General features: G+C 46.9%; 118 protein-coding genes and 3 tRNA genes (1 of these 121 cut by a window edge). 73 read left to right on the top strand and 48 right to left on the bottom strand.

The window, feature by feature from the left end; all coding sequences use genetic code 11:
* Entirely contained in the window at nt 1-273 is a 273-nt protein-coding gene (locus FD960_RS05805; protein ID WP_062308940.1) for an oxidative damage protection protein, read from the bottom strand.
* A gap of 77 nt (nt 274-350) precedes the next feature.
* Nucleotides 351-1,715: an amino-acid N-acetyltransferase gene (gene argA, locus FD960_RS05800; RefSeq protein ID WP_215297840.1), complete on the bottom strand. Its 1,365-nt coding sequence runs from the start codon at nt 1,713-1,715 to the stop codon at nt 351-353.
* A 65-nt stretch (nt 1,716-1,780) separates the two neighbouring features.
* On the opposite strand from argA, the gene hrpA reads away from it, so the two are divergent.
* The 10 genes from hrpA to xth all read left to right on the top strand — a co-directional run bounded on the left by hrpA (nt 1,781) and on the right by xth (nt 15,491).
* The gene (gene hrpA, locus FD960_RS05795) at nt 1,781-5,809 is read left to right on the top strand and encodes an ATP-dependent RNA helicase HrpA (protein WP_215297839.1); all 4,029 of its coding nucleotides are present in this window, start codon (nt 1,781-1,783) and stop codon (nt 5,807-5,809) included.
* Between the two features lie 60 nt (nt 5,810-5,869).
* Nucleotides 5,870-6,898 carry a cytochrome D1 domain-containing protein gene (locus tag FD960_RS05790; protein WP_215297838.1) on the top strand — a complete coding sequence of 343 codons (1,029 nt, stop codon included), beginning with the start codon at nt 5,870-5,872 and terminating at the stop codon, nt 6,896-6,898.
* A gap of 9 nt (nt 6,899-6,907) precedes the next feature.
* Nucleotides 6,908-7,678 (top strand): polysaccharide deacetylase family protein, encoded by a 771-nt coding sequence (locus FD960_RS05785; RefSeq protein WP_215297837.1) that lies wholly within the window; start codon nt 6,908-6,910, stop codon nt 7,676-7,678.
* A gap of 13 nt (nt 7,679-7,691) precedes the next feature.
* Entirely contained in the window at nt 7,692-8,666 is a 975-nt protein-coding gene (locus tag FD960_RS05780; RefSeq protein WP_215297836.1) for a sterol desaturase family protein, read from the top strand.
* 52 nt (nt 8,667-8,718) lie between these two features.
* A complete protein-coding gene (locus FD960_RS05775) occupies nt 8,719-9,588 on the top strand; it encodes an EI24 domain-containing protein (protein ID WP_215297835.1) in 870 nt (289 codons plus the stop codon).
* Complete coding sequence (locus FD960_RS05770; protein WP_215297834.1) at nt 9,581-10,444, top strand: molybdopterin-binding protein; 864 nt, start codon at nt 9,581-9,583, stop codon at nt 10,442-10,444. Before FD960_RS05775 ends, FD960_RS05770 begins: the two co-directional genes overlap by 8 nt.
* Nucleotides 10,445-10,641: 197 nt before the next feature.
* The gene (glnA, locus tag FD960_RS05765) at nt 10,642-12,057 is read left to right on the top strand and encodes a type I glutamate--ammonia ligase (protein ID WP_215297833.1); all 1,416 of its coding nucleotides are present in this window, start codon (nt 10,642-10,644) and stop codon (nt 12,055-12,057) included.
* A gap of 11 nt (nt 12,058-12,068) precedes the next feature.
* Nucleotides 12,069-13,205: a nitrogen regulation protein NR(II) gene (gene glnL / locus FD960_RS05760; RefSeq protein ID WP_215297832.1), complete on the top strand. Its 1,137-nt coding sequence runs from the start codon at nt 12,069-12,071 to the stop codon at nt 13,203-13,205.
* On the top strand, nt 13,202-14,653 hold the full coding sequence (ntrC, locus tag FD960_RS05755; protein WP_215297831.1) for a nitrogen regulation protein NR(I): 1,452 nt from the start codon (nt 13,202-13,204) through the stop codon (nt 14,651-14,653). Before glnL ends, ntrC begins: the two co-directional genes overlap by 4 nt.
* A complete protein-coding gene (gene xth / locus FD960_RS05750; protein WP_215297830.1) occupies nt 14,646-15,491 on the top strand; it encodes an exodeoxyribonuclease III in 846 nt (281 codons plus the stop codon). Before ntrC ends, xth begins: the two co-directional genes overlap by 8 nt.
* Here xth and FD960_RS05745 read toward each other — a convergent pair.
* Genes FD960_RS05745 through FD960_RS05730 form a run of 4 tightly spaced genes read right to left on the bottom strand, consistent with a single transcriptional unit; the run spans nt 15,488 to nt 21,745 of the window.
* A complete protein-coding gene (locus tag FD960_RS05745; protein WP_215297829.1) occupies nt 15,488-17,602 on the bottom strand; it encodes a M3 family metallopeptidase in 2,115 nt (704 codons plus the stop codon). The two genes, xth and FD960_RS05745, sit on opposite strands and share 4 nt — an antisense overlap.
* Nucleotides 17,603-17,662: 60 nt before the next feature.
* Nucleotides 17,663-18,517 carry a bifunctional methylenetetrahydrofolate dehydrogenase/methenyltetrahydrofolate cyclohydrolase FolD gene (gene folD / locus FD960_RS05740; protein WP_215297828.1) on the bottom strand — a complete coding sequence of 285 codons (855 nt, stop codon included), beginning with the start codon at nt 18,515-18,517 and terminating at the stop codon, nt 17,663-17,665.
* 13 nt (nt 18,518-18,530) lie between these two features.
* On the bottom strand, nt 18,531-19,178 hold the full coding sequence (locus FD960_RS05735; protein WP_215297827.1) for a response regulator transcription factor: 648 nt from the start codon (nt 19,176-19,178) through the stop codon (nt 18,531-18,533).
* Nucleotides 19,179-19,213: 35 nt separating this feature from the next.
* A complete protein-coding gene (locus FD960_RS05730; protein WP_215297826.1) occupies nt 19,214-21,745 on the bottom strand; it encodes a PAS domain S-box protein in 2,532 nt (843 codons plus the stop codon).
* A gap of 204 nt (nt 21,746-21,949) precedes the next feature.
* On the opposite strand from FD960_RS05730, the gene aceE reads away from it, so the two are divergent.
* From aceE to lpdA, 3 genes are read left to right on the top strand one after another with little or no spacing between them, the layout of a single operon-like run.
* Nucleotides 21,950-24,646 carry a pyruvate dehydrogenase (acetyl-transferring), homodimeric type gene (gene aceE, locus FD960_RS05725; protein WP_215297825.1) on the top strand — a complete coding sequence of 899 codons (2,697 nt, stop codon included), beginning with the start codon at nt 21,950-21,952 and terminating at the stop codon, nt 24,644-24,646.
* A gap of 15 nt (nt 24,647-24,661) precedes the next feature.
* A complete protein-coding gene (gene aceF, locus FD960_RS05720; protein WP_215297824.1) occupies nt 24,662-25,972 on the top strand; it encodes a dihydrolipoyllysine-residue acetyltransferase in 1,311 nt (436 codons plus the stop codon).
* Between the two features lie 8 nt (nt 25,973-25,980).
* Nucleotides 25,981-27,768 carry a dihydrolipoyl dehydrogenase gene (gene lpdA, locus FD960_RS05715; RefSeq protein WP_215297823.1) on the top strand — a complete coding sequence of 596 codons (1,788 nt, stop codon included), beginning with the start codon at nt 25,981-25,983 and terminating at the stop codon, nt 27,766-27,768.
* A gap of 79 nt (nt 27,769-27,847) precedes the next feature.
* On the opposite strand, the gene FD960_RS05710 is transcribed toward lpdA, so the two are convergent.
* The gene (locus tag FD960_RS05710) at nt 27,848-28,414 is read right to left on the bottom strand and encodes a phasin family protein (protein WP_215297822.1); all 567 of its coding nucleotides are present in this window, start codon (nt 28,412-28,414) and stop codon (nt 27,848-27,850) included.
* A 225-nt stretch (nt 28,415-28,639) separates the two neighbouring features.
* Between FD960_RS05710 and FD960_RS05705 the strand changes: the two genes are divergently transcribed.
* Both FD960_RS05705 and FD960_RS05700 read left to right on the top strand, forming a co-directional pair.
* The gene (locus FD960_RS05705; protein WP_215297821.1) at nt 28,640-29,527 is read left to right on the top strand and encodes a DMT family transporter; all 888 of its coding nucleotides are present in this window, start codon (nt 28,640-28,642) and stop codon (nt 29,525-29,527) included.
* A 116-nt stretch (nt 29,528-29,643) separates the two neighbouring features.
* Entirely contained in the window at nt 29,644-30,675 is a 1,032-nt protein-coding gene (locus FD960_RS05700) for a serine hydrolase (RefSeq protein ID WP_251369741.1), read from the top strand.
* 15 nt (nt 30,676-30,690) lie between these two features.
* Here FD960_RS05700 and FD960_RS05695 read toward each other — a convergent pair whose 3' ends face one another.
* From FD960_RS05695 to FD960_RS05635, 13 genes are all read right to left on the bottom strand, one after another.
* Nucleotides 30,691-31,509 carry an IclR family transcriptional regulator gene (locus tag FD960_RS05695; protein ID WP_215297819.1) on the bottom strand — a complete coding sequence of 273 codons (819 nt, stop codon included), beginning with the start codon at nt 31,507-31,509 and terminating at the stop codon, nt 30,691-30,693.
* Between the two features lie 80 nt (nt 31,510-31,589).
* A complete protein-coding gene (locus tag FD960_RS05690) occupies nt 31,590-32,621 on the bottom strand; it encodes a quinone-dependent dihydroorotate dehydrogenase (RefSeq protein ID WP_215297818.1) in 1,032 nt (343 codons plus the stop codon).
* 9 nt (nt 32,622-32,630) lie between these two features.
* Nucleotides 32,631-33,377, bottom strand: coding sequence for an arginyltransferase (locus FD960_RS05685; protein ID WP_215297817.1), 747 nt, complete (start codon nt 33,375-33,377; stop codon nt 32,631-32,633).
* On the bottom strand, nt 33,374-34,111 hold the full coding sequence (aat, locus tag FD960_RS05680) for a leucyl/phenylalanyl-tRNA--protein transferase (protein ID WP_215297816.1): 738 nt from the start codon (nt 34,109-34,111) through the stop codon (nt 33,374-33,376). The genes FD960_RS05685 and aat overlap by 4 nt, the downstream gene beginning before the upstream one ends.
* A gap of 11 nt (nt 34,112-34,122) precedes the next feature.
* On the bottom strand, nt 34,123-34,683 hold the full coding sequence (locus FD960_RS05675; protein ID WP_215297815.1) for an NUDIX hydrolase: 561 nt from the start codon (nt 34,681-34,683) through the stop codon (nt 34,123-34,125).
* 9 nt (nt 34,684-34,692) lie between these two features.
* Nucleotides 34,693-36,528: a bifunctional chorismate-binding protein/class IV aminotransferase gene (locus FD960_RS05670; RefSeq protein WP_215297814.1), complete on the bottom strand. Its 1,836-nt coding sequence runs from the start codon at nt 36,526-36,528 to the stop codon at nt 34,693-34,695.
* A 26-nt stretch (nt 36,529-36,554) separates the two neighbouring features.
* The gene (locus tag FD960_RS05665; protein ID WP_215297813.1) at nt 36,555-37,130 is read right to left on the bottom strand and encodes a peptidylprolyl isomerase; all 576 of its coding nucleotides are present in this window, start codon (nt 37,128-37,130) and stop codon (nt 36,555-36,557) included.
* Nucleotides 37,131-37,184: 54 nt separating this feature from the next.
* A complete protein-coding gene (locus tag FD960_RS05660; RefSeq protein ID WP_215297812.1) occupies nt 37,185-37,820 on the bottom strand; it encodes a 2-hydroxychromene-2-carboxylate isomerase in 636 nt (211 codons plus the stop codon).
* Complete coding sequence (locus FD960_RS05655; RefSeq protein ID WP_215297811.1) at nt 37,817-39,130, bottom strand: replication-associated recombination protein A; 1,314 nt, start codon at nt 39,128-39,130, stop codon at nt 37,817-37,819. The genes FD960_RS05660 and FD960_RS05655 overlap by 4 nt, the downstream gene beginning before the upstream one ends.
* 12 nt (nt 39,131-39,142) lie before the next feature.
* Nucleotides 39,143-39,622, bottom strand: coding sequence for a DUF3429 domain-containing protein (locus FD960_RS05650; protein WP_215297810.1), 480 nt, complete (start codon nt 39,620-39,622; stop codon nt 39,143-39,145).
* A gap of 41 nt (nt 39,623-39,663) precedes the next feature.
* On the bottom strand, nt 39,664-40,515 hold the full coding sequence (locus FD960_RS05645; RefSeq protein WP_215297809.1) for a 3-hydroxybutyryl-CoA dehydrogenase: 852 nt from the start codon (nt 40,513-40,515) through the stop codon (nt 39,664-39,666).
* Nucleotide 40,516: 1 nt separating this feature from the next.
* Nucleotides 40,517-41,224, bottom strand: a complete 708-nt coding sequence (locus tag FD960_RS05640) for a glutathione binding-like protein (RefSeq protein WP_215300611.1) — start codon at nt 41,222-41,224, stop codon at nt 40,517-40,519.
* Nucleotides 41,225-41,275: 51 nt separating this feature from the next.
* Entirely contained in the window at nt 41,276-42,478 is a 1,203-nt protein-coding gene (locus FD960_RS05635; RefSeq protein ID WP_215297808.1) for a methionine aminotransferase, read from the bottom strand.
* A gap of 68 nt (nt 42,479-42,546) precedes the next feature.
* Between FD960_RS05635 and yaaA the strand changes: the two genes are divergently transcribed.
* Nucleotides 42,547-43,323, top strand: a complete 777-nt coding sequence (gene yaaA / locus FD960_RS05630; protein WP_215297807.1) for a peroxide stress protein YaaA — start codon at nt 42,547-42,549, stop codon at nt 43,321-43,323.
* 11 nt (nt 43,324-43,334) lie between these two features.
* Nucleotides 43,335-44,546: a DUF2863 family protein gene (locus FD960_RS05625; RefSeq protein WP_215297806.1), complete on the top strand. Its 1,212-nt coding sequence runs from the start codon at nt 43,335-43,337 to the stop codon at nt 44,544-44,546.
* 86 nt (nt 44,547-44,632) lie between these two features.
* Here FD960_RS05625 and FD960_RS05620 read toward each other — a convergent pair whose 3' ends face one another.
* Together FD960_RS05620 and FD960_RS05615 are read right to left on the bottom strand one after the other, a co-directional pair.
* Complete coding sequence (locus tag FD960_RS05620; protein WP_215297805.1) at nt 44,633-45,001, bottom strand: hypothetical protein; 369 nt, start codon at nt 44,999-45,001, stop codon at nt 44,633-44,635.
* Nucleotides 45,002-45,013: 12 nt separating this feature from the next.
* Nucleotides 45,014-46,003 carry a malate dehydrogenase gene (locus tag FD960_RS05615; protein WP_215297804.1) on the bottom strand — a complete coding sequence of 330 codons (990 nt, stop codon included), beginning with the start codon at nt 46,001-46,003 and terminating at the stop codon, nt 45,014-45,016.
* Between the two features lie 150 nt (nt 46,004-46,153).
* On the opposite strand from FD960_RS05615, the gene FD960_RS05610 reads away from it, so the two are divergent.
* From FD960_RS05610 to FD960_RS05495, 24 genes are all read left to right on the top strand, one after another.
* Nucleotides 46,154-46,891, top strand: a complete 738-nt coding sequence (locus FD960_RS05610) for a GntR family transcriptional regulator (RefSeq protein WP_215297803.1) — start codon at nt 46,154-46,156, stop codon at nt 46,889-46,891.
* Between the two features lie 142 nt (nt 46,892-47,033).
* The gene (sdhC, locus tag FD960_RS05605) at nt 47,034-47,453 is read left to right on the top strand and encodes a succinate dehydrogenase, cytochrome b556 subunit (protein WP_215297802.1); all 420 of its coding nucleotides are present in this window, start codon (nt 47,034-47,036) and stop codon (nt 47,451-47,453) included.
* Nucleotides 47,454-47,477: 24 nt separating this feature from the next.
* Nucleotides 47,478-47,843, top strand: coding sequence for a succinate dehydrogenase, hydrophobic membrane anchor protein (gene sdhD / locus FD960_RS05600; RefSeq protein WP_215297801.1), 366 nt, complete (start codon nt 47,478-47,480; stop codon nt 47,841-47,843).
* 4 nt (nt 47,844-47,847) lie between these two features.
* Nucleotides 47,848-49,626 (top strand): succinate dehydrogenase flavoprotein subunit, encoded by a 1,779-nt coding sequence (sdhA, locus tag FD960_RS05595; protein WP_215297800.1) that lies wholly within the window; start codon nt 47,848-47,850, stop codon nt 49,624-49,626.
* Between the two features lie 17 nt (nt 49,627-49,643).
* Nucleotides 49,644-50,348, top strand: coding sequence for a succinate dehydrogenase iron-sulfur subunit (locus FD960_RS05590; RefSeq protein ID WP_215297799.1), 705 nt, complete (start codon nt 49,644-49,646; stop codon nt 50,346-50,348).
* Nucleotides 50,345-50,614 (top strand): succinate dehydrogenase assembly factor 2, encoded by a 270-nt coding sequence (locus tag FD960_RS05585; protein ID WP_215297798.1) that lies wholly within the window; start codon nt 50,345-50,347, stop codon nt 50,612-50,614. Before FD960_RS05590 ends, FD960_RS05585 begins: the two co-directional genes overlap by 4 nt.
* Before the next feature lie 82 nt (nt 50,615-50,696).
* Nucleotides 50,697-52,010: a citrate synthase gene (gene gltA, locus FD960_RS05580; protein WP_215297797.1), complete on the top strand. Its 1,314-nt coding sequence runs from the start codon at nt 50,697-50,699 to the stop codon at nt 52,008-52,010.
* 18 nt (nt 52,011-52,028) lie between these two features.
* Complete coding sequence (gene leuC / locus FD960_RS05575) at nt 52,029-53,438, top strand: 3-isopropylmalate dehydratase large subunit (protein ID WP_215297796.1); 1,410 nt, start codon at nt 52,029-52,031, stop codon at nt 53,436-53,438.
* Between the two features lie 9 nt (nt 53,439-53,447).
* Entirely contained in the window at nt 53,448-53,654 is a 207-nt protein-coding gene (locus FD960_RS05570; RefSeq protein ID WP_215297795.1) for a hypothetical protein, read from the top strand.
* Nucleotides 53,655-53,685: 31 nt separating this feature from the next.
* Complete coding sequence (gene leuD, locus FD960_RS05565) at nt 53,686-54,333, top strand: 3-isopropylmalate dehydratase small subunit (protein ID WP_215297794.1); 648 nt, start codon at nt 53,686-53,688, stop codon at nt 54,331-54,333.
* Nucleotides 54,334-54,356: 23 nt separating this feature from the next.
* Nucleotides 54,357-55,430: a 3-isopropylmalate dehydrogenase gene (gene leuB, locus FD960_RS05560; RefSeq protein ID WP_215297793.1), complete on the top strand. Its 1,074-nt coding sequence runs from the start codon at nt 54,357-54,359 to the stop codon at nt 55,428-55,430.
* 38 nt (nt 55,431-55,468) lie between these two features.
* Entirely contained in the window at nt 55,469-56,626 is a 1,158-nt protein-coding gene (gene asd, locus FD960_RS05555; protein WP_215297792.1) for an aspartate-semialdehyde dehydrogenase, read from the top strand.
* Nucleotides 56,626-58,011: a FimV/HubP family polar landmark protein gene (locus tag FD960_RS05550; RefSeq protein ID WP_215297791.1), complete on the top strand. Its 1,386-nt coding sequence runs from the start codon at nt 56,626-56,628 to the stop codon at nt 58,009-58,011. The genes asd and FD960_RS05550 overlap by 1 nt, the downstream gene beginning before the upstream one ends.
* A 9-nt stretch (nt 58,012-58,020) precedes the next feature.
* The gene (gene truA, locus FD960_RS05545; RefSeq protein ID WP_215297790.1) at nt 58,021-58,845 is read left to right on the top strand and encodes a tRNA pseudouridine(38-40) synthase TruA; all 825 of its coding nucleotides are present in this window, start codon (nt 58,021-58,023) and stop codon (nt 58,843-58,845) included.
* 41 nt (nt 58,846-58,886) lie between these two features.
* Nucleotides 58,887-59,561 carry a phosphoribosylanthranilate isomerase gene (locus FD960_RS05540; RefSeq protein WP_215297789.1) on the top strand — a complete coding sequence of 225 codons (675 nt, stop codon included), beginning with the start codon at nt 58,887-58,889 and terminating at the stop codon, nt 59,559-59,561.
* A 32-nt stretch (nt 59,562-59,593) separates the two neighbouring features.
* Entirely contained in the window at nt 59,594-60,787 is a 1,194-nt protein-coding gene (gene trpB, locus FD960_RS05535) for a tryptophan synthase subunit beta (protein WP_215297788.1), read from the top strand.
* Between the two features lie 40 nt (nt 60,788-60,827).
* Nucleotides 60,828-61,625 carry a tryptophan synthase subunit alpha gene (gene trpA, locus FD960_RS05530; protein ID WP_215297787.1) on the top strand — a complete coding sequence of 266 codons (798 nt, stop codon included), beginning with the start codon at nt 60,828-60,830 and terminating at the stop codon, nt 61,623-61,625.
* Between the two features lie 22 nt (nt 61,626-61,647).
* The gene (gene accD, locus FD960_RS05525) at nt 61,648-62,535 is read left to right on the top strand and encodes an acetyl-CoA carboxylase, carboxyltransferase subunit beta (protein WP_215297786.1); all 888 of its coding nucleotides are present in this window, start codon (nt 61,648-61,650) and stop codon (nt 62,533-62,535) included.
* Between the two features lie 5 nt (nt 62,536-62,540).
* Nucleotides 62,541-63,866, top strand: coding sequence for a bifunctional tetrahydrofolate synthase/dihydrofolate synthase (gene folC / locus FD960_RS05520; protein ID WP_215297785.1), 1,326 nt, complete (start codon nt 62,541-62,543; stop codon nt 63,864-63,866).
* 3 nt (nt 63,867-63,869) lie between these two features.
* A complete protein-coding gene (locus tag FD960_RS05515; protein WP_215297784.1) occupies nt 63,870-64,661 on the top strand; it encodes an SPOR domain-containing protein in 792 nt (263 codons plus the stop codon).
* Complete coding sequence (locus tag FD960_RS05510; protein WP_215297783.1) at nt 64,661-65,227, top strand: CvpA family protein; 567 nt, start codon at nt 64,661-64,663, stop codon at nt 65,225-65,227. The genes FD960_RS05515 and FD960_RS05510 overlap by 1 nt, the downstream gene beginning before the upstream one ends.
* A gap of 4 nt (nt 65,228-65,231) precedes the next feature.
* Complete coding sequence (purF, locus tag FD960_RS05505) at nt 65,232-66,770, top strand: amidophosphoribosyltransferase (protein WP_215297782.1); 1,539 nt, start codon at nt 65,232-65,234, stop codon at nt 66,768-66,770.
* A 69-nt stretch (nt 66,771-66,839) separates the two neighbouring features.
* Nucleotides 66,840-68,048 (top strand): O-succinylhomoserine sulfhydrylase, encoded by a 1,209-nt coding sequence (locus FD960_RS05500; protein ID WP_215297781.1) that lies wholly within the window; start codon nt 66,840-66,842, stop codon nt 68,046-68,048.
* Nucleotides 68,049-68,669, top strand: coding sequence for a class I SAM-dependent methyltransferase (locus FD960_RS05495; protein WP_215297780.1), 621 nt, complete (start codon nt 68,049-68,051; stop codon nt 68,667-68,669).
* A gap of 6 nt (nt 68,670-68,675) precedes the next feature.
* Here FD960_RS05495 and FD960_RS05490 read toward each other — a convergent pair whose 3' ends face one another.
* Both FD960_RS05490 and modB read right to left on the bottom strand, forming a co-directional pair.
* A complete protein-coding gene (locus FD960_RS05490) occupies nt 68,676-69,788 on the bottom strand; it encodes an ABC transporter ATP-binding protein (RefSeq protein ID WP_215297779.1) in 1,113 nt (370 codons plus the stop codon).
* Nucleotides 69,788-70,441 (bottom strand): molybdate ABC transporter permease subunit, encoded by a 654-nt coding sequence (gene modB, locus FD960_RS05485; protein ID WP_215297778.1) that lies wholly within the window; start codon nt 70,439-70,441, stop codon nt 69,788-69,790. The genes FD960_RS05490 and modB overlap by 1 nt, the downstream gene beginning before the upstream one ends.
* Before the next feature lie 103 nt (nt 70,442-70,544).
* On the opposite strand from modB, the gene FD960_RS05480 reads away from it, so the two are divergent.
* From FD960_RS05480 to mnmH, 17 genes are all read left to right on the top strand, one after another.
* Nucleotides 70,545-70,886, top strand: coding sequence for a metalloregulator ArsR/SmtB family transcription factor (locus tag FD960_RS05480; RefSeq protein ID WP_215297777.1), 342 nt, complete (start codon nt 70,545-70,547; stop codon nt 70,884-70,886).
* A gap of 81 nt (nt 70,887-70,967) precedes the next feature.
* On the top strand, nt 70,968-72,323 hold the full coding sequence (soxC, locus tag FD960_RS05475) for a sulfite dehydrogenase (RefSeq protein WP_371817450.1): 1,356 nt from the start codon (nt 70,968-70,970) through the stop codon (nt 72,321-72,323).
* Nucleotides 72,307-73,386: a c-type cytochrome gene (locus FD960_RS05470; RefSeq protein WP_215297775.1), complete on the top strand. Its 1,080-nt coding sequence runs from the start codon at nt 72,307-72,309 to the stop codon at nt 73,384-73,386. The genes soxC and FD960_RS05470 overlap by 17 nt, the downstream gene beginning before the upstream one ends.
* A gap of 79 nt (nt 73,387-73,465) precedes the next feature.
* Nucleotides 73,466-73,918 carry a thiosulfate oxidation carrier protein SoxY gene (gene soxY / locus FD960_RS05465; protein WP_215297774.1) on the top strand — a complete coding sequence of 151 codons (453 nt, stop codon included), beginning with the start codon at nt 73,466-73,468 and terminating at the stop codon, nt 73,916-73,918.
* 57 nt (nt 73,919-73,975) lie between these two features.
* On the top strand, nt 73,976-74,284 hold the full coding sequence (gene soxZ / locus FD960_RS05460; RefSeq protein WP_215297773.1) for a thiosulfate oxidation carrier complex protein SoxZ: 309 nt from the start codon (nt 73,976-73,978) through the stop codon (nt 74,282-74,284).
* A gap of 55 nt (nt 74,285-74,339) precedes the next feature.
* Complete coding sequence (gene soxA, locus FD960_RS05455) at nt 74,340-75,155, top strand: sulfur oxidation c-type cytochrome SoxA (protein ID WP_215297772.1); 816 nt, start codon at nt 74,340-74,342, stop codon at nt 75,153-75,155.
* A 19-nt stretch (nt 75,156-75,174) separates the two neighbouring features.
* Nucleotides 75,175-75,813 carry a sulfur oxidation c-type cytochrome SoxX gene (soxX, locus tag FD960_RS05450; RefSeq protein WP_215297771.1) on the top strand — a complete coding sequence of 213 codons (639 nt, stop codon included), beginning with the start codon at nt 75,175-75,177 and terminating at the stop codon, nt 75,811-75,813.
* A gap of 46 nt (nt 75,814-75,859) precedes the next feature.
* Nucleotides 75,860-77,590 (top strand): thiosulfohydrolase SoxB, encoded by a 1,731-nt coding sequence (gene soxB, locus FD960_RS05445; RefSeq protein ID WP_215297770.1) that lies wholly within the window; start codon nt 75,860-75,862, stop codon nt 77,588-77,590.
* 19 nt (nt 77,591-77,609) lie between these two features.
* A complete protein-coding gene (locus tag FD960_RS05440) occupies nt 77,610-78,047 on the top strand; it encodes a DsrE family protein (RefSeq protein WP_215297769.1) in 438 nt (145 codons plus the stop codon).
* A 77-nt stretch (nt 78,048-78,124) separates the two neighbouring features.
* Complete coding sequence (locus tag FD960_RS05435) at nt 78,125-79,021, top strand: MBL fold metallo-hydrolase (protein WP_251369740.1); 897 nt, start codon at nt 78,125-78,127, stop codon at nt 79,019-79,021.
* Nucleotides 79,022-79,079: 58 nt separating this feature from the next.
* On the top strand, nt 79,080-79,397 hold the full coding sequence (locus tag FD960_RS05430; protein WP_251369739.1) for a hypothetical protein: 318 nt from the start codon (nt 79,080-79,082) through the stop codon (nt 79,395-79,397).
* A 17-nt stretch (nt 79,398-79,414) separates the two neighbouring features.
* Nucleotides 79,415-80,536 carry a YeeE/YedE family protein gene (locus FD960_RS05425; RefSeq protein WP_215297767.1) on the top strand — a complete coding sequence of 374 codons (1,122 nt, stop codon included), beginning with the start codon at nt 79,415-79,417 and terminating at the stop codon, nt 80,534-80,536.
* A 24-nt stretch (nt 80,537-80,560) separates the two neighbouring features.
* Nucleotides 80,561-80,998, top strand: a complete 438-nt coding sequence (locus tag FD960_RS05420; protein WP_215297766.1) for a YeeE/YedE family protein — start codon at nt 80,561-80,563, stop codon at nt 80,996-80,998.
* A gap of 3 nt (nt 80,999-81,001) precedes the next feature.
* Nucleotides 81,002-81,439, top strand: a complete 438-nt coding sequence (locus FD960_RS05415) for a DUF6691 family protein (protein ID WP_215297765.1) — start codon at nt 81,002-81,004, stop codon at nt 81,437-81,439.
* A gap of 51 nt (nt 81,440-81,490) precedes the next feature.
* The gene (locus FD960_RS05410) at nt 81,491-81,835 is read left to right on the top strand and encodes a TIGR01244 family sulfur transferase (RefSeq protein ID WP_215297764.1); all 345 of its coding nucleotides are present in this window, start codon (nt 81,491-81,493) and stop codon (nt 81,833-81,835) included.
* Nucleotides 81,836-81,853: 18 nt separating this feature from the next.
* Nucleotides 81,854-82,273 carry a thioesterase family protein gene (locus FD960_RS05405; protein ID WP_215297763.1) on the top strand — a complete coding sequence of 140 codons (420 nt, stop codon included), beginning with the start codon at nt 81,854-81,856 and terminating at the stop codon, nt 82,271-82,273.
* An 8-nt stretch (nt 82,274-82,281) separates the two neighbouring features.
* A complete protein-coding gene (mnmH, locus tag FD960_RS05400; protein WP_215297762.1) occupies nt 82,282-83,355 on the top strand; it encodes a tRNA 2-selenouridine(34) synthase MnmH in 1,074 nt (357 codons plus the stop codon).
* Here the strand turns inward: mnmH and FD960_RS05395 are convergent.
* Nucleotides 83,352-84,530 carry an acyl-CoA dehydrogenase gene (locus FD960_RS05395; RefSeq protein ID WP_215297761.1) on the bottom strand — a complete coding sequence of 393 codons (1,179 nt, stop codon included), beginning with the start codon at nt 84,528-84,530 and terminating at the stop codon, nt 83,352-83,354. The genes mnmH and FD960_RS05395 overlap by 4 nt on opposite strands.
* 96 nt (nt 84,531-84,626) lie before the next feature.
* On the opposite strand from FD960_RS05395, the gene FD960_RS05390 reads away from it, so the two are divergent.
* Nucleotides 84,627-85,337: a queuosine precursor transporter gene (locus tag FD960_RS05390; protein WP_215297760.1), complete on the top strand. Its 711-nt coding sequence runs from the start codon at nt 84,627-84,629 to the stop codon at nt 85,335-85,337.
* A 101-nt stretch (nt 85,338-85,438) separates the two neighbouring features.
* Nucleotides 85,439-87,046, top strand: coding sequence for an ABC-F family ATPase (locus tag FD960_RS05385; protein ID WP_215297759.1), 1,608 nt, complete (start codon nt 85,439-85,441; stop codon nt 87,044-87,046).
* On the opposite strand, the gene FD960_RS05380 is transcribed toward FD960_RS05385, so the two are convergent.
* The 8 genes from FD960_RS05380 to FD960_RS05345 form a co-directional block, all read right to left on the bottom strand.
* Nucleotides 87,043-87,297 carry a DUF1289 domain-containing protein gene (locus tag FD960_RS05380; protein ID WP_371817417.1) on the bottom strand — a complete coding sequence of 85 codons (255 nt, stop codon included), beginning with the start codon at nt 87,295-87,297 and terminating at the stop codon, nt 87,043-87,045. The two genes, FD960_RS05385 and FD960_RS05380, sit on opposite strands and share 4 nt — an antisense overlap.
* Nucleotides 87,298-87,299: 2 nt before the next feature.
* A complete protein-coding gene (locus tag FD960_RS05375; RefSeq protein ID WP_215297757.1) occupies nt 87,300-88,466 on the bottom strand; it encodes a GNAT family N-acetyltransferase in 1,167 nt (388 codons plus the stop codon).
* Between the two features lie 16 nt (nt 88,467-88,482).
* On the bottom strand, nt 88,483-88,869 hold the full coding sequence (gloA, locus tag FD960_RS05370; RefSeq protein ID WP_215297756.1) for a lactoylglutathione lyase: 387 nt from the start codon (nt 88,867-88,869) through the stop codon (nt 88,483-88,485).
* Nucleotides 88,870-88,959: 90 nt separating this feature from the next.
* On the bottom strand, nt 88,960-89,754 hold the full coding sequence (locus FD960_RS05365; protein ID WP_215297755.1) for a peptidylprolyl isomerase: 795 nt from the start codon (nt 89,752-89,754) through the stop codon (nt 88,960-88,962).
* 57 nt (nt 89,755-89,811) lie between these two features.
* On the bottom strand, nt 89,812-90,096 hold the full coding sequence (locus FD960_RS05360) for a BolA family transcriptional regulator (RefSeq protein ID WP_215297754.1): 285 nt from the start codon (nt 90,094-90,096) through the stop codon (nt 89,812-89,814).
* Complete coding sequence (locus FD960_RS05355) at nt 90,093-90,641, bottom strand: septation protein A (RefSeq protein ID WP_215297753.1); 549 nt, start codon at nt 90,639-90,641, stop codon at nt 90,093-90,095. Before FD960_RS05355 ends, FD960_RS05360 begins: the two co-directional genes overlap by 4 nt.
* 26 nt (nt 90,642-90,667) lie before the next feature.
* A complete protein-coding gene (msrB, locus tag FD960_RS05350; RefSeq protein ID WP_215297752.1) occupies nt 90,668-91,081 on the bottom strand; it encodes a peptide-methionine (R)-S-oxide reductase MsrB in 414 nt (137 codons plus the stop codon).
* A gap of 18 nt (nt 91,082-91,099) precedes the next feature.
* Nucleotides 91,100-92,566, bottom strand: a complete 1,467-nt coding sequence (locus FD960_RS05345; RefSeq protein ID WP_215297751.1) for a YdiU family protein — start codon at nt 92,564-92,566, stop codon at nt 91,100-91,102.
* Between the two features lie 54 nt (nt 92,567-92,620).
* On the opposite strand from FD960_RS05345, the gene FD960_RS05340 reads away from it, so the two are divergent.
* Nucleotides 92,621-93,103 carry a PaaI family thioesterase gene (locus tag FD960_RS05340; protein WP_215297750.1) on the top strand — a complete coding sequence of 161 codons (483 nt, stop codon included), beginning with the start codon at nt 92,621-92,623 and terminating at the stop codon, nt 93,101-93,103.
* Between the two features lie 16 nt (nt 93,104-93,119).
* Here FD960_RS05340 and FD960_RS05335 read toward each other — a convergent pair whose 3' ends face one another.
* Together FD960_RS05335 and FD960_RS05330 are read right to left on the bottom strand one after the other, a co-directional pair.
* Complete coding sequence (locus FD960_RS05335; protein WP_215297749.1) at nt 93,120-93,977, bottom strand: NRDE family protein; 858 nt, start codon at nt 93,975-93,977, stop codon at nt 93,120-93,122.
* Between the two features lie 28 nt (nt 93,978-94,005).
* On the bottom strand, nt 94,006-94,983 hold the full coding sequence (locus tag FD960_RS05330) for a folate-binding protein YgfZ (protein WP_215297748.1): 978 nt from the start codon (nt 94,981-94,983) through the stop codon (nt 94,006-94,008).
* A gap of 50 nt (nt 94,984-95,033) precedes the next feature.
* Here FD960_RS05330 and mltG point away from each other — a divergent pair, with 50 nt between their 5' ends.
* The 6 genes from mltG to FD960_RS05300 all read left to right on the top strand — a co-directional run bounded on the left by mltG (nt 95,034) and on the right by FD960_RS05300 (nt 100,035).
* On the top strand, nt 95,034-96,119 hold the full coding sequence (gene mltG / locus FD960_RS05325; protein ID WP_215297747.1) for an endolytic transglycosylase MltG: 1,086 nt from the start codon (nt 95,034-95,036) through the stop codon (nt 96,117-96,119).
* Nucleotides 96,120-96,124: 5 nt separating this feature from the next.
* The gene (tmk, locus tag FD960_RS05320) at nt 96,125-96,772 is read left to right on the top strand and encodes a dTMP kinase (protein WP_251369738.1); all 648 of its coding nucleotides are present in this window, start codon (nt 96,125-96,127) and stop codon (nt 96,770-96,772) included.
* The gene (locus FD960_RS05315) at nt 96,765-97,913 is read left to right on the top strand and encodes a DNA polymerase III subunit delta' (protein WP_215297745.1); all 1,149 of its coding nucleotides are present in this window, start codon (nt 96,765-96,767) and stop codon (nt 97,911-97,913) included. The genes tmk and FD960_RS05315 overlap by 8 nt, the downstream gene beginning before the upstream one ends.
* Nucleotides 97,914-97,924: 11 nt before the next feature.
* On the top strand, nt 97,925-98,713 hold the full coding sequence (locus FD960_RS05310) for a TatD family hydrolase (protein WP_215297744.1): 789 nt from the start codon (nt 97,925-97,927) through the stop codon (nt 98,711-98,713).
* Complete coding sequence (locus FD960_RS05305) at nt 98,710-99,411, top strand: ankyrin repeat domain-containing protein (protein WP_215297743.1); 702 nt, start codon at nt 98,710-98,712, stop codon at nt 99,409-99,411. The genes FD960_RS05310 and FD960_RS05305 overlap by 4 nt, the downstream gene beginning before the upstream one ends.
* A 216-nt stretch (nt 99,412-99,627) precedes the next feature.
* Nucleotides 99,628-100,035: an ion channel gene (locus FD960_RS05300; protein ID WP_251369737.1), complete on the top strand. Its 408-nt coding sequence runs from the start codon at nt 99,628-99,630 to the stop codon at nt 100,033-100,035.
* Here FD960_RS05300 and FD960_RS05295 read toward each other — a convergent pair.
* Genes FD960_RS05295 through hyi form a run of 4 tightly spaced genes read right to left on the bottom strand, consistent with a single transcriptional unit; the run spans nt 100,032 to nt 103,373 of the window.
* Nucleotides 100,032-101,009 (bottom strand): DUF3108 domain-containing protein, encoded by a 978-nt coding sequence (locus tag FD960_RS05295; protein WP_251369736.1) that lies wholly within the window; start codon nt 101,007-101,009, stop codon nt 100,032-100,034. The genes FD960_RS05300 and FD960_RS05295 overlap by 4 nt on opposite strands.
* A 35-nt stretch (nt 101,010-101,044) precedes the next feature.
* Nucleotides 101,045-101,632 carry a YqiA/YcfP family alpha/beta fold hydrolase gene (locus FD960_RS05290; protein WP_215297741.1) on the bottom strand — a complete coding sequence of 196 codons (588 nt, stop codon included), beginning with the start codon at nt 101,630-101,632 and terminating at the stop codon, nt 101,045-101,047.
* A 9-nt stretch (nt 101,633-101,641) separates the two neighbouring features.
* The gene (locus tag FD960_RS05285; RefSeq protein WP_215297740.1) at nt 101,642-102,538 is read right to left on the bottom strand and encodes a 2-hydroxy-3-oxopropionate reductase; all 897 of its coding nucleotides are present in this window, start codon (nt 102,536-102,538) and stop codon (nt 101,642-101,644) included.
* Nucleotides 102,539-102,590: 52 nt separating this feature from the next.
* Nucleotides 102,591-103,373, bottom strand: coding sequence for a hydroxypyruvate isomerase (gene hyi / locus FD960_RS05280; protein WP_215297739.1), 783 nt, complete (start codon nt 103,371-103,373; stop codon nt 102,591-102,593).
* 155 nt (nt 103,374-103,528) lie between these two features.
* Between hyi and FD960_RS05275 the strand changes: the two genes are divergently transcribed.
* From FD960_RS05275 to FD960_RS05265, 3 genes are all read left to right on the top strand, one after another.
* Nucleotides 103,529-104,131, top strand: coding sequence for a hypothetical protein (locus FD960_RS05275; protein ID WP_215297738.1), 603 nt, complete (start codon nt 103,529-103,531; stop codon nt 104,129-104,131).
* A 30-nt stretch (nt 104,132-104,161) separates the two neighbouring features.
* Nucleotides 104,162-104,995, top strand: coding sequence for a M48 family metallopeptidase (locus tag FD960_RS05270; protein WP_251369735.1), 834 nt, complete (start codon nt 104,162-104,164; stop codon nt 104,993-104,995).
* 193 nt (nt 104,996-105,188) lie between these two features.
* A complete protein-coding gene (locus FD960_RS05265; protein ID WP_215297737.1) occupies nt 105,189-105,959 on the top strand; it encodes a MipA/OmpV family protein in 771 nt (256 codons plus the stop codon).
* Nucleotides 105,960-106,037: 78 nt separating this feature from the next.
* Here FD960_RS05265 and FD960_RS05260 read toward each other — a convergent pair whose 3' ends face one another.
* Both FD960_RS05260 and FD960_RS05255 read right to left on the bottom strand, forming a co-directional pair.
* Nucleotides 106,038-106,280: a hypothetical protein gene (locus tag FD960_RS05260; protein WP_215297736.1), complete on the bottom strand. Its 243-nt coding sequence runs from the start codon at nt 106,278-106,280 to the stop codon at nt 106,038-106,040.
* A gap of 81 nt (nt 106,281-106,361) precedes the next feature.
* Nucleotides 106,362-106,823, bottom strand: coding sequence for a DUF4118 domain-containing protein (locus tag FD960_RS05255; protein ID WP_215297735.1), 462 nt, complete (start codon nt 106,821-106,823; stop codon nt 106,362-106,364).
* Nucleotides 106,824-106,868: 45 nt separating this feature from the next.
* Here FD960_RS05255 and FD960_RS05250 point away from each other — a divergent pair, with 45 nt between their 5' ends.
* Together FD960_RS05250 and FD960_RS05245 are read left to right on the top strand one after the other, a co-directional pair.
* A complete protein-coding gene (locus tag FD960_RS05250) occupies nt 106,869-107,747 on the top strand; it encodes a carboxylesterase (protein ID WP_215297734.1) in 879 nt (292 codons plus the stop codon).
* A gap of 13 nt (nt 107,748-107,760) precedes the next feature.
* Complete coding sequence (locus FD960_RS05245) at nt 107,761-108,981, top strand: TolC family protein (protein ID WP_215297733.1); 1,221 nt, start codon at nt 107,761-107,763, stop codon at nt 108,979-108,981.
* A 125-nt stretch (nt 108,982-109,106) separates the two neighbouring features.
* Here the strand turns inward: FD960_RS05245 and FD960_RS05240 are convergent, their stop codons facing one another.
* The 5 genes from FD960_RS05240 to gltX form a co-directional block, all read right to left on the bottom strand.
* Nucleotides 109,107-109,403: a hypothetical protein gene (locus FD960_RS05240; protein ID WP_215300486.1), complete on the bottom strand. Its 297-nt coding sequence runs from the start codon at nt 109,401-109,403 to the stop codon at nt 109,107-109,109.
* Nucleotides 109,404-109,491: 88 nt separating this feature from the next.
* Nucleotides 109,492-109,568: transfer RNA gene (locus FD960_RS05235), tRNA-Asp, on the bottom strand.
* Between the two features lie 60 nt (nt 109,569-109,628).
* Nucleotides 109,629-109,704: transfer RNA gene (locus FD960_RS05230), tRNA-Glu, on the bottom strand.
* Nucleotides 109,705-109,745: 41 nt separating this feature from the next.
* A tRNA-Ala gene (locus FD960_RS05225) sits at nt 109,746-109,821 on the bottom strand.
* An 81-nt stretch (nt 109,822-109,902) separates the two neighbouring features.
* On the bottom strand, nt 109,903-111,303 hold the full coding sequence (gene gltX, locus FD960_RS05220; RefSeq protein WP_215300484.1) for a glutamate--tRNA ligase: 1,401 nt from the start codon (nt 111,301-111,303) through the stop codon (nt 109,903-109,905).
* 71 nt (nt 111,304-111,374) lie between these two features.
* On the opposite strand from gltX, the gene FD960_RS05215 reads away from it, so the two are divergent.
* Nucleotides 111,375-112,340 (top strand): Hsp33 family molecular chaperone HslO, encoded by a 966-nt coding sequence (locus FD960_RS05215; RefSeq protein ID WP_215300482.1) that lies wholly within the window; start codon nt 111,375-111,377, stop codon nt 112,338-112,340.
* 11 nt (nt 112,341-112,351) lie between these two features.
* Here the strand turns inward: FD960_RS05215 and ftsB are convergent, their stop codons facing one another.
* Both ftsB and eno read right to left on the bottom strand, forming a co-directional pair.
* Entirely contained in the window at nt 112,352-112,678 is a 327-nt protein-coding gene (gene ftsB / locus FD960_RS05210; protein WP_215300481.1) for a cell division protein FtsB, read from the bottom strand.
* An 18-nt stretch (nt 112,679-112,696) separates the two neighbouring features.
* A protein-coding gene (gene eno, locus FD960_RS05205; RefSeq protein WP_215300479.1) for a phosphopyruvate hydratase crosses the window boundary here: on the bottom strand, nt 112,697-113,669 show its 3' portion. The gene runs 314 nt beyond the window's last position; the window shows 973 of its 1,287 coding nt (coding positions 315-1,287); its start codon lies off the right edge, out of view; it ends in the stop codon at nt 112,697-112,699.

The following is a 113,669-nucleotide window of genomic DNA, read 5'->3' as shown; positions in this document are numbered from 1 at the left end:
TTACTCCGCTGGCGGAACATATCCCTGAGCCATGTCTGCACCGCCCTCAAAGAAGTATTTTTCTACTTGCTTGAGAAGATACTGGCGAGCGCGTGGATCAGCCATATTGAGTCGATTTTCATTAATCAACATCGTTTGTTGCTTTAACCAAGCAGCCCAAGCTTCTTTAGAGACTTGATTCCAAATCTTTTTGCCAAGTTCGCCCGGAAGTGGTGCAAAGTCCATTCCCTCAGCTTCTTTATTTAGTTTGATGCATTGAACCATGCGTGCCATATGTAATACCTTTCAAATACGTTTTATTGCAAGTGCAAAAAATATACCAATATCAAAACTCTAAATGAGCGTCTCGATTACAGGTCCTTGGTGAGAACCATTGATTTACGATCCCAGTTGTAGATTTGCTTTCTTTCCTCTGGGAGGTCATCAACCGATGCGCGCTTAAAGCCGCGCTTCAAGAACCAATGCTCTGTTCTGGTTGTCAAAACAAATAACTTCTTAATGCCTTCGCGCTTGGCTCGCATCTCAATGCGTTTCAATAGGCGCTCTCCATCGCCTGAGCCTTGCACATCAGGATCAACTGCGAGACAGGCAAGTTCGCCAACACCATTGGGGAAGGGGAAGAGGGCTGCGCAGCCGAATAGAACGCGGTCATGCTCAATCACAGAGAAGCGCTGAATATCACGCTCAATCACATCTTGACCACGTGCCGCCAAAATACCTTCTTCTTCGAGTGGACTGGTTAATTGCAGAATACCACCCACATCATCCTGATTAGCTTCACGGAGATTTTCAATATCGGAAGAGGCGAGCATCATGCCAATACCATCATGGGTAAAGAGCTCTTCTAGCAATGCACCATCTTGATTGCATGGCAAGAAGTGAACACGGCTAACGCCGGAACGAATCGCTCTACCAGAGATATTGAGCAAGCCCTTCATGCCTAAATCCAACTCCGGATGCTGGGCAACATATTCCTGAAGCTGAGGCAACGACAGTTCAGTAATGTAATCACCCTCATCATCTTTTAGGCCTGCATATGGACTCAAGAAAATCAGCTTATCCGCTTTGAGTGCGGCAGCAGTAGAGGCGGCAACGTCTTCAAACGCTAAGTTAAATGCTTGTCCTGTTGGGGAGAAACCCAAGGGTGATAGCAACACAATCTTATTGCTATCGAGCGATAGCTTGATGGAGGTGGAGTCGACCTTACGCACTAAACCCGTGTGAATGTAATCAACGCCTTCCACTACGCCAACAGGCATCGCCGTAATAAAGTTACCCGAGATCACGGAGATGCGTGAGCCGGCCATCGGTGTATTGGGAAGTCCACGGCTAAATGCCGCTTCGATATCGAGGCGCAATTCACCGGCGGCTTCTTTGACGCACTCTAGTGCGGCAGCGTCAGTGATCCGATAGCTGTGCATTGAACTTTTACCAAATTGGCTTTTGATATTGCGTAGCGTCAGTTGCTCTTCAATCTGCGGACGAATACCGTGAACTAAGACAATCCGCATACCCATTGCGTGGAGCATGGCGATATCTTCAATCAGATTCTCGAGGCCGATTTCTTGAGCTAGTTCACCGGCAAACGCAATGACAAAGGTCTTTTCGCGAAAGCTATGGATATAGGGTGCAACATCGCGCAACCATCCCACAAAAGGAAAGTTAGAGCTTGATTCTTCGGCGTTTGGGCCTGGGTTTGGTGCATTTGTCGACATAGTGAGAAAATTATAGGGTGCAAGAGCCTATAAACCAACAAAAACCCAAAGCAGGGCATGTAACTGTGCCCGCTTCCAACACCCCGCGTCGTCTTGAAATTCGCTTTCCAGAGGAGTTGCCGGTATCTGGTCAGCGCCAGATCATCAAGGATGCCTTTCAGTCCCATCAAGTGGTGATTGTGTGCGGTGAAACGGGCTCGGGCAAGACCACCCAGTTGCCAAAGATCTGCCTGGACCTCGGTAGGGGCACCATCAACGGCGGTCGACTCATCGGGCATACGCAGCCACGCCGAATTGCCGCTACTGCCACAGCGAAGCGCATAGCCCAGGAGCTGGGCACTCCCATTGGTCAGGATGTGGGTTATCAGGTGCGTTTTGCCGATAAAACGAGCCGGGGCGCCTCAGTGAAGTTGATGACTGACGGCATTTTGTTGGCCGAGACCCAACGAGACCCTCAATTACGCGCCTATGACACCTTAATTATTGATGAGGCCCACGAGCGCAGTCTGAACATTGACTTCCTATTGGGCTATCTGCGACAGCTGCTACCCAAGCGCCCAGATCTCAAACTCATCATTACTTCCGCCACGATTGATGCCAAACGCTTTTCTGAGCATTTTGCGATTGGTGGCAAAGTTGCCCCGGTCATTGAGGTCAGCGGGAGGTTATTCCCTGTGGAGCAACGCTATGCACCGTTGGAGCCCGATGCAAAACCCGATGGCAAAAAAGAATCTAAGGAAGCAAAAGAAATTCCGGAGGCGGTTGCAGAGGCCATTGCCAACGTCTGGAGAGAGGGCGCATCTGGCGCTGGAGATGTGTTGGTATTTTTGCCGGGTGAGCGAGAGATTCGGGATTGCGCAGAAGCCTTAAGAAAAGATCACGTGCTCCAGCAGCGCTTTCACCCAGAAGTATTAAGCTTGTTTGCTCGTCAGTCAGTGGCTGAGCAGGAGCGAGTCTTTAATCCTGGCAATGGTCGACGCATCATTCTCACTACTAACGTGGCTGAGACCTCCTTGACCGTGCCCAATATTCGTTATGTTGTCGATAGTGGTTTGGCTAGGGTCAAGCGCTATTCGTACCGCAATAAGGTTGAGCAACTTCAAATTGAGCCTATTTCCCAGGCTGCTGCCAATCAGCGGGCAGGACGTTGCGGTCGTGTATCTGACGGTATTTGCATTCGTTTATATAGCGAGCAAGATTACTTGGCGCGCGCTAAATTTACCGACCCAGAAATTCTGCGCAGTTCATTAGCGGCGGTGCTATTGCGCATGAGCGCCTTGCGACTGCCAAAGATTCAAGAATTTCCTTTTATCGATAAGCCCCTTGGTCGCGCTATTGCCGATGGCGTCCAGCTTCTAGATGAGTTGGGTGCTATTGCTTATGACGATGCTGCGGCAGGGGATAACAAGGACATCAACAATAGCTTCAAGCTCACCCCAATTGGTAAGCAGCTAGCCGATCTGCCCTTGGATCCGCGGATTGGCCGTATGTTGCTTGCCGCTAAAGAACAAAATGCATTGCGAGAAGTCACTATCATCGCTTCCGCACTAGCAACACAAGACCCCCGTGAGCGACCAATGGATCAGGCTGCCGCGGCAGATCAGGCCCATTTACAGTTTGCTGATGAGCGTTCTGAATTCCTCAGCTTTGTGAAGTTATGGGATTGGTATCAAGATGCGCTGACACATAAACACAGTAATCGTCAGTTAGAGAATCTGTGCCGTAGTAAGTTTTTATCTCCAAGGCGCCTGCGAGAATGGCGCGATGTCCATGGACAGTTGCACACCATGCTCGGTGAAAAGGGCTGGAAAGAAAATGCCTTAGCCGCCACTTATGAGCAAGTGCACCTTTCCTTATTGACCGGCTTATTGGGGTATGTCGCTAAAAAAGAAGAAGATGAAAAATCTCAAGAGCGCGGTAGCAAGACGGGTGGCTATATCGGAGCACGTGGGATTCGCCCCTTCATTTGGCCGGGCTCAACTATAGGTAAAAAGGCTGGCGCCTGGATCCTTGCCGGAGAGTTACAAGAAACCAATCGGATGTATGCGCGCACGATTGCGAAGATCGAGCCGCAATGGGTGGAGCGAGTCGCCGCCCACCGACTGATTAAGTCTCTCAGTGATCCGGTCTGGGATAGTCGTCAAGGCGAGGTCATGGCTTTTGAGCGCGGCACCTTGTATGGTCTGCCGATTTATCAAGGGCGCAAGGTTCGGTTCGAGGCTCATAATCCCGCAGAAGCGCGCGAACTCTTTATCAAGCAAGCCTTGGTCCAAGAAGAGATGTTTGGTCGGATGGATACACCAGCCTTGATGCGAGAGGCTGAGGCAGATGCCCGCAAAAAGTATCCCGGTATGTTTGAATTCTTTTGGCATAACCGCAGACTCATCAAAGAAATTGAAGCGCTAGAGCATCGCTCACGTCGCCCTGATGTATTGGTGGATGATGATTTGCTATTTGCGTTTTACGATTCGCGCATTCCTCAAGATGTTCTGAGTAGAGAAGGATTGAAAGCCTGGCTCAAGCGTCCTGCCAAGGATGTGGATGGTCAGGCGGTGAATAACGATGCTCAGTTGCGTTTATCCAAAGCCGATCTGATGCGGCACGAAGCTGCCGGCATCACGGTGGATCGTTATCCCAAGAAGATGGTAGTGGGTGGCGGTGAACTCAGCTTGACCTATCACTTTGAGCCTGGCAACCCTAAAGATGGTGTCACCTTGGTCGTTCCATTGACGCTGTTAAATCAAGTGGATGGTCGTCGTTGTGAATGGCTAGTTCCAGGGATGTGTGAAGAGAAGGTCCAGTTGCTACTCAAATCTCTCCCACAAAAACTGCGGCGTCATTGCGTGCCATTGCCTGAATATGCCAAGTCATTCTTAGAGCGCGTGTTAGATGAGAAGCGTTTTGGTGTCGGAGACTTTCTGGACAGTTTAATTACGGATATTCGGAAAGAGCGCGGCCTGGAAATCAAGCGCACTGACTTTAGACCGGAGTCTTTACCATTACATTCATCAATGAACTTCCGTTTGGTAGATGAGCATGGACGCCAATTGGAGCTTGAGCGTAATTTAACTCGTTTGCGCGCTGAGTATGGGCAGACCGCCAGAACCGCTTTTCAGGCAATCGCGCAGCAAGCAGCGCAAGAGGAGCTGGGTGTAGAGCCAGCTCAGCCAGCAGCTACAAATCAAACTGCCAAGCAGCCCAACTCCAGCTCTGCAAGAACGGTAGAGCAGGGTGGCTATCGTAGTTGGGAGTTCGGCGAGTTACCAGAAACCCTCGAGATCCAAAAGGGCAATCGCACACTCTTTGGATATCCTGCGCTAGTCGATAGAACTGACTTTTGCGACTTAGAAGTATTTGATGATTTGGTAGAGGCTAGAAAACATCATTGGCAAGGTTTGCGTCGCTTGTTTGCTTTATCCAATAAGGACACGCTCAAGGCCTTACAAAAACAATTGCCTGGCATTCGTGAATTAGGTTTGCTCTTTATCAATGTGGGATCGGTAGAAGGTCTCATCGAGCAAATTCTGAATCTGGCTGTAGAGCGCGCCTTTTTAAATGATCCATTGCCAGTCAATGCAGGGCAATTTGCCGAGCGCTTGCAAGCCGGGAAGCCTCGGTTAGCTTTAATTGCCCAAGAAATCTCAAAGCATACATTAGCAGCGTTACAGGCAAATACAGAGCTTCAGAAAAAGATGGCTCAGGCCAAAGCGGCCTCACCAAGTGCGTATGCGGATATTCAAGCCCAAGTCCAGGGGCTTATTTTTGCTAAATTTGTTTCTGACATTCCCTACGCGCAGTTAGTGCATTTGCCGCGTTATCTCAAAGCAGTCGCACTACGAATCGATAAGCTGAGAGCCAATCCCGCTAGGGATGCGCAATGCCAAAAGGATTGGGAGTCTGTTGCTAGGCCATGGCAGAAATTGGTCCAGGGCAATAGAAGTTCAGGGTCTTACGCCATGGCAGAGGATCAGGGTTTGCAGGATTTTCGTTGGCAGCTTGAGGAGTTGCGGGTAGCTTTATACGCTCAGGAGCTAAAAACACCGACCCCAATGTCCCTAAAGCGCCTAGAGAAGGTCTTATCGAGCTTGAGATAGGTCAAATTTATCCTTCGTTTGGAGGATAAAACCCGTCATCCAATGCTTACAATGACGACTATGCGTACATTTATGAGTAAAACAGGGCAGAACTGGATTGCTGCCTGTGCAGTATTGACCCTAATTCCCCTGTCACACCTGGCATTCGCCCAAGCTTCCATTCCGGCGGACCCTAAGGCTGAACCCAAGCTAGCAGTGATTCTCAATTCTGGTGAAGCATCGGTTAGTTTGATTGATATGCCAAGTCGCAAAGTGATCAAAACAGTGCCAGTCGGTAAGGAGCCGCACCACTTGATGATCACTCCCGATCAAAAGACCTTATTAATTGCGAATGCTGCTGGTAATGATGTTGTTTTAATGAACCCTGTCAGCGGCGAGTTGACTGGAAAAATTCCAGACATTATTGACCCTTACCAAATTGGCTATTCACCGAACCATAAGTGGTTTATTGCAAACGGCAATCGCTTGGATAGAGTGGATGTCTATCAGGCGCAAGGCGCTGATCTGAAATTGGCTAAATCGATTAAGTTGGGTAAGACACCAAGCCATATCGCATTCACATCCGATAGCAAGACTGCATTTATTACCTTGCAGGACTCTAGTGAGTTAGCAGCTATCGACTTGGATACGCAAACCGTCATTTGGAAAATGCCCACTGGCAAAGTTCCTGCCGGCCTATGGATGACGCCTGGCGATCAATATCTATTAGTTGGTATTACCGGTGAGGACAATGTCCAGGTGATCGACTGGAAAAACCGCAAAGAAGTAAAGCGGATTCATACTGGCAAGGGCGCTCATAACTTCCGTCCCTTGGGGGACAAGAAACATGTCTTCTTAAGTAACCGTATTGCTTCCACAATCAGCCTGATCAATATGCAGACCTTGGAAAAAGTGGGCGATATCACTGGCTTGCCTGCAGGTCCAGATGATATGGAAATTACACCGGATGGCAAAACCATGTGGGTGACTTTTCGCTTCTCTAAAAAGGTTGGGGTGATTGATATTCCCTCAATGAAATTAGTCACCGTCATTCCGGTTGGCAAGTCTCCGCACGGTGTTTTCTTTACTCCACGCGCTGGCTGGGAATAAGCGCAAGCAATGCGTTTTCAGCGGGTCCTTCCTCGATTGCTGATATTGGCTGCTCTAAGCGGCAGCTCAATCACGGCGATCGCTCAAGAGGCGCAGTGCAAAAAAACGGTTTACCTTACATTTGATACTGGCAATATGTCGGTAGCGCAAACCGTCGCAGATATTTTGTATCGACAAAACGTTAAAGCCACTTTCTTTCTCGCGAATGAAAAAACCAACCGTGGCGATTTCGCATTAGATGATTCCTGGAAGGCCTATTGGCAGGAGCGGCTTAAAGAGGGGCATCACTTCGGTAGCCACACCTACGATCATGTGTACTTCGTTAAAGATGGCCCAAGCGGAGAGATTTTTGCGAAGCCGCAGTTTGGCCCAAGGGCGGGCATCACCAGCTTATATAACGAAGCGAGTTACTGCCGCGAAATCAGGCGGGTTGATGATCGATTTAAAGAGTTAACCGGGTCGAATCTTCAGAGGATTTGGCGTGCGCCAGGTGGAAAAATTTCTCCTCGCTCTGTGAAGATGGGTAATCTTTGTGGCTATCAACACATTGGCTGGCAGCCTGCGGGATTTTTGGGGGATGAGCTGAGCTCTCAGACTCACCCCAATCAGATGCTTTTAGATAAAGCGAGTAGCCAGATTCAGGATGGAGACATCACCATGGCGCATCTCGGAATCTGGTCTCGCAAAGACCCCTGGGCGCCTGCGGTTTTAGAGCACTTGATTGTGAATCTGAAGGCGCGCGGCTTTTGTTTTGCGACACTGCCAAAACAAGATAAATAAGTCACAATAGTCTATGGAGTTCAATTCAATTCTTGCCTATATCTCAGCGGCTTACGCTAGCGCGCAAGAGTTTCTCTTTGCCAATGTCGCTGGACCCATTTTGTATCAATTCAATTTAATGGCTTGGGCTGAGGATGTCTTTGATGGACTTGATTGGTTTCTGTTTGGTTGTATACAGATTTTCCTGATCGCGATCATCTTACGAACCTGGGAAAAACTGGCACCTGCAGAGGCTCAGGTGCGATTTGCTGCATCTAGTAAAGCCGATATTTTGTACACGCTTTTTCATCGCCTGGGAATTTTCCACGGTCTGATTTTTATTGCCTTGTCAGGTTTCTTTTTCGAGATCGACTCCGTGCTGCATGACTTTCGTTTTGGCAGACTCAATGTAGAGTCATGGTGGCCACCACTAACTTCAATTCCATTGGTCAGCTTTTGCATTTACTTCATATTGCTTGATTTTGTAGAGTATCTGTACCATCGCGCATCTCACACCTTCAATTGGTGGTGGCAATTACATGCTTTGCATCACAGTCAAACAGTGATGACTGCCTGGTCCGATGATCGTAATCATATTTTCGATAGCATCATGCATGCCGTGGTATTTGCTTTTTTCGCTTTGCTATTTGGTGTTTCGCCAGGACAATTTATTTTCCTGGTGGTGCTCAGTCAATTGATGCAAAGTTGGCAGCATGCCAATATCAAGGTTGATCTTGGCCCATTTAAATATGCGCTGATCTCTCCGCTGTATCACCGTATGCATCATGCGGTAGGCTATGGTCATGAAGCAAAAGGCAAGCCAGGGGTCTTGGGTGGTTGCAACTTTGGAATCATCTTTCCATGGTGGGATATGTTATTCAATACGGCTATTTTTCAAAACGAGATTTATCCCACTGGGGTGCGGGGGCTGACTCCCTCGAATCATGTTCTGCATCAGCAGTGGCAGGGAATCCGGCATGCCGCTCGTGAATTTTTTCCTAAGAAGTAAATCAGACGCGCAAAAAACACAAAGAAAAACCAATAGGCGGGAATGGGTAAATATGGATAGCATGCAGCAGGTATTTAAGTCATTTGGCTTGGCTCTCGTTGCTACGATGCATCCCAAAATGCTATGGCTAAGCTTGCGCCCATTTTTGATTGTTTCGATATTGTGGGGCTGCTTGATTTGGCTCACTTGGACGCCGGCCTTGGAAATGCTCAGCACCTTCTTAACAACGTCTATTTTTACCAGCTGGATTCAGGATGGCTTGATCTGGGCTGGATTTGAAAATGCCCGCGCATGGATTGCGCCACTCTTTTTTGTGATGCTCCTCATCCCCTTAATTTCTATTAGCCTGCTGGTATTTATTGCTTTCACCACAGTGCCTGCGATTGTTCGTAGCGTCACCCGTCAGCACGCCTACAAAGATCTGGAAAAGAAAAAGGGCGGCGGCTTATTGGGTAGTGTTGTCTATACGATGTGGTCCGCCTTGATTTGTTTGGCGCTGGTGATGTTGACGCTGCCGGTGTGGTGGGTGCCTCCCTTGGTTGCTGTCTTGCCACCCTTGTTGTGGGGCTGGCTCACGATGCGCTTAATGTCTTATGACGTCCTTGCGCAACACGCGAGCGCGGAAGAGCGCGACACCTTATTGCAGCAATATCGTTGGTCCTTGCTGGCGATGGGCGTAGCCTCTGGCATGCTGGGCGCTGTACCCACATTTTTCTGGGCCACGTCTGCTTTAGCGCTTGTGCTATTTCCCATTGTGAGCTTTGTGGCTCTGTGGATTTATTCTCTGATCTTTGTCTTTGCCGCTCTTTGGTTCACGCATTTCTTGCTCGGTGCACTGAAAGACTTGCGTCAAGCTGAGTTAGATAAGGCGCTTAACATTGATGTAAAAGTGATTGATATGGAGCTTCCGAATCATGGTTAATGCAGTAAGGAGCGTGGAAGTGGATGCGCCCGAGTTGAAGTCTCGTCGTTTTGGTTTGATTGTGATTGGTGATGAGATTTTGTCTGGTCGCCGTCAAGATAAGCATATGAGTAAATTGATAGAGTTACTCAATGAGCGAGGCTTAAGCCTATCCTGGGCAAAGTATGTCGCGGACGATCCAGAGAAAATCACCGCAACACTGAAGGAGAGTTTTGCAAGTGGTGATGTCGTCTTTAGTACGGGCGGTATTGGTGCCACCCCGGATGACCATACAAGACAGTGTGCGGCATTAGCCTTAGGTACTACAACAGAACTGCATCCGACTGCGCAAGAGTTAATCGCGGGGCGCATTCAGTCTATGGCTGAAGGCGATCCCATCAAAGCGGATTTAAGCTCTCCAGAGAATCAGCATCGTTTCAAGATGGGTGAATTTCCGATTGGTAGCGACATCATCCCCAATCCCTATAACCAGATACCGGGTTTTCGGATACAAGAACATCACTTTGTCCCAGGTTTTCCGGTCATGGCAGCCCCCATGATGGCTTGGTGCTTAGATCAGCATTACACAGACTTGTTTCATCAGGTGAATTGGGCGGAGCAGAGCTTTATTGTTCCCAAGGGTATTGAATCTACTTTGACGCCACTCATGGAGCATATTGAAGCGAGTTTTCCTGGGGTAAAGGTCTTTAGTCTTCCTTCGGTTGGTGACTCGTCAAAGCAGGGTATTTACGCCCAACGCCATATTGAATTGGGGATTAAAGGCAATGCTAACCTGCTTGAAAGCGCCTGGATTGCCTTGCGTTCTGGTACTCAGGCCCTGGGTTACGAAATTCACGATATCCCAGAGTCTAAATAGGCACTAATATGGTGCAAATCAGTCATATTTTAGGGTTTTTAACCCAATTTCAGCACTTAAACAGTGCAATAATGACTGTTCCCGTTTGTTTGCTTCAGTAAATTAGATACATCCCATGGGCATATTTGATGCCTGGAATGAACAAGGGTGTACACCTTAAGTTTGTATTCCGAATTTAGTTAATAGAGGAGATTTGCATGACGAAGACCGTCGCTGATGTGATGAAGTTAGTTAAAGAGAAAGAATGTACTTTCGTTGATTTCCGCTTTGTAGATACAAAGGGTAAAGAGCAACACACAACAGTACCTATTTCCCATTTTGACGAAGACAAGTTTGAGAGCGGTCATGCGTTTGACGGTTCTTCTATCGCTGGTTGGAAAGGTATCGAAGCTTCAGACATGTTGTTGATGCCAGATCCAACAGCTTGCTACATCGACCCATTCTATGAAGAGCCAACATTGGTGATCACATGTGATGTGATCGAGCCATCTGATGGCAAAGGTTACGATCGTGACCCACGTTCTATCGCTAAGCGTGCTGAGTCTTATTTGAAGAGCACTGGTTTGGGTGATACGGCGTATTTCGGTCCAGAGCCAGAATTCTTTATTTTTGACGGCGTCCGTTGGGGTGCTGACATGCAAGGTTGTTTTGTTAAGGTAGATTCTGAAGAAGCTCCTTGGTCATCCGCTGCTGAAATCGAAGGTGGAAACACTGGTCACCGTCCAGGTAAAAAGGGCGGTTATTTCCCAGTTGCTCCAGTAGATACCTTCCAGGACATGCGCTCTGAAATGTGTTTGATTCTGGAATCATTGGGCATTCCAGTCGAAGTGCATCACCATGAAGTTGCTGGTCAAGGCCAAAACGAATTGGGCACTAAGTTCAGCACATTGGTAGAGCGTGCTGACTGGACTATCTGGCAAAAGTACGTTGTTCAAAATGTGGCACACGCTTACGGCAAGACAGCAACATTTATGCCTAAGCCAATCGTTGGCGATAACGGTTCTGGTATGCACGTTCACCAATCTATTTGGAAGAATGGCGAGAACTTGTTTGCTGGTAACGGCTACGCAGGCTTGTCAGAATTCGCATTGTTCTACATTGGCGGCATCATCAAGCACGCTAAGGCATTGAATGCGATTACTAATCCAGGTACAAACTCATACAAGCGTTTGGTTCCAGGTTTCGAAGCTCCGGTGAAATTGGCTTACTCAGCACGTAACCGTTCTGCTTCTATCCGTATTCCACACGTTTCTAGCCCTAAGGGTCGTCGTATCGAAACACGTTTCCCTGATCCATTGGCTAACCCATACCTCTGCTTCTCCGCATTGATGATGGCTGGTTTGGACGGTGTTCAGAACAAGATTCATCCAGGCGAAGCTGCTGACAAGAATTTGTATGACTTGCCACCAGAAGAAGATGCAAAGATTCCAACCGTTTGTGCAAGCCTAGAGGAAGCTTTAGATGCCTTGAACAAAGATCGCGAGTTCTTGACTCGCGGCGGTGTCTTTACAGACTCTATGATCGACGCATATATCGCATTGAAGATGGAAGATGTCACACGTTTCCGTATGACAACTCATCCGATCGAATTCGATATGTACTACTCCCTGTAAGCGAAGGAGAGATGTTGAGCGCAGGTCTGTTGCGCAATTCGTTCAAAGGGGCAGCTTCGGCTGCTCCTTTTTTTCCGACATTGCTTGACCAAATGCCAAACGCCATCGTGGTGTTCGAGGCGGAAAACCAGCAATTGATTTATGTGAATCCTGCGGCAGAGTCTGCACTGGATCTCTCCCGTAAATCACTTGAGGGTCAATCCGTGCGCGATTTATTTGGTGATAATGCGTTGCTCACACATATGATTGAGGAAGTGAAAGCTGGACACTTTGCCGCTCAACGGCAAGAGCTCGTGCTGCATTCATTGCCAGGCAGTATTCATCAAGATTCCATTCCGGCTCATGTCGTGGTTGCCAGCTTAGAAGATCCTGATCTGATGATGATGGAATGGTTTCCGATTGATCAACAATTAAGGAGTGAGCGCGATGAGCGCGTAACTCAGCAAGTAGAAGCGAATAAGCAGTTGATGCGCAACTTAGCGCATGAAATTAAAAACCCTTTGGGCGGCATTCGTGGTGCGGCCCAGTTGTTGGAGTTTGAACTCCCCGATAAAGGCTTGCGTGAATACACCCAAGTCATTATTAAAGAATCGGATCGTTTGCAAACCTTGGTGGATCGCTTGCTTGCGCCACATCGCAAAGCGCATGCTATGGAATCCTTTAATGTCCATGAAGCCTTAGAGCGAGTGCGCAGCTTGGTACTGGCGGAGTTTCCTAAAGGGTTACGCATCATTCGCAATTACGACACTAGTCTGCCCGAAGTTCTCGGCGATCGAGAGCAACTCATACAAGCAGTATTGAATATTGCCCATAACGCCGCTCAGGCCCTCTCTGAAGAGATCCGCCAAGGTATTGCGCAAATTGAATTAAAGACCCGGGTTGCCCGGTCAGTCACTATCTCCAAACATCGTTATAAGATGGCGATGGATTTGCATGTGATTGATAACGGCCCTGGTATCCCAGAAGAAATCCGTGAACGCATCTTCTTTCCATTAGTTTCTGGAAGGGAGGGCGGTAGTGGCCTAGGTTTGACCTTGGCTCAAACGTTTGTGCAACAGCATCAAGGTTCTATCGCCTGTGACAGCCGTCCTGGACGGACTGATTTCCATATTCAAATTCCATACCGTAAGCAGGAGAAAGCATCATGAAACCCGTTTGGATCGTGGACGATGATCAATCTATTCGTTGGGTGCTTGAAAAAGCGCTCACGCGAGAGAACATTGCGCACAAGAGCTTCTCCAATCCCAATGATGTATTGAATGCTTTGGAAAAAGAGGCGCCTCAGGTGCTGATTTCTGATATTCGGATGCCACGTGGCAATGGTTTGGATCTTTTGCAAAATGTCAAAGAGACGCACCCATTATTACCAGTGATCATCATGACGGCATACTCGGATTTGGATTCTGCAGTCTCCTCATTTCAGGGTGGTGCATTTGAGTATCTCACCAAGCCCTTTGATATTGATAAAGCAGTTGAATTAATCCGCCGCGCGATGGAGCAGAGTGAGCGTAATCAATCCGGCAATAAAGAAATGAATGGCTGGAGACAAGACTCCACGGAAATTATTGGTCAGGCACCAGCGATGCAGGAGGTATTTCGTGCCATCGGTCGCCTAGCGCAATCGCATTCCACGGTATTAATCACTGGTGAATCAGGTACCGGTAAAGAGTTGGTCGCCCAAGCTTTGCATAAACATAGCCCAAGAGCAAAGGGCCCTTTTGTGGCATTTAGTACTGCAGCCGTTCCCAAGGATCTGCTGGAGTCTGAGTTATTTGGTCATGAGCGAGGCGCTTTCCCCGGAGCATTGACCTTGCGTCGTGGGCGCTTTGAGCAAGCCGATGGCGGTACGCTCTTTTTAGATGAGATTGGCGATATTCCATTCGACTTGCAAACGCGCTTATTGCGCGCGCTCACCGATGGCCATTTCTATCGCGTTGGTGGGCAAGATCCAATCAAGGCCAATGTTCGCATTATTGCTTCTACCCATCAGAATCTGGAAGCGCGTGTTGCCGCAGGTGCATTCCGAGAAGATCTCTTGCATCGCTTAAATGTGATTCGTCTGCGCATGCCTCCACTGCGTGAACGCGCGGAAGATATTCCTGTCTTAGCCCGCCATTTCATGTTGTTGTGCGCTAAGTCTTTGGGCGTTGAGCCCAAGAAATTGTCTGATGAAGTTTTAAAAGACATCAGTGCTATGCCATTCCCTGGAAATGTGCGTCAACTAGAAAATCTCTGTCACTGGCTGACAGTGATGACGCCATCCAACGTCATTGGCACCGGGGATTTGCCTGCGGATATTTTGGCTGAAGCCGTTGAGCACCCAGCTATATTGCAGGGGGAATCGGCGCCATCCAATCCCAATGCGCCCAGAACTGGGGCAACAGATTGGGAGAGTGGTTTGGGTCGTTTGGCAGTCAAAATGCTACAAGATGGCGATCAAGGGGTTTACGATGCACTATGCTCCAAGTTTGAGAAGGCTGTTTTACAAGCCGCATTGGAAGTGACGCGCGGCAGACGGGTAGAAGCGGCTCAGCGTCTCGGCATTGGACGAAACACCATTACACGGAAGTTGCAGGAGTTAGGGATAGATGACTGAGTCGGTACGGATCGCTGCATGGAATGTGAACTCGCTGAAGGTGCGTTTGCCACAAGTATTGAAGTGGCTACAGGATCAAGAGCAGTCTAAAAAACCGATTGATGCTTTATGCCTTCAGGAACTAAAACTCACAGACGATAAGTATCCCCATCGTGAGCTGGAAGAGGCTGGCTATCTCAGCATTGCTGCTGGTCAAAAGACCTATAACGGCGTAGCGATCATTCTACGTAGATCTGCCTTAGCGCCAATGGCCTCCGATCTAGAAACCGCTTTTCTAAAACCCGTCAGAAATATTCCTGGTAATACCGATGAGCAGCAGCGCATCTTGGCTGCCACAGTCTGTTTTAAAGGCATGCAGCCGATGCGTTTGGTATCGGCATACTTCCCCAATGGGCAATCACTTGATAGCGATAAATTTGTTTACAAGCTGGGATGGTTAAAGGCGCTGCAGGATTGGTTAAAAGAAGAGCTTACCCAAAATAATCGCTTGGCTTTGTTGGGTGATTTCAATATCGCGCCGACTGATGCCGATGTCCACGATCCAGCGAAGTGGATTGGTCAGAATTTAGTATCACCACCAGAGCGTGCAGCATTTCAGCGACTGATTGATTTGGGCTTGCACGATTCTTTCCGCATGTTTGAGCAGGCACCGAAATCATTTAGTTGGTGGGATTACCGCATGATGGGTTTCAGACGCAATGCCGGTATGCGTATCGATCATATTCTGCTCAGCGAAGCCCTTAAAGAAAAATGCAGCTCAAGCATTATCGATAAGGAGCCTCGCACTTGGGAGCAGCCTTCTGATCATGCCCCTGTTGTTGCAGAGATTAAAGCCTAAGCTAAACCACCATGACGCAGCAATGCGTCAATACTAGGTTCACGGCCTCGGAATGCTTTAAATGATTCGGCAGCGGGGCGGCTACCACCCACTTCTAAAATTTCCGTGCGATAGCGTTTGCCAGTGGCGCTATCTAAAACGCTGCCAGTCAACTTAGCAGCCTCTTCAAACGCAGCATACGCATCGGCAGAGAGAACCTCCGCCCACTTATAGCTGTAGTAGCCAGCAGCATAACCACCAGCAAAGATATGACTAAAGGTATTTGGCCAGCGCGAGATTTCTGGTTGAGGAATCACGTTAAATTCCTGAGCAATTTTTCTAGACAAGGCCAGCACGCCAAAACTGTCAGCATCTTTTGCATTAAATGTTGAGTGCAAGCGCCAATCCAAGAGTGAGAACACCATTTGACGCAATGTACCCAAGCCATTCTGGAAATTCTTGGCTGCCAACATTTTTTCAAAGAGCGCTTTTGGTAATGGCTCGCCAGTGTCCACATGAGCAGTCATAGTTTCAAGTACTTCCCATTCCCAGCAGAAGTTCTCCATAAATTGACTAGGCAATTCGACGGCATCCCACTCCACACCATTGATACCGGAAACGCCTAAGGCACCCACCTTGGTCAGTAGGTGATGCAGGCCATGACCACTTTCATGGAAAAGGGTGATGACATCATCATGCGTAATGGTCGGTTGGCGTAAAACACCGTCTACTTTGACGGGCGCTGCAAAGTTGCATACCAAATACGCTACTGGTATTTGCACTTCGCCACTCATCAGCTCACGGCGTCCACGAGCATCATCCATCCATGCACCACCGCGTTTACCGGGGCGAGCATAAGGATCTAAATAGAAGTAGGCTAGAGTATTGCCAGTAGCATCATTGACGCAGAACGATTGCACATCATCGTGCCACTTCGGTAGATCGGCTGATTTGATTTGTACCCCAAACAGGGTTTGAATCACGCCAAACAATCCTTCTAGTACCTTTGGTAGCGGGAAGTATTGCTTGAGTTCATTTTCAGAGAAAGCATAACGCTCTTGCTTGAGCTTCTCGGAGACAAAAGCCATATCCCAAGGCTGAATGCCATCTTCAAAATGGAGATTTGTTTTGGCAAACTCCTGAAGCTGTACCCAATCTTTTTCCGCAAAAGGTTTGGCTCGCTTGGCGATATTACTCAGAAACTGATCTACCTCCTGCACGTCGCGCGCCATTTTAGGCGCCAGACTTAGTGCGGCGTAATTATCAAAGCCCAACATGCGCGCTTCTTCATCGCGTAGGCGCAACTGAGACAGCATGTTCTCAGTGTTATCCCACTCCGGCTGACCATGACCATATTGGTGAGCCAGTTCTGAAGAGCGGGTGATGTAGGCTTCGTACATTAGGTGGCGCAATTCACGATTCTCCGCATATTGCATCACTGGGTAATAGGAGGGGAAGTGCAGAGAAAATGCCCAGCCTGTGAGATTCTTCTGCGCAGCATTATCTGCAGCAGCGGCTAGGGCATCTTCAGGCAGACCAGCCAATTGCCCGATATCCTGCACTAAATGCACAAAACCATCGGTAGCATCCAAGACGTGGTCAGAGAAGGCCTTGCTCAACGTTGCCTGTTCATCCTGAATTTGGGAGAAGCGGGGCTTGTCCGCATCCGGCAATTCAGCGCCCCCCAGGCGAAAATCTCTCAAAGAGTTTTCAATCACCTTTTTCTGGGCTGTGCTCAACACAGCAAAGTCGGAACTCTGCGCCAATACCTTGAATTTCTCATACAGCGCCAGATTCTGACCCAGGCTAGAAAAGAACGCAGTGACCTCTGGCAGCATGGCGCCGTAGGCGGCACGTAACTCTGGCGTATCGGCCACACTATTTAAATGGGAGATAACGCTCCATGAGCGCCCAAGCGATTCAGTAGCATCTTCCAAGGGTTCGGCCAAAGCCGCCCAAGTGCAGGGGGTATCTGGGCTAGTAGCTAAATCCACGGCAGACTGGGCTCGTTCCAACAGAAATCCAATGGCCGGGGCAATATGTTCGGGTTTGACTTCTGAATATTCGGCGATTTCACGACCAAAAGTCAGCAATGGGTTATTGGCTAAAGCAGGGGGGATTAATGTTGTCATCCCTCTAGCTTAATGGACGACCGATGTTTCTGCCAAAAACCATCGGTAATGAATTTGTCTCTAATGTTTTGCTGCTTTTTCAGCCGCTTCCAAGGTGTTCATCAGCAGCATCGTAATGGTCATGGGGCCGACGCCTCCTGGCACTGGAGTGATCCAGCTAGCAACATATTGAGCTGCATCAAAATCCACATCGCCGCATAGTTTTCCATCAGGCAAGCGATTGATACCAACGTCGATCACTACTGCGCCATTTTTAACCATATCGCCAGTAATCATTTTTGGTTTGCCGGTAGCGACTACCAAAATGTCTGCATCTTTGGTGTGATGCGCTAGATCGCGAGTTTTGCTGTTGCAGATGGTAACGGTTGCGCCAGCTTGCAGAAGCAGCATCGCCATAGGCTTACCAACAATATTGGATGCGCCAACAATCACAGCGCGTGCGCCCCGAATGGGGTAATCAATACTTTCTAGAATCTTCATGCAACCATAAGGTGTGCATGGCTTGAATTCCGGTTGACCCACCATTAGTGCGCCGGCATTGGCTACATGAAAGCCATCCACATCTTTCTCGGGTGCGATAGCTTCAAGAACGCGCTCTGAAGCAATATGCTCTGGCAGCGGTAGTTGTACCAAGATGCCATGAATGGATGGATCGGCATTGAGCGTAGCGATGCGCGCAAGTAATTCTTCTTCGCCAAGATCTTCGGAGTAACGCTCAAGTACAGAATGGAATCCAACATCTTCGCAAGCCTTGACCTTATTGCGGACATAGACTTGGCTGGCTGGATTTTCACCGACAACAATGACTGCTAGCCCAGGTCTTACGCCTTTGGCAGTGACAATTGCGCCACGTGCGGCAATTTCAGTACGAATTTTTTTGGAGAGTGCGTTTCCGTCGAGTAACTGTGCTGGCATGAATGAAAAAAAATTAATTAGGCTGTGGATCTGAGAGTGCGAGGCGGAGTAGGTCTGCAACGGTATTGACGTTGAGCTTTTCCATAATGTTTGCACGGTGTGCTTCTACCGTTTTAATAGAAATGCCAAGATCATCGGCGATTTGTTTATTTAGGCGCCCCGCAACAATACGCTCTAACACTTGACGTTCACGACCGGTGAGTTTGCTCAATAGGCTCTGTGTGATTTTGCGTTGACTTGCCTGCGAATAGTCAACACGCGCCTTAGCAAGCATGCGATCCACTAAACCACAGAGATCGTTTTCCTTAAAAGGTTTCTCAATGAAATCGACTGCGCCACGCTTCATGGTGGACACTGCCATAGACACATCGCCATGACCAGTAATAAAAGCTACTGGCATCGGAAGATTTTCGCTAATCAAACGCTCTTGTAATTCAAGGCCCGACATCCCAGACATTCTGACATCTAAGATCGCACACGAAATAGTAGATTTATCGGTGCTTTGTAGTGATTGCAAAAAGCGCTCAGCACTAGCGTGACATCGCACCACATAACCATTGCTTTCGAGTAACCAGGTGAGGGAGTCGCGAACCGCCTCATCATCATCGACAACATAGACCACTTCGGCATGATTGGGTTTAGTAGCAGCACTGACGTTCATATTGGCTTTCAGGGATAAATCAAAAGTACGAATAGTTAAATATTACCCTTAGAGCCAGGTGACTCTAGGGGTAAAAGTATTGTAAAGCTGCAGCCCGCCAGCTTGGTTTGTTCGGCATCCATCAGATTTTTGGCCCAAAGGCGCCCCTGGTGTGACTCAATAATGGACCGGCAGATATTTAAGCCCATACCCATACCATCGTTTTTGGTACTAAAAAACGGCTCAAACATGCGATCAATAACCGAATCAGCGATTCCACCCCCGGCATCAGTAACCTGAATACGGAGCATGGCGGGGAAGGTGCTGGTCTCTAAATCAGCAGAAATGGTCACGGGCGGTGCCGACCAGCGGGAGGAAAGGGGGTAGACCTCACGCAAGCTGTCTAATGAATTTTTAAGTAAATTCACTAAAACTTGCAGAATGAGAACCGGATCAAGATCCACCATCGGTAGATTCTCGGCGATATGGGAAGTAATGTTGAGACGATGGCGATGAGCCTCAATTTCTACAAGCCCAACTGCATCATTAATGATCTCGGCAATATCGCAGGATTTGCGTTGCGGTTCACTCCGCTTCACGAAGCCTCTGATTCGCTGAATAATTGTCCCTGCTCTATGGGCTTGGTCGGATGCCTTTTCTAGGGCCGGAAGAATATCTTTTTGCAACGATGGGTCAATATGACCTTGCAACCGTTTTACGATCCCCATGCAATAGTTCGAGATAGCGGCGAGCGGTTGATTTAACTCATGGGCAAGCGATGAAGCCATTTCACCCATGGTCGTGAGGCGGCTTGAGAATTGCATGCGCTCTTCTTGTTGGCGCGCAATATCACCAGCTTCAATACGAATCGTAATATCAGTGGCAATTAATAGTTGAGCCATTTGGCCGTCAACCCAGGGAACAAAACGACGACGCACTTCGTACCATTTTGTTGAACCCGTTGCCTCATCGATCAACTGGATTTCTTCTGACTCGGTTTCTTGGTAAAGAGAGGATGGGGGAATGCCGGGAATGGCATCACCTAAGTCTTCCGATAATTCTTGCATCGTATCTTGCACAATCGCACCGCCAGCTAATTCAAAGTGACCCTTAGACGATGCACCAAAGCGTTCGCGATAAAAACGATTGGCAAATAATAATTCTCCAGTTTCATTAGAGACTACAGAAACAGCGGCATCCAATCCTTCTAAAACGGTAATGAAGCGCTCTTGCGAAGCGGCCAGCTCCTCACGAATTTTCTTCGGCTCGGAAATATCAATCAATGAAGTAACCCAGCCTGTTTGCTGACCCTTTTCATTAATCAATGGAGCGATAAAGGTTCTTGTCTGAATAATGGAACCATTGCGGTGCAGGATTGATCCCTCAATACCGATCTTTTTCTCATTGCTGAGCGCTAGCTGAAGCGCCTTATTCATCTTTTCAGTGAGTTCGACTCTTTGTCCTTCAGGCCAAAAGGCAAAGGGCGGCTTCAAGCCAATCAATTCGTCAGCAGACCAGCCCGTCATCTCGCAAAAAGCGGGATTGACGTAAGTGATCATCTTGTTCATATCATGCGCACGAATACCCACTGGCGTAGAGTTTTCCATTGCGCTACGGAAATTAGTTTCAGCGCGCAGGTTCGCCTCTGCCTCTTGGCGAACCTGCATTTGCTTTAAAACAGACCACAAGCTCCAGATCACGAATGCACTCAAACCCAGCACAACTCCGATTAACATCCGGAATGTCAGATTGGTTGCTGGAGGGTAGGTGTCAATTCGTAAGCTGAGGTTAGGGCTGAGCACTCCAATATCTAAACTGGTCTGATTGCTAAATGCCCGTTTAGGTGTGTTGGTATCTGAAGAGATCGCTAGCACCTTGTCGTCATCAGTCAGGAGTGTGAATCGATATTGCCCCTTAAGTTCCCCGGGGATCATCTCGAGCAAACCTTGGGTTGTATAAAGCACAGCCACCATTCCGCGAGTGTCATTGCCCGATATTTGTGGAACGGTTTGCCAAAACACATTGCGAATTTCTTTTGCAATGGGTTCATCTTGTGGAACTTGTAGGGCGATAAATTGGCTGAACGCTGGGCGATGTGTCGCTGTGCTTAATTCAATCGTTTTAGTAAGCGCCTCATTTAATAACGAAGCATTTTCAGGTTTATTAAACCAATTTGTTTTGATATTGCTCGGAGGTATTTTCCATTGGCGTTGGTTATTCTCGTTAATCCATAGTATCTGCACAATCTCATGATTTGATTGCAGAAGATTTTCTGCCTGCGTAATGACGTTATCTCTGAGATTTACTGTGTCACTAGAGCTGATGTAGTCACGCCCCATCGACTGCAATATATCGGTATTGTTTGCAAAGCGCAATTGAATGCGCTGCTTCGCAAAAGATAGCTCTCTAAATAGCGCAGCTTCTTGTTGGCTTTTCTCTTGGAGTTGTAGAGTGCCCATGATGACCCCCATTACCCCAGTAAAAATCACAATTGCAATTAATGGGGTGTAAACCAACTTGAAGCCCCGTATGCGACGGAGCCATTTCACAGGCCTGAGTTGCCAGATCGAAAATGCGATTTTTTTCATGTAATTGCACCATTTTGCCTGACTGGATATGTTTTCTTGTTATTGCAAATCAAGCCTCACTTAATCCTTGCATCGCAACATAATCCCACATTGTGAGAAATATTATCATTATGTGGAAAATTCCTTGTTTACACCCATAGACCTTCCTAGAATATTGCCTATAGAGTGAATCAATAACACTGATGTATCTAATGGAGGCAGTTTATGGCAGCAGTTCCAGATCAAATTTTGGGCAGTGCAGGCAAGCAAGATGCAGACCCAGGTGAAACCCAAGAGTGGTTGCAGGCATTAGATGGTGTTATTCGAAACGAGGGCCCAGCTCGCGCTGCTTACCTCATAGACCAGCAAATTTCTCATGCACGCGTGAATGGCGTTAATCAACCATTTCATGCCGAAACGCCTTACATCAATACCATTCCGGTTGAGCAGCAAGCGCGCTTGCCAGGTGACCAGAATGTAGAACATCGCATTCGTTCATATACCCGTTGGAATGCCATGGCAATGGTATTGCGTGCCAATAAAGAGACCAACGTTGGCGGTCACATTTCTTCTTTCCAATCTGCTGCCACTTTGTATGACGTCGGCTTCAACCACTTCTGGCATGCTCCATCACCAGAGCATGGCGGAGACCTCATCTTTGTACAGGGTCACTCAGCACCAGGCGTCTATGCGCGCGCCTATATGTTGGGCCGTTTGGCTGAAGATCAATTAAATAACTTTAGACAAGAGGTTGGTGGCAAAGGTATTTCTAGTTATCCACACCCTTGGTTGATGCCGGATTTCTGGCAGTTCCCAACTGTGTCTATGGGTCTTGGCCCGATCATGGCGATTTACCAAGCGCGCTTTATGCGCTACTTGCAAGATCGTGGCTTCATTAAAGCTGAAGGTCGTAAGGTTTGGGCCTTCCTGGGTGATGGTGAAACCGATGAGCCGGAATCTCTTGGTGCAATCGGTATGGCTGGTCGTGAAAAACTCGACAACCTCATCTTTGTAGTTAACTGCAATCTACAGCGCCTCGATGGCCCCGTTCGTGGAAACGGAAAGATTATTCAAGAGCTCGAGGGTGAGTTCCGTGGCGCCGGCTGGAATGTCATCAAGGTAGTGTGGGGTGGTCATTGGGATGCCTTATTTGCCCGCGACAAGAAGGGCATTTTGATGCAGCGCCTTGGCGAAATTGTTGACGGTGAATACCAAACAATGAAGGCCAAGAATGGCGCCTATGTTCGCGAGACGGTATTTAATACTCCAGAATTAAAAGCCTTGGTCAGTGATTGGAGTGATGAAGAGATTTGGCAGCTAAACCGTGGCGGGCATGATCCGCATAAAGTTTTTGCGGCATTTCATGCGGCTGTAAATCATCCAAATCAACCAACTGTTATTTTGGCTCACACCATTAAAGGTTATGGCATGGGTGGCTCTGGTGAGGCGATGAATATTGCCCACCAAGCGAAGAAAATGAATGCGGATGACGTGCGTCGCTTCCGTGATCGCTTTGAGATCCCCGTAAAGGATGAGCAGCTTGATGAAATGCCATTGGTGAAGTTTGCTGAAGGCAGCCCAGAGTTGGAATACATGAAGGCGCGTCGTCAAGAATTAGGTGGTTATTTGCCACAGCGTCGTATGAAGGCCGAGAGCCTGCCTGTTCCTGCACTCGATGTATTTGCACCTTTGTTAGAAGCAACCTCAGAGGGTCGTGAGATCTCAACCACAATGGCTTTTGTGCGCATGCTCAACACCATTGTTCGCGACAAAGTATTGGGTAAACGTGTTGTACCGATCGTTCCCGATGAGTCACGTACTTTCGGTATGGAAGGCATGTTCCGTCAATTGGGTATTTGGAATCAATTGGGTCAGCTTTACACCCCAGAAGATCATGATCAATTGATGTTCTATAAAGAGGACAAAACAGGTCAGATTTTGCAGGAAGGTATTAACGAGGCTGGCGGTATGTGTGATTGGATCGCTGCGGCGACTTCATACTCCACTCACGGTGTTCCGATGTTGCCGTTCTACATCTTCTACTCGATGTTTGGTTTCCAACGCATCGGCGATTTGTGCTGGGCTGCGGGTGACATGCGTAGTCGCGGTTTCTTATTAGGTGGTACGGCTGGTAGAACTACCTTAAATGGTGAAGGTCTTCAGCATGAAGATGGTCATAGTCAAGTGTGGAGTGCGGCAATCCCGAACTGTATTAGCTACGACCCTTCATTCTCATTTGAAGTAGCGGTCGTGATTCAAGATGGTATGCGCCGTATGCTTGCCGATCAAGAGGATGTCTACTATTACATCACTTTAATGAATGAGAACTACGCTCATCCAGCGATGCCAAAAGGTGCTGAGCAAGACATCATTAAAGGTATGTACAAGCTGAAATCTGTTGGCGATGCCAATGCGAAATTGCGCGTGCAGCTATTAGGCTCTGGCACGATCTTCCGTGAGGTTATTGAGGCCGCTGAAATCTTACACAAAGATTGGGGTATCGCTTCTGACTTGTGGGGCTGCCCAAGCTTTACAGAGTTGGGCCGTGATTGGACTGCGGTTCATCGCAACAACCTTCTCAATCCAACAGCTGCGCCAAGCTTGTCTCATGTCGAGAAATGCTTAAAAGACACGAGTGGTCCTGTGATTGCTGCAACCGACTATGTTCGCTTGTTTGCTGAGCAAATTCGTCCAGCGATTCAGCATATGGGTCGCCGCTTTGAGGTGCTTGGTACCGATGGCTTTGGACGCTCAGATACACGTGAAAAACTACGTGACTTCTTTGAGGTGGATCGCCGCTGGGTTGTATTAACAGCCTTGCGTTCTTTGGTGGATGCAGGTCAACTGGATCGCCAAAAGCTTGCCGAGGCAATTAAGAAATACGACATCGACACTACTAAACCAAACCCAATGACGGTTTGATAAGAGACTGACAATATGAGCCAATTAATTGATATCAAAGTCCCGGATATTGGGGACTATAAAGATGTACCCGTCATTGAAGTATTAGTAAAGGCGGGTGATCATGTTGAAAAAGAGCAGTCTATTGTGGTGCTTGAATCGGATAAGGCCACGATGGATGTGCCTTCTTCACACTCTGGCATCGTGAAAGAAGTGAAAGTTAAAGTCGGTGACTCTATTTCAGAAGGTGCCGTAGTGCTCATTCTGGAAGAGAGTGGCGCATCAGCTTCAGCCCCAGCACAAGCTGCCCCTGCTAAAGCGGAAACAATACCAGCTCCAGCAGCAAAATCAGCACCCCAGGTTGAACCTCCGATTGTTCGTGCACCCGCACCACCTCCAGTGGTGAATGTGCCGGTAGAGGTGGATCCAACCGCTAGCCATGCAAGTCCTTCAGTGCGTAAATTTGCGCGCGAACTCGGCGTCGCTGTTCATCAAGTCAAGGGTAGCGGTCCAAAAGGGCGTATTACTCAAGAGGATGTCCAAGCCTTTGTTAAAGCTGCAATGAGTGGTGGAGCTGGTAGCCCCTCCAATGCTCCAGGCGGCAGCTTGGGCGGCTTGAATCTGATTCCTTGGCCCAAAGTGGATTTCTCCAAATTTGGAGAAACAGAACGTCAGCCATTGAATCGCATCAAGAAGCTCACTGCGGCGAACTTGGGCCGCAATTGGGTCATGATTCCTGCGGTGACATATCACGAAGATGCGGATATCACCGATTTAGAAGCATTCCGCGTACTCACCAATAAAGAGAATGAAAAGCAGGGTGTCAAGATTACGATGCTGGCCTTCCTCATGAAGGCGGCAGTTGCAGCCCTGAAGAAATATCCAGAATTCAATAGCTCATTAGATGGCGACGATCTGGTATTGAAGAAGTATTTCAATATCGCATTTGCTGCAGATACGCCGAACGGTTTAGTGGTGCCGGTAATTCGTGATGCGGATAAGAAAGGCATTTTCGAGTTAGCCCGTGAAACTTCAGAATTGGCTGCGCTTGCGCGTGATGGCAAATTAAAGCCAGAGCAAATGCAGGGCGCTAGCTTCACGATTTCTTCCTTGGGCGGTATTGGCGGAACCTATTTCTCACCGATTGTGAATGCGCCTGAAGTTGCTATTCTGGGTGTGAGCAAGGCCGCCATGAAGCCGGTCTGGGATGGTAAGCAGTTCGCGCCACGCTTGATTTGCCCGCTGTCATTGAGTGCGGACCATCGTGTGATTGATGGTGCTTTGGCTACACGCTTTAATGCCTATATTGCTCAACTTATGTCCGACTTCCGTCGCGCAGCGCTGTAAGGAAAAAAATGGCTAAGCAAACGATTCTCGTCCCGGATATTGGTGACTACACCGACGTTCCTGTCATTGAAGTATTAATTAAGGTTGGTGATGTGATTGAGAAAGAGCAGCCATTGCTTGTTCTTGAGTCTGACAAGGCCACTATGGAAGTGCCTGCTGATGCGGCTGGTACCGTCCTGAGTATTGCTGTAAAAGCTGGCGATAAAGTAGGCAAGGGTAGTGTTGTGGCTGAAATTGAAGTTGGTGCAAGTGCATCCTCACCAGCTCCTGCTCCTGTAGCGCAGGCTGCAGCCCTAGCTCCGGCAACGGTTGCTCCTGTAGCAGCTCCCATTGCCGGTCAATACAGTGGCAAAGTAGATCATGAATGTGAAGTGCTCGTATTAGGTGCAGGCCCCGGTGGTTACAGCGCCGCATTCCGTAGCGCAGATTTGGGTATGAATACAGTATTAGTGGAACGCTACGCTACTTTAGGTGGTGTCTGCTTGAATGTCGGATGCATTCCATCTAAGGCGCTGCTTCACACTACTGCGGTGATGGATGAAGTGAAGACTATGTCTAAGCACGGTATTAGCTACGGCGCGCCAAAAATTGAGATTGATCAACTTCGTGGATATAAAGATTCAGTCATTGCTAAATTGACCGGCGGATTAGCTGGCATGGCAAAAGCGCGCAAAGTCAAAGTCGTACGCGGCCTCGGTCATTTTCTAGATGCCAATCATGTGGAAGTGCAATTAACTAGCGGTGATGGTCAAGATCTCACGGGTCAAAAGGAAGTGATTCGTTTTCAGAAGGCAATTATTGCTGCAGGTAGCCAGCCCGTGAAATTGCCGTTTCTTCCGGAAGATCCGCGCATTGTCGATAGCACCGGCGCATTACTACTCAAGAGTATTCCAAAGCGCATGCTAGTCATTGGTGGCGGCATTATTGGCTTGGAGATGGCGACCGTTTACAGCACATTAGGCTCACGCATTGATATTGCCGAGATGATGGATGGCTTGATGGCAGGCGCTGATCGCGATTTAGAAAAAGTCTGGGAGAAATTTAACGCCGGCCGATTTGAAAAAATCATGCTCAAGACTCGCGCCGCGAAAGCAGAAGTGAAGTCCGATGGCATTCAAGTTTCTTTCGAGGGTGAAAATGCCCCAGCTGAACCACAGTCCTACGACTTAGTATTGGTTGCAGTAGGGCGCACGCCGAACGGTAAGAAGATTGATGCCGCAGCAGCCGGAGTCATCGTTGATGAACGTGGCTTTATCGCTGTTGATGAGCAGATGCGTACCAACGTTAACAATATCTTTGCGATTGGCGATATCGTCGGTCAACCCATGCTAGCTCACAAAGCTGTGCATGAAGGCCACGTAGCTGCAGAAGCTGCTGCTGGTGAAAAGTCTTACTTCGACGCCAAGCAAATTCCTTCTGTTGCGTATACGGATCCAGAGGTAGCATGGGCCGGTTTAACCGAAGAGCAGTGCAAAGCTCAAGGTATTGCCTATGAAAAGGGGTTATTCCCATGGGCAGCTAGCGGTCGAGCGATTGCCAATGGTCGCGACGAGGGCTTTACCAAGCTCATTTTTGATGCGACAAGCAAGCGCATCATCGGTGGCGGTATTGTTGGTACTCATGCCGGTGATTTGATTGGCGAAGTATGTCTTGCTATTGAGATGGGTGCCGATGCTGTGGATATTGGTAAAACCATTCATCCACATCCTACTTTGGGTGAATCTGTTGGTCTGGCTGCGGAAGCTGCTCATGGCCATTGCACAGATTTACCGCCGGTTAAAAAGAAGGCGAACTAATTCTAGAATATTTTTTCTACAATAAAAAAATCCCTGACATGTCAGGGATTTTTCTTTGTCAGCGCAGACTAAAACTGGATTACTTTTTCTTGCTAGTTTTACTTGCTGGCTTGCTAGCTGTCTTGACTGAGTTTGCTACTGTATTGCTTGCGTTGCTTAAATTAGTTTGAGCAACTTCAACTGCATGCTTGACAGCTTTTTGGCTAGTTTCAAATACATTGTTAGCAGAGGCAATGGCTTGCTTCATTGCATTAACAGCGGCATCAGATCCTGCTGGGGCATTCTTGGTCCAATCTTCAACCAAGGCATTGATTTTCTTGTGGCCTGCTTGTAATTCTTTCTCGGCAGACTTAGTAAAACTGGCTTGTGTTTCATGGGCCAATTCATATAAATGGCGGCTATATGCCATAATTTTTTCAGCCATTGGCTGAACAGCTTCGGCTTGGTGAGCTAATAATTGTTGAATGTCTTTTACTTCCAAGGCTTTCTTAGCGCTGGTCATGCTTTCGCTCAAGCTTTGCTTGGCGATGTGCATATTCAATTCAACCAATTTCTCAATGCTTTGAAGGGCTTGATTTGTGAGTCCACTTAAGGTCTCTAAGTTAGCCTTCTGTGCTGCAGCAATTTGTTCTGGCGTTAAGTTCATTTCAATCCCTTTCCTGTGGACTCAATTCATTTTGCACTTCTTATGAAACAGTGTGAACTAGATTATTGATGGATCCATTATAAATAATTTATGCTGCAATGCAACATAAAATTGGCCTAAGAGCTTATAAGTCTTCACATGATATTTGGGGCATGGCAAGAACGCAAAAGACCTAAAATCAGGGCTCATTTAAATAAAGCCCCATTTTTTTTTGATATCAAATCTATGAAATTGAAGCTCGATAGCCTAATTGCACCATTCTTCGTATTAATTTGGAGTACAGGCTTCGTTATCGCTCGGATGGCAATGCCCTATGTCGAGCCAGCCACTTTCTTATTTTGGCGTTTTGCAGGGGTTTTAATGGCCATGGCTTGCCTCAGCCTAGTCTGGAAGATCACTTGGCCAAGTTGGTCACAAATGAAGCATATTGCTGTTGCTGGCTTATTGCTCCAATTTGGTTATTTATTGGGCGTTTGGTTTGCCGTCAGACTTGGAATGACTGCTGGACTTGTGGCCATTATTGTGGGTCTTCAGCCAATACTGACCGCTTGGTTCGCGGCTTGGGTTTCTGAAAAAGTCACCAAGAGGCAGTGGATTGGGCTTGCGTTTGGTTTCACTGGGGTTGCACTGGTGGTGGCCGAGAAAATCGGCTTCGCCCACATACCAGTGCTAAGTTACATCCTTGCGTTTGCGGCTTTACTCTCGATTACTTTCGGAACGCTCTATCAAAAGAAGTTCTGCCCAGTGTTTGATCTGCGGGCAGGATCCTCTATTCAGTTTGGCGTATCTGCTGTGCTCTGTTTCGTTTGCATGTATTACTTCGAAAGTGGGGTGATGGTCTGGAATGCTTCCGTTGTCGGTGCATTGCTATGGGCGATTTTCCCCTTATCCATTGGCTCGATAAGTTTGCTATTTATGATGATTCGTAAGGGTGCGGCTACTAAGGTAACCAGCTTGCTTTATCTCACACCTCCGACAACCGCGGCAATGGCTTGGCTGCTATTTGATGAGCCTTTCACAATGATGATGGCAGGCGGCTTGGCGCTAACCATGACAGGTGTAGTTCTCGTGAATGCCCGCCAATCGAATTCAGTGGCGACCATTGCTGAATAAGTGTGCACTAAATTTAGGCATATTTATACGCGCGCTGCCAAATATCCGCAGTGCTTACATAAAAGTTATTTATCATTCGGTATGTTAAAAGTTTTGGAAGGCAATTTGGGATGCGCATGAATCGATTTTGGCTCTTAGCTTTTGTAGCCCTGACTTCATTTGGCGTCACTATTTCCAATCAGGCATGCGCTGTCAGCAAAGATACTCAGTCGACCAAGCCCGCCAAAGCAGTAAAAGTCTCTACAAAATCCGATACCAAAAAGACGGCAAAAGCACCTAAGAAGCCTAAAACAGTTCGCACTACAGTAACGCGTACAGCCGAACCTGTCGTTGCTGCCAGACCCTCATTCGCAACAGCCTTAGGCTTACGTGGTCAGCATGATGATCTCAGCCTCAAGTCGAGTGTCGCGATGGTTGTCAATCAAGATACCAAAGAGGTTTATTTTGAAAAAAATCCCTCGGTCAGTTTGCCTATTGCCTCGATCACGAAACTAATGACGGCAATGGTGGTGCTGGATTCCAAATTACCGCTAGATGAGACTTTGGTGATTAATGCGGACGATGTTCATATCTATCGCACATCACGTTTGGCTGGTGGCACAGCGCTTACCAGGGAAGAGGCTTTGCTATTGGCGCTGATGTCTTCTGAAAATCGCGCTGCGTATACCTTGGGCAGAAATTATCCAGGCGGCATTCCTGCATTTGTAGAAGCGATGAATCGCAAGGCCAAAGAGATTGGAATGACCCATTCGCATTTTGCAGATCCAACCGGACTCATGAGTGAGAACGTTGCGTCTGCGGAAGATTTGACCCGCATGTTGAGCGCTGCATATCAGTACAAAATGATTCGGGAGTTTTCAACTTGGCCCGATCTGACGATGGTGATTGCAAAGCGCCCACAGAAATTTTTGAACACCAATCGTTTGGTTCGTGCTGGCGATATGAATATCGGTTTGCAAAAAACCGGCTTTATTAATGCCGCAGGAAAATGCTTGGTAATGCAAGCGAGAGTAAACAACACGCCTTTGTTATTAGTCTTCTTGGACTCTGTTGGAACGCAATCTCGTTTTGCTGATGCAGTGAGGGTGAGAGATTGGTATGAGCGCATGCCTTCTGGAGAGCCGCATGCCATTCGTCGCCTAATGTAAAGCGTGTTTTAGATCCTAGGTATTCGGCTCGGAAGTTTTGGGTTTGTAGCCCATGCCCTTGGATATTTGTAGGGCGGTATCTTGTAATAAGCGCAACCAATCTCCCTGAATGCGATCGGTAGGAGAGCTCAAGGAGAGTCCTGCTACTAGCTTTCCGCTGTCATCCAAGATTTCTGCAGCGACACAGCTCACACCAAGTTCTAACTCTTCGTTGTCACGTGCATGACCCAGCTGTCTCACCTGATTGAGTTCGGCATCTAGTTTTGCTAATTCTGTGATGCTGTTTCTCGTGTGACCCGATAGGCCTGTCCGTGTGACATAGGCGCGCACCTGACTTGGATCATCGCTAGCTAAAAATAATTTACCAACAGAAGTCAGGTGTAAGGGAGCGCGACCACCAATGGCGCGAACCACTTGCATGCCAGAGCGTTCGCTATAAGCGCGATCGATGTAAACGATTTCATCACCCTGACGCACTGATAGATTAATTGTTTCGCCAGTGAGTTTGTGGAGAGCCCTCATCGGCCCTTGGGCGGCCTCGCGAACCGATAGGCGCGCCTTCACGAGGTTTCCGAGCTCTAATAGCTTTAAGCCTAAGCGGTAAGTGCCGCCATCGCCACGCTCCACTAGGCGACAGGCGACCAGGTCATTAAGGATACGATGGGCAGTCGAAGGGTGTAAATCTGTATGCTCAGCCAGGCTTTTGAGGCTGCTGGACTCTTCTTGGAGAGCTAAGGCATCGAGCAGATTCATCATGCGCTCAACCACCTGGATGGCTGTTTTACCAGCCTCCCCGGGGATCTTTGGCACTTTTGTAGGTTTGCTCGTTGTCATGAGCTCAATTGTAGCGATTTTTACCCCAAATTGCACAATATGAAATGCAATTTCAATGCATCAGGCAAATTCCTGCAGTATTAAGCCTTTAAGGCGGCAGCGCACTCAGTGATGAGTTTTGGGCCTCTGTAGATTAATCCGCTGTAAAGCTGAACAAGACTCGCGCCAGCATCAACCTTTTCTTTGGCATCCTTTCCAGACAGAATGCCACCAACACCAATAATCGGTAGTGCATTACCCAGGCTGGCTTTTAGCGTTTCAATCACATGATTGGATGCAAGACGCACAGGTGCCCCTGAAAGACCTCCCGCCTCTTGTCCAAACTCCAATCCTTGAACAGCATCTCGGGCAATTGTTGTGTTGGTTGCAATAATTGCGTCAATACCAAATTCCAGCAACAGATCGGCGATGAGTTTGATATCAGTATTGTCTAAATCCGGAGCGATCTTCAAAAAGAGCGGCTTACGAATTCCATAGCGATCGCTGAGTGCTTCTCGGGCCAAATGTAGGGAGCCTAATAAAGTGCGTAGCATTTCTTCGCCTTGGAGTGCGCGAAGATTTTGAGTGTTGGGTGAAGAGATGTTGACGGTAATATAGCTGGCAATCTCATATACGGCTTCCATGGCTGTCACATAGTCACTAGCTGCATTTTCTATCGGAGTGCTGGCATTTTTGCCGATGTTTAATCCGATGACGCCACCGTTTTGCCAATATTGAGATTGGCGTACTTGCGCAACACAAGCATCAACCCCATCATTATTAAAGCCCATGCGGTTGATGATGGCTTGTGCTTTTGGCAAGCGAAACATGCGAGGCTTTGGATTGCCTGGTTGCGGTTTTGGCGTGACCGTACCGATTTCTAAAAAGCCAAAACCTAAAGCGCCTAGCGCATCAATATGCTTGCCATCTTTATCTAGTCCTGCAGCAAGTCCGACTGGATTTGGAAAGGTAATTCCGCAGAGAGTACGCGGATCAGCTGCGGGTTGTTTAATGAAGCAGCGTAACAAGCCAAGGCGTTCCGCACGATCTAAACTATTGAGGGTGATGTTATGGGCTTGCTCTGGATCTAAAGAGAACAGCCAAGGGCGCAGTAGGGGGTAGCTATCAATCATAGGAAGATATTATGGCCCAATGATCGGTTGCCAGCGATCATCGATTAAACCCTCCATGGGTTGGAAATTGGCCTTGTAGGACATCTTCTGGCTATTGGCAATGTAATAGCCGAGGTAGAGATAAGGCAGACCTAGCTCTAAGGATTGCTGTATCTGCCATAGGATGCTGAAGCTTCCATAGTTAGCGGAGAGATCGCTAGTATCAAAAAAGGTGTACACCGATGAGATTCCTTGATCTAGGATGTCGATCATGCTCACCATGCGAAGTCGGCCGGGGTGAAGATCATGCGGACCATCTCGAAACTCTACGATTCTGGAATTCACACGACTTTGTAATAAAAATTGCATGTACTGATCTTGGTCATCCTGATCCATCTCGCCACCGGCGTGACGTTCATGTTGATAGAGCTGATAGAGCTGATAGTGCTCTTCTTGGTATCCCAAATTCAATACTCTTACTTCTAAGCCTGCATGCTTTTTCCATGAGCGACGCTGACTGCGGTTCGGCTTGTAATCTCGCACCAAAATTCGACTAGCGGTACAGGCATTGCACTCATCGCAGTAAGGCCTATAGGTATATAAACCACTACGACGAAATCCCGCATTGACTAACTCACCATATAAATCCGCATGAATAAGGTGAGAGGGTGTGGCTACTTGGGAGCGGGCAGTCTTGCCCGGCAGATAACTGCAGGGATAGGGCGCCGTTGCATAAAACTGTAAGGCGGTAAGTGGAAGCTCTTTTAGTTGAGTCATAGCCAGTGACGCAGTATCTCTTTATTAAATTTCCAACAAATCTCCATATTAGATTGCTTTAACGCGATTTGCAGATGCGTTAAAAATTCATCTCGAGCTATTGGTGCGGCACCCAAAGAGCTTAGGTGCGCTGTTTCCTGTTGGCAGTCAATCATTTCTACCTGATGTTGATGGCACCAGGCGCACAAGGCTGCTAAAGCAATTTTTGAGGCATCCGTTTGGCGGCTGAACATCGACTCCCCAAAGACCATGGATCCAAAAGCGACGCAGTAAAGGCCACCAATGAGGCACCCATCTTCAAGCACTGCAATGCTATGGGCATGCGATTGTTCGTGGAGCTGGGTATAGGCATCCATGATTTCATGGGTAATCCAGGTGCCATCTTGATCTTTCCGGCTGGCGGTCGCACAGGAGCGCACTACGGAAGCAAAATCACCATCCACAACAATTTCTTTTTTGGAGTCTTGTAAAAATTGACGAATGGTTTTTTTGAGCGAGTCATGGCACTTAAAGTTGGCCGTTTTCAATACCATCCGTGGATTCGGTGACCACCATAAAACAGGCTGGTTATCAGAGTACCAGGGGAATATACCGAGTTGATAGGCGCGCGCCAATTGTCCGGGGTAGATGCGCTCACTCACCGCAATCAGACCAGGGACACTAGGATCAGGATCTTGGCAACTGATGGGGTTTGGAAAGGGATCGTGCGCCCCAAGCCAAGTAATGTTGCTCATGCGGCTGAAACCTAGATCTTTTCCGACGGGAGAATGTCTCTAGCGCGAACGCTAAATTCATCAGACTGACTGAAGACGCCAGCTGCACGATCGGCAAAGAACCATTCGAGTGTTTGCTTGACCGTGGGAAATGCAATCTCATCCCAGGGAATATTCCCCTCATCAAATAAAGCAACCTCAAGGCTTTCTTCACCAGCATTAAATGTGGGAGAGTGCATTCTTGCCAAATAAAAAAGGTGCACTTGTTCAGCATGCGCAACGTTGAGTAGAGAGTAGAGGGGTCCAATCTCTACTACTGCACCAGCCTCTTCTAGGGTTTCTCTCACAGCGCCAGCGCTAGTGCTTTCTCCTAACTCCATAAATCCGGCGGGTAAGGTCCAGTAACCATATCTCGGCTCTATCGCGCGTTTGCACAGAAGGACTTGATCCCCATATACCGGAATGGTTCCCACAACATTACGTGGATTGAAGTAATGAATCATTCCACAAGATTCGCAGACATGACGCTCACGTGAATCATCTGCTGGAACTTTTACAGTTACAGGAGATGCGCAATGGGAGCAGAACTTCATGTGGACTTTCTAAAAATGAGCAGTGACGGTGCCGCGTAGTGCATTGGTAAGCATAATCTCTTTCGCATCACTGACATCATCAATAGTGAGGTTGGCCTCATGGGCATTCCAGTGTGGATCACCAAGGATGACTGATCTCATGACTCCTGGTAGGACACCAGCACTGACTGGCGGTGTAAGCCAGGACTTTCCATCTGCTGATTTAATAAAAATACTCGTTCTGCCACCTTCAGTGACGAATCCTTGTTCGTTAATAAAGATCGCATCAAAACCACCTAGTTGCTCAGCTGTCTTCCAGGCAGCGTCGTAGACTGAGCGATGACTTACCTTGTGACCTAGCAACACATTGCCAGAATGGATTTGCCCAAGCGCGGGATCTGGCAGTATTTCGCTTGCCCAAAATATTTTGACTGCTTCGGCTAATGGCTCAAGTTCTGCAACTTGATAGTTTAGTGATCCAGTATGTTTGAGCTCTAACCTCAATCGATACTGTTTATTGGGTTCGCATCCTTGGCAAACACCGACTATTCCATTTTGAGCATCGAGTAATGAGAAATCAATGCCCAGTGCTGTTGCTGAGTGAGCTAAGCGGGCCAGGTGAAGATCTAAATGTTGAGCTGCAGCATTTTTAACGAGGATGGTTTCGAAAAGATCCACGGCGCTAGGGAGTTCTCGCAGAAACGCAGCCTTAATTTTACATTCTTCCCATTCCGCTTGTGCATCAGAATCAATGGTGATGCCTGCGCCAATACCTAAGCTAAAAGATTGATGAAGGGCGTTTTGATCGCGCTCAATTTCTAGAGTGCGGATGGGAACACTAAAAGCAAAATCACCATCGGGATCAAGCCAACCCAGTGCACCGCAATAGTAGCCACGGTCTTTGGACTCTAGGTCTTGAATAATTTCCATACTTCTCTTTTTGGGAGCGCCAGTGACCGATCCGCACGGAAAGACGGCTTGCAGCACGTCAGCAAGGCGCACATGATCTTTTGCTTGAGCTTGTATGGTGGAGGTCATCTGCAATACATCACCATGGCGCGTGACATCAAATAGATGGGGTACGGTGACTGTACCTGGTAAAGCAAGGCGACTGAGGTCATTGCGCAAGAGATCAACAATCATGACGTTTTCAGCCCGATTCTTGGCATCGGCTGAAAGTTCATCGGCGGAATTTGTTAATGCGCTGGCAGTGCCTTTCATGGGCATGGCTTTCAGAATATTGCCTTGACGCTGAATAAACAGTTCTGGTGATTGAGAGAGTATGCAGCTACGACCTTCGGAGATATAGGCTCCAAATCTTCCAGGTTGACGGTCTCTTAGTTGTGTATAGAGGGCAAGGGGATTGCCATAGACCTCTCCGGTGATACGGAAGGTGTGATTGATTTGGTAGGTATCACCATTGCGGATGTACTCTTGAATCGCGGCAATATCCTTTGTAAATTGATGCTCATCAATAGACGACTTGATATCAGCAACCCCGGAAATCCGATCAGATGGGTCAAGATTATTCAATTGATCCGCTAAAAATTCATCAACCGCGCTTTTGCCCATCGCCCGGTACGCGCTAAAGGACCATGCTTCAATTAGTGGGTGCCTAGGAGATGAGGGCTCCGCATTACGCTGCTTGAGATGATGAAAAACGCGGCCTAACTCATAAGCAAAGGCAGCAACGATATGTTCGCCCTTGGATAATGCTTGATCAATCTCAAGCAAGCACTGATGTATTGCTTCGGCCGTTGCTGATGCATCCCTCTGGGCGTATACAGACCAATACCCGATAGGTTCGCGATAGAGCCTGCTGCTAGGGTGCTCTGGAGTGCTTTGGGCGTCATCCAACAATATCATCGCATCAGGCTCTGGGTAATGCTGACTTACTTGAGGACGGTTGCTGATTCGATTGTGACAGTCTTGCTTGGAACATCTGCCATACGACCCATTCTTGGGGCAGGAGCAACCATCGTTGGCACTTTGCGAATCGCATCAATGGTTTGTGTTCCAGAAATCACCTTGCCAAACACGGTGTAGCCATTGCCCATCGCATTTGGGTAATTTAAGCCTTCGTTATCCTTGACGTTAATAAAGAACTGCGCTGTTGCAGAGTCTGGATCGGAGGTGCGGGCCATGGCAATGGTGTAAGTTTGATTCTTCAGACCATTCTGAGCCTCTGATACAACTGGCGCATTAGTAGGCTTTTGGACAAGATCCGGAGTGAAGCCACCACCCTGAATCATGAATCCATCAATCACGCGATGAAAAATAGTGCCGTTATAAAAACCGCTATTGACATAGTCTAAAAAATTAGCAGTGGTTTTTGGTGCCTTTACAGAATCCAACTCCACGACAAAATTTCCCATGGTGGTTTTGAATTCAACTTTAGGACCGGCATAGCTAGCGGCGCTGGTGAAGCAACCGATAGTCAAAGCTAGAGTGGCGATAAGTTTGCGCATGATAAAAATCCTTTAAATGCTGTAAAAATAGATGATGACTGCTTATTGTATAAGTCAAAGTCCTGAAGGAATTTGACCGGCGTGTTGGTAGGCTGGTTCATCAAACATGCCCGGCCGATTTAAGTAATCTATAGCCCAGGGTATCGTATCGACCCCCCAAAAGCAGTGTTGATGAATGACTAGGGTGGGGACGCCAAAGGCGCCATCGGCTTTTGCTTGTTCTGTATTGGCAATCAGTTGCGCCTTGATTTCTGGCGCATTTGGCTTTTGGGTGTCAGCACTCAAGCCAAGATGCTTGCAAAATTCAGGCCAAGCAAAATTGGGATCTTGACCTTGTGCCCAAACAAAATCAAATGCACGCTCAATCATGGTCCAGTCCGCCTTTTCTTGCACCAACAGACGTTGTGCTGCAACCGTGAGGAATGGGTGATACTTTGGAAACCGAAATGGCAGACCTAATTTTTCTGCAAGCCAAACACAGTACTGATAGGTGTGAGCTCGCTTGACTTCAATTTCTCCTGGACCACGGTTATCGGTTGCGCGAAACAATCCTCCAAGCAAAATAGGAGTTGGCGTGATGTTCACGCGATCTTCCAATTGATGGCGTTGCTTTACATAGAAATAAGAGAAAGGCGAAATGATGTCAAAGTAAAAAGTGCCATTTACTAACTTTATTTCATCCGATTTCATTTCTTCTTAGACTCTTCATCTAGTTTGCGTAAAAAAGCCATCTTTTCGGCAATTTGGGTTTCTAATCCTCGATCTACCGGTTCATACCAATGGGGTGCATTCATGCCTTCGGGAAGATAGGTTTCTCCAGCCGCATAAGCATGGGGTTCGTCATGCGCATAACGGTATTCCTTGCCGTGCCCGAGTTCTTTCATGAGTTTGGTCGGTGCATTACGTAGATGATTGGGTACGGGCTTGCTTTGATCGTTTGCTACATAAGCACGCGCAGCATTGAAAGCCTTGTAACTAGCATTACTTTTAGCGGCTATTGCTAGGTAAACGATGGCTTGACCAAGTGCAAGCTCACCCTCAGGAGAGCCCAATCGCTCATAAGTCAGCGCGGCATCATTCGCGAGTTGCATTGCCCGTGGGTCAGCCAGGCCAATATCTTCCCAGGCCATGCGGATAATGCGGCGAGCCAAATAGCGTGGATCAGCACCGCCATCGAGCATGCGGCAAAACCAATAGAGCGCAGCATCTGGATTGGATCCTCTTACTGATTTGTGCAGTGCTGAAATTTGATCATAAAAATGATCACCACCTTTATCAAAGCGTCGCGCCTGCGTAGTGAGTGCGCTTTCAATAAACTTTTGATCAACGAGTTGAATACTTGATCCTGGTGTGGAGGCTGCATTGCACACCTGTTCAACGAGATTGAGTAAACGACGCGCATCGCCATCCGCATGAGAAATGAGGCTCTCGATAGCAGCAGCATCGAACTCAATATCAGGCATAGCGTATTGACGTGCACGTTCAAACAGTTGCTTTAGTTCTTCCAGGCTCAATGACTTAAGAACATAGACCTGAGCCCTAGAAAGCAGCGCCGAGTTCACTTCAAAGGAGGGATTTTCAGTCGTAGCTCCAATGAAGGTAAATAAACCAGACTCCACATGAGGTAGGAGAGCATCCTGCTGGCTTTTATTAAAGCGATGGATTTCATCCACAAATAAAATGGTTTGCCTGCCATATTGAGACATGCTTTGCTGAGCTTGCTCTATGGATTCACGTATTTCTTTAACGCCTGCAAGTACGGCCGATATTGCAATGAATTCACGGTCGAAGGCCTTCGCTGAAAGTCTCGCTAAGGTCGTCTTGCCAACACCAGGAGGCCCCCATAAGATCATCGAATGTGGCTTACCCGATGCGAACGCGAGATTGAGTGGTTTGCCCGGTGCTAATAGATGTCCCTGCCCAATGACTTCTTCAATCTGCTTCGGACGCAGCGCCTCCGCAAGCGGTGGCGGTGGTTCTTGATCAAAGAGGTTTGTCATTCTGGCGATGAATTAGTTCTGAATGAACAAAATGACTAGAGCTGCCCATAATAGGCATGCAGCAGAAACCGCAGTGAGACGATTGCGAATGGTGATAAAGGCTTTGCACGCCTCTTCACTAGAAAAATAGTATTGATAGGTTTCAATATCAATATTTCGTTGGATGATTAGCGCGGAAGCCAAAATCACCAAGCCAACTGGAATATAAATATGTAGCGCAACCCAGGCTACAAGAGCGGGTATCACCCCCCATATCCAGGCATTGCGATCTTCCCAGCGATCTCCTGGGGGCGCTTTCCCAAGCGTATGTAAGTTTGCTCCCCAGTGGAGCGCTCCCATGAACGAGGTGATGATTGCTCCATAACCAGCCAAAGATTCTGCGCTTAAATAATTCAGTGGCGTTGGCGCTAACTGCACCATGAGCGCTAAACCTACAAAAGGAATCAGGCCTGCATAGGCCAATTTACGGACTAGGGGTGGTAATGGGTTCACAAACTTCTCTATTTATTAATGTCAATTAAAAGGCGTAAGAATTATTCGTAGTGATAGACACCGCGACCCGTTTTGCGACCCAGGTATCCGGCTGCGACCATTTCACGAAGCAATGGACACGGGCGATATTTGGAGTCGCTAAAGTTTTCAAAGTAGACCTCCATAACCGCTAAGCAAGTGTCCAATCCAATTAAATCGGCTAATGCTAAAGGGCCGATTGGTTGGTTGCAGCCCAGCTTCATGCCAGCATCAATGTCTTCAGGGCTGGCAAGTCCTTCATGCAATACAAAGAATGCCTCATTAATCATTGGTAGCAAAATACGATTTACTACAAAGCCTGGTGAGTTCTTCACGGTAATCGGCTCTTTGCCAATGCGTTTGGCCATCTCCACAATGGCAGCATGAGTAGCATCACTGGTTTGTAATCCACGAATGACTTCAACTAAAGCCATCATCGGCGGCGGATTAAAAAAGTGCATACCAATAAAGCGATCCGGATTGGAGTCGAGGGCTGCTAGCTTGGTAATAGAGAGAGATGAGGTATTTGTGGCGATGATAGTTTCTTTGCCGACGATGTCATCAACCTGCTTCAGAATCTTTTCTTTGATTGCTTGGTTTTCAGTGGCTGCTTCGATGACCAATTGCAAGCCTTTGAAATCTGAATACGCAGTGCTGCCTTTAATGCGTTTTAAAGCCGCTTCTTTTGCTTCAGTCGTAAGTGTTTCTTTTTTAACTAAGCGATCTAAGCTTTTGCTAATTTGACTGAGGCCACGCTCAACCGCCGCATCATTGATGTCAACCATCACGACATCCAGACCGGCAACCGCACACACTTGTGCGATGCCATTACCCATGGTGCCTGCACCAATAACACCGATCGATTGAATTTTCATGTTATTTCCTTTTTTGATACTGGGTTGAACCAAACAACTGTTCTTTGGCCTTGTCATCATGCAAAGGCTTGCGTAATGCAGTTAATACTTCAACGCCACGCTTCACGGCAGGGCGCTCACTAATCTTTTCAAACCATTCCTTGAAATGCGGATACTCGTTGATATCAATACCCTGATTCTTCCAGTTCCGAGTCCAAGGAAAGATAGCGATATCGGCAATCGAATAGGTTTTTCCAGCAATATAAGGATTATCTTTCAGTTGATGATCGATAACCCCATATAGTCTCTTGGCTTCATTAGTGTAACGATTGATGGCGTATTCAATTTTCTCAGGCGCATAGATCCTGAAATGGTGGTTTTGACCTAATAGGGGGCCTAAGCCGCCCATTTGAAACATCAGCCACTGCAGGACCTCATATTTACCGCGAGTACTTTTTGGTAGAAACTTCCCAGTCTTGGCTGCTAAATAGAGCAGGATAGCGCCGGATTCAAAGAGATGAATAGGTTTTCCATCTGGACCCTCAGGATCAACGATGGCCGGAATCTTGTTGTTTGGGCTAATCGCCAAAAATTCAGACTTAAATTGATCGCCTGAGCCAATATCAATGGGATGGGCAATCCAATCTTTCCCCAATTTATAGCCGCATTCTTCAAGCATGATGTGTACCTTGTGACCATTGGGGGTTGGCCAGCTATACACGTCAATGATGTCTTTTTTATTCTTTGTTGTCGCCATAAGATTCTCTTTTTTGTTTGGTTATTAAATCTGCTGCAAGCGTGTTAATGCATTGCTTAATGTCTGTTCTTTTTTAGCAAAGCAAAAACGAATCACTCCTGACTGAACGGGCTCGTTATAAAAAGCTGAAATCGGAATGGCCGCAACACCGACTTCTGTAGTGAGCCAGGTACAAAAATCTGCCTCATTGAGCTGAGCCTGCGGAATGTTGAGGTTTGTGTAATCCACGCACTGAAAATACGTGCCTGGCGTAGGTAGTAATTTAAACTTTGTACCTTCTAATCCCGCTCTAAAGTAATCGCGTTTCTGTTGATAGAAGGATGGCAACTCTAAATAGTGAGCAGCCTCTTGCAAATAATTGGCTAGACCATACTGCATGGGCGTATTCACAGTAAAGACATTGAACTGATGGACTTTGCGAAACTCTGTCGTCAGCGCAGCTGGAGCTGCGACATAGCCGACTTTCCAGCCTGTGACGTGATAGGTTTTGCCAAAACTCGAAATCAGAAAGCTGCGAGCAGCCAGCCCAGGATGACTTGAGATGCTTTGATGCTGACGACCGTCATAAATCATATGTTCATAGACCTCATCGCTTAAGATCAACGCATTCGTATCATTTGCTAACTTCGCTAAGCGATCTAAATCAGCCGCTTGCCACACCATACCAGTGGGGTTATGCGGTGTATTGATAATAATCAGTCGTGTTTTTACATTCACTGCATTACTGAGCGCATCCCATGGAATGGAGTACGACTGGACATGGCCTTGCTCATCACGATTGGCTGTTAATGAAACCGCGATGGTTTTTCCTCCAGCCAATTCGATAGAAGGGCGATAGCTATCGTAAGCAGGCTCGATAATAATTACTTCATCGCCTGGGCCGACGCAGGAGAGAATCGCTGTCATGATTCCCTGGGTGCCGCCCGCTGTAATCGTGATCTCAGATTCTGGGTTGTAGTGATGCCTATACAAAGAAGCAATCTTCTCTGATATTCCATATCGCAATTCGGCAACGCCCACCATTGGTGGATATTGGTTGTGATCTGCCAACATCGCTGTATTTACAGCGGCAATTAATTCACGGTTGCAGGGGAAATCCGGAAATCCTTGCCCCAAATTGATGGCCTGATGTTTTGCTGCCAGCGCTGACATCACAGTAAATACCGTTGTACCGACCTTTGGTAGGCGGCTGGGAAAAGATGGGCTTGGTGTTAGCGCTTGGTCCATAGAGACGCTTTAGGGCAAATTCACTAGGTAGTCGCTAGAATGGGGGAAATTCATAATGAAATTGTGCCATGCTGATAGTTCTTTCACCTGCTAAATCACTCGATTACAAAACACCAGTTTCGGTCAAGGCGACGACCTTGCCCGAGTTTGTTGCGGAATCCGCCAAGCTTATCGCTGATCTGAAGAAGCTGGCCCCTCAAGAAGTGGCTGATTTAATGGGCTTATCGGATCAGCTGGCAGTCTTAAATGTTGGCCGGTATCGCGATTGGTCTAAGAAATTCACACCAGAAAACAGCAAGCCAGCGATTTATGCCTTCAATGGCGATGTTTATGATGGCTTTGACGTCAAATCTCTCGACGCGAAGGCGGTTCATTTCGCGCAAGACCATATCCGCATCTTGTCTGGACTATATGGCGCCCTTAAACCCTTGGATCTGATGCAGCCTTATCGCCTTGAAATGGGTACCGCATTCAAAAATGCCAGGGGTAAGGACTTATATGCTTTCTGGGGTCAGCGCGTAACGCAATCGCTGAAGCAGGTCTTAGATCACCAGAAGAAGCCGGTTCTGCTCAATTTGGCGTCTGAAGAGTACTTCAAGGTCTTGCAGCCTAAAGATCTGGATTGCCCAGTCATTTCGCCTGTATTTCAGGATGCCAAAGATGGTAAGTACAAAATTATTTCCTTCTACGCTAAGCGCGCAAGAGGGCTCATGGCTCGGTATATTGTTGAAAATCGCATTACCGATCCTGTCGACTTAAAAGGCTTTAACCTTGATGGCTACAAGTATGTAGCTTCAGAATCCAAGCCAGACAAGCCAGTGTTTAGACGCCCCGAAAGAAAATAAGAGCATTCTCTATGGCCGTACATCGCACTAAAACCTCGCAACGCTCGTCTCCTGATGTGGAGAGACTGGTTGCTGATGCTATTTCATTGGCGGCATCAGGCAGTCACATTGAAGATCGGTTTTGGGAAGAGCGCTTGAACGTGCGCTTGATGCGCTTGTTAAAGAGTCAAAATCAAAATGTGATTGATGCAGCGCTCGATCAAACCTTCCGGATTAATACGGTGGCCTTTGAGGTGCTTGCTGACTCCGCCGAAACTTTGGCCGAGTCCCTGTCGATGGAACACGAAGGGCAAAGTTGGGATGTGCTTTTGTTGGCACTGCCCATTGTTGCTCATACGCGCTATCAAATTCCTTCAGGCGCTTTACCTATTTCAGCTATTGAGGCGACCGCTGCAGCCTTGCATAGTTCCATTGCCTCGAGCGATACACGATTAGCAATTGTTCCTTGGCTTTACAGCATTGATCAAATGCCTCATTCGCATTGCCAAACGCATTTATTGACTGAAGCACTGGCTACTGCCGCCATCACCTCCAGTGAGGTCAAATTAGAGCTACGTGAAATGTCTGAGACGATTGCCGTCTTGGCGGATCCAAGATTCATCATTGCAGCGATTGCCGCGCCCTCGGGGACTCCATTGTTCCGCTGGCAAGCGGAGCCACCCACTAGACAAGAGCGGGGCGTGAGCTTGATCGGTTGGCAAAATACGATGCGCGATCCTGTCGCATCCCTGTTGCCGGGATGTGAATTTGAACTCCTACTACCCGAGGCGTACTTTACGAATTGTCGCTTAGCGGATAAGCAGGTGCGGCCATTGAGCATTAGGGCTGCTGTGAATTTTCTTGAAAGCACTTTGGGTGTCTTGCCCGCTGGTTTGTCCTGTGTAGTTGGTGCTTTTGGCGAAGAGCAGGCGGATGAGTATCGAATTTCTTTTAGCCTTAAGGGTTCATCTGAGATTGTGTATGGCGTGATTTGGCCGCTATACGATCGTGAGAGCGTTGCTAACGACGCGCTCAACGATTTATCGGACGACGAGAGTCCGATGCGAAAAATTGTTGATGCCTTAAACGAGGCCGGTGTCGAAGATGTATTCCGTCACGCAATGCTATTTGATCCGGAGTTATGCGATGACTGTGGGGCGCCTTTATTTCCCGACAGATCTGGCGAAGCTGTGCACGCAGAGATGCCGGATGATGCTCCTACGCAGCAGCCTTTATTTCACTGATGCGCTCAAATCTCTAAGAGTTGAAATAGAAAAAAGCCGAGGATCCCTCGGCTTTTTTAATGTTGCTACAGTAGAAATCGAGTCGATTAGTTCTGCGTAAAAGGCTCCGCATCTGCAAAGAGATGTGGCAATTTGCCAGTTTTCATTTCTGCTGTTTGGCAGAAATCAGCCAGACGTGTTCCAGACTTGATATTAAAAAGCATTGCCTTGTTACCCAACACCACAAGGTCATGACCAGTGGTGGTGTTTTTATAACGCAAGCTGCCCGGTAAAGAATTTTCACGTTTTAAATCAAACGTTTTTGATTCCCAAGTTAAGCGAACTTTTTCAGTAGTGCCTGAAGTTTTAAATTGCTTACTTTCGCTGCAAGTCCAGGTAGTTACTTCTTCGCTAGCATTGGCTGAGCCGATAAAGCCTGCTGCAACCAAGCTAATGAGGAGAAGGGTTTGCTTCATATGTAGAAGTCCTTATGAGAGTAAGTGTTTAACGCCAGCTTGCTCTTCAAGCAGTTCGTTAAGAGTGTGATTCATGCGCTCACGAGAAAACTCATCAATCTCCAAGCCTTCAACCATCTTGTATTCGCCGTTTTCGCAAACGACAGGATAACCATAGATCACTTCAGCAGGAATACCGTATTCGCCTTTTGAAGGGATGCCCATAGTGACCCATTTGCCATTTGTGCCGAGAACCCAGTCACGAATGTGGTCAATAGCAGCATTAGCAGCAGAGGCAGCAGAAGATAAGCCGCGCGCTTCAATGATTGCCGCGCCACGCTTGCCCACTGTTGGGATAAAAGTATCTTTGTTCCAAGCAGCATCGTTGATGCTGTCTTTTACAGACTTGCCATCGATAGTTGCAAAACGGTAGTCAGGGTACATGGTGGGGCTGTGGTTGCCCCAAACAACCAATTTCTCAATGTCAGCAACAGGCTTGTTTAACTTGTTAGCCAATTGTGAGAGTGCGCGGTTGTGATCTAGGCGCAACATTGCTGTGAAGTTCTTCGCAGGAATATCTGGAGCTGATTTCATGGCGATGTATGCATTGGTGTTTGCTGGGTTGCCAACTACCAAAACCTTCACAGTCTTCTTGGCAACGGCATTCAATGCCTTACCTTGTGCTGTAAAGATTTGAGCATTCGCGGAGAGCAAATCTTTACGCTCCATGCCAGGGCCGCGTGGACGTGCGCCAACCAAGAGGGCAACGTCGATATCTTTAAATGCAGTCATTGGATCAGAGTGGGCTGTCATTCCAGCTAGCAATGGGAATGCGCAGTCTTCTAACTCCATCATCACGCCTGCGAGGGCTTTTTGCGCTTTTTCATCAGGGATTTCAAGCAACTGGAGTATTACAGGCTGATCTTTGCCTAATAAGTCGCCATTAGCGATGCGAAAGAGAAGGGAATATCCGATTTGACCGGCTGCACCGGTTACGGCGACACGCATTGGGGCTTTTGCCATTACTAATAACTCCAGTTGAGGTTAATTAATGAAATCTTTTCTATTATCCATTCAAGTGTATGGACTTTCCATTTACACTGTCAATCATGTCTTATATAAGATATGAAATAGAACTGAATTTTATCCAATTGAAGCTGTCCTGGAGTTAATTTGTCTCTTATATCCGAACCGATTGCCTCATTTAGCCCTCTGTATCAACAGATTAAGGCGATGATTTTGGCTAGCTTGCAAGCATCCGAGTGGTTGCCAGGCACCGCTATCCCCAGTGAGATGGAGCTTGCGGCTCGATATGCCGTGAGCCAGGGTACCGTTCGCAAGGCTATTGATGAATTGGCGGCTCAAAACCTATTGGTGCGCCGTCAGGGTAAGGGCACTTTTGTCGCCACCCACCAAGAAGAAGACTGGCAGTATCGTTTTTTGCGTTTAGAGCCTGATTCTGGAGAGAGATTCCACCTGAAGAATCAGTTTTTGGCCTGTGAAACCGCTAAATCCGATGCTTATATTGCCCAATTGCTTAAATTAAAGGCGGGTGATCCCGTTATTCGTATTGACCGGGTCCAGAGTTCTAACGGTAAACCCATCGTATTTGAAGAAATTTGGCTGCCAGAAGGGCGTTTTAAGGGCTTAACTCTAGAGGCGCTAAATGCATGGGCGGGCCCAATGTACGCCTTCTATGAGTCTGCATACGCGACCCATATGGTGCGCGCCGAGGAAAAAATTAAGGCAGTGCTAGCTGATCAGGATCTATCAAACCATTTAAACCTTCCTATTGGCACGGCCTTATTATCGGTTGAGCGGGTAGCTTTTACCTACGGGAATAAACCAGTAGAAATTCGGCGCGCTCGGTATGACACTTCAGAGCAGCACTACGAAAATAAATTGAACTAGGTCTCATCCGACTAATCCGTAAAAACCAGTAATTTCACCCTTAAAACGCTAAAAATTCCCCAACGACTCTAAGGTTTCCAATAGAATATGTTGCGATACAACAAAGTCACACTGATCCTCCACCTAAATAAAGAGATTGCCCATGGTTGATGCACAGAACGCAGTAAAAAAAGATAGACCGGTTTACCGAAATATTGGTCTAGCCCAATTAATCAAGTACCGCCTTCCTTGGGCTGGAAAAGTGTCAATTCTTCATCGTATTAGTGGCGCGGCATTATTCTTAATGCTTCCGTTTCTACTCTATCTCTTAGATCAAAGCTTGGCCTCCGAGATCAGTTATCAGAAATTCCAGGCAATTACTGGCCATGTGCTTGTGAAGATCATTCTTCTCGGATTAATTTGGTCTTTCTTGCACCATTTTTGCGCTGGTATTCGTTATCTCTTGCTTGATTTGGAGATTGGTGTGGAAAAGGCGGATGCAAATCGCTCAGCTATCGTCGTGTTTTTCTTGGGCTTAGCATTGACAGCGGTTGTTGGTCTCAAATTATTCGGCTTGTACTAAGCGTTTCTTCATTAAGGAAATCTAATGCCTATTTATCAAATCGGACCGAAGCGTTTAGTAGTTGGCGCGCATTACGGCCTTAAAGAGTGGATTATTCAAAGGGTTACTGCCATCGTGATGGTGGTGTTTACAGTCGTTTTGTTGCTTGACTATTGCATTACTGGTAGCGCCACATATGAGGGCTGGGCTGCATTGTTTAGCAATCAGTTCATGAAGCTCCTCACACTTCTATTTTTTATCAGCTTGTTCTATCACGCTTGGATTGGTATCCGCGATATTTGGATGGATTACATCAAGCCTGTCAGCATTCGTCTAACACTGCAAGTGTTAACTGTTTTGTATCTCTTAGCCTGTGCGGCCTATGCCGTACAAATTTTGTGGAAAGTGTAATTCGATGACTGCGATTAAAAAAGCATTGCCACGCCGCCGTTTCGACGCGGTAATTATTGGTGCGGGTGGTTCAGGGATGCGTGCTTCTTTGCAATTAGCAGAAGCTGGCCTGAACGTTGCGGTATTAAGTAAGGTTTTCCCAACACGCTCGCACACTGTTGCGGCTCAAGGCGGTATCGGCGCCTCGCTGGGCAACATGAGTGAAGACAACTGGCACTATCACTTCTATGACACCATCAAAGGGTCTGACTGGTTAGGCGACCAAGACGTGATCGAATTTATGTGTCGCGAAGCTCCTAAAGTTGTTTACGAGCTCGAGCACTTTGGTATGCCGTTCGACCGCAACCCAGATGGAACGATTTATCAGCGCCCATTTGGTGGACACACAGCCAACTATGGCGAAAAAGCAGTTCAACGTGCTTGCGCAGCAGCTGACCGTACTGGTCACGCGATGTTGCATACCTTGTATCAACGTAACGTACGTGCAAAAACAAACTTCTTCGTAGAGTGGTTGGCGCTAGACCTCATTCGCGATGACGTAGGTGATGTTGTTGGTGTGACTGCGCTCGAAATGGAAACGGGCCAGGTTTACATCTTGGAAACCAAAGTAGTCATGATGGCTACTGGTGGTGCAGGCCGCATTTGGGATGCATCTACAAACGCATTTATTAATACCGGAGACGGTATGGGTCTCGCAGCTCGTGCAGGCATTCCATTAGAAGATATGGAGTTCTGGCAATTTCACCCAACTGGCGTAGCCGGTGCGGGCGTATTGTTGACAGAAGGTTGTCGCGGTGAAGGCGGTATCTTGCGTAACAAAGATGGTGAGCGCTTTATGGAGCGTTATGCGCCCACCTATAAAGACTTGGCACCACGCGATTTCGTTTCTCGTTGCATGGATCAGGAAATCAAAGAAGGGCGCGGTTGCGGCCCTAACGGTGATTATGTGGTGCTCGATTTGACCCACATTGGCGCCGAGACCATCATGAAGCGTTTGCCTTCTGTCTACGAGATTGGTATCAACTTTGCTAACGTTGACGTTACTAAAGAGCCAATCCCTGTTGTGCCAACTATTCACTATCAGATGGGTGGCATTCCTACCAACATCAACGGTCAAGTCGTTGTGCCAGCCAACGGTAAACACAATGAAGTGGTAAACGGCTTGTATGCTATCGGTGAGTGTTCATGTGTATCTGTTCACGGTGCAAACCGTTTGGGTACAAACTCCTTGCTCGACTTGTTGGTATTTGGTCGTGCTGCTGGTAACCATATCGTTGCGATGGACCTCAAGAATCGTGAGTTCAAACCATTGCCTGCCAATGCTGGCGAGCAAACTATGGCTCGTATTGCTGCTCTGGATAATTCTACTTCTGGTGAGTATGCGCAAGATGTTGCAAATGACATTCGTAAAACCATGCAGAAGTACGCTGGCGTATTCCGTAACCAAGAATTGATGGACGAAGGTGTTCGTCAAATGGCCAAGTTGACTGAGCGCGCTAAACACTTATGGCTTAAGGATAAGTCTGAGATTTTCAATACAGCACGTATCGAAGCTTTAGAAGTGGCTAACTTAATTGAAGCAGCAAACGCAACAATGATCTCAGCTGCAGCGCGCACTGAAAGTCGTGGTGCGCACTCACATGATGATCATCAAGAGCGTGATGATGACAATTGGATGAAGCACACGCTTTGGTATAGCGAAGGTAACCGCTTGGACTACAAGCCAGTTGTTCTGAAGCCGTTGACTGTTGAGTCTTTCCCTCCAAAAGAACGTACTTTCTAAGCGAAGAGAAATTAAAAATGAGTGATATTCGTATATTTGAAATTTACCGCTACGATCCAGATATCGATGCAGCCCCACGCATGGAGCGTTATGAGCTGGAATTGACTGGTGAGCGTATGTTGTTGGATGCTTTGATTTCCCTCAAGAAACAAGATGAATCCATTTCATATCGTCGTTCATGCCGTGAAGGTGTTTGTGGCTCTGATGCTATGAACATTAACGGTAAGAACGGTTTGGCTTGCTTGACCAATATGTTGACTTTGCCAAAAGTCATCACATTGCGCCCATTGCCTGGCTTGCCAGTTGTGCGTGACTTGATCGTTGATATGACCTTGTTCTTCAAGCAATATCTGTCCATCAAGCCTTATTTGGTAAATGACAACCCTGCGCCAGAAAAAGAGCGTCTCCAGAGTCCCGAAGAGCGTGAAGAGTTGAATGGTTTGTATGAGTGCATTTTGTGCGCTTCTTGCTCAACTTCTTGCCCATCTTTCTGGTGGAACCCAGATAAGTTCGTAGGTCCAGCAGGTTTGTTGCAAGCCTATCGCTTTATTGCCGATAGCCGTGATGAAGAAACTGCACAGCGTTTGGATAATCTCGAAGATCCGTACCGTTTGTTCCGCTGTCACACCATCATGAACTGCGTAGATGTGTGTCCTAAGCATTTGAATCCAACCAAAGCAATTGGAAAGATCAAGGAACTGATGGTTCGTAGGGCAGTATGACCCTTAGCAATGCAGAGTTATATCGTTTAAAAAGCGATGCCCGTCGGGGTTTGCTAGAGAACGATTTAATTCTGCAGCGTTTTTTTGAGCGACATGGCGATCAGTTAAATGCGGAAGATGGAAAAGTATTAAGCCAGTTGCTCGCTCTAGAAGATAACGACCTAATGGATCTATTAATCGGTCGAAAAGATTCTGTTGCAACATTGGAAAAAGAATCACAAGAAACTGTGTTCAAAGCGGTTTTGCAAAAGTTAAGACAGAAGTAATTCAGCTTTTGGGCGCAGTTGAAGTGCAGGTGCATAAACGAATAGTGTATTAATCATCAATTTGAATGACTAAGGATTAGAAATGATTGAATCGGACATCAAGGCAAAATTATCGTTTTCAGACGGCACCCCGGATATTGATTTGCCGATTTACAAAGGCACCATTGGTCCTGATGTAATCGACATCCGCAAGCTCTATGGTCAAACGGGAAAATTTACCTACGATTCAGGCTTTCTTTCTACTGCGTCTTGCAATAGCAAAATTACCTACATTGATGGCGACAAGGGTGAGTTGCTTTATCGCGGCTATCCAATTGAGGACTTAGCGCATAACTGCGACTTCTTGGAAGTCTGCTTCTTGCTGATCAATGGCGAATTGCCAAACGCAAAACAGAAAAAAGATTTTGAAGAAATGGTTATGCACCATACGATGGTTCATGAGCAGATGCAATTCTTCTTGCGCGGCTTCCGTCGCGATGCTCATCCAATGTCAGTGTTGACAGGTTTAGTTGGCGCGATGGCTGCTTTCTATCACGATGAGATTGATTACAGCGATCCGCACGCCCGTGAAGTGGCGCAGATTCGTTTAATTGCGAAGATGCCGACTTTAGTTGCGATGGCTTATAAGTATTCTGTAGGCCAACCATTTATCTATCCAGATAATTCCTTGTCATACACCGCGAACTTTATGCGCATGATGTTTGCCACGCCATGTGAAGAGTACAAAGTCAATCCAGTATTGGTGCGCGCTTTGGATCGCATCTTTACATTGCATGCGGATCATGAGCAAAATGCCTCTACTTCAACAGTTCGCCTGTGCGGATCATCTGGAACCAATCCATTTGCTGCAATCTCCGCTGGTATCGCTTGCTTGTGGGGTCCAGCGCACGGTGGTGCCAATGAAGCTTGCTTGCAGATGTTGAATGAAATTCAAGCAAACGGTGGCGTAGAGAAAATTGGTGAATTCATTGCTCAAGTAAAAGATAAGAACTCTAGCGTTCGTTTGATGGGCTTTGGACACCGCGTTTACAAAAACTTTGACCCACGCGCAAAATTAATGCGTGAAACATGCCATGAAGTATTGGCAGAGCTTGGTCTACAAGATGATCCATTGTTCAAGTTGGCAATGACTCTAGAGAAGATCGCTTTGGAAGACGAGTATTTTGTTAGCCGCAAACTCTATCCAAACGTTGATTTCTACTCAGGCATTGTTCAACGCGCGCTTGGCATCCCAACAGAAATGTTTACATGCATCTTCGCATTAGCACGTACAGTAGGTTGGATTGCTCAATGGGAAGAAATGATTACTGATCCTGAGTACAAGATTGGCCGTCCACGTCAGTTGTATGTTGGTGAAGTTTCACGCAAAGTTCCAAACATCACTGCTCGCAAATAAAAGTTTTAGAGGGTTTACATGTCACGCACGCTTTACGACAAATTGTGGGGTGACCATGTCGTCTATTCAGAACAAGACGGCACGGCCACAATCTATATAGACCGTCAGCTATTGCATGAGGTCACAAGCCCACAGGCTTTTGAAGGGCTGAATTTGGCTGGGCGTCCAGTTTGGCGTATCTCCGCCAACTTAGCGGTCTCCGATCACAATGTCCCTACGACGGATCGCTCCGAGGGGATCTCAGATCCTATTTCCAAGCTGCAGGTAGATACCTTAGATCAAAATTGTGATGCCTTTGGAATTACGCAATACAAAATGAATGACACCCGTCAGGGGATTGTTCATGTGATCGGACCTGAGCAGGGCGCAACATTGCCGGGCATGACAGTGGTCTGCGGTGACTCTCATACCAGTACGCACGGCGCTTTTGGTGCGCTGGCATTTGGTATCGGCACCTCTGAAGTCGAACACGTTTTAGCTACTCAAACTTTGCTCATGAAAAAGAGCAAGAATATGTTGGTCAAGGTTGATGGACGCCTTCAGCCTGGCTCAACAGCCAAGGATATCGTTCTGGCGGTGATTGGAAAGATTGGCACTGCTGGCGGTACTGGTTACACCATTGAGTTTGCAGGTGAGGCAATTCGCAATTTGTCGATGGAAGGTCGTATGACCATCTGCAATATGGCGATTGAAGCTGGAGCACGCTCCGGTCTGGTTGCTGTTGATGAAACCACAATTGAATATATTCAAGGCAGGCCTTATGCCCCAACTGGCGAGGCGATGCGTCATGCATTGCAGTACTGGCGCACTTTGCATTCCGATGCGGATGCGAAGTTTGACGCCGTGATTGAATTGCGTGCTGAAGAGATTGCTCCCCAAGTTACTTGGGGAACATCTCCAGAAATGGTTCTCTCTATTAGCGATCGTGTTCCCGATCCAGAGAAAGAGCGTGATTCTAATAAGCGTTCCGCCATGGAGCGTGCGCTCGAGTACATGGACCTGGTACCCAATACACCGCTAAGCAATATTGCGGTTGATAAAGTATTTATTGGGTCTTGTACAAACAGCCGTATTGAAGATATTCGTGCTGCCGCGAAAGTGGTGGATCGCTTAGGTAAAAAAGTTGCTGCTAATGTGAAATTGGCCTTGGTTGTTCCGGGCTCTGGTCTCGTAAAGGCTCAGGCGGAACGCGAAGGTTTGGATCGTGTATTCAAGGCTGCTGGTTTTGAATGGCGTGAGCCTGGTTGCTCTATGTGCTTGGCAATGAATGCCGATCGCCTCGAGCCTGGTGAGCGTTGCGCCTCAACCTCCAATCGCAATTTCGAGGGTCGCCAAGGTAATGGTGGCAGAACACACTTAGTTAGCCCAGCGATGGCCGCCGCCGCCGCTATCGAAGGTCACTTTGTAGACGTTCGCAAGATCTCTTAAGGAAATACAGTGTCTAAATTCACATCAATGACGATGATTAAAAAATTAACGATCGTGGCTATTGCTGGAGTAGTTCTCTCTGCCTGCAGCAATATGATGGAAGGTCTTGGTAAGGATATGCAAACCATGGGCAACTCCATGGGTGGCAATAACAATGCAAACAGCAATCAATCCCAAACCAAAGGGAAAGATGTTGTTGTAACGCCAGTTAAGTAATTACGAAGCATATATTAAGTAAAAGTCGAACATGGAAAAATTTACGGTATACAAAGGTTTGGTTGCACCGCTTAATCGCGAAAACGTGGATACCGATGCCATCATTCCGAAGCAATTCTTAAAGTCTATTAAGAAGACTGGCTTTGGCCAGAATCTATTTGATGAGTGGCGTTATTTAGACCATGGTGAACCTGGTCAAGATTGCGCTACCCGTCCAGTGAACCCTGATTTTGTGTTGAATCAGCCTCGTTACAAGGGTGCGGGTATTCTCCTGGCACGTAAGAACTTTGGTTGCGGCAGTTCACGAGAGCACGCTCCTTGGGCGTTGGACCAATTCGGCTTTAGAGCTGTGATTGCACCCAGTTTTGCCGATATTTTCTACAATAATTGCTTCAAAAATGGCTTATTGCCCATTGTTCTCTCTGAATTGCAGGTAGACCACTTATTCAATGAAACCCAGGCATTTAATGGCTACCAGCTCACTATTGACCTGGAGGCTCAACAGGTAATCACCCCTGATGGCACGGCTTACAGCTTCGAGGTGGCACCATTTAGGAAGCATTGCCTCCTTAATGGTTTGGACGATATTGGCTTAACCCTGCAACATGCAGATAAAATCAAGGCTTACGAAGCTGAACGCATCCTCAAGATGCCTTGGCTTGCTACACAATTGCCATAGTTTTATAGAGTTAAAGGCCTTTCATGAAAATTGCAGTCCTACCGGGCGATGGTATCGGCCCGGAAATCGTCGCTGAAGCTGTCAAAGTACTAAACGCGCTTGGTCCAACATTTGATCTGGAAACTGCCCCTGTTGGTGGTGCAGCTTATGACATTGCTGGTCATCCATTGCCGCCCGCAACATTAGAGTTGGCCAAGAAGGCTGATGCCATTTTGTTTGGAGCGGTTGGCGACTGGAAATACGACACGCTTGCACGCGAACTTCGTCCTGAGCAAGCAATTTTAGGATTGCGCAAGCATCTTGAATTATTCGCGAACTTTAGACCAGCTATTTGCTACGACGAGTTGACTGCAGCCTCTAGTCTTAAGGCAGAGATTGTGGGTGGTCTTGATATCCTGATTATTCGTGAGCTCAATGGGGATATCTATTTTGGTCAGCCACGCGGTATTCGTACTTCAGAGTTGCCTTTGTTCAAGGGTGCGCGTGAAGGCTTTGACATGATGCATTACAGCGAACCAGAAGTGGAGCGCATTGGTCGTGTAGCTTTTGAGGCTGCACGTAAGCGTGGCAAAAAAGTATGCAGCGTTGATAAGGCCAACGTCCTCGAGACTTCGCAGCTTTGGCGCGAAGTGATGATTAGGGTTGCTCAAGATTATCCAGATGTAGAGCTGTCACACATGTATGTAGACAACGCTGCAATGCAGTTGGTGAAAGCGCCAAAGGCATTTGATGTGGTTGTTACTGGCAACTTATTTGGCGACATTCTTTCTGATGAGGCGGCGATGTTGACTGGCTCCATTGGCATGCTTCCATCTGCATCATTAGATAAAAACAACAAGGGCTTGTATGAGCCAAGTCATGGTTCGGCACCCGATATCGCAGGTAAGGGTATTGCTAATCCTTTAGCGACCATACTGTCGGCAGCGATGATGCTGCGCTATTCATTGGGGATGCCTGCTGAGGCTGATCGCGTTGAGGCTGCTGTACAGAAGGTATTGTCACGGGGCTTGCGTACTGCTGATATTTACACAGAAGGTACTAAGAAAGTGTCTACAGTAGAGATGGGTGACGCTGTTGTAGCGGCACTTTCAAAATAAGCAATCACAAGATAAATACATTCATTAGATAGTTGATCATGGCAAATACAAAAACACCATTGGTAGGTTTAGTTGGCTGGCGCGGAATGGTTGGCAGCGTTCTCATGGAGAGAATGTTGGCTGAAAAAGATTTCGACCTCATTGAACCAGTATTTTTTAGTACCAGCCAAGCCGGCGGGGAAGTGCCCCTACTGAATGGTCAAAAAGTTACCAAGAGTGAAGGCACTTTGCAAGACGCTAATGACATTAAGGCTTTGTCACGCTGCGACATTATCCTGACTTGTCAGGGCGGTGACTACACTAACGAAATATTTCCAAAGTTGCGCGCTGCGGGTTGGCAAGGTCACTGGATTGATGCAGCAAGCGCGCTGCGCATGAAAGAAGATGCTGTCTTAATTCTGGATCCAGTCAATCGCCCAGTGATCGACAAGGCATTGGCGGCTGGTGGTAAGAACTGGATTGGCAGTAATTGCACAGTCAGTTTAATGATGATGGCTATGGGTGGCTTGGTAAAGGCTGACATGGTCGAATGGATCAGCGCAATGACTTATCAGGCTGCTTCAGGTGCAGGCGCGCAAAATATGCGTGAGTTGCTCCTGCAAATGGGTGCATTGCGCGATAGCGTCGCAACCGAGTTAGCTGACCCTTCTTCTTGGATTTTGGATATCGATCGCAAAGTGACTGAGACTTTGCGTTCTGGTGACTTTCCAAAGAAAAACTTCCGCAATACGCCTTTGGCAGGTAGCTTGATTCCTTGGATTGATGTTCCTGTTGAGAATGGTCAAACAAAAGAAGAGTGGAAGGGTGGCGCTGAGTTCAATAAGATCTTGGGTCGTCCTGCTTTTAGAACTCCTGGCAGTATTCCAATTGATGGATTATGCGTACGCGTTGGCGCAATGCGTTGCCATTCGCAAGGTCTCACTGTTAAGCTCAAAAAAGATATTCCACTCAATGAAATTGAAGCAATCTTGGCTAACGATAACCAATGGGTGAAAGTGGTTCCCAATGATCGTGAAACTACAGAGCGTGATTTATCGCCAGCTGCTGTAAGCGGTACCTTGACCGTGCCTATTGGACGCTTGCACAAGATGGCTATGGGACCTGAGTATCTCGGCGCCTTTACTGTTGGCGACCAACTCTTGTGGGGTGCTGCTGAGCCTTTGCGTCGCATGCTCCGCATCTTGCTAGAGCGCTAATGTTTCGGCTTGGCCAAATTAAATTTGTAAAGCTACTTTGCTTAGTTTGGCTAAGCTGGTCATGTGCTGCGCTAGCGATTACGCTGGGTGCGCCGAAGCTGCTTTCAAGGCCAGGTGAGCCTCTTAAAGTAGAGTTTCCTATTAAGGTAGGTCAGGATGAGCAGTCTGCGCTTTCCAGTCTTCATGTTGGGATTTCTAATAAAGTAGCTTACGATCGGCTGGGGATTTCCAAGAAGCTCTTGGATCTCAATCCTCAGGCCATGATTTATCGCAATCAGCAAGACCAACTCATGGTCTTGGTTGAGACCGTTGAATCTGTCCCCATGACAGATGATCCTTTTTTAGATGTTCTAGTGACTTTGAATTGGTCTGCCGGCAGTTTGACCAAGACTTACACGCTGCTCTTGGGTGACGCGCAAAAGATTTCGGTGCGTCCTGGCCAGACTTTATCTGAGATTGCAATGCAACTGGCGCCTCAATTAGATGGAGCAACTTTAGATCAGGCCATGATGGCCTTATTTAAGGCCAATCCCGATGCGTTTGCGAGTGGGAGCATTAATCGCTTGGAGGCTGGCGCTGAATTAACTAAGCCAAGTCAAGCATTGCTGAGATCCATTAGTCCGGCTGAGGCAAATCAATTTGTGGCAAAGGCGAATGCGCAGTGGCAGTCTGAGCGTGAATCAAAAGACTTGGCATCAGGCAACTCTTCTGAAACAAAGAAAGCGTCTGATGCTCCCGCCAAAGATAGATTAAAAATCGGTTCAAGCACTGAAGGTAGCGCTGATGAGAAGCGCTATACAGAAGAGCTAGTGGCCCAGGAAAAGGTGCTCGAGCAAACCCGTGCACGGGTTGTGGAGCTTGAGAAAAATATCGCCGATCTACAGCGCTTAATCGATGAATCAAAAGCTAAGGCTGCCGGGCCTAGCGGCCATAGCAATCAATATAGTTTAGGTGGTTTTGCACCAGCCTTATTGGCGCTTGCTTTAATGGCTGTTACGGGGTTGTTGCTATGGTTTTTGGCCAGAAATGCTAGACGATCAGAGGTCCATGATTTCACAAAGCCAGCTGCACCAATCACTGCAGATATCCCTCATCCGCATTCACATGGTGCAATGCCGGATCGCGCAAAAGCATTGTTTGCTGGCATTGACTTGGATCTTTCCCCCGTCAAGAAAAGTGAACAACTAATTTCTCCTGACTCCAATCCCCTTGCAGATGCGTTGCGCGTAAAGCTCAATCTAGCCCGAGCATATATCACTATCGAAGACTTTGATGCGGCCAGGAAATCCCTGGAAGACATAGTGAATGCTGTCGGAGTAGCTGATCCTGTAATAACTTCTGAGGCGCAAGGTTTGCTGGCAGAGCTCTCACAGCGCTGCAGCTAAGAGTAGCTCATGCGTATTGCCTTAGGCCTTCAGTATGACGGTAGCCCATATTCTGGGTGGCAGACGCAAGTCAATCAACGCACCATTCAAGACGAACTTGAGTGTGCAATCTCTGCATTTGTTGGCATTGAAGCTACCCATTCTCATCCGATTCGCGTTATCACTGCGGGAAGAACGGATACCGGTGTCCATGCATTAGGCCAGGTCGTCCATTTCGATGTCGAGGTCGAACGAGAGAATTGGTCTTGGGTAAGGGGCGTTAATTCTTTTTTGCCTGAATCAATCGTAGTAAATTGGGCTCAACCAGTTTCAGAAGAATTTAGCGCGCGTTATTCGGCTCATGAGCGTACTTATATTTATGCATTGCATGCCGGCCCATGTCGCTCACCAATGACTGCGTCACGCGCGGGTTATGTAATGCTTCCTCCAGATCGATGGTTCGACATCGATGCCATGAAGCGAGCAGCCGAATGCTTGATTGGTGAGTATGACTTTACGTCCTTTCGATCTTCAGAATGCCAAAGCAAAACACCCATTAAAACGATGTACTCAATTGATATTGAGTCTGCCGAACCATGGCTCTATTTCAAAATTAGGGGTAACGCCTTTTTGCATCACATGGTTCGGAACTTGGTGGGTAGCTTTCTCCAAATTGGGGTTGGTAAGCGTTCTTCCGAATGGATGGCAGAAGTCTTGCAGGCAAAAGACCGAAGTATTGCGGCTCCTACTTTTTCTCCGGCCGGTCTGTATTTGGCGCAAATTGCCTATCCAGCGGAATTCAACATTCCACCGCCTTGGCTTCACAACTCCTGGCTCCCAAAAAGCCTTTTTTAAGCATTTAAACAGTCATTGGCTTAAGGCCTTATCATTTCCACATGGGCTTACTTACATACTCCAAGGGTCGAACCCGGGTCAAAATTTGCGGCCTTAAGACGCCCGCTGATATTGATGCGGCTGTTTCTGCTGGGGTGGACGCTGTCGGCTTTGTTTTTTACCCACCTAGCCTTAGGGCAGTTACCCCCAATATTGCCGCATCCTTAATTTCAAGGCTCCCCGCAGGCATTGATGCGGTTGGATTGCTGGTGAATGCCTCAGATGCTGAAATTTCGGCCATTCGAGCGGTTGCCCCCATTACCCTCTGGCAGTTTCACGGTGATGAGTCTGCAGAAGAATGTCAGCGCCATGCGTCAGGACAACCCTGGATGAAAGCTGCCCGCGTGGGCTCCCAGTTCGCTTACGACGATTTTTCCCTACAATATGGTCAAGCAAATGCCTTTTTGCTCGATGCCCTGGTTGAGGGCTATGGTGGAGGAGGCATTCCTTTTGATTGGCAGGGGATTCCACAAGAATGGATAAGCGCAAACGCGCATCGGGTCGTTTTGAGTGGTGGATTGAACGCGCACAACGTGGGCGAAGCGATTGCACGCCTGCATCCTTGCGCGGTTGACGTCTCAAGCGGCGTAGAAATCAGCAAGGGTGTTAAAGATCCAGCCTTAATGAGAGAGTTTATACAGGCAGTACGTGCAGCTGATGCGCTCTCATCATCCTAATTATTTGCTGTAACTAATCAAAAGAGGTATTTATGTACGATAAGCCAGATGCACGAGGACACTTTGGTCCCTACGGTGGCGTATTTGTTTCTGAAACATTAATGTTTGCTTTGGATGAGCTTAAAGCAGCTTATGCAAAATATCAACATGATCCAGAGTTTCTTGAAGAATTTCATTATGAGCTCAAGCATTTCGTAGGTCGTCCATCGCCGGTCTATCACGCTAAACGCTGGAGTGAAATGTTAGGCGGTGCGCAGATTTATTTGAAACGTGAAGATTTGAATCACACCGGCGCTCACAAAATTAATAATGTGATTGGTCAAGCGATGTTAGCCAAGCGCATGGGCAAACCCAGAATCATTGCTGAAACTGGAGCAGGGCAGCATGGTGTTGCGACAGCAACCATTTGCGCACGCTTTGGATTGGACTGTACTGTGTATCAAGGCGCTATTGATGTAGCACGTCAAGCGCAAAACGTATTTCGTATGAAGTTACTCGGCGCAAAAGTTGTGCCAGTCGAGTCCGGCACAAAAACACTCAAGGATGCGTTGAATGAAGCGATGCGCGATTGGGTAACTAATGTCGATGATACTTTCTACATCATTGGTACTGTGGCCGGTCCTCATCCTTACCCAATGATGGTGCGTGATTTCCAGAGCGTTATTGGTGAAGAGTGCAAAGTGCAGATGCCTGAAATGACTGGACGTCAACCCGACTACGTTCTGGCTTGTGTCGGTGGCGGTTCTAATGCCATGGGTATTTTCTATCCGTATATTGATTTTCCGGAAGTCAAACTGATTGGAGTTGAGGCGGCAGGTCATGGTCTAGGCAGTGGCCTTCACTCAGCCGCATTGTGTGTTGGGAAGCCAGGTGTATTGCACGGTAATCGCACTTACTTGCTTCAGGATGAAAATGGACAAATTTCTGAAACACATTCTGTTTCAGCTGGTATGGACTATCCAGGAGTTGGACCTGAGCACGCTTGGTTAAAAGATTCAGGAAGAGCTGATTATGTAGCGATCACGGATGAAGAGGCGCTAAAGGCTTTTCATGATTGCTGTCAAATTGAAGGCATCATCCCTGCGCTGGAGTCATCGCATGCGATTGCATATGCGTGCAAATTGGCTGCAACACTTCCCAAGGACAAAACTATTTTGGTCAATTTATCAGGACGTGGTGACAAGGATATGCACACCGTTGCACAAGCAACTGGCTCCGAAGGTTAGTTCCCAAGCCACTCATTAGAAATATTAATTACAAATCCTTATGTCAAAAATTACCGCACTTTTCAATGAACTAAAAGCCTCTGGTAAGAAGGGGTTGATCCCCTTCATTACTGCCGGTGATCCCGATCCTAAGTTGACGGTTGAATTAATGCATGCGCTTGTTCGTGGTGGCGCGAATGTGATTGAACTTGGCGTTCCATTTTCCGATCCTATGGCCGACGGTCCAGTAATTCAACGTTCATCTGAGCGAGCCTTAGCTCAGAGTGTGACTTTGCATGGCTGTTTGGAGATGGTGAAAGAGTTTCGTAAGTCTGATGCCGACACACCTGTTGTTCTAATGGGCTATGCCAATCCGGTCGAACAGATGGGTGCGGAACGATTTGCAACCGAGGCTAAAGCTGCCGGAGTAGACGGCGTTTTAGTAGTGGACTATCCACCTGAGGAGTGTGTTGATTTTGCTGCTCGAATGCGGGTTGCTGGTGTTGATCCCATTTTCTTGCTAGCACCTACTTCATCACTAGAACGCATAAAAGAAGCCGCCAAAATAGCTTCTGGTTATATATATTACGTTTCCATGCGTGGGGTAACGGGCGCCTCCCACCTCAATACCCAGGATGTAGCCAGCAATATCCCTAAAATCCGTGAAGCCAGCGCTATTCCAATTGCAGTCGGCTTTGGCATTAATGATGCTGAAAGTGCTCGCACAGTATCAAAAACAGCGGATGCTGTGGTTATTGGCAGTCGAATTATTCGTCTTTTGGAGGATGCGCCAGCGGGCCAGGCAGTACAATCGCTTGAAACCTTCATACGTGAAATTCGTGTCGCTTTAGATAGTTAACGCACTGGATAGTTAGAGACTGATGAGCTGGATCGATAAATTATTACCCCCGCAAATCCAACATACGGATCCCGCTAACCGCAAATCCGTTCCAGAAGGACTCTGGGTAAAGTGCCCGAGTTGTGAAACTGTTCTTTACAGCACCGATATTGAGGCAAATCTATCCGTTTGTCCTAAATGTAGTCACCATATGCGCATTGGCGCACGCCAGCGCTTAGACGGCTTACTCGACCCAAAAGGGCGTTACGAGATTGGTGCAGATATTTACCCAATCGACCCTCTTAAATTCAAAGACTCCAAAAAATACCCAGATCGTTTAAAAGAAGCTAATGATGCTTCGGGTGAGTCTGAGGCCTTAATTGTTTTAGGTGGCAAGATCGAAAGCATGCCAGTAGTAGCTGCCTGTTTTGAATTCCAATACATGGGTGGCTCCATGGGTTCCGTTGTGGGTGAGCGTTTCGCGCGCGGAGTTCAGGAGGCGATTGCTAAGAAGTGCGCATTTATTTGTATTACTGCCACTGGTGGCGCGCGTATGCAAGAGAGCTTGCTGTCATTGTTTCAGATGGCTAAAACCAACTCTATGCTGACCCTGTTGTCTAAGAAGGGCTTGCCTTATATCAGCGTACTAACCGATCCAACCATGGGCGGCATCTCTGCCAGCTTTGCATTCATGGGTGATGTGGTGATAGCTGAACCAAAGGCGCTAATTGGATTTGCTGGACCTCGCGTCATTGAGCAGACTGTGCGAGAAAAATTGCCGGAAGGCTTTCAGCGTTCCGAGTTTTTGATGCAAAAGGGCGGTATCGATATGATTGTTGATCGTCGTCAGATGCGTGGTGAGATTGCGCGTCTTTTAGCCTTGCTCCAGCAGCTTCCCGAGCCTGCTATTGCGGGTAGCGCAGCAGTTTAAAGCGCTTGAGTACAGCACACCCAGCCCCCATTCTCTTTCCTAGCCTCGCGGCTTGGCTAAGCCATCTTGAATCCGCTCATCCGGTGGGAATCGACATGGGTCTTGAGCGTATTGGTCGCGTTAAGGATGCTCTAGGACTGCATTTTGATTGTCCAGTCATTACGGTTGCCGGGACGAATGGCAAGGGATCTACTTGCGCATATTTAGAAAGTATTTTGCTGGCCTCCGGCTACAAGGTGGGGTGTCATATGTCGCCTCATCTTTTGCGCTTCAATGAGCGCGCACGAGTGAATGGCGAGGAAGTCAAAGATGAGTTGCTATTGACGCATTTTGCTGCCGTTGAGAAGGCAAGGGCGAGCTTGCCTAATGCTCCAACCCTGACGTATTTTGAGTTCACCACCTTGGCAATCATGCATTTGTTTTCCAAGGCCAATCTTGATGCGGTGATTCTTGAGGTTGGCATGGGTGGTCGGTTGGACGCAGTCAACATCGTTGATGCTGATTGCGCCATTGTTACAAGTATTGATATTGATCATGCTGATTTCTTGGGTGGTACACGCGAGGCGATTGGTCTTGAAAAGGCGGGAATATTTAGACCTGGAGCGATAGCGGTTTGCGGTGATCCGGTGCCGCCCCAATCTTTGATAGATCATGCAGAAAAGCTGGGTTGTGATTTATGGCTTCAAGGCCGCGATTTTAATTTCCAGGGTGATAAGCAACAGTGGGGTTGGGCAGGTCGCCAAAAACGTTTTAGCGGTCTGGGTTATCCAGCCCTACGAGGCGCAAACCAGATTTTGAATGCGTCTGCAGTCATTGCTGCTTTGATGGCTTTGCACTTGCGCTTGCCGGTTAGTGCGCAAGATATTCGCAATGGTTTTGCAATGGTGGAATTACCTGGGCGCTTTCAAGTTTTGCCCGGGCAGCCTACGGTTGTTCTCGATGTTGCCCATAACCCCCATGCTGCCGCAACTCTTGGCCAAGGTCTGGACAAGATGGGTTATCACCCCTATACCTATGCCATTTTTGGGGTGATGGCTGATAAGGACATTGCCGGTGTGATCAAGCCGCTCCTAGGGATTGTGGATTTCTGGTTTTGTACGGATTTACCAACTCCCAGGGCTGCGAGTGCCAAGGCCTTGTCTAGTCATCTTGAGGGCCTTGGGGTGGCGGTTAAAAATGGTGATGATGGTGGGATTGAATGCTTTTCAGACCCTGCTGCAGCGTATCAAAAAGCCCTCTCAATGGCTGGTGAGGGTGATAGAATTGTCATCTTCGGATCCTTCTATACCGTTGCCGGCGTAATGGCTTATCGAAACAACCAGGTGCATTGATCCATGATTCGTTTACCGAAGCTTTTTAAGCGAAACCCAGAGACTGAAGACCTCGACCGAGGATCGGTGAGGGGTCGTCGTACCGTCAATAAAATGGCTCCTCGCAGCTTCCAAAGAGCGCAAGAAAGTGAGGAGCTAGCACTAACCGAAGATCCAGAACAACAGCGCGCACGACATCGTTTGATCGGGGCGGGAGTTTTAGTCCTGATTGCAGTTGTTGGTCTTCCAAGAATCCTAGATAGCAAGCCTAAATCAGTAAATAACGATATTGCGGTAAATATCGTGACAAGTCTGCCTGCGCCAAATGCAGCAATGCCTGCAAATGAAGACAAGTCGAAATCTTCTGCAGCGCCTCTAGTGCCTAATAAAGAAAAAGAAGTAGCGACGCCTAAAGAACTTGCGGTAACGCCAGCTGTTGCCCCTGAAGTGAAAATCGAATCGAAGGCAGCCCCAAGTAAAAATGGTTCTATCGGCCTTGCTGCTGGTGAGGAGGTTGTCACTACATCACCCACGAAAACCAAAGCGGAAGAAGTTCCGAAAAAATTAGCGAGCTCAGGTAAGTACGTTATTCAGATTGGCGCATTTGCCTCTGAAGAGCGAGCGAAAGGTTGGATTGCTAAGATGAAAGATCAAAAGATCCCAAATTACGTATTGAATAAAACCAGTAGTGACGGTACAAAATTATTTGTTTTAAGGGCTGGACCCTTTAGCGATAAGGACGCCGCTGAAGCGGCGGAGAAGAAGGTCAAGGCCATGGGCCTATCACCAAGATTGGTTGAGGTTGGAGCGCCTTAATGGAATTTTTGTCCACCCTTCAATTAACTACGGTGGATTATTTCACCCTGGTAGTTCTATTGGCGTCTGCTTTAGTTGGTATCTCTCGCGGTTTATTTAAGGAGGTTCTAGCTCTGGCTTCTTGGTTTGTCGCAGCCTGGGTTGCCTATCATTACACCAACTATCTCTCCACTGAATGGTTGTCCACATTTCATATGGAAGAGTTGTTGAGCTTAGCCGTGAGTTTCTTGATTTTATTTATTTTGACACTCATCGTTTGTGGCTTGCTTGGCGGCCTCGTGCAAAAAATTATTCTATCGGCCGGTCTCAGCATGACAGATCGTTTTTTGGGCTTAGTGTTTGGATTGGTTCGCGGCGGCTTAATTGTTGTTGTCATGGCAACTTTAGCTGCGCTCACTCCCATTCCTCAGAGTATGGCTTGGCAAAAGGCGATTACCCGCCCAGCAATAGATATGGCAACAGGTTTAATTAAAGGCTGGCTACCAGCCGATTGGGCAAAGCAATTGGGCGATGCAATGCCTAAAATTACTCCAACTATCACACCTTCATTAACAATAGGGATATAGGCTTATGTGCGGCGTCGTTGGAACAGTTTCCCACTCCCCAGTTAATCAACTTCTTTATGACGCTTTGTTGCTCTTGCAGCACCGCGGTCAAGATGCGGCCGGTATTGCAACCATGAATGGCAATTCGTTCACGATGCATAAGGCAAATGGCCTAGTTCGTGACGTATTTAGAACGCGCAATATGCGTAGTTTGTTAGGTAATGCTGGTATTGGACAAGTGCGTTATCCAACTGCCGGCTCTGCTAGTAGCGAAGAAGAAGCGCAACCTTTCTATGTTAGTGCGCCATATGGAATTATCTTGGCCCATAATGGCAATCTCACTAATGCCCCAAGTCTTCGTGTTGAGATGGCCTATCGCGATCGTCGCCACATTAATACCAGCTCCGATACTGAGGTGTTACTAAACGTCTTGGCCGATGAACTGCAAAAGGAAACGAATAGCGTAGCCCTAGATGAAGGGGCTATGTTTAATGCCGTGACTCAAGTAACCAAACGCGTTAAGGGCTCTTACGCCGTGGTCTCTCTGATTGCTGGTTATGGTCTTTTAGCATTTCGTGACCCGTTTGGTATTCGTCCTTTGTGTATCGGACGTATCGATACTCCTAAGGGTCCAGAGTGGATGGTTGCATCTGAATCAGTGGCTCTTGAAGGTCTTGGATTTACATTTGTGCGTGACGTCAATCCTGGCGAAGCTATCTACATTGATTTGGATGGAAACTTCTTCTCACGCCAGTGTGTAGAAAATGCTGTTCTGACGCCATGTATTTTCGAATACGTGTACATGGCACGTCCCGATTCAACAATTGATGGCGTGACCGTCTATAACGTCCGTATGCGGATGGGCGATTACCTTGCAGAAAAGATCCGCAAGGAAACGATCCCTGGTGAAATTGATGTTGTGATGCCGATTCCGGATTCGAGCCGTCCAGCGGCAATGCAGGTGGCTAAGCGTTTAGGTGTCGACTACCGTGAAGGTTTCTTTAAAAACCGTTATATCGGCAGAACCTTCATCATGCCAGGCCAAGCAGTGCGAAAAAAATCTGTTCGTCAGAAGCTCAATGCAATGCGCATTGAGTTCAAAGATAAGACAGTCTTAATTGTGGATGACTCCATTGTGCGCGGTACGACCTCATTTGAGATTGTGCAGATGGCGCGTGAGTCAGGTGCTAAGAAAGTGATTTTTGCCTCAGCCGCACCTCCAGTGCGCTTCCCGAATGTGTACGGTATCGATATGCCTACCCGTAGTGAGTTGGTGGCTTATGGCCGCACCGATGAAGAAATTAATAAGATGATTGGCGCTGATCAATTAATCTATCAAAGTGTGGAAGATATGAAGCAGGCCGTCAAAGATATCAACCCCAACATTCAGAACTTTGAAGCATCTTGTTTTGATGGTCACTACATTACTGGTGACATCAATGATTCCTATCTAGATGCCCTAGAGGCGGCACGCAATACCTCTGAAGCTAAAGCTGACCGTCAACGCGATTCGAGTGATTTTGCGCGCTCGCAGCTTCATCTTCATTTAGCTACAGAAGACTAAAAACAACGATCAAGTTCCTCAGGCGCACCCGTCTGAGGCAATTCTTCAATTCGGTGTCAAAATAGCGGTATGAAGAGTCCATATACCCGCAAAAAACCTGATTTTTCCAAGTTAGCGCTCGAGACCATAGCAGTTCGCGCAGGCACTCGCCGTACGGCTGAGTTTCAAGAGCATTCGGAAGCTATGTTTTTAACCTCCAGCTTTTGTTTTGATAGCGCTGAATTAGCAGCCGATGGTTTTGCCCATGCTGACCAGGGTTTTATTTATTCCCGCTTCACCAATCCAACGGTAAGTATGTTTCAAGATAGGCTAGCCGCCTTAGAGGGGGGAGAGGCTTGCATTGCAACTTCCTCAGGCATGGCTGCCATTATGACCATGGCAATGGCGCATCTTCAGGCTGGTGATCATGTGGTTTGCTCGCGCTCCGTTTTTGGCGCAACCATTCAATTATTCAGCAACATCCTGGGGCGCTTTGGTATCACAACGACCTATGTGGATTTGTCTGATACCAAGGCTTGGCAGAACGCCGTTCAAGAAAACACCAAATTGTTTTATTTGGAAACGCCTTCCAATCCTTTAACGGAAATTGCCGATATTAAGGCTATCTCTAAAATTGCAAAGAAGGCAAAAGCACTCTTTGCAGTGGATAACTGTTTTTGCACTCCAGCATTGCAAAAGCCTTTGACTCTTGGCGCTGATGTGGTGATTCATTCTGCTACGAAATACCTGGACGGTCAGGGCAGGGTAGTTGGAGGCGCCATAGTAGGTAGTAATGAATTTGTTATGGGCAAAGTATTCCCATACGTCAGAACTGCCGGGCCAACGCTTTCGGCTTTTAATGCCTGGGTTTTCTTAAAGGGTCTTGAAACACTAGAGTTGCGCATGAGGCAACAAAGCCAAAATGCTTTAGCGATTGCGCAGTGGTTAGAAAAGCAGCCCGGCGTTGAGCGTGTTTATCACCCCGGACTGAAATCGCATCCTCAGCATGCCTTGGCCAAGCGCCAACAAAAAGAAGGCGGGGCAATTTTGTCTTTCACACTCAAGGGTGGGAAAAAGGCGGCCTTCAAACTCATTAACCAAACCAGGTTATGTTCTATTACAGCCAATCTCGGCGATACACGAACCACGATTACTCACCCAGCCACCACTACGCATTGCAGGGTGAGTCCTGAAGCTCGTAAGGCGGCCGGCATTACGGATGGCTTGGTTCGCATTGCCGTTGGACTTGAGAATGTAGTTGATTTAAAGAATGATCTCATTGGTGGGTTAAAGAAATAAATGGGTTTTGCTGATGCTACTCAGTTCTGGAATGAACGCTTCGATAAGGAAGAATTCATATTCGGTCGAGAGCCAAATGAGTACTTGGTCGAGCAGGCAACACAGTTTTTAAAGACGGGTAACTCAGTACTTTGTGTTGCCGACGGCGAGGGGCGCAATGGTGTTTGGCTTGCCAAGCAAGGCATGCAGGTTACCGGCTTTGATGTATCTGAAATTGCACTTGCTAAAGCTAAGTCTTTTGCTGATGAACACCAGGTCGCCATCGAATATACCCTGTGCGATACAGATGGGTTTGATTGGCATGAAAACTCTTATGATGCTGTAATTGCTATCTTTATTCAGTTTGCTGATGCAGCGATGCGCGCAAGAATATTTGAGAGTGTCCGAAAATCCCTTAAGCCTGGAGGTATCTTGATTGTGCAAGGCTACACACCAAAGCAATTGGAATATAAGACTGGTGGGCCATCCTTAATCGAGCATCTCTACACCGAAGAAATGATTCGTGACCTAGTTAACGGTTTTGAGATCCTTGATTTACGCAGTTACGAAAAGGAATTATCCGAAGGTGCAAGACATGCCGGAATGTCTGCGCTTCTTGGTTTGACCGCTAAAAAATTATAGGAAGCGCTAAAGCGATTCTTGAAAGCGCCTTGGGTCGTTAATTGGCCTTAGCGGCATGATATGAATTTGTGTGCCATCTAATTCAAGATGCATCTGCTTTCCAATTTCAATATGCAGACGTTTGACCTCTGCGGCCGATGCCTCCCACTCGATGGTATTGACGCCATCCTCAATACGAAATTGAATGACGGCAATTTGTCCCAGGGTACTCATTTTTTCTACTATCGCAGGAATGCTCATTGCGGTTGCTGCGCTGTGAGCGCTTAAACCGCTTTGTGGAATCACCCAGGCAACACGGACATTGGGAGGAATTTTGCCTTTATCTGCTACATCGAATATTTTCTGACAGCCATCCCAAGTAAGTTTTCCGGCATTGAATACGCCATGAAACATATTACTAATTCCAACAAGCTCTGCAACCCGAGAGTTTCGTGGCTTTTTAAATAGTGTCTGTGGTGACGCCGTCTGCAGGCCAATGCCCTGGTCAATCACGGTGATTCGATCGGCTAGTAAATCGGCCTCCCTCAAATCATGCGTCACTAAAATAATGGGGATATAGAGATTCTTGCGTAGGTCAGCCAGGGTCTTATACAGACTCTGCCGCGTAGGGGTATCGATCGCAGAAAACGGCTCATCTAACAACAAGATTTTGGGTTGTCGAGCAAGGGCTCGAGCGAGCGCAACACGTTGTTGCTGTCCACCTGAAAGTTGATGTGGCATGCGCTCTGATAACTCTGCGATTCCCATTTGGGCTAACCACTCCAAACCAATTTTTTTGCGAGCATTGCCAAGTAACTTTGTATTCTGTAGAGGGATACAAACATTCTGAAGCGCAGTCAAATGCGGAAATAGGGCGTACTGTTGAAACAGGAAGCCACATGATCGTTGCGCTGCCGGAAGGTTTTGCTCTATGTCACCGAGCTCATCTGCCTCAAACCAGGTCTGAGAGTCACACTCAATCAAACCGGATTTAGCTTGCCTCAGACCAGCGATTGTTCTCAATACTGTTGTTTTGCCACTGCCAGAGGGTCCTACCAGTGCGTGCAATTCACCGGGGGCGCACTCTAGGTTGACTTGAATGGGTATTGGTATTAGCTGGGAGATCTTTACCTTGAGCATCAAATCCTCCCATTCAAAGGGTTAGTTTGACTCTTGCCAAACACGCCGTATGAAATAGCGATAGCTATAAGGGATATCAATAGCAACAGCAGGGAAAGTGCTCCAGCACCGCTCGCGTCAAAGTTTTGTACCTTGTCATATATGGCAATCGATACGGTTTTTGTTTCTCCGGGTATTGCGCCGCCGACCATTAGTACGACGCCGAATTCACCAAGCGTATGAGCAAACGTTAATACGGCGGCGCTAATAATTCCTCGCCATGCCAGCGGCAATTCAATCAAACGGAAAATTTGCCAATCGCTTAGTCCACTTACTTGCGCCGCTTCACGTATCTCTGGATTAATTGCTTCAAACGCTCTTTGAATGGGTTGGATGGCAAAAGGCAGGTTTACTACTAGTGAGGCGAGCAGGATTCCTGAGAAAGAAAAAACGAGGGGAATTCCAAATAGGGTTTTTCCACCCAAACCGAGCAAAAAGTAATAGCCGAGCACTGTAGGCGGAAGGACCAAGGGAAGAGCCAGTCCTGCCTCAAGCCAAGGCCGGCTTTTATTGAGCCTCATCATCTTATGGGCAACCCATATTCCAAATGGGAGAATCACCACTAGAGTCCAGAAGGCGAGTTTTAGGGAAAGGATGATTGCGTCTAAATCCATGATTTTGATTGTATTGGTTCTCGAGGCTAGGGTATTCCTCTATAGGAGTTTTTGAAGCTAAGGCCCTTAAATGTGCGTACATGCGCATATATTCACGCCAATAATGAACCCTAAATCTAAAGTAAAGAAGGCTACAAGCAATCTCCCTCCAGAGGCGATGGAGAAGATTTTTGTACAAGTGGCCGAGTACTTCAATGTCTTATCAGAGCCATCGCGCCTACGAATCATGTATGTGATCTGCGGTGGAGAGAAATCTGTTTCTGAGGTTCTTGAATTGTGTGGATCTAGCCAGGCAAATGTTTCTCGTCATCTTTCAGCGCTGCATAAGGCAGGCATCCTGCTTAGGCGCAAAGAGGGCACAACAGTCTTTTACTCAATTGCCGATAGCGCTACTGTCGAGATGTGTCAAACGGTATGCGCCAAGATTGCTGAAAGTTTGCATTAATTTTTTAAAGTATCTATTCATCAAAGTAGAGATCACATGACCAAAAAACAATTAGAGATTAGTGCGCAGGACATTAGCGCTATCGAAAAGCCGGTTAATCGAGCTCGCTTGGTTAAGGCGCCTGAACACTTTATTTCTCAAGAGCTTATTGCCGACATCAATTCCAATGGCTTAGATGAAAAGCGCCGTGGTTTCTTGCGCAATGGATTTATGTCTGCCATAAGCGGAGCCGCAGTTGGTCTAGTAGCTCCGTATACGATGGCGGCAGGCGAGGGTGATCCAGCCATCCTAGAGAAGCAAGAATGGCAAACGACTCTTGGTAAGAATGTCGCAACAATGCCTTATGGAGTGCCCTCTATTTATGAGTCAAATCTTATTCGTCGAGAGTCTCCAGGCTTAACGCGCGTATCCGCAGCATCAGTTGCCTTCACGCCCTTGCAGGGTTTATTTGGCACCATCACTCCTAATGGATTGCATTTTGAGCGGCATCATCAAGGTTGGTACAACATCAATCCTGAAACGCACCGTCTCATGGTGAATGGCTTGGTGAAGAACCCGCGTGTCTTTACGATGAATGACTTGATGCGCTTGCCCTCTATTTCACGTACGCACTTCATTGAATGCGGTGCCAATACTGGATTAGAGTGGGGGAACGTTGCTGTTCCTACGGTTCAATACACACATGGCATGCTTTCTTGCTGCGAGTTCACTGGCGTTCCTTTGAGGGTGTTGCTTGAGGAGTGTGGCGCTGACCTCAAAAAAGGCAAGTTCATGCTCGCGGAAGGTGGCGATGGTTCCGGCATGACTCGCACCATCAATTTGGAGAGTTGCCTTAATGACGCAATTGTTGCGTGGAGCATGAATGGCGAAATGTTGCGCCCCGAAAATGGCTTTCCTTTGCGCCTCGTCGTTCCTGGCGTTCAAGGGGTGAGCTGGGTCAAATGGCTGCGTCGACTGGAGGTAGGTGATGCCCCATGGAACTCAAAGGATGAAGCGGTTCACTATATTGAACTCATGCCAAACGGTGATCACCGTCAATATGCATCGATACAAGAGTGCAAATCCGTTATTACCACCCCATCCGGTGGTCAGCAATTACTAGATAAGGGTTTCTATAACGTGAGTGGCATGGCTTGGTCTGGACGCGGAAAAATTACACGGGTGGACGTATCTTTTGATGGCGGCAATAACTGGCGTACGGCTCGCCTGGAAACTCCGGTGCTTACAAAGTCTATTACCCGCTTCAATATTGATTGGGTTTGGGATGGCTCACCAGCCATTCTGCAATCTAGAGCTATGGATGACACTGGGTATATTCAGCCCTCGATCAAAACCCTTCGCAATGTTCGTGGCACTCGATCGATTTATCACAATAATGCAATTCAATCATGGAAATTGGATTCAAACGGCGAGGTGAGCAATGTTCAAGTTGGATAAATTAAGTGTCTGCCTAGGATTTACGGCACTCGTTGCAATTACTGCGCAGTCATCATTTGCTCAATCTGGTTCTGCTAAGTTCCCTGGTATCGGGAGGGTGGCAACTCCTGCAGAGGTTGCGGCATGGGACATTGATGTTCGCCCTGACTTCAAAGGCTTGCCAAAGGGGTCTGGTTCAGTCGAACAGGGACAAGTCATTTGGGAGGCTAAGTGTGCAAGTTGCCACGGTACATTTGGTGAGTCCAATGAAATCTTTACCCCAATTGCCGGCGGCACCACTAAGGATGATGTAAAGACAGGTCGGGTTGCTTCTTTGAAGGATATGAAGCAGCCTCAAAGAACTACTTTGATGAAGGTCCCAACAGTTTCCACTCTATGGGATTACATCTATCGCGCTATGCCTTGGAATGCTCCTAGATCATTAACACCTGATGACACATATGCATTAGTTGCGTTTATTTTGAGTTTAGGTGAAATAGTTCCGGATGATTACGTTTTAAGTAATACCAATATTGCTGAGGTGAAAATGCCCAATCGCAATGGCATGACTACAAAACATGGTTTCTGGAATGTGAGCGGCAAACCAGATGTGAATGGAAACGCCTGTATGCATAATTGTGTGCCATTTGTTCAGATTGGCTCAACATTGCCAGATTTCGCCAGAAATGCACATGACAATATTGCAGAGCAAAATCGCATGTATGGGCCATACCGCGGTGCTGACACTACCAAGCCGCCTATTAAGGAGTTGCCTGGTCTATCAGGAGCTGGCTTAGCTCATGCCGCCGATACCCATTCTGCAAGCTCAAAAGGTCCCGCAGCCTTATTTAAGAATGAAAATTGTTCCGCCTGTCATTCGCCTAATGCCAAGCTAGTAGGCCCATCGATTGCTGATATAGCCAAGAAATACGAAGGTCAGAGCGGCGCCTTGGATAAATTGATGGTGAAGGTCAAGGCGGGTGGATCTGGGGTTTGGGGGGCTATTCCTATGCCGCCACAAGCGCAACTATCAGATGAGGATCGTAAGACTTTGGTATCTTGGGTCCTATCTGGCGGAAAATAAGTATCAATTTGGCGGTAAGAAGTCGATTTTGAAGCAAAATAGCCAATGTAAGTTGGTAAAGATTAATAAAGGAGTTTTTATGAATCAGCAGCGTCGCAGTCTATTGAAATACTCAGCAGTGTTTAGTCTAATGGCCTCAACCGGGCTTATTAGCGTAGCGCAAGCGCAGGAATGGAATAAAGCTGCGTTTGAAGGTAAGAGCCTTGATGATGTCTTTAAAGTTCTTGGCGCTGGCGGTGCAGATAAATCATCTGCCGTTACCTTAAATGCCCCAGATATTGCCGAAAATGGTGCGGTTGTTCCTGTTGGAATCACCACAACACTTAAGGCCGAGCAAATGGCTATTTTGGTTGAGAAGAATCCAAGTGCATTAGCCGCTCAATTCTTTATCCCCGCGGGAACTGATTCATTTGTAACCACCCGCATCAAGATGGGTCAAACCTCTAATGTCTACGCTTTAGTGAAGGCTGATGGCAAATGGAATATGGCTGTTAAAGAGGTCAAAGTGACACTTGGTGGTTGCGGCGGTTAATTCCGAAGCAAATCAATTCATACGATTCATTCATACACAGAATAAAAGAGGAACAAAATGGCTGATCCAATGCGCGTAAGAGCTGCTGAAAACGGCGGTACTGTAGATGTAAAAATTTTGATGAAGCACGACATGGAATCTGGTCAGCGTAAAGACGCGTCTGGCAAAACTATTCCTGCATGGTTCATCAGTACTATCAATGTAAAAGCCAATGGCAAAGATGTACTAAATGGTCAATTTGGTCCTGCCGTATCTAAGGATCCATTTTTGAACTTTAAGTACAAGGGCGCCAAAGGCGACAAGATTACTGTCACCTGGATCGATAGTAAAGGCGACAAGCGCACTGATGAAGCTACCGCTTCTTAATTGCGTAGTGCTTTAATCAATCTTCACCGCCTCCATGGTTTTGAAAGGGTAGGAAATGCAGCGTAAATTGACCTTAGGGTTAGCCACTGGAATAGTGGCAACTTTATTAACAATGACATCCTCGGTGTTTGCGCAGAAAAGCGCTACCGACGATATTGCAAAATATCGTGAGATGATTGCTGATGGCAATCCTTCAGAGCTATATGAGGCGGCCGGTGAAGATTTGTGGAAGAAGCCTGCCGGCCCTAAAAATGCTACGCTCGAGAAATGTAATCTAGGGCTTGGGCCTGGCGTTGTCAAAGGTGCTGCGGCGCAATTGCCTCGCTACTTTAAAGATACTAATAAAGTTCAGGACCTGGAGTCACGTCTCATGACCTGTATGCAGATATTGCAAGGTCGTGACCCACAAGAGATGATCGATGCGCAATTCCAACAAGGCCCAAAGAAGGACATGGAAGCCATTGTTGCTTATATTGTCACTCAATCTAAGGGCGAGAAAATTAAGGTGAGTACAGCACATCCTAAAGAGAAAGAGATGTACGACTTGGGTAAGCGTGCTTTCTATTTTGAGGGTGGTCCAATGGACTTCTCCTGCGCCTCCTGTCATGGCGAAAATGGTAAGCGCATTCGCTTACAAGATTTACCTAATATTACAGAGCAGAAGGGTGCTGCATTAGCCTGGGGATATTGGCCGGCTTATCGCGTCTCCAGCGGACAGTTTTGGACGATGCAACAGCGTTTGAATGATTGCTTCCGCCAGCAACGTTTCCCATTCCCAATCTATGGTTCCGATGTGACTATCGCATTGTCAATGTATATGGCAAAAAATGCCAACGGCGGTACAGTCGAAACCCCAGGTTTAAAGCGTTAACGGATAAGAGATCGAGATCATGAAAATCACACACATCAAGCCACTCTTAACCTTATGCGGATTCATTATTGCTGCTGCCTGCATTCAGTCTTCGGCAGTAGCGCAACAAAAGATTGATCCAAAATTTACCAAGATGATGCAAGACAGTTTTAGGGCTGAAGGCATTGCTGGCCTTAATCGCATTGATCAAGATGAAACACAAAAGTTTTGCTCTGACCCTAAGTTTGCTAATAGCAAGCAGGGTGAGGCGATGCGCGATAAGATTCAAAAAATGAATATGGAGACCATTAAACAGCCATCCGATGGTAAATATATCGGTGATTGGAAGAATGGTGAAAAGATCGCACAGAGTGGTCGTGGCGAGACTTGGACAGATAAGGCAGACACTCTGATCGGCGGCGGTTGCTACAACTGTCACCAAATTGACCCCAAGGAGATATCCTTTGGAACGATTGGACCATCTTTGGCTGGCTATGCCAAATTACGCGGCTACTCCAAAGAGGTTGTGACCTACACGTGGAACCGAATCAATAATGCAAAGGCATACAACGCATGCAGCAATATGCCGCGTATCGCGCACTTTAAGTTGCTTAACGAACAGCAAATTCAAGATGTGATGGCCTTATTGCTCGATCCAGAGTCACCTGTAAATAAGTAATTCATTAAAACGGGCCGCAAGGCCTGTTTTCTTAAGAGGAACTAATATGTCGTTAAATCGCCGTGAATTTTTACAAGCATTAGCAATTGCATCCGCAGGTGGCATGAGTTTGCAATCTCATTTTGCAAGCGCTCAAACTACTGCGCAGAAGTTTTATGATCTGCCGAAATTTGGGAATGTGCATTTTCTTCACTTCACAGATTGCCATGCGCAGTTATTGCCAATTTATTTCCGTGAACCCAATGTGAATTTGGGTATTGGTGAGCAAGAAGGAAAAACTCCTCATTTGGTTGGAGAATACTTTCTCAAGGCAAATGGTATTACTGCCGGTACGCGCGATGCCCATGCCTTTACCTACTTAGACTATGTTGCAGCCGCTCAGAACTACGGCAAGATGGGCGGTTTCGCCCACATGGCAACCTTGATTAAGCAAATGAAAGCTAGCCGCCCGGGTGCTTTGTTGCTAGACGGCGGAGATACATGGCAGGGTTCAGGCACGGCGCTTTGGACTAACGGTCAAGATATGGTCGATGCAGCCCTATTGCTAGGTGTTGATGTGATGACGCCTCACTGGGAGATGACTCTGGGCGAGAAGCGCGTTATGGAAATTGTGAATGGTGACTTTAAAGGAAAAGTTTCCTTCATTGCGCAAAATATTAAAACTGCTGACTTTGGCGATTCAGTATTTAATCCTTACGTCATGAAGGTGCAGAATGGAATCCAGGTTGCGATTATTGGTCAAGCCTTTCCGTATACACCAATTGCCAACCCACGTTACTTCACTCCCGATTGGACATTTGGAATACAGGAAGGGAATTTACAAAAGACTATCAATGAAGTGAAGTCAAAAGGCGCAAAAGTTGTCGTGCTGCTCTCGCATAACGGTATGGATGTTGACTTAAAGATGGCCTCTCGAGTAACTGGCTTGGATGCCATTATGGGCGGCCACACTCATGATGGCGTGCCCATCCCGGTAAAGGTAAAGAATGCTGGCGGTGTGACCCTAGTTACCAATGCCGGATCCAACAGTAAGTTCTTGGGCGTTCTTGATTTTGATGTGAAGGGCGGCAAACCAGTCGACTTCCGTTATAAACTTTTCCCGATCTTTTCAAATATGATTCCGGCTGACCCTGCGATGAATAAACTCATTGCAAAAATGAGAGCCCCTTACGAGAACAAGCTGAATGAAAAGTTGGCAACTACTGATGACCTACTGTATCGACGTGGAAACTTCAACGGCAGTTTTGATCAATTAATCTTAGATGGCTTGATGGCTCAGAAGAATGCCGAGATTGCTTTCTCTCCAGGCTTCCGCTGGGGAACAAGCCTGTTACCGGGCCAAGCAATTACACGCGAAAACCTATTGGATCAAACAGCAATCACTTATCCCTATACAACCGTTACAAATATGACTGGTGAAACCATCAAGACAATTCTTGAGGATGTTGCAGACAATTTGTTTAACCCCGATCCGTACTACCAGCAGGGTGGAGATATGGTGCGCGTGGGTGGCATGCAATACACCATCGATCCAGCAGCATCCGCCGGTAAACGCATTACCGATATGCGATTGAACGGCAAAGATATAGATCCTAGTAAGACTTATAAAGTTGCCGGTTGGGCGCCCGTGAGTGAGGAGGCTAAGAATGCTGGTGGCGAGCCAGTCTGGGATGTTATCGAAAGGCATCTGCGTGATGTGAAGGTGGTGAAGGCGGTCAAATTGAATGAGCCCACCATCAAAGGTGTTGCGAATAATCTTGGTATGGCTTCTCTATAAATATTTACGAGTGTATGCAATGAAAAAAATTCTTTACCCCTTTATCGTGATTTTCTTGGCAATAGCCTCTGTATTCTCTTCTTCAGCTTTTGCGGCCAACCCAACGGAAGTGGTGTATCACATTGATGACGCTGAAACACAAGGCATCAAAGGTCTTCGCAATATCCGGAATCATCTCGACGTATCGCCTCAAACCAAGATCATCGTGGTTACCCATGCAAATGGCGTTGATATCCTAATGGAGGGGGCTAAGGATAAGAAGAACGGAATTGAATACGGTCCTTTAATCGGCGCCCTGAAGTCACGCGGCGTCCGCTTTGAGGTGTGTGAGATTACGCTAAAAAATCGCAATCTCTCAAAGGACCAGTTTTCTCTAGATGCCGATTTCACTCCCTCTGGTGTCGTTAGAGTGGCTGATCTGCAGTATCAAAATCACTTCGCCTATATCAAACCCTAGGCGTCCAGTTACTCAAACACACCATGTTTTCCGCCTTCTTTCACCGTGCTATTTTCTGCATTGCTCTCGAAGCAATCATGTTCGGCGTTGTCAATGCGGCAGGTGAGGGCGCTCTATTGAATCCTATTCAGGTTGCTCCTCACACCTATTTTGTGCAAGGCCTTCCTGAGATCGGTAGCGCCCAAAATCAAAACTTTATTTCAAATGCAGGTTTTGTTATCACGCCAAAGGGGGTGGTGGTGGTCGATGCTCTTGGCTCGCCCGTGTTGGCCCAAAAACTCATTGCCGAAATTCGCAAGAAAACTGTGCAAAAAATTGTGGCGGTAGTGGTAACGCACTATCACGCTGACCATATTTATGGCTTGCAAGAGTTTAAAAAAATCGGGGCCAAGATTTATGCTCAAAACCAAGGGATAAACTATTTAGCTTCCGAGACTGCCAAGCAAAGACTTATTGCCTCACGTGTGGATTTTGCCCCTTGGGTTAATGCTGCCACCCGCCTTGTATCGGCAGATGTTTGGATTGATCAGAGTCAACTGCTTAATATTGGTGGGGTTGAATTCAAAATTACCCGGGTCGGCCCAGCCCATGCCCCAGAAGATTTAATGATCTACGTTCCATCGGAAGGGGTTTTATTTGCTGGAGACCTAGTATTTAGAGGGCGCATCCCCTTTGTAGCGAATGCTGATAGTAGGGGGTGGTTATCCGCCCTGGAGGAAATTGAGCGGATTAACCCCAAAATCGTCATTCCAGGTCACGGAAATTATTCAAATCACCCCATTGAAGATATCGCCTTTACAAGGGGCTATCTGAGATATTTACGTCAATCCATGGCGCAAGCGGCAATTAACCTTGATCCTTTCGATGAAGCATATCAAGCAGCGGACTGGTCTGAATATGATGGAATGCCTTTATTTAGGGCTGCAAACCGTATGAATGCCTATAACGTCTACTTATCCATTCAGGCGGAATAAGCGTATTTGCTTTCTGGGCTTTAAAATAAGCCTTTATTTGCTAAATGATTGATTTTTAATGGCTTTAACGCTATCTCGACTGCTTTTAGTGCTATTTGGGCTGCTTGGCATCCATTTGTACGCTAATGCATCTCCAGATCTTGCTAATGGCAAAGCTATTGACCAACAAAAGTGTTACGCATGTCATGCCAAGAAGTCTGGTTTTGGAAATGGCGACATGATTTATACGCGCTCTGACAGCAAAGTGACTGACTTCAAAAAGCTCAAGTCGATGGTTGCGATATGCAATACCGAATTACGTCTTGATCTTTTTCCCGAGGACGAGGCAGATGTTGCCGCATTTCTCAATCAACAGTTTTATAAATTTAAACCTTAATATTTAGAATTCACGCTATGGATGCAGTAGATATTTCTTCTCTCAGTAAATACGTTTTAATTTCCACTTTTGCCATCACTTTCTTGCTCGGCGCTGTGATGCAGAAAACTGGCTTTTGTAGTATGGGCGCAGTTTCCGACGTATTTATCATGTCTAGCTGGGATCGATTGAGGCAGTGGTTCTTAGCTATCGGAGTTGCCATTGTTGGCTTTGCTTTCATGTCATATCTTGGTTTGATTGATCCCCTGAAAAGCATATACACCAGCAGCAAGCTGTTATGGCTGTCTACCTTGGTAGGTAGTGTGATGTTCGGATTCGGTATGGTTCTCGCCTCTGGTTGCGGAAGCAAAACTTTAGTTCGCATCGGCGGAGGTAATTTAAAGTCCGTCATTGTATTTTTAGTGCTCGGCTTATCTGCCTATATGACGCTCAAGGGATTTCTGGGTGTTATCCGCATCAATACCTTGGATTCGGTGTTCATCACTCTAAGCACGCCCCAGGATCTTCCTAGCATTCTGAGTCCAGTCCTGGGCGTTGCTAGATCAAGCCTGCACTTAGCCTTAGGCTTGCTTGTTGGCTTTGCATTCATTGGATACGCTTTGGCAAGTAAAGCCTTTTGGACTGCAGAAAATATTTTTGCCGGGGTGCTTGTTGGTTTAGCTATTTGCGCAGTGTGGTGGATTTCTGGCAGTCTAGGTTATGTTGCTGAAGATCCAAATACCTTGGAAGAAGTTTTTCTGGTCACTAATTCAGGTCGCATGGAGAGTCTTTCATTCGTCGCCCCTTATGCATATTCACTCGACTGGTTGATGATGTACAGCGACACATCCAAGGTCATGACAGTTGGAATTGCCGCAGTGATTGGAATGATCTCCGGATCAGCATTTATTGCGCTAGTTACCAAGTCATTTCGCTGGGAAACATTTCGCAATACTGAGGATACGGCAAACCATTTAGTCGGTGCCGCGCTCATGGGCTTTGGTGGCGTCACCGCGCTAGGTTGCACTGTTGGCCAAGGATTAAGTGGTATCTCAACTTTAGCCATCGGATCTTTTTTTGCGCTTCCTGGTTTTATCTTTGGCGCATACATGGCACTGCGTTACCTGCAAGTGCGACTCGCCCCAAATCCTTGCAGTTAATTTTAGAGCCCAGATCAGACATACATGCAAATTGATTGGTTAGCGTTTTCCCCTGGACCAGCTTTACTTGGCGGCCTAATACTCGGCGTTGCCGCCGTGCTTTATGTGTTACTGCATGGGCGCATTCTGGGCATTAGCGGCATTGTTGCCGGACTTCTCAAGCCATTAGCAGGCGATTGGAATTGGCGGTTCAGCCTCTTACTCGGAATATTCAGTGCACCTTTGTGGGCCGCCTTATTCTTTGATTTGCATGGTGTGACAGTCATTGACGCCGGTTGGCCATCAATCGTTATCGCAGGCTTGCTGGTTGGCTTTGGGGCGCAATACGGTTCTGGCTGCACAAGCGGCCATGGCATCTGTGGCTTATCTCGTCTTTCGCCAAGGTCACTCGTAGCTACTTTGACATTTATGTTGGCTGGCTTTGTCATGGTTTACATCACGCGTCATTTATTGGGCCTATGAATCATGAAGCGATATTTCAGTTTATATAGCCAATACTTTATTGGCGTCCTTTTTGGCTTGGGCCTCATTGTTTCCGGGATGAGTAACCCTCAAAAAGTATTGAATTTCCTTGACATTACTGGCAATTGGGATCCATCACTGATTTTTGTTATGGGTGGCGGTGTACTGATTGGATTGGCGGGCTTTTATATAGCATCGAAGAGGGCGGAGTCATTTTTTGGCGGCGCCTTACATATCCCAACCCGTCGAGATATCACCAAGCCTTTGGTCATTGGCAGCTTAATTTTTGGTGCCGGATGGGGGATTGCAGGCTTTTGCCCTGGGCCAGCAATTGTTGCTGTAGGTCAGGGCCATTTAAAAGCGTTGGTCTTTGTTGTCGCGATGCTTGCCGGTATGTTGCTGTGTAATCGTTTCTTTGCTGGCCATAAACAATCTCGCTGATTTAGAATCCCATTCATTATTTATTTGATACTTATTACTTTAGAGGTCTAGATGAGTCTTCCTATCTCCTGCCATAACAATCACTTCGGCACTCTTGGTCAGATTGAACCCAGCCACTTAGCTGAAATCGCAAAGCAGGGTTATAAAAGCGTTATTAACAATCGCCCAGATTTTGAGGGTGGACCCGATCAACCCACTAGCGCAGAAATTCAAGCACAGGCGGAAAGCCTTGGCTTGAATTACGCCTATCTACCGGTTGTTCCTGGCGCATTTACCCCTGCACAAGTAGCAGAGATGTCCCGATTACTCAAAACCTTGCCTGCACCAATTTTGGCTTTCTGCCGCTCCGGTGCTCGCTCTACCAACCTCTACCAAATGGCGCTGCAGCTCGGCTAATCTTTTAGATTTACTCTTATGCGCATAGACATCCCAGACGATAAAAAATTGGTGCATGAAATGCCCATGCCAATTCGTTGGGGTGACATGGATGCCTATGCGCATGTAAACAATACCGTCTACTTTCGCTATATGGAGCAAGCTAGGGTTGAGTGGATTACCTCAATGGGTTACAAGGTAGCACCTGGGGAAGAATCCATGCTGATGATTAATGGGTTTTGTAATTTTCTCAAGCAGCTCACTTATCCAGGTGAGTTAATTTTAAAAACCTATATTGGCAACATTGGCAGATCAAGTGTTGATGTTTACACAACTATGGCATTGACAAATGCCCCGGAAGAGTTAGTAGCGGCGGGTGGCGCTACTATGGTTTGGGTTGATATGAATACTGGAAAATCCTCTCCTTGGCCGGAACATGTTCTCAGTAAGATTCGCTAGGACATTGCTTGCAGCCCAGTAATCCTCACATTCTCAGCATTGAACGACTTCCTTCATGTCTCGGTGACTTTGATGCGATTATCGATGTCAGGTCCCCAGCGGAATTTGCTCTTGACCATATTCCTGGCGCAATTAATTTTCCTGTTTTGAATAATGAGGAGCGAATTCAGATTGGAACGCTCTACAAACAAGTATCACCGTTCGCGGCCAAAAAATTAGGCGCAGCCTTAGTCTCTCGAAATATTGCTCGGCACCTGGAAGAGTCTCTAATTGACCACCCAAGAGAATGGAGGCCACTCATTTACTGCTGGCGCGGAGGTGAGCGAAGCGGGGCATTCACACATATCCTCAATCGAATCGGCTGGAAGGCGATGCAATTAGAGGGCGGCTATCAAGGATTTAGGCGGGTGGTGATTGATCGCCTAGACCAAGCAGCCAAAGACTTTTCCTTCCAAGTGATCTGCGGAATGACTGGCAGCGGCAAGACTCGAGTTCTACAGGAAATTCGATCCCAAGGTGAGCAAGTCCTGGATCTTGAGGCTCTTGCTATTCATCGAGGCTCGGTACTCGGTAATGAGCCTAATATCGATCAACCCTCGCAAAAAGGCTTTGAAACAAATATCTGGAATGCCTTGAACTCACTAGATTCATCCAGGATCGTTTATGTAGAGTCTGAAAGTAAAAAAGTAGGGAGCTTACATGTACCCGACGCGTTGATGGATTCGATTCGCAATGGCAAATGCATTGAACTGCGTGCAAGCACTGCAACACGTGTATCTTGGTTATTGCGAGACTATCACCATTTTCTAGATGACCGCGATAGCTTTAAACAAAAGCTTGGCCTATTAACCTCGCGTTACGGCAAGATTCAAATTGAAAAGTGGCATGAGGAAATTGAACGCGGTGAGTTTGACGCCTTAGTGGAAGAGCTGTTGGTAATGCATTACGACCCATCCTATCAGGCATCTATCGTGCGAAACTTTCCAAATTACCGGGAAGAGAATTTTGTCGCACTTGAAAGCGACAGTGATGAAGCCTTCGCTCAAGCAGCAAAGAACATCATCACTGCAGTCGGCGCTTAACTAAAAGCCTGAATACCAGTTTGTGCACGACCCAGAATTAGGGCGTGAATGTCATGTGTACCTTCGTAGGTATTTACAACCTCAAGGTTGAGCATGTGACGTACCACGCCATACTCATCAGAGATGCCGTTGCCACCATGCATATCCCTTGCTAAGCGTGCAACATCCAAGGACTTCCCGCAAGAGTTTCGCTTCATTATTGAAGTGATTTCTGGCGCGGCAATGCCTTCATCTTTCATGCGGCCTAAGCGCAAGCAACCCTGAAGAGCTAGTGTAATTTCAGTTTGCATATCCGCTAATTTTTTCTGGATCAGCTGATTGGCTGCTAATGGGCGGTTAAATTGCTTGCGATCCATCGTGTATTGACGCGCGGCATGCCAACACCATTCCGCTGCGCCAAGAGTACCCCAAGCAATCCCATAGCGGGCTGAATTAAGGCAAGTGAATGGGCCTTTTAGGCCGGTAATTTCTGGGAACTCATTCTCAGCGGGAACAAAAACTTCATCCATTACGATTTCACCGGTAATCGAGGCTCGTAAACCCATCTTTCCGGTGATTTTCGGAGCCGATAGGCCCTTCATACCTTTTTCAAGAATGAAGCCCCTGATTAAGCCCTCATCATTTTTTGCCCACACCACAAACACATCGGCAATAGGGGAGTTGGAAATCCACATTTTTGAGCCGGTTAATGAAAATCCTCCAGGAACTTTTTTGGCGCGTGTAATCATCCCACCAGCATCAGAGCCAAAGTTGGGCTCTGTTAAGCCAAAGCAACCAATCCATTCACCGGTGGCGAGCTTAGGTAAGTATTTTTGTTTCTGAGCTTCGCTTCCAAACTCGTTGATGGGCACCATTACCAAAGAGGATTGAACACTCATCATGGAGCGATAGCCTGAGTCAACCCGCTCGATTTCGCGAGCAATCAAACCATAAGACACATAATTGAGATTTGCTCCGCCGTATTGCTCTGGAATGGTAATTCCGAGAAGTCCTAACTCACCCATCTCTCTAAAAATAGCTGGATCAGTAGTTTCGTTGCGATAGGCATCATGGATTCTTGGCATGAGTCGCCCTTGAGCATATTCAGCCGCAGCATCACGTACCATGCGCTCTTCCTCGGTCAGTTGGGTATCCAGAAGCAGGGGGTCCGCCCAATTAAAGCTTGCTTTACTCATGATGTTTCATCGTCCTAACGTTAGTTTTTGTGTTGCATCCTGTGAAATGCCAGGAATGCGGATATTCTTTGTTCTATTATCCATTTTTCTGGACTTATGAGCTCACCTAGACGGCATCATCGCTATTACGACTTAATACTGGCCGCCTTTGTGGTGGTTTTACTCTGCTCTAACTTTATCGGGGCAGGGAAGGCTGCCGAGATTCACCTACCTTACTTTGGGTCCGTGATTTTCGGAGCTGGGATTCTATTTTTTCCAATTTCTTATTTTTTTGGTGACATCCTTACCGAGGTTTATGGTTTTGCCTATGACCGCCGGGCAGTCTGGGCTGGTTTTGCCGCCCTTGCTTTTGCTGCGATCATGGCTCAAATTGCTATCGCATTACCCGTTGCTCCAGGGCAATACATGGCCAATTATCAACAGGGGATGGAAACGGTATTTGGCAATTCTTGGCGGGTCGCTCTTGCATCGATGTGCGCATTTTGGTGCGGCAGTTTTACAAATAGCTATGTCCTAGCCAAGATGAAGATCTGGACCCAAGGACGTTTTCTCTGGATGAGGACAATTGGCTCCACTGCAGCCGGGGAACTGGTGGATTCATCCCTCTTCTATGTTTTGGCTTTTTATGGACTCTGGCCTCTAGATGAGGTTATCCAAGTGGCCTTTATTCAATACCTACTCAAAACGGGTTGGGAGGTGCTTGCAACCCCCTTAACTTACGCTGTAGTGGCATTCTTGAAGCGAAAAGAGAATGAGGATTTCTACGATATTCATACGAATTTCACGCCATTTAAGGTGAAAGTCTAATTTAGGGCTTTTTTGGCTGCAAACCGTTAAAATATTGGTCTTTGATGCAAAACCTGCATCCGCCCCCAAGAATTTGAATATCAGAAAGTAAGAACCCATCCGTGTTGTCAGCATCCAATATCACTATGCAGTTCGGGGCAAAACCCCTGTTTGAAAATATTTCCGTTAAGTTTGGCGGTGGTAATCGCTACGGGCTAATCGGTGCCAACGGTTGCGGTAAATCCACTTTCATGAAGATTTTGGGTGGAGAGCTCGAGCCAACCAGTGGAAACGTAAGCTTGGATCCCGGTATTCGCTTGGGTAAATTGCGCCAAGATCAGTTTGCATATGAAGATGTGCGCGTCCTTGACGTTGTAATGATGGGTCACGAGGAGATGTGGAAGGCTGCAGCAGAACGTGATGCCATCTATGCAAACGCAGAGGCAACTGATGAAGATTACATGAAGGCTGCGGAGCTCGAAGGAAAGTATGCTGAGTACGGCGGCTATACCGCGGAGGCAAAAGCAGGAGAGTTGTTGTTAGGTATCGGCATTCCGATTGAGCAACACAATGGCCCAATGAGTGCAGTGGCTCCGGGCTGGAAGTTGCGCGTATTGTTAGCGCAAGCCTTATTCTCTGATCCAGATGTATTGCTCTTGGATGAGCCAACCAATAACTTAGATATTCACTCTATTCATTGGCTAGAAGACATTCTCAATCAAATTAAGAGCACGATTGTCATCATCTCCCATGATCGCCACTTCCTCAATGAGGTGTGTACACATATGGCTGACATGGACTTTGGGACGCTGAAAGTCTATCCTGGAAATTACGACTCCTACATGCTGGCATCCGTTCAGGCAAGAACGCAGCAACTTAGCAACAATGTTAAGGCTAAAGAAAAAATTGCTGAATTAGCGGCTTTCGTTGCTCGTTTCTCAGCAAATGCATCAAAAGCGCGTCAGGCGACTTCACGTCAAAAGCAGTTAGAAAAAATTGAGATTGTTGAGGTCAAACCATCTTCACGCCAGAATCCATTTATTCGTTTTGACGCTGAGAAAAAGCTTCACAATATGGCTGTTGAGTGCAATGCGCTAACTAAGGCCTATGACCGCACTATCTTCAAAAACTTTAAGCTAGGTGTACGTGCTGGTGAAAAGATTGCCATCATTGGACAAAACGGTGCAGGTAAAACAACACTGCTAAAAACTATCTTGAGCAAACGCTTTGATGGTATTGCCGCTGATAGTGGTGATGTGAAATGGGCTGAAAATGCCAGTGTCGGCGTGATGCCTCAAGACAATACTGAGATGTTCGCAAAAGACGAATTGCTCATGGATTGGATGAATAACTGGCGTAATACAGGCGACGATGATCAAGTGATCCGTGGCACATTGGGCCGCTTGCTATTCTCAGGCGACGATATTGGCAAGTCCGTCAAAGTGCTATCTGGTGGCGAGAAGGGCAGAATGATTTGGGGTAAATTGATGCTTCAAAAATATAATGTTCTTGCAATGGACGAGCCAACTAACCACATGGATATGGAATCCATTGAGAGCTTACAGATTGCACTTGAGAAATACGAGGGCACTTTGATTTTCGTTTCTCACGATCGCGAGTTTGTTTCTGCTTTAGCAAATCGCATCTTAGAGGTGAAGATGGATGGCACGATTTCTGACTACTCGGGAACCTACGAAGAGTATTTGCGTAGCCAAGCCCTGGCCGGTTAACTCTCTTTAGTTTGACGTTGGAAACGCGTTGCAGTGCCTTCTGCACGAATGCGTTTCCACACGGAATCTTTCTCTTCCTGACTTAAAAATACCCAGTTACTCACTTCATTGAGAGTTCTACCACATCCCTGACAGATTTCATCGTAAAGGGTGGTGCACACACCAATGCATGGAGAGTCAGAGGTTTCGTCGCCTACCGCTAGAGAGTTTGCTGAGGTCTGCTCAACTGATTTATTGCTTGAAGATGTCATTGTCATACTTTAGTCGATTTCAGGGGATTATGCTGCTCAAGCTCATCGACATAAGCCGCCATCCCCTCGCTCTCTCGCTCTAAAAAGCGTTTGACCGCCTGAGCAAAACCCGCATCTGCAATCCAGTGCGCTGACTGGATGGTGGTTGGTAAAAATCCGCGGGCCATCTTATGCTCACCCTGAGCGCCCCCTTCAAATAATTGGATGCCTTGATCGATGCAATACTCAATTGCTTGATAATAGGCTAGCTCAAAATGAAGGCAAGGCACATGCTCAATTGCACCCCAATAACGACCATAAGCTTTAGATGTCAATTGATCCACTACCAGCAATGACGAGGCAATGGACTTTCCACTTTGACTGGCAATGATTAGATGAAAATTTTCTGGGAGACGCTGCCCCAGCAATTGAAAGCATTCTTCAGTTAAATACGGACTTGATTGATGCTCTAAATATGTATTTTCGTAACAGCGATAAAAGAATTTCCAGTCCTCTGGCGAGGCAATATTTCCCGGAATATGGCGATACTCAATATTTCTTGAGGCAACTTCAGCACGCTCTCTGCGAATATTTTTCCTGCGCTTCATTGTGAGTGCTGCAAGAAATTGTTCAAAGTCTTGGTATTGTTGATTGTGCCAATGAAACTGTACTGAGTCTCGCAGCATAAAGCCTTGATTTTTCAATTTACTTAACTCAGCTTCCTCGGGGAAAAGTACATGTGCCGAAGAGAGGCCATTTTGTGTAACAAGCGCTTTCAGTGCATTGATGAGTAGCTCTTGAACTTGATTGTGATTGCCGTTAGGCGAGACTAGCAATCTAGCTCCACGCACAGGGGTAAATGGAATCGCGCAGAGGGCCTTGGGGTAGTAGGGCATATTGTTTTGCTCATAGGCTTGAGCCCAAGCCCAGTCGAAAACAAATTCCCCGTAGGAGTGCTGCTTTAGATACAAAGGCACCGCCCCAATCAACTTATCATTGGCATCTTCAACAATTAGGTGCGCAACTTGCCAACCGGTATTGCCACCGACACATCCTGTTTGCTCTAAGGTATTGAGAAATTCATGCTTGAGAAATGGTCCCGCATCTGCGGGCAACAGGGCGTTCCAATCGCTTTCAGGGATATCAGAAAGACTTTGGATAACTCGCAGCTGGTTGGGGCCCTGATTCAAGGTTACGCCAAGAACATTAGTCCTGAATCAACTCGATTTTGTAGCCGTCTGGGTCGGTAACAAAAGCGATCACCGTATCGCCGCCCATAACAGGACCGGCCTCTCTGGTTACATTGCCACCAGCTGACTTGATCTTTTCACATGCCGCGTAAGCGTCGGGTACAGCAATGGCTATATGCCCATAGGCAGATCCCAAGTCATAGCTCTTAACCCCATGGTTGTAAGTTAACTCGATCTCAGATTGGCCATCAAGATTTCCTCTGCCAAAGCCCACAAATGCTAGCGAGTATTTTTGCTCGGGGCGTTCTGTTGTGCGCAGCAGATTCATACCCAATACCTTGGTGTAAAAATCAATAGAACGAGTCATATTGCCGACTCTTAGCATCGTGTGGAGGATCATCATGCGTTTAAATATAAAGCCAATTGATGTTTTATGTTGGGAATGAAAAAACCCAGGGATAAGCCTGGGTTCGTTGAAGATGTGGCGTCAAATTTACTGAATCTTTGCCTTAGCGCGGAGTTTTTGCATCATTTCTGAAAACTTGGCTTTCTGCCAATTTTGATCTGCAGTAATCATGCGCTTGAGCTGCTCCTTCAACTCCTCCATGCTTGGCACCTTCATATCGCGCACATCATCTAGCTTAATGATATGCCAACCAAATTGTGATTTAACTGGCTTGTCGGTAATTTGACCATTTTTCAATTGCACCATAGCTTTTGAGAACTCTGGAACAAGCGCTTTATCGCTTACCCAGCCAAGGTCACCACCATTTGGGGCCGAGCCTGGATCCTTAGACTTTTCTTTGGCGATTTGCTCAAAATTTCCACCTCCCTTAATTTGGGCGATGATGGCTTTCGCATCAGACTCTTTTTCAACCAAGATGTGTTCAACGTGATATTCCTTGCCAGTGTATTGGCCTTTAACCTGATCGTAGGCTGATTTCAGGTCAGCTTCTGCGACACCTTCTTTTTCTATGTAATCTTCAAACACGGCTGCAATCAATACCCCCATTTTGGATTGCTCTAGCTGCTCTCGAACAGACTCTTTTTGGGTGACACCGCGATTGTTGGCCTCTTGCAGAATGAGCTCGCGGGTCACTAGCATTTCTCTAGCCTGGTCACGGACCTGCGGGTTATCTGGTTGATTTGATTTTTGCACTAACTTATCTAGCTGGGCTTTTGGAATGGGTTTGCCATTGACGATTGCTGCATTTTGCGCAACAGCAGTTGTAGTCAGTAGGGCGGCGCTCAGTGCGCTAATAGTCAAAATTTGGCGTGTGTTTAGCATAATTGGTTGTGTATGTTTTTTTATAACAGTGGTGCTTAATATTAAAGCAAGGAAGCTCTAATTGGTGCTTTCACTAGGTGTCAATGCTCTAATTGTCAGGGCATGAATTGCAGCAGGAAAGTGGCTCTGAAGGGCGGCATAGATACAACGATGGCGGGCAACTTGGCTCAGGCCACTGAATTCAGGGGCGACAATAGTCACCTTGAAGTGGCCGCCACCGCTAGCGGCACCTGCATGCCCAGCATGTAGGTGGCTTTCATCTTCGATATGCAGCTCGATAACCGAGAATGCACCCCTGAGATCCAGCTCAAATTGTTTAATGCGCTCCTGATTAATGCTCATTCCGTAGGCTGCTCCATATGTCGACTGAGCCAAACGCCTTGGGCAATGACAAACACTAGCAATAAACCAGTACTGCCGAACAACTTAAAGTTCACCCAGGCTTCCTCGGAATACTCGAAGGCGATATATAAATTGAGAGCCCCCATCAGAAAGAAAAAGCAGGCCCAGGCCATGTTGATCTGATGCCAAACAGACTTGGAGCTGTGCTCCTTGAGGGTGATCTGCTTGCCCATTAATACTTGAATCCAATTCTTCTGGAAAAATTGAGCGCTAATAAAAAGAGCGCCTGAGAATAGCCAGTAAAGGGCAGTAGGCTTCAGTTGAATGAATGTTTTATCGTGTAAAAAAATAGTAAGGCTGCCAAAAACTAGGATCATAACCAAGCTAACCCATTGCATAGCATCTATTTTTCGGTGACGATAATAGACCCAAAGAATTTGAACAATGGTTGCAACCATGGCAACAATGGTCGCAGTATAGATATCACCAAATTTGAAGGCGATAAAGAATAGGATGATGGGAAAGAGGTCGAATAAGAATTTCATAGGCACATTATCCCGCTATTTTGGAGTTACACATCCTTAGATAGCTTGGTATTGTCGGTGGGTTCAAATTTCAAAGATGCAGAATTAATGCAATAACGCAAACCTGTTGGTTGAGGTCCATCATCAAATACATGTCCTAGATGTGCATCGCAGTTGGAGCAACGAACCTCTGTTCTGATCATTCCATGGGACATATCCCGCACCTCGATGATGGCATCATGATTTTCTGGCGCGTTATAGCTAGGCCAGCCACATCCTGCATCAAACTTGGTTGAGGATTGAAAGAGTGGCGTTCCGCAACATATACAGGTATACCGCCCATCATTCCAGTGATCCCAGTACTCACCAGTAAATGGTCTTTCTGTAGCAGCTTCTCGAGTGACTCGATACTGAATATCGCTTAATTCGTTCTTATATTCTTGGTTAGTTTTTTTGGTCATGAATAAATGTAGCATTAGTTAGGAGGAGCAGCTGACGACAACCTTTTGTGCGCCTGCTGGAGGTGGGTTCGAGTACGCATCATATTCAGGCTGCTCGTCAAAAGGCTTCTTTAATATAGCGAATAATGTACTTACTTCAGAAAAGTCATCCTGTTGCGCCTTTTCAATAGCGCTCTGCGCAAGATGATTTCTAAGGATATATTTTGGATTGGTGCGATTCATCAGATCTTTTCGATCCATATCCTCCAAGACCTCTAGCTGTAGTCTTGTTAGATAGTCAGATAACCAAGCGTCAATACTTTGAATGTCTATAAATTGATTTCTTAGCTGGGTCATCGAAGGCGCATCTGCTTTTCGAACGTCTCCCAGCGCACGGAAGAAGTTAGTGAAGTCTACTTGTGATTGATGCATTGCCTTAAGCAATCTTTCGATCAATTTGAGGTCCCCATCGTGCTGTACCTGCAAACCTAGCTTGCCACGGAATAGTGTTAACCATTCATGGGCGTATACAGCCGGGAATTCCTCTAATGCTGCACGTAACAGTTGTTGAGACTCCTCCATCGAGCGCCCAAGCGCAATCAGGGGAAGCATTGCACTCGCTAAGCAGGCCATATTCCAGTGCATGATCTGTGGTTGACGTTGATAGGCATATCGACCCCCATGATCACTATGATTGCAAATGTGCTCAAAATCCAATTGATCTAAGAATCCAAATGGTCCGTAGTCAATTGTTAGTCCCAGCACGCTGATGTTGTCGCTATTTAAAACACCATGACAAAAACCAACCGATTGCCACTGGGCAACTAGTTTTGCATTTCTATTCGATACCTCCTTAAATAGATGAAGGTAGCGATCTTTTGTTGTGGCACATTCTGGATAAAATCGATCAATCAAAAGGTCTGCCAATTCCTTTAATCGAACCGTGTTTTGAAGAGAGGCAAAATGCTCGAAGTGTCCAACCCGAATAAAGCTGGGGGCAACACGCGCGCACACCGCAGCCGTTTCAATCGTTTCGCGTCTAACAGCTTGTTTTGAGCCCACCACAGAGAGTGCTCTACTGGTAGGTATGCCAAGCGCATACATTGCTTCGCTACAGAGAAATTCCCGAATGGATGATCTCAGCACGGCTCGTCCATCTCCCATGCGGGAGTAGGGGGTCATGCCTGCACCTTTTAGCTGCAACTCTTGCCCATTCATATCCCCAAGGAGGATTGCCCGGCCATCACCTAATTGACCAGCCCAAACCCCGAACTGATGACCGCTATAAGCAGTTGAAATGGGCTCTGAAAACTGCATATCCGCTGTTTCTAAGGCATTACCAGCCAGAACCTCTAACCATTGAGGATCACATGGAAATCTGTTGTTGCCCATCTTCAAATCAATGAGCTTTGCCACTTCAGAAGAAAAGGCAACCCAGTAGGGATTGGGTAGAGGATCTGGAAAGGTGGTCTGGCAAACATCACCACCACGTAACGTAAAAGGCATTTTTGTATTCTATGAGGAATTCCCATCTGTCGCAGAACCCTCTAAAATAGCCCCATGACTAATAAAGTACAGCTTAATGCCGCCACACAGCTCGCAAACTTAGGTGAAGAGCTCAATGTCCCTTTTTTGAAGCTCTTGGGCGTTCGCTGCCTTAGCGCAGAAATGGGTAAAGGGGAGATACTCCTAGCCCTGAAACCTGAGCACACAAATACTTGGGATGTAGCCCATGGTGGGGTGTTGCTAACTTTGATGGATGTTGCAATGGCTGTAGCAGCGCGCTCTGGCGATCCTGGCGATCGTAGCGTTGTAACCATTGAAATGAAAAATAATTTCATGCAAGCCGCTAATGGCGTTTTAAGAGTGAAGGCCGATACAGTTCGTCGTACTGCAACGATGGCCTTTTGTGAGGCAAAGCTCTATAACGACCAAGGCGAAATCTGTTGTATGGCTACCGGCACTTTTAAATACCTAAAGCGTCTTGCCGCCAAGAATGCGGATGGTGAGCGCACTATCAACGAGGATATGCGCCAGCAATAATTTTTGCTTGGGCAGTCTAAACGGATAAATTTGACCCTGGGGCAGCGCTAAGCTCCCCAGTGACAACATCGTGACCGATGGTGCCGTTAGCATCAAAGCGTCTTTCAACCATTTCAAAATTACCATCTTTACGAACGCGCAAAATAGTACTTGATCGCGTTCCATACACGGGTGTTTTTATAAAAGCGGCAGACAAGACTTTTTCCCAGTCTTTATTGACGCCCGTATTGGGTAACTCCTGCGGGCTGGCTTCATGAGTATCGGATAGAAGTCGAAGGTAATGATCAGAGTTTTTTAGTTCACCGCTATCCATGGCCAATGTTTGAGCAAATGCAGCAATTCGATGATTCACTTTTGGCCATGGCGTATCAAGCATGGCATTGGATAATCCATAGACGCCTGGATTTAATGATTGCTCTGGGAATACTTTTCTTGGTCGAATGGTATTTCCCATCATGAGGCGATTACTGACCCAGTGCATTTCAGCATTCTCTGGATCGCTTAAGTCAGCCATCAGCAAATTAAAACCGTTGTACTGATCAAAGCGCTTGGCATGCTCCTGAATGAATGCATGCGGCTTATGCTGACCGGTGAGATAGCGTAGAGATAACTCACCACGAGTTCTGGCATCAGGATTCTTTTCACTCGGAGCGCGAACGTTCGTTAGGGCGGCAAAGCGACCGGTTTTGGTGAAGCCGAGCCATGTACCGGGGCTCCCCAATACATCTGCCTTATCTTTTCCCGCTAATACATGCGGATGTTCTGGCCACCATGCCATCGACTCTGTATCGCGCTCATAAAATTCATCACGATTTGCGGCAACCACCAATGGGTAGTCTGGGTGGGATTTCCAGGCAAACAAAATGAGGCACATGATGAATTAGTATTTCGTTATAAAACGATTAAATTTCTACCAAAGGGTAGGGTAATGAGTCTATTTTTAGCACAGCGCTATTGTTAGAGCCTAGGTAGACCACTCCAGTCTCAAGTGCGTCTAATTTGCACTCTATTTGGTAATCAATTCTGCTTGGAGATGAAGGGTTTGGTGCAGCAAGCACCACCATGCCACAGGGTTGAGAAGTGTCATCTGAATGAAAGAGCTCAACACCCGGCATACTTAATGCAAGATTGGAATCAGTACTGTCAGCATGCGCAAGTTGAAGCCGTCTTTTAACCGCACCGCGATACTGGCTGCGAGCCACAATTTCTTGGCCTGGATAGCAACCTTTTTTAAAGTCCACGCCATAAACGGATTCGAAATTAATCATTTGCGGTATGAATTGTTCTTGCGTCGCCAAGACAATACGTGGAATTCCACTTAGCACCTCAAGTGAATTCCATTGAGCTAAAGCAGACTCATTGGGCATTGGATTGGCATGTGTTTCTTTAGATTGGGCAATCAATACACGCTTGAAAGTTTTGCCATCACTTAGTACATCTGGCAGTTGAAGTGCCAGCGACTGCTGCCGTTCGGGAGACAGTAATGGCGCTTGGCCTTCCTCATAGATTCCCGAAATCTCCCAATCCTGAGAAACGTCGATCACCTTCACTTTAGAGCGCAATACAAACATAGAGAGGCGCTTAGCAATGCTTGATGCAATATCTTTTGAGATGAAGAGGGCGAAGCGATTCTCTGAATTACTTTCATCGAAATACAGCGCTATCCATGCACTTGCTAATAAGCGACCTTTAGGATTGCAATAGCCCACCAATCTTGTGGATGCATGTCCGGCAGCAATTTCCCCTGGCTTGGTGCCTGTCAAGCCCAAAACAGAGTTAGTGAGCTGATTCTGTAAAAAAGATGCCGCATCCGCACCCTCCACCAAAATTAACCCCCAGTCAGCAAGGGCGGTTGTATTACAGGCTTGGGTTAGGGTCATTACGATGTACTTTTGTGATGTGAGAACTCATGAGCTTTTATCATAGTGCCATGAGCAAAAAATTTCAGGGTAGAACTCTCTTTACGGGAAAGGTAAAAACCAAAGGCTGGAAATCTTTGGTGCTTTTAGGGCTTGCAGCCCTATGTCTTTTTTATGGGGTTATTTTTTTATGGCCTGTTGTGCCGGCCTCATCTAATATTTCGAGCGGGACCGACCCCTTAAGCTATAGAGTAAAAATTCTCCCTCAATCTGGCCTCTCAGCCATTTCTCAACAGCTAGCTGATCAAGGGATTAAGACCCAAGCACTACCATTGCAAATTGCTGCTAGAGCCCTATTTGTTGGGTCTAAGCTAAAGCCTGGCACTTATTTGCTGCCAATTGGCGGAAGTCTAGGCAAGGTTTTGCTCCAAATTGCGCGTGGAGATCGAGTGCGGGAGAGCATTGCGATTATTCCGGGAATGACTATTTGGCAATTGCGGGCGGCAATTGACAATCATCCAGCATTAATTCATCAAACGAAGAATATGGGCCCAAAGCAATTATTGGGGGCCTTGAACTTAAGTTACCCGGGAGATGAGGGGCTTTTCTTCCCGGATACCTATGTATTTGACCCCGATGATTCCGATCTATCTATCTACAGACGTGCAGCACAAGCAATGCAGAAGCAGCTAAATACCGCCTGGGAACAACGTGAGCCTAGTAGCCCCTTGAAATCCCCATACGAACTCCTCATTCTTGCGTCTATTGTTGAGAAGGAAACAGGGCGTTCTAGTGATAGAACTCTAGTCGCCTCCGTTTTTACCAATCGGCTGAATTCAAAAATGCCGCTTCAAACCGATCCTACCGTGATTTATGGGATTGGACCCCAATTTAATGGGAATTTAAGAAAAGCAGATCTTCGCAAGGACAGTCCCTACAATACTTATATGCATAAAGGATTAACCCCTACACCCATAGCAATGCCCAGCAAGGAATCTCTCCTTGCTGCCGCACATCCTGCTAAGGGTGATGCCGTCTATTTTGTCGCCCGAGGGGATGGTACAAGTCACTTTTCTAAAACCCTAAAAGAGCATGAGAGTGCGGTTGACCAATACCAGCGTAAACGTAACATCCCTGCAAAAACAAATTCACAATAATGGTTATGACAGCTCAATTTCCAGGATATTTCATTAGCTTCGAAGGTATTGATGGTGCCGGTAAAAGTACTCACATTGAATCATTTGCCCAGCTTATTAAAGACCGCCACCCTGATCGCGAGATAGTACTTACCAGGGAGCCAGGTGGCACTCAGTTGGGCGAGCAATTGCGAGGTTTGTTGTTAGATGCGCCAATGAATTTGGAGACCGAGGCCTTATTGATGTTTGCTGCTCGTCGAGAACACATCGCTCAAGTCATCGAGCCAGCACTCAGATCTGGAAAAATTGTCATCTCCGATCGATTTACCGATGCAAGCTTTGCCTATCAAGGTGGTGGCAGGGGATTGAGTCTGGATAAATTAAATGATTTAGAGAGATGGGTACAAGGTCGCGCGGATGGAAGTCTGTTGCAACCTAATCTGACCATCTTGTTCGATCTGCCAGGCACCGTCGCGGAGGTCCGCAGATCAAAGGTTCGAGCCCCAGATAAATTTGAGCAAATGGATTTAACTTTTTTTGAAAAAGTTCGACAAGAGTATCTCCGCAGAGCGAAAGCGGATTCCAAACGCTTTCACCTAGTTGATGCCACTCAAACTCAAGAAAGTATTTGGTCAGGCCTTCAGAAACTTGATATCAAACTTGTCGATGAATAGTTTAGTAGATCAAAATCGGGTGGCTAAGCAGTTGGCGCCATGGCTCCAGCCCCTTTGGGATGCAATGGATCTTTCCGCATTTCCAAGTTCAGTATTGATTCATGGCCAATCTGGGATAGGTAAGCTTAAATTCTCCATTGAGCTTGCTAAAGCGCTTTTATGTGAGAGCCCAATCTCCTCGGCCAAACCCTGCAACCAATGTGATGGCTGTCGTTGGTTTAATTCTGGAAACCATCCGGACTTTATTACGCTCGTACCGGAAACGCATCGAAAGTATTTGCCTCATGGTGACTTTGATGTTGATGTAGATTTACCCAAGAAATCGAAAGCAACGCAAGTCGATGGAGATGGCGAAGCTGCCGAAAAAAAAGAGAAGAAAAACATTTCTATTGAAGAGACTCGTAGTGCTATTGAGGGCTTGTCCGTTGGTTCTCATCGCGGCGGAAATCGCGTCATTTTGATCTACCCTCTAGAGATGTTGCGCTCAGATTCTGCAAATACACTTCTTAAATCGCTTGAGGAGCCACCAGCGAATACCATTTTTATTTTGCTGGCAGATAGATTGGATCGGGTTCTACCAACTATTCGCTCGCGATGCAGGCTTCTTGCAGCCCCGCGGCCAGATCGTACTGCAGGCTTACTCTGGCTAAGGCAGCGGCTGAGTGGCATGACAGACCTCAAGATCTCTGCCGCTGATGTTGAATCAATTTACGATGAGCAGGGTGGGGCGCCTTATGCAGTTTTAGACTCGCTAATTGCCCGTCACAATAAAGATGATAAAGATGAGCTGACAATTGCCATCCAGGCATCGCGCTATTTACTGCAAGCCATGTCACAGGGTTCTCGTATTAATTGGCTTGATGCAGCGGAGAAGACCCAAAAGGCCCGATATTCCATGCTACTGGCGACCATGCAGCGCTGGGCGTCAGATCTCCAAAGCGCGGCTCAAATGGGCGCACCTCGTTATTACCCTAAACATGAAGCTAGCATCAAAGCGCTTGCGCAACAGGCTCGCCTACCAAAATTACTGCGTTTCTGGAAATCCTTGATTCAGGCGCGCAGACATGAAAACCACCCCCTGGCCAATCGCATTCAATTGGAAGCCTTGCTTTCTCAATATCAACAGGTATTTGAAGACTAAAATAGCGAGTCATGTTTATAGACTCGCATTGCCACCTCGATTTCCCTGAATTCCAAACTCGACTCCCTGAGGTTTTGGCCAATATGGCCGCCGCTAAAGTAAGTCATGCGCTTTGTGTTTCAGTGGATATTCCAGATTTCCCCAAGGTTCTTCAATTGGCAGAAGATCATCCTCATTTATATGCATCTGTCGGGGTTCACCCAGACTATGAAGATACTCCTGAGCCTAGCTTTGAATTTCTCGTTGAACAGGCTAAGCATCCCAAGATCATCGCAATTGGCGAGACGGGTTTAGATTACTACCGAATGGGTGATAGATCTTATGAATCTATGGAGTGGCAAAGAGAGCGCTTTCGAGTGCATATTCGAGCATCTATCGCCTCTAAGAAACCATTAATCATTCACACCAGATCTTCATCTGAAGATACCCTGAGGATCCTCAAAGAGGAGGGCGCAAATCAAATTGGCGGGGTAATGCATTGCTTTACAGAGAGTGCTGAAGTAGCAAAAGCGGCCATTGATATGGGCTTCTTCATCTCATTTTCTGGAATTGTGACTTTTAAGAGCGCTAAGGACCTGCAGGCCACCTGCAAAGCGGTTCCCTTGGAGCGTATGCTGATCGAGACAGATTCCCCATATTTGGCGCCAATTCCATATCGAGGCAAGACTAATGAGCCTGCCTGGGTATCTAAAGTCGGTGAATTTATCGCCGACCTTAAAGAAGTTTCGGTTGAACGGCTTGCCGCACAAACTTCTAATAATTTTTTTAAATGTTTTCATATAGATAGAGCGATTTCATGAGAAATTCTTTCAAATTTATTTTCGCGGCTAACGCTGTATGTATCTTCATTTCCAGCTTGGTCCTGGCTCAAACTGCCGATCAAATTGCTGACTTCACGAAGGCGGCAAAGTTCGATGATGCTTCCGAAGTGAAGTCTCTAATTTCAGCGGGGGTTAGCCCGAATACGCTGGATCCAAACGGCAATCCGATGATGATTATTGCCATTAGGGATAAGTCGTTTAAGGTTGTCGATCTTTTGCTTGCGGATAAGGCTACTAACGTCAATTTAAGCAATAAAAGTGGCGAAACCCCTCTGATGATGGCCTCTATTGAAGGTGAATTGCCATTAGTCGAGACTTTAGTGCTCACCAAGAAGGCTGACGTTAATAAAACAGGCTGGGCACCGTTACATTACGCATGTACGACAGGAAAGCTTGATGTAGCCAAATTTTTGATTGCTAATGGCGCCATGGTAAATGCTTTGAGCCCAAGTGACACAACACCTTTAATGATGGCCGTCAGTTCTGGCAATGAACTCCTCATTAAATATCTTTTAGACAATGGCGCGGATTTGCGAATGCGTAATCATGAAGGTTACTCTGCAATTGATGTGGCGGAGCTTTTTAGTAAATCCGATATTCGTGACGGTTTACTGGCTAGATGGCAGAAGCTATATAAACAGCCATATCCAGGCGGCCCAAAGAAGTTTGGCTCATAAGAACATATTCGCAATTTGCGTATAATAATTATTATGTCAAACAAGAAATGTCACTTAGTAAGCAATACCCCGCAGGGATAGCAAATGTATATTCTTGATCACTTTACCGGTCTACCCGGGTTTCACAACTTACCCAGTTTCAGCGTCTTATTCACTGAGATCAATACGGACATGGGAAACAGTGAAATTTGGTTTGTGCTTGTACTGGCGTGCCTGATGCTGACACTTCATGGCGTTGCGGTACTAATGATTGCAGGCGCATTTCACTGGCTAGACAGAAAGCTAGAAAATAGACGAGTTTATGGGGCTAATTTTCTATCCTATTTCATAGCGATCTTGCTGATTATTGCCAGCCACTTAATTGAAATTGTTGCCTGGTCTTATATTTGTGTGGCATTGCAGGTTTTTCCCACAAATCCACAGACCTTTTACTTTGCTGGTGAAATGTACACAACGGTTGGTTATGGGGATTACACGCTTTCTGAGCGCTGGAGAATCCTTCCAATCATCATCTCCTTCTCTGGCATCTTCGCTGTATCAATGTCTGGAGCGGCCCTGTATTCAATGATGGGCGCCTTACTCAATCGATCCAACCCAAATCCAAAATCGGGTTCCGACATTTAATTTAGTAGTCTGGCCTTATCAATCGGTGCTTTTTGCCTGAATATCAGCTCTACGACCCTACCATTTGACTCGCGTGATCTAATGCGCCCTGGAAGCCAATCTAGGTCTCTAGCAAGCCAAATGTCGACCTGTCGCTTGTAGGGATCATTTTCACGCTGCATGAGGGCGTAATGACGATTTACCGTCTTTCCTAGGCTTGGTATGTCCTCAGACTCCAATTCACCGTAGCTCTTAAATTGCCACATCTCCAAGGTGTTGTAGTCAACGACTGGTAGCGCTTTGATTGAGCCGGCTTCATCGATCTGATTGCTACCGTTCAAAAGAGAGGCAAATTGAAACATCAGACTAAAGCGATCTTGAGTTCCGGGAAGTAAATCCGGAGTAAATTCCGGCTTCTCAGAAAAGAACATCTTCCCCGCCCCTTTTGGATCTCGATCAAAACGGGAATATCGAGGGGGCTTAGTACCACGTTGAGTCCAGTAAATTGATGGGGCAAGTCCATAGGCGTCCACAGAGCCGCGAGACTCAAATACAAATGGGCCAACTAGCGCATAAGGAATATTGACATAAAGACGATAGTTTCTTCCATCGGTCACCCAATCCAATTGACCTGTTTGATAAAGCTGACCATCAACAAATGCGTCGTAATACAAAGTGCTCGACTCTGGCAATATAAATGCTTGACCAGATTGATTGCCGAGCGCTCCACCCTGCTCCGCCTCCATTGGTTGATTGATGGTCTTGGCTGCGTTGGTGCTCGATGTCTTTGGCGGTAATTTCTTTTTTGGCTTGGCTGATAGTTGAATCTTTTGGGGGGGTTCAACCCGAATATCAGTTTTGATAATCAAATCTTCTGGAACTGGTGGTGGAGTCCTAAATGAAATAAAAGGAATACCAAAGAACAAAATAAGATGCCCAGCAATGGAGAGGAAGATTGCAGAAATAACTATCCACAATGAGTTTCTGCGAATCACATCGAACTGCTTTATCGGTTGATATCTCAAAAAAATTATGGCTTGATAAAGTCTATAACGAAAGGTAGGTATTTGGCGTAATCAGCAATACCGTGGTCACTTCCCTCTAGAACAAGTTGCTTTGCTCCCGCATAAAAGGCAACCATCTCTTTCCAATCAAGTAACTCATCGCCTTTGGCTGCAATTAAAAAATAGCGCTCAGGAGATGTGATGCAATTTACCTGCAGGGCCCTCAACTCATCAATATATTCAGACTTAAAATCAAACGGCTCATCACTGTCATATGCGGTCATTAAGCCCACATGCGGCTCCAACTCCCTAGCAGCAAAAACTGCAGGGTTAAGTACAACGCCTTTGCATTGATATTTTTCAGCAAGGTAATTGGTGTAAAAGCCGCCCAAAGAAGATCCAATAACGACAATGCGATCGGCATGTGCTTGGTCTATGTAAGCGGTAACCATATCCATGCTCTCTTTAGGGGAGGCGAGCAATTGAAGGCAATACCATTCATATGCATTTTCAGCGGATGAAAGCGCCCTCACCGCTTCCCTCGTCAGCATTGCTTTAGAGGAATTTGGCGAAGAGCGAAAGCCGTGGAGATAGACTAATAAGGTTTTTGTCATAAACGCCTGTTAACTTTTTTGGCCAATTTCAAAATCTGCCATCTTTTCTAGCGCTTTAACCATAGCAGAGTGATCCCAAGATTTACCATCGTGAGCTGAACAGGAATTAAATAATTCTTGCGCAGTGGCTGTGTTCGGTAATGAAACCCCTAACGCTCTAGCGCTACTCAACGCTAAATTCAAATCCTTCTGATGAAGCTCAATTCTGAATCCGGGATCAAATGTTCTTTTGATCATGCGCTCACCATGAACCTCAAGAATCTTTGAGCTTGCAAAGCCGCCCATTAATGCTTCGCGAACTTTCGAGGGGTCTGCGCCTGCTTTTGCCGCAAAGACCAATGCTTCTGCAACCGCTTCAATATTGAGGGCAACGATAATTTGGTTGGCCACTTTGGTAATTTGACCAGCCCCATTTCCACCTACCAGGGTAATGTTCTTACCCATTAATTCGAACACAGGCTTAACTCTCGCAAAAGCCTCATCACTTCCGCCCACCATAATCGTTAAGGTTGCACCCTTTGCGCCTAATTGACCACCAGAAACAGGCGCATCAAGATATTCGCAACCAAGCGCATTAATTTTCTTTGCAAAATCTTTTGTGGCGATAGGAGAGATTGAGCTCATATCAATTACCACCTTACCCTTAGTGAGGGTTGAAGCAATACCATTTGCTCCAAACAGCACCTTCTCCACATCAGGAGTATCCGGCACCATGGTGATAATAATGTCCGCCTTCTGGACCACTTCCGCAGGAGAGCTGCAAATAATAGCGGCAGTACTAGCGAGCTCTTCTGGAACTTTGCTGCGAGTATTAATAAATACCTCATGGCCGGCAGCTATCAAATGGCCTGCCATTGGTGCACCCATGATGCCCAATCCTACAAAGCCTAACTTTAATTTACTCATGAATTTACCCTTCTTTTATCTTTGTATTTTTTAACTTAATCATTACCGATTCTTATAGCTGTTCGTATTTGCCCATCCAAGCAAGGCCAGCCTCAGTAGATTTCAAAGGCTTATATTCGCAGCCTACATAGCCTGCATAGCCCAGCCTATCAAATAAATCAAAGAGGTATTCATAATTAATTTCACCAGTGCCGGGCTCATTGCGGCCGGGGTTATCGGCCAACTGAATATGCGCAATGCGATTGAAGTGTTTTTGAATCGTATTGGACAGCTCACCTTCCATACGCTGAGCATGATAGATGTCGTATTGCAAGAAAGCATTCTCCGCACCAACCTCATTCAGGATTTCTATACCTTGTTCGGTTTTAGATAAGAAGAAGCCGGGAATGTCAAAGGTATTAATCGGCTCAATGAGGAGTTTGAGGCCCACTTTTTGAAGCTCTAATGCGGCGAAGCGAAGATTGCTCACAAAAGTTTCATGTAAAACTTTTCGATCAACCCCTTCCGGCACCTTACCAGCCAGGCAATTTAACTGAGGAACCCCTAGCGTTGTAGCATATTCAATAGCCTTGGCTACGCCAGCACGAAACTCTTCAATACGATCAGGTAAGCAGGCTATCCCTCGCTCCCCTGAATCCCAGTCACCAGCAGGCAAATTGTGCAAAACCAACTTCAGTGCATTGTTATCCAAAGCTGATTTGATATCGTTAACATCAAAGGCGTAAGGAAAAAGAAATTCGACCGCCTTAAATCCGCCAATCCTGGCTAGTGCAAAGCGCTCCAAAAATGGTTGCTCGGTAAACAGCATTGTGAGGTTGGCGGCAAAACGGGGCATATGAATCCTTTTGTTGCATGAATGGGGTTAAGAATCTGATCTTATCAAAGAAGACATTAAATTTCCTTGAAGGCGACCGGGTGCGGCTTAATATCAAAATATCGCCAAAAATACGCTAATATCACACGAGAAATACTTAAAAAATAAGGAAAGTTATGAAAATTAAGTTCGCTCCAATCTCATTGGTGACCACAGCACTTTTGGCAAGCCCTTTTTTTGCGCTGGCGCAATCTGTCAATAACACTAAGCCGATTGTTGTCGATGCGGCCGTAACTGACAATGTATTCGAACTGTATGAAGGTGTCGTTAGCAAAATTGACAAAAAAACTCGCACTATCTATTTCAACAATAATGAAGGCGAATCAAAATTTGTAGCAGGTCCTGAGATTAAAAATTTCGACCAGATTAAAAAAGGCGATCGTTTAAATGTTACTTATGAGCTAGCTGTAGCTATCGAGCTCATTAAAACCAAGAGTGACGGCATTCGTAGCAAGGTAGAAACATCTTCTGAGACCGCATCCAAAAACGGCGAAAAACCTTCTCGCACGATTTCCAACACAACAACCATTATTGCGGACATCGTAGATGTGGAACGCGCTAAAAAGTTAGTATCAGTTAAAGGACCAAGCGGCAAAGTTACCGTGGTAACCGTTAAAAATCCACAGCTATTGGCTGATGTAAATATTGGTGAGCAAGTCAAGGTTGTCTACTATGATGCGATGGCCGCATCCATTAGCGCGCCAAAGAAAAAGCAATAAAACTATAAAACAGTCAAGGCAAGGATTCAGTTGGATATCCGCATCTATTGGATCCTTGCGGCGACTGCCCTGCTCTCGGCATGCGCCAATACTACCCGCCCCGGAACAGTCGGCATCAATCGATCTCAATTTATGATGGCTTCTGCCGATGAAGTCAATCGCCTTTCAGCGACAAGTTATAACGAGCAAAATCAAAAAGCAAAAGAGAAAAACATATTAGTCACTTCGGGCTCCACCTATGATCGCCTGAAGGTTGTGGCAAATAGACTGATTCCACAAACTGAAGCATTTCGCGACGATACGAAGCAATGGGATTGGCGTCTGACACTAATTGAAGCGCCAACATTAAATGCCACCTGCGCACCAGGCGGAAAGATTACTTTTTATACGGGAATAATTGAGCAGCTTAATCTCAATGATGATGAGATTGCGGCAATCATGGGGCATGAAATTGCTCATGCATTAAGAGAGCATGGCAGGGAGCGAGTCTCGCAAGCGGCTGCGCAAAATATACTGGTGAGCATTGCTATGGCGGTAGCTGGTCCATATGGCTCTGCTGTCAGCGCCGCTAACCAGGTAGCGCAATACGCAATTGTTTTACCAAACTCAAGAGAGAATGAATCCGAGGCGGATGCAATTGGTATGGAACTCGCAGCAAGAGCTGGCTATAACCCCCAAGGGGCTATCAGCGTCTGGCAGAAGATGATTACAGCAACAAAGGATAAGAGTTCCCCAGAATTTCTGTCCACACACCCCTCTGGAGAAACCAGAATCGAACAACTTAATGCCCTTATGCCAGCAGTAGAGCCATTGTATGCGGCGGCCCTTAAGCCTAAGGTCACTATGGGGAAAACCAGAAACTAACACTTACCGTCCCATGATCGACTTGCATGTATCTATCATGAGCTGACAATACACTTTGTTTAAAAGTTAGAGACTTACGTTGCGAATATGACTACTAACTCAGGTATCCTAGAAACATTAATCAATTGAAGCTCTGAAAAAAAGACAAGCCTCTCTACACTTAGCCCCAACAATACGACTGAATCAATTCAATATGAACCAAATAATACGAATTCTGACTTTGTTCGCTGTCTGTGTAATGAGTGTGCCTGCACACTCAGAGGCTGAATTCCCCGATGGACTACCGGACCGTATTGTTGGGGATATTGGTGCCGCAGTCTACACATCAAATTTACATATTGGAACCGAAGGAACTCAATCACTTGTCCTTCCCTATGCATTTTTTGACTATCAACGTTTTTTCGTGCGTATTGATGAAGTTGGTATTAAAACCTTCAAAATGGGCTATGGTTATTTTGAGATCGTTGGAAAAGTCAGTCTTGACTCCTACAAGATTAAATCGCCTTATAACAATAATTCAATCAACAATAGTGATCCCATTCCACTGGGTTTTGGAACCCTACAGGAAACTCCGGTTGGGTCGATATTCTTGAATGCGTATCATGACTTTGGAAAATCCAAAGGGGCCTTGTATGAATTACTTTACTTTGCTGAAATCGAAACAGTTAAAAAGATCATCATCTACCCTCAATTGGGCATTGAACGCCAATCCTCTCAGTTCGCCAACTATTACTATGGCCTAAGCTCCGGGCAAGCTAGCGCAACAGGATATTCAGCCTATACAGCGCCCGCTACCAATAATTTATTAGCAGGAATGCTAATAGAGGTCCCGATCGTAGACGACTGGTATTTAAATGTGTACGCAAAACGAAAGTGGATGGGTGCCGGCATCAATAGCAGTCCAGTAATGAACAAATCATTTCAGGACAACATATTCGCAGCCGTTGCATATAGATTTAAATAAGGCGTAAAGCCATGGGACACACCAGTTGCCTAAATAACTGACTTCAAAGACGAAAACAGCGCTAGCAAGGGCTAAGGGCTATTTTTTAGTCTGTTGAGGGGTTGAATTATTTGTTGGCGGAGTGGCAGGCTGGGTTTTCGGTCCAGCAGTAGGTGCTGGCCCCTTAGGAGCGGGTCCAGATGCCGGCCCTGCAGGACGATTGTTTTGAGTAGCCCCAGCAGAAGTTGGAGAAGATTTTTCAAAAGGATTAAAGCCGAGACCAGCTGCGCCCGCAGGCAAAGCCAAGCAAAAGGTGAGGAAAAATCCTAGAAATCTACACATCCTTAGATTCTCACACAATTTTCCTCAAATTGCATTAACCAGCGACTGAAAAGTAATAAATGCGGCCCAAGAAGCAATTGACTAGGTTTTGCCGTGAGAAATAGTATTTTGGGCTTTTTTTAGAGAAGAGCTAGCCTCACTTAACAGCTGAAAATTGCTGTTACTTACGTTGGTCAGCAATATTGCTTTATAGCGCTCCCTCTGAAGCCATTCAACAACCCCAACGGCAATAAATGCAATCAGGATATAAGACAGGAAAACAAATGAATCCTGAGGTGTTGGGGTATCGAATGAGTCAAAGGGGGGTACAAAGAAAAAGAAGGCTAAAGGAACTGAGAGCACAATCGTAAGCAAGCTTGGCACATACCCGTAAAAAAGCGCGATCAAGATTGTATTGAGGATAAAGAAGGTCATTGGGATATTGCCCTGCAAAAAAATATGCAGGCTATAGCGTATGGAAAAAGCCACAAAAACCCCAAATACCGCAAAAAAATAGGCCTCAGCACCACTTCTTGCCCAACGCTTCGAATTTTTTATTTTCATGAGTAATAATGAGGTTCTATAAAAATATGGGCTTTAATGCACCCAATGACAGTAATTGCAGATCAACCGGATCGATACGAGACATTCTATCAAGGTAATTCAGGGCACGCGGTAGTGCTTTTGCACGGCCTTTGCGGTTCAGAGTTAGAGTTGGGAGCGATTCCTAGATTATTGCGCCAATCTGGGCATACTTATGCCATTCCCAAAATTCTGGGCTACTCTGCCCACACTGGCGCCAGTGATTTCACCGACTGGATCGAGGCCGTTGATCAGTTCGTCATTGACCTGGGACAAACCCATAAATCCGTTTCTTTAGTTGGGCTAAGCATGGGAGCCACCCTTGCACTTGCAGTCGCCAGTCGAAACTCGTCCATCCAGAGCATCTCCTTACTGTCACCAGTTCTGCTTTTTGATGGGTGGTCCATACCCTGGTACCACCCTTTCCTTTCGCTCGTTTACCGCCTAGGGATCAGGAATTGGCATTACAAAGAAGTCGAACCCTTTGGAGTTAAAAATAAAGAGTTGCGTCGCCATATTCAAAAGGCCGTTATGGCAAATGCTGTTAGCGAGCTTGGAGCGGCCCACCTCCCCGCAAAAAATCTCTACCAGTCACTACGACTCATCAGCGCTACCAAAAAGAATTTGAGTGACATTACCTCGGATGCATTAATCATTCATGCTATCGATGATGAAACCGCCTCCCCCAAAAATCCTAATTTAATTTTGAGCGGCATTAGCTCAGAAACTCGTCGCATGATTTGGCTTGGCAACTCCTATCATATGATTACCGTCGATAATGAGCGTGAAATCGTGGCCAATGAAGTAAATGGGTTCATTGGGCGATCCATCCAAAAAACTGAGCTAGTTGAGCGTTTCAATATTGAAACCCCTAGTCTGATCATTAAGAATAGAAATGAGCGGTAGACCGACAATAAAGATGGGGGCAATTAAAGCGCTTCTCGCTTCTGCCTGCCTTTTGCCTTGCATCTCTTCCGGACAAACGCTTCCACCTTTTAAAGTGTCCGACACCACATACCAAACCATGACATTAAGCACCTACCTGAACGAGCTTAATGAAAAGAATCCAGCCTTAAGAGCGAAAAAGCTAACGGCCGATTCAGCAGCTTCGACGGCAAAACAAGCCGGGATGCCGTATTTGAGTCCCATATTGACCTACGCCCGTGGAAGCGTCTACACCCAAGCGCCCTATACTGGCTATACAAATCCAGCATCAAACACAGTTGGAGCCACAGTTACTGTTGAGGGTTGGGGGAAGCGCTCTGCGAGAGAGGCATACGCACAATCTGAGGCTAATAGGCATCTAGCGGAGATGATCGTTGAAACACGCTCCGTAGAAACCCAGGCGATATTTAATTACATCGATGCGCTAAGAACAAAGTTGCTTTGGCAATCCTATCAATCAGCCATTGACAAATTGAGCGCCTACAAGGGTCAAGATGTAAGCTCACATAAAACAGAATTCTTAGCAGCCCAAAAAGTACTTGCTAACGATTTAAAATACTATTCATATGGCTTGGTGAACTTTCTAGGAAATCCAAATCAACCGTTGCCTTTGCCGGTTGGTATGTTGAATATTCCTCCGCAAAAATTCACGACTAAAGATCTCGTTGAGCGAGCGCAGGACAATAGAGCGGATCTAACATCGAGCAAGGCCTCCATTGAATCTGCTGCCGCAAATTTAGAAATGGTGAAGGCCGGGAAAAACCCCGATTTTTTACCAGGCCTGTATTACACAGAGACTCCACCCTACTCCTCAAACGGAGTTGGTTATGGCGCCCAAAAATCTTTTAGCTTTTTGCTTTCTATTCCATTGGGCAATGGACTCTTGAATGATTCTGATTTGATTGCCGCTTCAAACACGGTTGCTGAACAAGAGGTAAATTTAGTTGCAGCTAAAACTAAAATTGTTACTGAGATAAATCAAACCTATTTACAGTATCAAGCTGCCAAAGATCGTCTTGAGACTGCAGCAGCTTCATATAGTCAGGCAAAGCCTTCCCAAAACTTAGGCTTGCAAGGATTGCTCAAATTTCGTGAAGCAGAATATGAACTTATTGATGCACGCACCGTGCATGCTAAAACTCTGATACTGTTGCAAAGATTAAGCGGTGATTTTGACGTACCTAATTTGAATTAAATATCTTTAGAGGTAGCCATGAAAGCGAGCAAAAAGCGCTTGAGAATTTATCTAATGTCGTCAGCCCTACTGGTAAATTGCCCGCTAGTTGATGCAGTTCAACAAACAGAGCAAGCAAAGCTAGCTCAGCAACAACAAGCCGCTGCAAAAGCGACTGCAGCCGCAAAAGTGGCAGCTAACTCAAAGACAACAACAGCAGCCATCTCCGTTGCCAGCAAAATCACCGCCACCACTTCTGCAATATCGACCGCCAAGACGGCAACCAGCACCCCAGCAACCACTACTGCCAATAAAGCGCCTGTAAACAACGCAAGCGTACCAAATGCTAAAAGCGTAGCCGCTAGCAAAAAAATCTTGCAGATAGATGGGTCAAAAGAATCCTCACAATCAGTTGGAATCAGCGGGCCAACTGATGGCGGCAATTATGTAAGCGCTTCACCTACCGGACAATGAGGCTCTGAGTGAGCTGATGAAATAGAAAGAGCCCTTTTAAAGGGCTCTTTTATAAATTGGCGGAGCGGACGGGACTCGAACCCGCGACCCTCGGCGTGACAGGCCGATATTCTAACCAACTGAACTACCGCTCCAAATGCAACGATCGCTACTTGTGTCACTTAATGCTACTACTCACAACTAGCCAATAAACTTGGCGTCCCCAGGGGGATTCGAACCCCCGTACTCACCGTGAAAGGGTGATGTCCTAGGCCTCTAGACGATGGGGACCTGGACTACTACAAAAACTAAGTACCGCTATTCTAAATGCTTGGTGGAGATAAGCGGGATCGAACCGCTGACCTCTTGCATGCCATGCAAGCGCTCTCCCAGCTGAGCTATACCCCCGTAATCTCGCTATAAATCTACAAGACACTCAAAACAATCCAAGATTTTATCCTACTTTTGCCCGACTACGCAAATTCTAAATTAGACCACCTTAGAAAGGCGCTCTACAACCTCATTCTTACCAAGCACAACCAAGACAGAATCAATGGCTGGCGTCTGCGTGGTCGCAAATAAGGCATAGCGAACCGGCATAGCCAACGCTGGCATTTTAATTTGATGCTTCGCTAGGACAGCCTTAAATACACCCGCATAAGCAGTTTTTGAATGCTCCGCTGACTTTACAGCTTCAATTAAATCTTTTAGCGCCGGAATGATTTCTTGAGGGATATTTGCGGCAATTTGATCAGCGCTATGCATCGGCGCCGGCAAATAAAACAGCTTGGCGCCCTCCGCTATCTCAATCAAAGTATTGGCGCGATCCTTTAATAAGGTGACAACATCAACAAAGTTGGGCCCTTTTTCGGTATCAATGCCCAGCTCATGCGCAAACGGCTTAGTCAATTCAGCTAACTGCACTGGATCAGCATTCTGGATGTATTGATGGTTTAACCAGAGCAATTTTTCTGGATTGTGTTGTGCTGGCGAGCGGCCAAGGCTATCTAAATCAAACCAATTCACAAACTGCTCCTTGCTAAATACCTCAGCATCGCCATGAGACCAGCCCAAACGCGCCAAGTAATTTAGGATTGCTTCTGGCAGGTACCCTGCCTTTTGGTAATCGCGCACACTCATTGCGCCATTACGCTTACTCATCTTTTCACCAGAATCATTTAATACAGTCGGCAAATGCGCATAAACCGGCGGTGTACCACCCAAAGCCTTCATGATGTTAATTTGACGCGGAGTATTGTTCACGTGATCATCACCACGAATGACGTGGGTAATATTCATATCCAAATCATCGACAACGACGCAGAAGTTATATGTAGGTGTGCCATCAGAGCGAGCAATCACCAAATCATCTAATTCGTCATTGCTAATCTCAATTTGACCTTTCACCGCATCCTGCCAGATTACCGACCCACCAATGGGGTTCTTAAAGCGAATAACAGGCAAAACACCCTCAGGGACTGCTGGAAGTTCTTTACCTGGCTCCGGCCTCCATAAGCCGTTATAGCGGGGCTTTTCTTTATTGGCCATCTGCTGATCGCGTAATGCATTGAGGTCATCCTCGCTCATATAGCAAGGGTAGGCCAAGCCAGCATCAAGCATTTCCTTAACAACCTCGCGATAGCGGTCAATGCGCTGCATTTGATAGATGGGCCCCTCGTCTAAATCCAAGCCAAGCCAAGCCATTCCCTCAATAATCACATCCACCGCTTCTTGGGTGGAGCGCTCAAGGTCCGTATCCTCAATCCGAAGAATGAAGTCGCCTTTATTGTGGCGCGCAAATGCCCATGGATATAAGGCGCTACGAAGGTTTCCCAAATGTATAAAGCCCGTGGGACTGGGGGCGAAGCGTGTACGTATATGCATAACCATCATTATCTCAGGTAAGCCCAAAATTGAGCCAAATGTCGCGCAATTATGGAAAACCGTGGATACTTTCACCTATGAATGAACTACTCGTATTTATGTGTGATGGCGCTCCGGTCCGCGGGGAGATTGTCTCTATCGGCAGCGCCTGGCAGGCAGTTTTGGAGCGACGCAACGACCCCCCTGTTGTTAGACGTATCCTTGGTGATTTTGTGGGTGCAGCCACCCTACTCAGTGCTAGCCTTAAATTCGATGGGACCTTAATTATTCAAGCCCAAAGCAAGGGACCCATTCAACTCTTGGTTGTGGAATGCAAGTCTGATCTCACAATGCGGGCCACCGTGAAGCTCTCGGTAGAAGCAGAAAGCATTGATCCTAATGCTACGCTTGGCGAGCTATTGGACGCAGAAAATACCGGGCGCCTTGTCATCACCCTAGATCCAGCGGATCGCCAGCCAGGTCAACCTCCTTACCAGGGAATTGTCGCCCTGCAAGAACATCGTGGCACGGTTATCAAACCAGTAGCTAGTGCCGCCGAAGCAATTGCTTTGTATATGCAGAATTCTGAACAGTTAGATACACGTATCTGGCTCGCCTCTAATGAGACGCATGTAGGCGGCCTCCTGTTGCAACGTTTGCCAGATTCAGGGGGGCATGCCCATCTTGACCCTCAAGTAGCTGCTGAAGGTTGGACGCGCATTCAAACCCTTGGCGAAACGATTACCCCGGAAGAGCTGCTCACCCTGCCGCCGCAGACCATTCTGCGCCGTCTATTTCTCGAGGAGTCGGCAGAAAATGGAGTTAGAAGTTTTCCTTCCCGCCCTATTCAGTTTGCTTGTCGCTGCTCACGCGCAAAGGTTGCAGATGTCCTCAGAATGCTGGGAGAACAAGAAGTTGAAAGCATTCTGGCGGAACGCGGATCTGTTGAAACAGAGTGCGATTTTTGCGCAAAAGCCTATCATTTTGATGTTGTAGATTGTCGTCAGGTATTTAAAACGGATCTACTAGCGGATGCAACAAGGCCGCCATCAAGCGGCCATTAAAGGGTAGTGGATTATTGCTTAGCGCTCGTTGACTTTACGCCATCAAGCGTATTAGAAGCTGATTTTTCAGTAGGCAAAATTTGTACAAAAAATTCGCCATCCTTAATCATGCCATGTTCAACGCGCGCTCTTTCTTCAATTGCGCGCGTGCCATCTTTTAAATCTGTAACATCACCAGTTAACTTTGCATTACGCAAACTGAGCAAGCTATTCTTAGCCTGTTGAAGCTCTAATTGCTTCTCCATTTCATAGACCTTAAGCCATCCACCCTTACCCAGCCATAGGGGATACTGGATTGCTATCAGCAATAACAGCATAGAGTAGATGACGATCCGCATAAATGAATGACTGCGTTACTAGCGCTTAAGGTTATAGAAAACAGATTTTCCTGGGTAGCTAGCTACATCACCCAAGTCTTCTTCAATACGTAACAACTGGTTGTATTTGGCAATGCGATCAGAGCGTGAAAGTGAGCCTGTTTTGATCTGACCAGCATTAGTTCCAACTGCAATATCAGCAATGGTGCTGTCTTCTGTTTCGCCGGAGCGATGTGAAATAACGGCTGTGTAATTCGCACGTTTTGCCATTTCTATAGCGGCAAAAGTTTCAGTCAAAGTACCAATCTGATTAATCTTGATCAAGATAGAGTTAGCAATACCTTTTTCGATACCCTCTTTGAGGATGCGAGTATTGGTAACAAATAAATCGTCACCAACCAGTTGAATTTTCTTGCCTAGTTTTGTTGTGATATCAGCCCAACCATCCCAGTCACTCTCGTGCATACCATCTTCAATCGATACGATTGGGAATTGATCCGCCAAGTTACCCAGGTAGTCTGAGAACTCGCTTGAAGCGAGCTGAAGACCTTCGCCGGATAAATGGTATTTGCCATCCTTGTAAAACTCGCTAGCAGCACAATCTAATGCCAACAACACATCTTCGCCCGCTTGGTATCCGGCGCCCTCAATAGCCTTCATAATCGTTTGAAGACATTCTTGATTGCTCTTAAAGTTTGGTGCAAATCCACCCTCATCACCAACCGTTGTAGGCATGCCTTGAGCACCAATAATTTTCTTTAGCTCATGAAAGATTTCAGCGCCGCAACGCAAGGCCTCACGGAAGCTCTGAGCGCCAACAGGCATGATCATAAATTCTTGAATATCTAAACTATTGTTCGCATGCGCGCCACCATTGACGATATTCATCATTGGAACAGGAAGTTGCATACCGCCTGAGCCGCCAAAATAGCGATACAAAGGCAGTCCTGCCTCTTCAGCGGCAGCTCTTGCGACAGCCATTGAAACGGCAAGCGTTGCATTAGCACCTAAG

Origin of the sequence: Polynucleobacter sp. AP-Nino-20-G2 (assembly GCF_018688235.1) — a bacterium.
Classification (GTDB): Bacteria; Pseudomonadota; Gammaproteobacteria; order Burkholderiales; family Burkholderiaceae; genus Polynucleobacter.
This window is presented reverse-complemented; position numbering and strand designations above follow the sequence as displayed.

Excerpts from the sequence above, each read along its gene's own strand:
- FD960_RS05805 (WP_062308940.1), bottom strand. The coding sequence starts at position 273 with ATGGCACGCATGGTTCAATGCATCAAACTAAATAAAGAAGCTGAGGGA.
- argA (WP_215297840.1), bottom strand. The coding sequence starts at position 1,715 with ATGTCGACAAATGCACCAAACCCAGGCCCAAACGCCGAAGAATCAAGC.
- FD960_RS05790 (WP_215297838.1), top strand. The coding sequence starts at position 5,870 with ATGCGTACATTTATGAGTAAAACAGGGCAGAACTGGATTGCTGCCTGT.
- FD960_RS05785 (WP_215297837.1), top strand. The coding sequence starts at position 6,908 with ATGCGTTTTCAGCGGGTCCTTCCTCGATTGCTGATATTGGCTGCTCTA.
- FD960_RS05780 (WP_215297836.1), top strand. The coding sequence starts at position 7,692 with ATGGAGTTCAATTCAATTCTTGCCTATATCTCAGCGGCTTACGCTAGC.
- FD960_RS05775 (WP_215297835.1), top strand. The coding sequence starts at position 8,719 with ATGGATAGCATGCAGCAGGTATTTAAGTCATTTGGCTTGGCTCTCGTT.
- FD960_RS05770 (WP_215297834.1), top strand. The coding sequence starts at position 9,581 with ATGGTTAATGCAGTAAGGAGCGTGGAAGTGGATGCGCCCGAGTTGAAG.
- glnA (WP_215297833.1), top strand. The coding sequence starts at position 10,642 with ATGACGAAGACCGTCGCTGATGTGATGAAGTTAGTTAAAGAGAAAGAA.
- glnL (WP_215297832.1), top strand. The coding sequence starts at position 12,069 with ATGTTGAGCGCAGGTCTGTTGCGCAATTCGTTCAAAGGGGCAGCTTCG.
- ntrC (WP_215297831.1), top strand. The coding sequence starts at position 13,202 with ATGAAACCCGTTTGGATCGTGGACGATGATCAATCTATTCGTTGGGTG.
- xth (WP_215297830.1), top strand. The coding sequence starts at position 14,646 with ATGACTGAGTCGGTACGGATCGCTGCATGGAATGTGAACTCGCTGAAG.
- FD960_RS05745 (WP_215297829.1), bottom strand. The coding sequence starts at position 17,602 with ATGACAACATTAATCCCCCCTGCTTTAGCCAATAACCCATTGCTGACT.
- folD (WP_215297828.1), bottom strand. The coding sequence starts at position 18,517 with ATGCCAGCACAGTTACTCGACGGAAACGCACTCTCCAAAAAAATTCGT.
- FD960_RS05735 (WP_215297827.1), bottom strand. The coding sequence starts at position 19,178 with ATGAACGTCAGTGCTGCTACTAAACCCAATCATGCCGAAGTGGTCTAT.
- FD960_RS05730 (WP_215297826.1), bottom strand. The coding sequence starts at position 21,745 with ATGAAAAAAATCGCATTTTCGATCTGGCAACTCAGGCCTGTGAAATGG.
- aceE (WP_215297825.1), top strand. The coding sequence starts at position 21,950 with ATGGCAGCAGTTCCAGATCAAATTTTGGGCAGTGCAGGCAAGCAAGAT.
- aceF (WP_215297824.1), top strand. The coding sequence starts at position 24,662 with ATGAGCCAATTAATTGATATCAAAGTCCCGGATATTGGGGACTATAAA.
- lpdA (WP_215297823.1), top strand. The coding sequence starts at position 25,981 with ATGGCTAAGCAAACGATTCTCGTCCCGGATATTGGTGACTACACCGAC.
- FD960_RS05710 (WP_215297822.1), bottom strand. The coding sequence starts at position 28,414 with ATGAACTTAACGCCAGAACAAATTGCTGCAGCACAGAAGGCTAACTTA.
- FD960_RS05705 (WP_215297821.1), top strand. The coding sequence starts at position 28,640 with ATGAAATTGAAGCTCGATAGCCTAATTGCACCATTCTTCGTATTAATT.
- FD960_RS05700 (WP_251369741.1), top strand. The coding sequence starts at position 29,644 with ATGAATCGATTTTGGCTCTTAGCTTTTGTAGCCCTGACTTCATTTGGC.
- FD960_RS05695 (WP_215297819.1), bottom strand. The coding sequence starts at position 31,509 with ATGACAACGAGCAAACCTACAAAAGTGCCAAAGATCCCCGGGGAGGCT.
- FD960_RS05690 (WP_215297818.1), bottom strand. The coding sequence starts at position 32,621 with ATGATTGATAGCTACCCCCTACTGCGCCCTTGGCTGTTCTCTTTAGAT.
- FD960_RS05685 (WP_215297817.1), bottom strand. The coding sequence starts at position 33,377 with ATGACTCAACTAAAAGAGCTTCCACTTACCGCCTTACAGTTTTATGCA.
- aat (WP_215297816.1), bottom strand. The coding sequence starts at position 34,111 with ATGAGCAACATTACTTGGCTTGGGGCGCACGATCCCTTTCCAAACCCC.
- FD960_RS05675 (WP_215297815.1), bottom strand. The coding sequence starts at position 34,683 with ATGAAGTTCTGCTCCCATTGCGCATCTCCTGTAACTGTAAAAGTTCCA.
- FD960_RS05670 (WP_215297814.1), bottom strand. The coding sequence starts at position 36,528 with ATGATATTGTTGGATGACGCCCAAAGCACTCCAGAGCACCCTAGCAGC.
- FD960_RS05665 (WP_215297813.1), bottom strand. The coding sequence starts at position 37,130 with ATGCGCAAACTTATCGCCACTCTAGCTTTGACTATCGGTTGCTTCACC.
- FD960_RS05660 (WP_215297812.1), bottom strand. The coding sequence starts at position 37,820 with ATGAAATCGGATGAAATAAAGTTAGTAAATGGCACTTTTTACTTTGAC.
- FD960_RS05655 (WP_215297811.1), bottom strand. The coding sequence starts at position 39,130 with ATGACAAACCTCTTTGATCAAGAACCACCGCCACCGCTTGCGGAGGCG.
- FD960_RS05645 (WP_215297809.1), bottom strand. The coding sequence starts at position 40,515 with ATGAAAATTCAATCGATCGGTGTTATTGGTGCAGGCACCATGGGTAAT.
- FD960_RS05635 (WP_215297808.1), bottom strand. The coding sequence starts at position 42,478 with ATGGACCAAGCGCTAACACCAAGCCCATCTTTTCCCAGCCGCCTACCA.
- yaaA (WP_215297807.1), top strand. The coding sequence starts at position 42,547 with ATGCTGATAGTTCTTTCACCTGCTAAATCACTCGATTACAAAACACCA.
- FD960_RS05625 (WP_215297806.1), top strand. The coding sequence starts at position 43,335 with ATGGCCGTACATCGCACTAAAACCTCGCAACGCTCGTCTCCTGATGTG.
- FD960_RS05620 (WP_215297805.1), bottom strand. The coding sequence starts at position 45,001 with ATGAAGCAAACCCTTCTCCTCATTAGCTTGGTTGCAGCAGGCTTTATC.
- FD960_RS05615 (WP_215297804.1), bottom strand. The coding sequence starts at position 46,003 with ATGGCAAAAGCCCCAATGCGTGTCGCCGTAACCGGTGCAGCCGGTCAA.
- sdhC (WP_215297802.1), top strand. The coding sequence starts at position 47,034 with ATGGTTGATGCACAGAACGCAGTAAAAAAAGATAGACCGGTTTACCGA.
- sdhD (WP_215297801.1), top strand. The coding sequence starts at position 47,478 with ATGCCTATTTATCAAATCGGACCGAAGCGTTTAGTAGTTGGCGCGCAT.
- sdhA (WP_215297800.1), top strand. The coding sequence starts at position 47,848 with ATGACTGCGATTAAAAAAGCATTGCCACGCCGCCGTTTCGACGCGGTA.
- FD960_RS05590 (WP_215297799.1), top strand. The coding sequence starts at position 49,644 with ATGAGTGATATTCGTATATTTGAAATTTACCGCTACGATCCAGATATC.
- FD960_RS05585 (WP_215297798.1), top strand. The coding sequence starts at position 50,345 with ATGACCCTTAGCAATGCAGAGTTATATCGTTTAAAAAGCGATGCCCGT.
- gltA (WP_215297797.1), top strand. The coding sequence starts at position 50,697 with ATGATTGAATCGGACATCAAGGCAAAATTATCGTTTTCAGACGGCACC.
- leuC (WP_215297796.1), top strand. The coding sequence starts at position 52,029 with ATGTCACGCACGCTTTACGACAAATTGTGGGGTGACCATGTCGTCTAT.
- leuD (WP_215297794.1), top strand. The coding sequence starts at position 53,686 with ATGGAAAAATTTACGGTATACAAAGGTTTGGTTGCACCGCTTAATCGC.
- leuB (WP_215297793.1), top strand. The coding sequence starts at position 54,357 with ATGAAAATTGCAGTCCTACCGGGCGATGGTATCGGCCCGGAAATCGTC.
- asd (WP_215297792.1), top strand. The coding sequence starts at position 55,469 with ATGGCAAATACAAAAACACCATTGGTAGGTTTAGTTGGCTGGCGCGGA.
- FD960_RS05550 (WP_215297791.1), top strand. The coding sequence starts at position 56,626 with ATGTTTCGGCTTGGCCAAATTAAATTTGTAAAGCTACTTTGCTTAGTT.
- truA (WP_215297790.1), top strand. The coding sequence starts at position 58,021 with ATGCGTATTGCCTTAGGCCTTCAGTATGACGGTAGCCCATATTCTGGG.
- FD960_RS05540 (WP_215297789.1), top strand. The coding sequence starts at position 58,887 with ATGGGCTTACTTACATACTCCAAGGGTCGAACCCGGGTCAAAATTTGC.
- trpB (WP_215297788.1), top strand. The coding sequence starts at position 59,594 with ATGTACGATAAGCCAGATGCACGAGGACACTTTGGTCCCTACGGTGGC.
- trpA (WP_215297787.1), top strand. The coding sequence starts at position 60,828 with ATGTCAAAAATTACCGCACTTTTCAATGAACTAAAAGCCTCTGGTAAG.
- accD (WP_215297786.1), top strand. The coding sequence starts at position 61,648 with ATGAGCTGGATCGATAAATTATTACCCCCGCAAATCCAACATACGGAT.
- FD960_RS05515 (WP_215297784.1), top strand. The coding sequence starts at position 63,870 with ATGATTCGTTTACCGAAGCTTTTTAAGCGAAACCCAGAGACTGAAGAC.
- FD960_RS05510 (WP_215297783.1), top strand. The coding sequence starts at position 64,661 with ATGGAATTTTTGTCCACCCTTCAATTAACTACGGTGGATTATTTCACC.
- purF (WP_215297782.1), top strand. The coding sequence starts at position 65,232 with ATGTGCGGCGTCGTTGGAACAGTTTCCCACTCCCCAGTTAATCAACTT.
- FD960_RS05500 (WP_215297781.1), top strand. The coding sequence starts at position 66,840 with ATGAAGAGTCCATATACCCGCAAAAAACCTGATTTTTCCAAGTTAGCG.
- FD960_RS05495 (WP_215297780.1), top strand. The coding sequence starts at position 68,049 with ATGGGTTTTGCTGATGCTACTCAGTTCTGGAATGAACGCTTCGATAAG.
- FD960_RS05490 (WP_215297779.1), bottom strand. The coding sequence starts at position 69,788 with ATGCTCAAGGTAAAGATCTCCCAGCTAATACCAATACCCATTCAAGTC.
- modB (WP_215297778.1), bottom strand. The coding sequence starts at position 70,441 with ATGGATTTAGACGCAATCATCCTTTCCCTAAAACTCGCCTTCTGGACT.
- FD960_RS05480 (WP_215297777.1), top strand. The coding sequence starts at position 70,545 with ATGAACCCTAAATCTAAAGTAAAGAAGGCTACAAGCAATCTCCCTCCA.
- FD960_RS05470 (WP_215297775.1), top strand. The coding sequence starts at position 72,307 with ATGTTCAAGTTGGATAAATTAAGTGTCTGCCTAGGATTTACGGCACTC.
- soxY (WP_215297774.1), top strand. The coding sequence starts at position 73,466 with ATGAATCAGCAGCGTCGCAGTCTATTGAAATACTCAGCAGTGTTTAGT.
- soxZ (WP_215297773.1), top strand. The coding sequence starts at position 73,976 with ATGGCTGATCCAATGCGCGTAAGAGCTGCTGAAAACGGCGGTACTGTA.
- soxA (WP_215297772.1), top strand. The coding sequence starts at position 74,340 with ATGCAGCGTAAATTGACCTTAGGGTTAGCCACTGGAATAGTGGCAACT.
- soxX (WP_215297771.1), top strand. The coding sequence starts at position 75,175 with ATGAAAATCACACACATCAAGCCACTCTTAACCTTATGCGGATTCATT.
- soxB (WP_215297770.1), top strand. The coding sequence starts at position 75,860 with ATGTCGTTAAATCGCCGTGAATTTTTACAAGCATTAGCAATTGCATCC.
- FD960_RS05440 (WP_215297769.1), top strand. The coding sequence starts at position 77,610 with ATGAAAAAAATTCTTTACCCCTTTATCGTGATTTTCTTGGCAATAGCC.
- FD960_RS05435 (WP_251369740.1), top strand. The coding sequence starts at position 78,125 with ATGTTCGGCGTTGTCAATGCGGCAGGTGAGGGCGCTCTATTGAATCCT.
- FD960_RS05430 (WP_251369739.1), top strand. The coding sequence starts at position 79,080 with ATGGCTTTAACGCTATCTCGACTGCTTTTAGTGCTATTTGGGCTGCTT.
- FD960_RS05425 (WP_215297767.1), top strand. The coding sequence starts at position 79,415 with ATGGATGCAGTAGATATTTCTTCTCTCAGTAAATACGTTTTAATTTCC.
- FD960_RS05420 (WP_215297766.1), top strand. The coding sequence starts at position 80,561 with ATGCAAATTGATTGGTTAGCGTTTTCCCCTGGACCAGCTTTACTTGGC.
- FD960_RS05415 (WP_215297765.1), top strand. The coding sequence starts at position 81,002 with ATGAAGCGATATTTCAGTTTATATAGCCAATACTTTATTGGCGTCCTT.
- FD960_RS05410 (WP_215297764.1), top strand. The coding sequence starts at position 81,491 with ATGAGTCTTCCTATCTCCTGCCATAACAATCACTTCGGCACTCTTGGT.
- FD960_RS05405 (WP_215297763.1), top strand. The coding sequence starts at position 81,854 with ATGCGCATAGACATCCCAGACGATAAAAAATTGGTGCATGAAATGCCC.
- FD960_RS05395 (WP_215297761.1), bottom strand. The coding sequence starts at position 84,530 with ATGAGTAAAGCAAGCTTTAATTGGGCGGACCCCCTGCTTCTGGATACC.
- FD960_RS05390 (WP_215297760.1), top strand. The coding sequence starts at position 84,627 with ATGAGCTCACCTAGACGGCATCATCGCTATTACGACTTAATACTGGCC.
- FD960_RS05380 (WP_371817417.1), bottom strand. The coding sequence starts at position 87,297 with ATGACATCTTCAAGCAATAAATCAGTTGAGCAGACCTCAGCAAACTCT.
- gloA (WP_215297756.1), bottom strand. The coding sequence starts at position 88,869 with ATGATGATCCTCCACACGATGCTAAGAGTCGGCAATATGACTCGTTCT.
- FD960_RS05365 (WP_215297755.1), bottom strand. The coding sequence starts at position 89,754 with ATGCTAAACACACGCCAAATTTTGACTATTAGCGCACTGAGCGCCGCC.
- FD960_RS05360 (WP_215297754.1), bottom strand. The coding sequence starts at position 90,096 with ATGAGCATTAATCAGGAGCGCATTAAACAATTTGAGCTGGATCTCAGG.
- FD960_RS05355 (WP_215297753.1), bottom strand. The coding sequence starts at position 90,641 with ATGAAATTCTTATTCGACCTCTTTCCCATCATCCTATTCTTTATCGCC.
- msrB (WP_215297752.1), bottom strand. The coding sequence starts at position 91,081 with ATGACCAAAAAAACTAACCAAGAATATAAGAACGAATTAAGCGATATT.
- FD960_RS05345 (WP_215297751.1), bottom strand. The coding sequence starts at position 92,566 with ATGCCTTTTACGTTACGTGGTGGTGATGTTTGCCAGACCACCTTTCCA.
- FD960_RS05340 (WP_215297750.1), top strand. The coding sequence starts at position 92,621 with ATGACTAATAAAGTACAGCTTAATGCCGCCACACAGCTCGCAAACTTA.
- FD960_RS05335 (WP_215297749.1), bottom strand. The coding sequence starts at position 93,977 with ATGTGCCTCATTTTGTTTGCCTGGAAATCCCACCCAGACTACCCATTG.
- FD960_RS05330 (WP_215297748.1), bottom strand. The coding sequence starts at position 94,983 with ATGACCCTAACCCAAGCCTGTAATACAACCGCCCTTGCTGACTGGGGG.
- mltG (WP_215297747.1), top strand. The coding sequence starts at position 95,034 with ATGAGCAAAAAATTTCAGGGTAGAACTCTCTTTACGGGAAAGGTAAAA.
- tmk (WP_251369738.1), top strand. The coding sequence starts at position 96,125 with ATGACAGCTCAATTTCCAGGATATTTCATTAGCTTCGAAGGTATTGAT.
- FD960_RS05315 (WP_215297745.1), top strand. The coding sequence starts at position 96,765 with ATGAATAGTTTAGTAGATCAAAATCGGGTGGCTAAGCAGTTGGCGCCA.
- FD960_RS05310 (WP_215297744.1), top strand. The coding sequence starts at position 97,925 with ATGTTTATAGACTCGCATTGCCACCTCGATTTCCCTGAATTCCAAACT.
- FD960_RS05305 (WP_215297743.1), top strand. The coding sequence starts at position 98,710 with ATGAGAAATTCTTTCAAATTTATTTTCGCGGCTAACGCTGTATGTATC.
- FD960_RS05300 (WP_251369737.1), top strand. The coding sequence starts at position 99,628 with ATGCTGACACTTCATGGCGTTGCGGTACTAATGATTGCAGGCGCATTT.
- FD960_RS05290 (WP_215297741.1), bottom strand. The coding sequence starts at position 101,632 with ATGACAAAAACCTTATTAGTCTATCTCCACGGCTTTCGCTCTTCGCCA.
- FD960_RS05285 (WP_215297740.1), bottom strand. The coding sequence starts at position 102,538 with ATGAGTAAATTAAAGTTAGGCTTTGTAGGATTGGGCATCATGGGTGCA.
- hyi (WP_215297739.1), bottom strand. The coding sequence starts at position 103,373 with ATGCCCCGTTTTGCCGCCAACCTCACAATGCTGTTTACCGAGCAACCA.
- FD960_RS05275 (WP_215297738.1), top strand. The coding sequence starts at position 103,529 with ATGAAAATTAAGTTCGCTCCAATCTCATTGGTGACCACAGCACTTTTG.
- FD960_RS05265 (WP_215297737.1), top strand. The coding sequence starts at position 105,189 with ATGAACCAAATAATACGAATTCTGACTTTGTTCGCTGTCTGTGTAATG.
- FD960_RS05260 (WP_215297736.1), bottom strand. The coding sequence starts at position 106,280 with ATGTGTAGATTTCTAGGATTTTTCCTCACCTTTTGCTTGGCTTTGCCT.
- FD960_RS05255 (WP_215297735.1), bottom strand. The coding sequence starts at position 106,823 with ATGAAAATAAAAAATTCGAAGCGTTGGGCAAGAAGTGGTGCTGAGGCC.
- FD960_RS05250 (WP_215297734.1), top strand. The coding sequence starts at position 106,869 with ATGACAGTAATTGCAGATCAACCGGATCGATACGAGACATTCTATCAA.
- FD960_RS05245 (WP_215297733.1), top strand. The coding sequence starts at position 107,761 with ATGGGGGCAATTAAAGCGCTTCTCGCTTCTGCCTGCCTTTTGCCTTGC.
- gltX (WP_215300484.1), bottom strand. The coding sequence starts at position 111,303 with ATGGTTATGCATATACGTACACGCTTCGCCCCCAGTCCCACGGGCTTT.
- FD960_RS05215 (WP_215300482.1), top strand. The coding sequence starts at position 111,375 with ATGAATGAACTACTCGTATTTATGTGTGATGGCGCTCCGGTCCGCGGG.
- ftsB (WP_215300481.1), bottom strand. The coding sequence starts at position 112,678 with ATGCGGATCGTCATCTACTCTATGCTGTTATTGCTGATAGCAATCCAG.